This is a genomic window from Bradyrhizobium sp. BRP23 (genome assembly GCF_020194135.1).
Lineage (GTDB): Bacteria > Pseudomonadota > Alphaproteobacteria > Rhizobiales > Xanthobacteraceae > Bradyrhizobium > Bradyrhizobium yuanmingense.
Genome location: NZ_JADYVW010000005.1, coordinates 280,062 through 389,862, shown reverse-complemented (window position 1 = coordinate 389,862; position 109,801 = coordinate 280,062). Strand labels below are relative to the sequence as shown.

The 109,801-nt window shown below is 65.4% G+C and carries 113 protein-coding genes and 1 riboswitch (2 of these 114 only partly in view); of the genes, 59 read left to right on the top strand and 54 right to left on the bottom strand.

The features are described 5' to 3' along the window. Positions 1-1,313, top strand: partial view of a PAS domain S-box protein gene (locus I6F24_RS16815; protein ID WP_225151049.1) — the 3' end only. It extends 1,996 nt beyond the left edge of the window; the window shows 1,313 of its 3,309 coding nt (coding positions 1,997-3,309); the start codon falls outside the window, past its left edge; its stop codon occupies positions 1,311-1,313. 134 nt (positions 1,314-1,447) lie between these two features. On the opposite strand, the gene I6F24_RS16810 is transcribed toward I6F24_RS16815, so the two are convergent. The 12 genes from I6F24_RS16810 to I6F24_RS16755 form a co-directional block, all read right to left on the bottom strand. Further along, the gene (locus I6F24_RS16810) at positions 1,448-3,421 is read right to left on the bottom strand and encodes a methyl-accepting chemotaxis protein (RefSeq protein WP_225151047.1); all 1,974 of its coding nucleotides are present in this window, start codon (positions 3,419-3,421) and stop codon (positions 1,448-1,450) included. A 201-nt stretch (positions 3,422-3,622) separates the two neighbouring features. Further along, entirely contained in the window at positions 3,623-4,795 is a 1,173-nt protein-coding gene (locus tag I6F24_RS16805) for an acetyl-CoA C-acyltransferase (RefSeq protein ID WP_036030944.1), read from the bottom strand. A 356-nt stretch (positions 4,796-5,151) separates the two neighbouring features. Next, positions 5,152-6,741, bottom strand: coding sequence for a phosphoglycerate dehydrogenase (serA, locus tag I6F24_RS16800; RefSeq protein ID WP_036030940.1), 1,590 nt, complete (start codon positions 6,739-6,741; stop codon positions 5,152-5,154). Positions 6,742-6,864: 123 nt separating this feature from the next. Next, positions 6,865-8,037, bottom strand: coding sequence for a phosphoserine transaminase (locus I6F24_RS16795; RefSeq protein ID WP_036009516.1), 1,173 nt, complete (start codon positions 8,035-8,037; stop codon positions 6,865-6,867). Between the two features lie 79 nt (positions 8,038-8,116). Beyond that, entirely contained in the window at positions 8,117-8,323 is a 207-nt protein-coding gene (locus I6F24_RS16790; RefSeq protein WP_036009515.1) for a hypothetical protein, read from the bottom strand. Between the two features lie 160 nt (positions 8,324-8,483). Next, the gene (locus I6F24_RS16785) at positions 8,484-8,948 is read right to left on the bottom strand and encodes a GNAT family N-acetyltransferase (protein WP_225148076.1); all 465 of its coding nucleotides are present in this window, start codon (positions 8,946-8,948) and stop codon (positions 8,484-8,486) included. 18 nt (positions 8,949-8,966) lie between these two features. Continuing rightward, positions 8,967-9,557 carry a glutathione S-transferase family protein gene (locus I6F24_RS16780; RefSeq protein WP_225151045.1) on the bottom strand — a complete coding sequence of 197 codons (591 nt, stop codon included), beginning with the start codon at positions 9,555-9,557 and terminating at the stop codon, positions 8,967-8,969. Positions 9,558-9,627: 70 nt separating this feature from the next. Continuing rightward, positions 9,628-10,515 (bottom strand): outer membrane beta-barrel protein, encoded by an 888-nt coding sequence (locus I6F24_RS16775; protein ID WP_225151043.1) that lies wholly within the window; start codon positions 10,513-10,515, stop codon positions 9,628-9,630. Positions 10,516-10,681: 166 nt separating this feature from the next. Further along, the gene (locus I6F24_RS16770) at positions 10,682-11,512 is read right to left on the bottom strand and encodes an outer membrane beta-barrel protein (protein WP_036009511.1); all 831 of its coding nucleotides are present in this window, start codon (positions 11,510-11,512) and stop codon (positions 10,682-10,684) included. Positions 11,513-11,748: 236 nt separating this feature from the next. Further along, entirely contained in the window at positions 11,749-12,993 is a 1,245-nt protein-coding gene (locus tag I6F24_RS16765) for an MFS transporter (RefSeq protein ID WP_276573670.1), read from the bottom strand. A gap of 247 nt (positions 12,994-13,240) precedes the next feature. Continuing rightward, positions 13,241-14,584 carry a phosphoglucosamine mutase gene (gene glmM, locus I6F24_RS16760; RefSeq protein ID WP_036009507.1) on the bottom strand — a complete coding sequence of 448 codons (1,344 nt, stop codon included), beginning with the start codon at positions 14,582-14,584 and terminating at the stop codon, positions 13,241-13,243. Positions 14,585-14,805: 221 nt separating this feature from the next. Further along, positions 14,806-14,973 carry a hypothetical protein gene (locus tag I6F24_RS16755; protein ID WP_167361667.1) on the bottom strand — a complete coding sequence of 56 codons (168 nt, stop codon included), beginning with the start codon at positions 14,971-14,973 and terminating at the stop codon, positions 14,806-14,808. 129 nt (positions 14,974-15,102) lie between these two features. Here I6F24_RS16755 and I6F24_RS16750 point away from each other — a divergent pair, with 129 nt between their 5' ends. Beyond that, on the top strand, positions 15,103-16,239 hold the full coding sequence (locus tag I6F24_RS16750) for an alpha-hydroxy acid oxidase (RefSeq protein WP_036009502.1): 1,137 nt from the start codon (positions 15,103-15,105) through the stop codon (positions 16,237-16,239). Between the two features lie 228 nt (positions 16,240-16,467). Here I6F24_RS16750 and I6F24_RS16745 read toward each other — a convergent pair whose 3' ends face one another. The 7 genes from I6F24_RS16745 to I6F24_RS16715 form a co-directional block, all read right to left on the bottom strand. Then, a complete protein-coding gene (locus I6F24_RS16745; protein ID WP_225133859.1) occupies positions 16,468-17,094 on the bottom strand; it encodes a hypothetical protein in 627 nt (208 codons plus the stop codon). A 64-nt stretch (positions 17,095-17,158) separates the two neighbouring features. Further along, positions 17,159-17,998, bottom strand: a complete 840-nt coding sequence (locus tag I6F24_RS16740) for a shikimate dehydrogenase (RefSeq protein WP_225151042.1) — start codon at positions 17,996-17,998, stop codon at positions 17,159-17,161. 66 nt (positions 17,999-18,064) lie between these two features. Further along, entirely contained in the window at positions 18,065-19,807 is a 1,743-nt protein-coding gene (locus I6F24_RS16735; protein ID WP_225151039.1) for a SulP family inorganic anion transporter, read from the bottom strand. A 105-nt stretch (positions 19,808-19,912) separates the two neighbouring features. Then, positions 19,913-20,185: a helix-turn-helix transcriptional regulator gene (locus tag I6F24_RS16730; protein WP_008566993.1), complete on the bottom strand. Its 273-nt coding sequence runs from the start codon at positions 20,183-20,185 to the stop codon at positions 19,913-19,915. Positions 20,186-20,469: 284 nt separating this feature from the next. Beyond that, positions 20,470-22,518: an elongation factor G gene (locus tag I6F24_RS16725; RefSeq protein WP_225151037.1), complete on the bottom strand. Its 2,049-nt coding sequence runs from the start codon at positions 22,516-22,518 to the stop codon at positions 20,470-20,472. Between the two features lie 154 nt (positions 22,519-22,672). After that, positions 22,673-23,152 carry a DUF992 domain-containing protein gene (locus I6F24_RS16720; protein ID WP_036030909.1) on the bottom strand — a complete coding sequence of 160 codons (480 nt, stop codon included), beginning with the start codon at positions 23,150-23,152 and terminating at the stop codon, positions 22,673-22,675. 385 nt (positions 23,153-23,537) lie between these two features. Continuing rightward, positions 23,538-24,740 carry a pyridoxal phosphate-dependent aminotransferase gene (locus tag I6F24_RS16715; RefSeq protein WP_036009490.1) on the bottom strand — a complete coding sequence of 401 codons (1,203 nt, stop codon included), beginning with the start codon at positions 24,738-24,740 and terminating at the stop codon, positions 23,538-23,540. Positions 24,741-25,333: 593 nt separating this feature from the next. On the opposite strand from I6F24_RS16715, the gene I6F24_RS16710 reads away from it, so the two are divergent. The 5 genes from I6F24_RS16710 (at position 25,334) to I6F24_RS16690 (ending at position 28,122) form a co-directional block, all read left to right on the top strand. Then, positions 25,334-25,984 carry a glutathione S-transferase family protein gene (locus I6F24_RS16710; RefSeq protein ID WP_025032208.1) on the top strand — a complete coding sequence of 217 codons (651 nt, stop codon included), beginning with the start codon at positions 25,334-25,336 and terminating at the stop codon, positions 25,982-25,984. 154 nt (positions 25,985-26,138) lie between these two features. Further along, positions 26,139-26,315 carry a hypothetical protein gene (locus I6F24_RS16705; RefSeq protein WP_162832045.1) on the top strand — a complete coding sequence of 59 codons (177 nt, stop codon included), beginning with the start codon at positions 26,139-26,141 and terminating at the stop codon, positions 26,313-26,315. A gap of 73 nt (positions 26,316-26,388) precedes the next feature. After that, positions 26,389-26,538 carry a hypothetical protein gene (locus I6F24_RS16700; RefSeq protein WP_036009463.1) on the top strand — a complete coding sequence of 50 codons (150 nt, stop codon included), beginning with the start codon at positions 26,389-26,391 and terminating at the stop codon, positions 26,536-26,538. Positions 26,539-26,767: 229 nt separating this feature from the next. Beyond that, a complete protein-coding gene (locus I6F24_RS16695; RefSeq protein ID WP_036030906.1) occupies positions 26,768-27,580 on the top strand; it encodes a PAS-domain containing protein in 813 nt (270 codons plus the stop codon). A gap of 86 nt (positions 27,581-27,666) precedes the next feature. After that, a complete protein-coding gene (locus I6F24_RS16690) occupies positions 27,667-28,122 on the top strand; it encodes a GNAT family N-acetyltransferase (RefSeq protein WP_036030968.1) in 456 nt (151 codons plus the stop codon). A gap of 176 nt (positions 28,123-28,298) precedes the next feature. On the opposite strand, the gene I6F24_RS16685 is transcribed toward I6F24_RS16690, so the two are convergent. From I6F24_RS16685 to I6F24_RS16675, 3 genes are all read right to left on the bottom strand, one after another. Next, positions 28,299-28,622, bottom strand: a complete 324-nt coding sequence (locus I6F24_RS16685) for an antibiotic biosynthesis monooxygenase (protein ID WP_225151035.1) — start codon at positions 28,620-28,622, stop codon at positions 28,299-28,301. A 270-nt stretch (positions 28,623-28,892) separates the two neighbouring features. Further along, positions 28,893-30,110 carry a DUF1501 domain-containing protein gene (locus I6F24_RS16680; protein WP_225151032.1) on the bottom strand — a complete coding sequence of 406 codons (1,218 nt, stop codon included), beginning with the start codon at positions 30,108-30,110 and terminating at the stop codon, positions 28,893-28,895. Positions 30,111-30,112: 2 nt separating this feature from the next. After that, a complete protein-coding gene (locus I6F24_RS16675) occupies positions 30,113-31,654 on the bottom strand; it encodes a DUF1800 family protein (RefSeq protein WP_225151030.1) in 1,542 nt (513 codons plus the stop codon). 118 nt (positions 31,655-31,772) lie between these two features. Between I6F24_RS16675 and I6F24_RS16670 the strand changes: the two genes are divergently transcribed. After that, on the top strand, positions 31,773-31,988 hold the full coding sequence (locus I6F24_RS16670; protein WP_225151028.1) for a cysteine-rich CWC family protein: 216 nt from the start codon (positions 31,773-31,775) through the stop codon (positions 31,986-31,988). Positions 31,989-32,051: 63 nt separating this feature from the next. Here I6F24_RS16670 and I6F24_RS16665 read toward each other — a convergent pair whose 3' ends face one another. From I6F24_RS16665 to I6F24_RS16655, 3 genes are all read right to left on the bottom strand, one after another. Further along, positions 32,052-32,750 carry a glutathione S-transferase family protein gene (locus I6F24_RS16665; RefSeq protein WP_225142231.1) on the bottom strand — a complete coding sequence of 233 codons (699 nt, stop codon included), beginning with the start codon at positions 32,748-32,750 and terminating at the stop codon, positions 32,052-32,054. Positions 32,751-32,865: 115 nt separating this feature from the next. Further along, complete coding sequence (locus I6F24_RS16660; protein WP_036009448.1) at positions 32,866-33,096, bottom strand: hypothetical protein; 231 nt, start codon at positions 33,094-33,096, stop codon at positions 32,866-32,868. After that, complete coding sequence (locus I6F24_RS16655) at positions 33,093-33,872, bottom strand: sulfite exporter TauE/SafE family protein (protein WP_225151027.1); 780 nt, start codon at positions 33,870-33,872, stop codon at positions 33,093-33,095. Before I6F24_RS16655 ends, I6F24_RS16660 begins: the two co-directional genes overlap by 4 nt. 190 nt (positions 33,873-34,062) lie before the next feature. Between I6F24_RS16655 and I6F24_RS16650 the strand changes: the two genes are divergently transcribed. From I6F24_RS16650 to uvrB, 4 genes are all read left to right on the top strand, one after another. Next, positions 34,063-34,977: a LysR substrate-binding domain-containing protein gene (locus I6F24_RS16650; RefSeq protein WP_225148094.1), complete on the top strand. Its 915-nt coding sequence runs from the start codon at positions 34,063-34,065 to the stop codon at positions 34,975-34,977. A 104-nt stretch (positions 34,978-35,081) separates the two neighbouring features. Beyond that, the gene (locus I6F24_RS16645) at positions 35,082-35,306 is read left to right on the top strand and encodes a hypothetical protein (RefSeq protein ID WP_036009439.1); all 225 of its coding nucleotides are present in this window, start codon (positions 35,082-35,084) and stop codon (positions 35,304-35,306) included. Positions 35,307-35,358: 52 nt separating this feature from the next. Next, entirely contained in the window at positions 35,359-35,586 is a 228-nt protein-coding gene (locus I6F24_RS16640) for a hypothetical protein (RefSeq protein WP_225151025.1), read from the top strand. Between the two features lie 93 nt (positions 35,587-35,679). After that, positions 35,680-38,637 (top strand): excinuclease ABC subunit UvrB, encoded by a 2,958-nt coding sequence (uvrB, locus tag I6F24_RS16635; protein WP_225151024.1) that lies wholly within the window; start codon positions 35,680-35,682, stop codon positions 38,635-38,637. 38 nt (positions 38,638-38,675) lie between these two features. On the opposite strand, the gene I6F24_RS16630 is transcribed toward uvrB, so the two are convergent. Continuing rightward, complete coding sequence (locus tag I6F24_RS16630) at positions 38,676-39,062, bottom strand: hypothetical protein (RefSeq protein WP_225144299.1); 387 nt, start codon at positions 39,060-39,062, stop codon at positions 38,676-38,678. A 384-nt stretch (positions 39,063-39,446) separates the two neighbouring features. Between I6F24_RS16630 and I6F24_RS16625 the strand changes: the two genes are divergently transcribed. The 5 genes from I6F24_RS16625 to I6F24_RS16605 all read left to right on the top strand — a co-directional run bounded on the left by I6F24_RS16625 (position 39,447) and on the right by I6F24_RS16605 (position 42,914). Then, positions 39,447-39,887: a nuclear transport factor 2 family protein gene (locus tag I6F24_RS16625; RefSeq protein WP_225151022.1), complete on the top strand. Its 441-nt coding sequence runs from the start codon at positions 39,447-39,449 to the stop codon at positions 39,885-39,887. Between the two features lie 200 nt (positions 39,888-40,087). After that, on the top strand, positions 40,088-40,528 hold the full coding sequence (locus I6F24_RS16620; protein WP_128264793.1) for a nuclear transport factor 2 family protein: 441 nt from the start codon (positions 40,088-40,090) through the stop codon (positions 40,526-40,528). Positions 40,529-40,900: 372 nt separating this feature from the next. Next, complete coding sequence (locus I6F24_RS16615) at positions 40,901-41,809, top strand: hypothetical protein (RefSeq protein ID WP_225151020.1); 909 nt, start codon at positions 40,901-40,903, stop codon at positions 41,807-41,809. A 217-nt stretch (positions 41,810-42,026) separates the two neighbouring features. Beyond that, complete coding sequence (locus I6F24_RS16610) at positions 42,027-42,449, top strand: hypothetical protein (RefSeq protein ID WP_036040066.1); 423 nt, start codon at positions 42,027-42,029, stop codon at positions 42,447-42,449. A gap of 327 nt (positions 42,450-42,776) precedes the next feature. Continuing rightward, positions 42,777-42,914, top strand: a complete 138-nt coding sequence (locus I6F24_RS16605; RefSeq protein WP_007614812.1) for a hypothetical protein — start codon at positions 42,777-42,779, stop codon at positions 42,912-42,914. 38 nt (positions 42,915-42,952) lie between these two features. On the opposite strand, the gene I6F24_RS16600 is transcribed toward I6F24_RS16605, so the two are convergent. The 3 genes from I6F24_RS16600 to I6F24_RS16590 all read right to left on the bottom strand — a co-directional run bounded on the left by I6F24_RS16600 (position 42,953) and on the right by I6F24_RS16590 (position 44,228). Continuing rightward, entirely contained in the window at positions 42,953-43,099 is a 147-nt protein-coding gene (locus I6F24_RS16600) for a hypothetical protein (RefSeq protein WP_036009412.1), read from the bottom strand. A gap of 197 nt (positions 43,100-43,296) precedes the next feature. Further along, the gene (locus I6F24_RS16595) at positions 43,297-43,776 is read right to left on the bottom strand and encodes a MaoC family dehydratase (protein ID WP_225151018.1); all 480 of its coding nucleotides are present in this window, start codon (positions 43,774-43,776) and stop codon (positions 43,297-43,299) included. Further along, positions 43,776-44,228, bottom strand: a complete 453-nt coding sequence (locus tag I6F24_RS16590; RefSeq protein WP_057027688.1) for a MaoC family dehydratase — start codon at positions 44,226-44,228, stop codon at positions 43,776-43,778. Before I6F24_RS16590 ends, I6F24_RS16595 begins: the two co-directional genes overlap by 1 nt. Before the next feature lie 179 nt (positions 44,229-44,407). Between I6F24_RS16590 and I6F24_RS16585 the strand changes: the two genes are divergently transcribed. After that, entirely contained in the window at positions 44,408-44,704 is a 297-nt protein-coding gene (locus tag I6F24_RS16585) for a DUF4282 domain-containing protein (protein ID WP_028134403.1), read from the top strand. 112 nt (positions 44,705-44,816) lie between these two features. On the opposite strand, the gene ychF is transcribed toward I6F24_RS16585, so the two are convergent. The 4 genes from ychF to I6F24_RS16565 all read right to left on the bottom strand — a co-directional run bounded on the left by ychF (position 44,817) and on the right by I6F24_RS16565 (position 47,867). Beyond that, positions 44,817-45,914 (bottom strand): redox-regulated ATPase YchF, encoded by a 1,098-nt coding sequence (ychF, locus tag I6F24_RS16580; RefSeq protein ID WP_057027687.1) that lies wholly within the window; start codon positions 45,912-45,914, stop codon positions 44,817-44,819. Between the two features lie 123 nt (positions 45,915-46,037). Beyond that, positions 46,038-46,643, bottom strand: a complete 606-nt coding sequence (gene pth, locus I6F24_RS16575) for an aminoacyl-tRNA hydrolase (protein ID WP_225133874.1) — start codon at positions 46,641-46,643, stop codon at positions 46,038-46,040. Between the two features lie 58 nt (positions 46,644-46,701). After that, on the bottom strand, positions 46,702-47,418 hold the full coding sequence (locus tag I6F24_RS16570; protein WP_128264798.1) for a 50S ribosomal protein L25/general stress protein Ctc: 717 nt from the start codon (positions 47,416-47,418) through the stop codon (positions 46,702-46,704). A 185-nt stretch (positions 47,419-47,603) separates the two neighbouring features. Then, on the bottom strand, positions 47,604-47,867 hold the full coding sequence (locus I6F24_RS16565) for an accessory factor UbiK family protein (RefSeq protein ID WP_225151016.1): 264 nt from the start codon (positions 47,865-47,867) through the stop codon (positions 47,604-47,606). A 198-nt stretch (positions 47,868-48,065) separates the two neighbouring features. On the opposite strand from I6F24_RS16565, the gene lgt reads away from it, so the two are divergent. The 5 genes from lgt to I6F24_RS16540 all read left to right on the top strand — a co-directional run bounded on the left by lgt (position 48,066) and on the right by I6F24_RS16540 (position 52,767). Then, on the top strand, positions 48,066-48,911 hold the full coding sequence (gene lgt, locus I6F24_RS16560; protein ID WP_036027175.1) for a prolipoprotein diacylglyceryl transferase: 846 nt from the start codon (positions 48,066-48,068) through the stop codon (positions 48,909-48,911). A 20-nt stretch (positions 48,912-48,931) separates the two neighbouring features. Further along, positions 48,932-50,050, top strand: a complete 1,119-nt coding sequence (locus I6F24_RS16555) for an SAM-dependent methyltransferase (protein WP_225151014.1) — start codon at positions 48,932-48,934, stop codon at positions 50,048-50,050. After that, positions 50,047-50,814: a peptidoglycan editing factor PgeF gene (gene pgeF, locus I6F24_RS16550; RefSeq protein WP_225151012.1), complete on the top strand. Its 768-nt coding sequence runs from the start codon at positions 50,047-50,049 to the stop codon at positions 50,812-50,814. Before I6F24_RS16555 ends, pgeF begins: the two co-directional genes overlap by 4 nt. Before the next feature lie 187 nt (positions 50,815-51,001). After that, positions 51,002-51,619, top strand: coding sequence for a hypothetical protein (locus tag I6F24_RS16545; protein WP_225140470.1), 618 nt, complete (start codon positions 51,002-51,004; stop codon positions 51,617-51,619). Between the two features lie 194 nt (positions 51,620-51,813). Beyond that, positions 51,814-52,767: a ribose-phosphate pyrophosphokinase gene (locus tag I6F24_RS16540; RefSeq protein WP_036009398.1), complete on the top strand. Its 954-nt coding sequence runs from the start codon at positions 51,814-51,816 to the stop codon at positions 52,765-52,767. Positions 52,768-52,890: 123 nt separating this feature from the next. Here I6F24_RS16540 and I6F24_RS16535 read toward each other — a convergent pair whose 3' ends face one another. Further along, the gene (locus I6F24_RS16535) at positions 52,891-53,448 is read right to left on the bottom strand and encodes a 6,7-dimethyl-8-ribityllumazine synthase (protein ID WP_036027167.1); all 558 of its coding nucleotides are present in this window, start codon (positions 53,446-53,448) and stop codon (positions 52,891-52,893) included. Between the two features lie 78 nt (positions 53,449-53,526). Further along, a riboswitch (FMN riboswitch) is annotated at positions 53,527-53,685 on the bottom strand. Positions 53,686-54,117: 432 nt separating this feature from the next. Between I6F24_RS16535 and I6F24_RS16530 the strand changes: the two genes are divergently transcribed. From I6F24_RS16530 to I6F24_RS16520, 3 genes are all read left to right on the top strand, one after another. Further along, positions 54,118-54,618, top strand: coding sequence for a YbjN domain-containing protein (locus I6F24_RS16530; RefSeq protein WP_036009392.1), 501 nt, complete (start codon positions 54,118-54,120; stop codon positions 54,616-54,618). Positions 54,619-54,866: 248 nt separating this feature from the next. Further along, positions 54,867-55,691, top strand: coding sequence for a pyrroline-5-carboxylate reductase (gene proC / locus I6F24_RS16525; protein WP_036027164.1), 825 nt, complete (start codon positions 54,867-54,869; stop codon positions 55,689-55,691). A 67-nt stretch (positions 55,692-55,758) separates the two neighbouring features. After that, positions 55,759-57,120, top strand: coding sequence for a flagellar basal body P-ring biosynthesis protein FlgA (locus tag I6F24_RS16520; protein ID WP_036027138.1), 1,362 nt, complete (start codon positions 55,759-55,761; stop codon positions 57,118-57,120). Positions 57,121-57,138: 18 nt separating this feature from the next. On the opposite strand, the gene I6F24_RS16515 is transcribed toward I6F24_RS16520, so the two are convergent. The 5 genes from I6F24_RS16515 to I6F24_RS16495 all read right to left on the bottom strand — a co-directional run bounded on the left by I6F24_RS16515 (position 57,139) and on the right by I6F24_RS16495 (position 61,517). After that, positions 57,139-57,531: a thioesterase family protein gene (locus tag I6F24_RS16515; RefSeq protein WP_036009365.1), complete on the bottom strand. Its 393-nt coding sequence runs from the start codon at positions 57,529-57,531 to the stop codon at positions 57,139-57,141. A gap of 184 nt (positions 57,532-57,715) precedes the next feature. Continuing rightward, on the bottom strand, positions 57,716-57,919 hold the full coding sequence (locus tag I6F24_RS16510) for a tautomerase family protein (RefSeq protein WP_025033847.1): 204 nt from the start codon (positions 57,917-57,919) through the stop codon (positions 57,716-57,718). A gap of 126 nt (positions 57,920-58,045) precedes the next feature. Beyond that, entirely contained in the window at positions 58,046-59,566 is a 1,521-nt protein-coding gene (gene hisS / locus I6F24_RS16505; RefSeq protein WP_225151010.1) for a histidine--tRNA ligase, read from the bottom strand. Between the two features lie 39 nt (positions 59,567-59,605). Further along, complete coding sequence (locus I6F24_RS16500) at positions 59,606-60,130, bottom strand: DUF2314 domain-containing protein (protein WP_225151008.1); 525 nt, start codon at positions 60,128-60,130, stop codon at positions 59,606-59,608. A 304-nt stretch (positions 60,131-60,434) separates the two neighbouring features. Next, a complete protein-coding gene (locus tag I6F24_RS16495; protein WP_225151005.1) occupies positions 60,435-61,517 on the bottom strand; it encodes a branched-chain amino acid aminotransferase in 1,083 nt (360 codons plus the stop codon). Between the two features lie 337 nt (positions 61,518-61,854). On the opposite strand from I6F24_RS16495, the gene I6F24_RS16490 reads away from it, so the two are divergent. Genes I6F24_RS16490 through I6F24_RS16480 form a run of 3 tightly spaced genes read left to right on the top strand, consistent with a single transcriptional unit; the run spans position 61,855 to position 64,534 of the window. Next, on the top strand, positions 61,855-62,397 hold the full coding sequence (locus I6F24_RS16490) for a MarR family transcriptional regulator (RefSeq protein WP_050991840.1): 543 nt from the start codon (positions 61,855-61,857) through the stop codon (positions 62,395-62,397). After that, a complete protein-coding gene (locus I6F24_RS16485) occupies positions 62,394-63,125 on the top strand; it encodes a response regulator transcription factor (RefSeq protein ID WP_036009315.1) in 732 nt (243 codons plus the stop codon). The genes I6F24_RS16490 and I6F24_RS16485 overlap by 4 nt, the downstream gene beginning before the upstream one ends. Positions 63,126-63,145: 20 nt before the next feature. Then, positions 63,146-64,534 carry an ATP-binding protein gene (locus tag I6F24_RS16480; RefSeq protein WP_036027128.1) on the top strand — a complete coding sequence of 463 codons (1,389 nt, stop codon included), beginning with the start codon at positions 63,146-63,148 and terminating at the stop codon, positions 64,532-64,534. A gap of 170 nt (positions 64,535-64,704) precedes the next feature. On the opposite strand, the gene I6F24_RS16475 is transcribed toward I6F24_RS16480, so the two are convergent. Continuing rightward, positions 64,705-65,235 carry a DUF3617 family protein gene (locus tag I6F24_RS16475; protein ID WP_225151003.1) on the bottom strand — a complete coding sequence of 177 codons (531 nt, stop codon included), beginning with the start codon at positions 65,233-65,235 and terminating at the stop codon, positions 64,705-64,707. 46 nt (positions 65,236-65,281) lie between these two features. Next, positions 65,282-65,581: a hypothetical protein gene (locus I6F24_RS16470; protein ID WP_036027125.1), complete on the bottom strand. Its 300-nt coding sequence runs from the start codon at positions 65,579-65,581 to the stop codon at positions 65,282-65,284. Between the two features lie 183 nt (positions 65,582-65,764). On the opposite strand from I6F24_RS16470, the gene I6F24_RS16465 reads away from it, so the two are divergent. From I6F24_RS16465 to I6F24_RS16450, 4 genes are all read left to right on the top strand, one after another. Beyond that, a complete protein-coding gene (locus I6F24_RS16465; protein ID WP_225151001.1) occupies positions 65,765-66,226 on the top strand; it encodes a hypothetical protein in 462 nt (153 codons plus the stop codon). Positions 66,227-66,344: 118 nt separating this feature from the next. Next, a complete protein-coding gene (locus I6F24_RS16460; protein WP_225144312.1) occupies positions 66,345-67,037 on the top strand; it encodes a ribonuclease T2 in 693 nt (230 codons plus the stop codon). A gap of 123 nt (positions 67,038-67,160) precedes the next feature. Further along, positions 67,161-68,021, top strand: a complete 861-nt coding sequence (rlmJ, locus tag I6F24_RS16455) for a 23S rRNA (adenine(2030)-N(6))-methyltransferase RlmJ (RefSeq protein WP_036040013.1) — start codon at positions 67,161-67,163, stop codon at positions 68,019-68,021. 278 nt (positions 68,022-68,299) lie between these two features. Then, positions 68,300-68,515 carry a cold-shock protein gene (locus I6F24_RS16450; protein ID WP_008544396.1) on the top strand — a complete coding sequence of 72 codons (216 nt, stop codon included), beginning with the start codon at positions 68,300-68,302 and terminating at the stop codon, positions 68,513-68,515. Between the two features lie 70 nt (positions 68,516-68,585). On the opposite strand, the gene I6F24_RS16445 is transcribed toward I6F24_RS16450, so the two are convergent. After that, positions 68,586-69,209, bottom strand: coding sequence for an outer membrane protein (locus tag I6F24_RS16445; RefSeq protein ID WP_225140472.1), 624 nt, complete (start codon positions 69,207-69,209; stop codon positions 68,586-68,588). A 250-nt stretch (positions 69,210-69,459) separates the two neighbouring features. Here I6F24_RS16445 and uvrC point away from each other — a divergent pair, with 250 nt between their 5' ends. The 7 genes from uvrC (at position 69,460) to I6F24_RS16410 (ending at position 75,726) form a co-directional block, all read left to right on the top strand. Next, entirely contained in the window at positions 69,460-71,526 is a 2,067-nt protein-coding gene (gene uvrC / locus I6F24_RS16440) for an excinuclease ABC subunit UvrC (protein ID WP_225147364.1), read from the top strand. 97 nt (positions 71,527-71,623) lie between these two features. Continuing rightward, positions 71,624-72,241, top strand: coding sequence for a CDP-diacylglycerol--glycerol-3-phosphate 3-phosphatidyltransferase (gene pgsA, locus I6F24_RS16435; RefSeq protein WP_036009286.1), 618 nt, complete (start codon positions 71,624-71,626; stop codon positions 72,239-72,241). Beyond that, on the top strand, positions 72,238-72,489 hold the full coding sequence (gene moaD / locus I6F24_RS16430) for a molybdopterin converting factor subunit 1 (RefSeq protein ID WP_036009285.1): 252 nt from the start codon (positions 72,238-72,240) through the stop codon (positions 72,487-72,489). The genes pgsA and moaD overlap by 4 nt, the downstream gene beginning before the upstream one ends. 4 nt (positions 72,490-72,493) lie before the next feature. Further along, complete coding sequence (locus tag I6F24_RS16425; protein WP_036027112.1) at positions 72,494-72,961, top strand: molybdenum cofactor biosynthesis protein MoaE; 468 nt, start codon at positions 72,494-72,496, stop codon at positions 72,959-72,961. Next, positions 72,961-73,920, top strand: coding sequence for a 50S ribosomal protein L3 N(5)-glutamine methyltransferase (gene prmB, locus I6F24_RS16420; RefSeq protein ID WP_225150999.1), 960 nt, complete (start codon positions 72,961-72,963; stop codon positions 73,918-73,920). Before I6F24_RS16425 ends, prmB begins: the two co-directional genes overlap by 1 nt. Positions 73,921-74,011: 91 nt before the next feature. After that, a complete protein-coding gene (locus tag I6F24_RS16415) occupies positions 74,012-74,596 on the top strand; it encodes a phage holin family protein (RefSeq protein ID WP_225150997.1) in 585 nt (194 codons plus the stop codon). Continuing rightward, positions 74,596-75,726 (top strand): YihY/virulence factor BrkB family protein, encoded by a 1,131-nt coding sequence (locus tag I6F24_RS16410; protein ID WP_036027106.1) that lies wholly within the window; start codon positions 74,596-74,598, stop codon positions 75,724-75,726. Before I6F24_RS16415 ends, I6F24_RS16410 begins: the two co-directional genes overlap by 1 nt. Positions 75,727-75,773: 47 nt before the next feature. Here I6F24_RS16410 and I6F24_RS16405 read toward each other — a convergent pair whose 3' ends face one another. Next, the gene (locus tag I6F24_RS16405; RefSeq protein ID WP_225147363.1) at positions 75,774-76,613 is read right to left on the bottom strand and encodes a class I SAM-dependent methyltransferase; all 840 of its coding nucleotides are present in this window, start codon (positions 76,611-76,613) and stop codon (positions 75,774-75,776) included. Between the two features lie 295 nt (positions 76,614-76,908). Here I6F24_RS16405 and I6F24_RS16400 point away from each other — a divergent pair, with 295 nt between their 5' ends. Both I6F24_RS16400 and I6F24_RS16395 read left to right on the top strand, forming a co-directional pair. Beyond that, positions 76,909-78,387, top strand: a complete 1,479-nt coding sequence (locus I6F24_RS16400; protein WP_225133890.1) for an EAL domain-containing protein — start codon at positions 76,909-76,911, stop codon at positions 78,385-78,387. 15 nt (positions 78,388-78,402) lie between these two features. Then, complete coding sequence (locus I6F24_RS16395) at positions 78,403-79,257, top strand: TIGR01459 family HAD-type hydrolase (protein ID WP_036009268.1); 855 nt, start codon at positions 78,403-78,405, stop codon at positions 79,255-79,257. Positions 79,258-79,474: 217 nt separating this feature from the next. Here the strand turns inward: I6F24_RS16395 and I6F24_RS16390 are convergent, their stop codons facing one another. Further along, a complete protein-coding gene (locus I6F24_RS16390; protein ID WP_008567674.1) occupies positions 79,475-79,870 on the bottom strand; it encodes a response regulator in 396 nt (131 codons plus the stop codon). Between the two features lie 230 nt (positions 79,871-80,100). Here I6F24_RS16390 and I6F24_RS16385 point away from each other — a divergent pair, with 230 nt between their 5' ends. From I6F24_RS16385 to arfB, 7 genes are all read left to right on the top strand, one after another. Continuing rightward, positions 80,101-81,072: a bifunctional riboflavin kinase/FAD synthetase gene (locus tag I6F24_RS16385; protein WP_036009264.1), complete on the top strand. Its 972-nt coding sequence runs from the start codon at positions 80,101-80,103 to the stop codon at positions 81,070-81,072. Positions 81,073-81,274: 202 nt separating this feature from the next. Beyond that, the gene (ileS, locus tag I6F24_RS16380; protein ID WP_225150995.1) at positions 81,275-84,283 is read left to right on the top strand and encodes an isoleucine--tRNA ligase; all 3,009 of its coding nucleotides are present in this window, start codon (positions 81,275-81,277) and stop codon (positions 84,281-84,283) included. Between the two features lie 10 nt (positions 84,284-84,293). Next, positions 84,294-84,788 (top strand): signal peptidase II, encoded by a 495-nt coding sequence (lspA, locus tag I6F24_RS16375; protein ID WP_036027098.1) that lies wholly within the window; start codon positions 84,294-84,296, stop codon positions 84,786-84,788. Between the two features lie 96 nt (positions 84,789-84,884). Next, positions 84,885-85,613, top strand: a complete 729-nt coding sequence (locus tag I6F24_RS16370) for a hypothetical protein (RefSeq protein WP_036027096.1) — start codon at positions 84,885-84,887, stop codon at positions 85,611-85,613. Positions 85,614-85,820: 207 nt separating this feature from the next. Next, positions 85,821-87,212 carry a pitrilysin family protein gene (locus tag I6F24_RS16365; protein WP_036027162.1) on the top strand — a complete coding sequence of 464 codons (1,392 nt, stop codon included), beginning with the start codon at positions 85,821-85,823 and terminating at the stop codon, positions 87,210-87,212. Beyond that, positions 87,209-88,576, top strand: a complete 1,368-nt coding sequence (locus I6F24_RS16360; RefSeq protein WP_036027095.1) for a pitrilysin family protein — start codon at positions 87,209-87,211, stop codon at positions 88,574-88,576. The genes I6F24_RS16365 and I6F24_RS16360 overlap by 4 nt, the downstream gene beginning before the upstream one ends. Before the next feature lie 119 nt (positions 88,577-88,695). Then, a complete protein-coding gene (gene arfB, locus I6F24_RS16355) occupies positions 88,696-89,112 on the top strand; it encodes an alternative ribosome rescue aminoacyl-tRNA hydrolase ArfB (RefSeq protein WP_027575820.1) in 417 nt (138 codons plus the stop codon). 56 nt (positions 89,113-89,168) lie between these two features. Here arfB and I6F24_RS16350 read toward each other — a convergent pair whose 3' ends face one another. Next, positions 89,169-89,477: a hypothetical protein gene (locus I6F24_RS16350; protein WP_036027161.1), complete on the bottom strand. Its 309-nt coding sequence runs from the start codon at positions 89,475-89,477 to the stop codon at positions 89,169-89,171. Positions 89,478-89,794: 317 nt separating this feature from the next. On the opposite strand from I6F24_RS16350, the gene mutL reads away from it, so the two are divergent. Next, positions 89,795-91,609 (top strand): DNA mismatch repair endonuclease MutL, encoded by a 1,815-nt coding sequence (mutL, locus tag I6F24_RS16345; RefSeq protein ID WP_074448042.1) that lies wholly within the window; start codon positions 89,795-89,797, stop codon positions 91,607-91,609. Between the two features lie 82 nt (positions 91,610-91,691). On the opposite strand, the gene rsmD is transcribed toward mutL, so the two are convergent. Together rsmD and I6F24_RS16335 are read right to left on the bottom strand one after the other, a co-directional pair. Further along, a complete protein-coding gene (gene rsmD, locus I6F24_RS16340; protein ID WP_036027091.1) occupies positions 91,692-92,249 on the bottom strand; it encodes a 16S rRNA (guanine(966)-N(2))-methyltransferase RsmD in 558 nt (185 codons plus the stop codon). A 2-nt stretch (positions 92,250-92,251) separates the two neighbouring features. Beyond that, positions 92,252-94,246 carry a pseudouridine synthase gene (locus tag I6F24_RS16335; RefSeq protein ID WP_225150992.1) on the bottom strand — a complete coding sequence of 665 codons (1,995 nt, stop codon included), beginning with the start codon at positions 94,244-94,246 and terminating at the stop codon, positions 92,252-92,254. Between the two features lie 117 nt (positions 94,247-94,363). Between I6F24_RS16335 and tadA the strand changes: the two genes are divergently transcribed. Beyond that, positions 94,364-94,822, top strand: a complete 459-nt coding sequence (gene tadA / locus I6F24_RS16330) for a tRNA adenosine(34) deaminase TadA (protein ID WP_225150990.1) — start codon at positions 94,364-94,366, stop codon at positions 94,820-94,822. A gap of 104 nt (positions 94,823-94,926) precedes the next feature. Here the strand turns inward: tadA and I6F24_RS16325 are convergent, their stop codons facing one another. Both I6F24_RS16325 and purD read right to left on the bottom strand, forming a co-directional pair. Further along, positions 94,927-95,829, bottom strand: a complete 903-nt coding sequence (locus I6F24_RS16325; protein ID WP_225150988.1) for an alpha/beta hydrolase — start codon at positions 95,827-95,829, stop codon at positions 94,927-94,929. Positions 95,830-96,032: 203 nt separating this feature from the next. Then, on the bottom strand, positions 96,033-97,316 hold the full coding sequence (purD, locus tag I6F24_RS16320) for a phosphoribosylamine--glycine ligase (RefSeq protein ID WP_225150986.1): 1,284 nt from the start codon (positions 97,314-97,316) through the stop codon (positions 96,033-96,035). 213 nt (positions 97,317-97,529) lie between these two features. On the opposite strand from purD, the gene I6F24_RS16315 reads away from it, so the two are divergent. From I6F24_RS16315 to I6F24_RS16300, 4 genes are all read left to right on the top strand, one after another. Continuing rightward, positions 97,530-98,294: an IclR family transcriptional regulator gene (locus tag I6F24_RS16315; RefSeq protein WP_225150984.1), complete on the top strand. Its 765-nt coding sequence runs from the start codon at positions 97,530-97,532 to the stop codon at positions 98,292-98,294. A gap of 425 nt (positions 98,295-98,719) precedes the next feature. Continuing rightward, a complete protein-coding gene (locus tag I6F24_RS16310) occupies positions 98,720-99,658 on the top strand; it encodes a PhnA-like protein (RefSeq protein WP_225150982.1) in 939 nt (312 codons plus the stop codon). 449 nt (positions 99,659-100,107) lie between these two features. Beyond that, positions 100,108-100,881, top strand: coding sequence for a YsnF/AvaK domain-containing protein (locus tag I6F24_RS16305; protein WP_225126859.1), 774 nt, complete (start codon positions 100,108-100,110; stop codon positions 100,879-100,881). Positions 100,882-101,259: 378 nt separating this feature from the next. Further along, positions 101,260-101,529, top strand: coding sequence for a nuclear transport factor 2 family protein (locus I6F24_RS16300; protein WP_081492967.1), 270 nt, complete (start codon positions 101,260-101,262; stop codon positions 101,527-101,529). Here I6F24_RS16300 and I6F24_RS16295 read toward each other — a convergent pair. The 3 genes from I6F24_RS16295 to I6F24_RS16285 all read right to left on the bottom strand — a co-directional run bounded on the left by I6F24_RS16295 (position 101,526) and on the right by I6F24_RS16285 (position 104,407). After that, entirely contained in the window at positions 101,526-102,281 is a 756-nt protein-coding gene (locus I6F24_RS16295) for an SDR family NAD(P)-dependent oxidoreductase (RefSeq protein WP_225150980.1), read from the bottom strand. The two genes, I6F24_RS16300 and I6F24_RS16295, sit on opposite strands and share 4 nt — an antisense overlap. Beyond that, the gene (locus I6F24_RS16290; RefSeq protein ID WP_225151147.1) at positions 102,278-103,453 is read right to left on the bottom strand and encodes an ABC transporter substrate-binding protein; all 1,176 of its coding nucleotides are present in this window, start codon (positions 103,451-103,453) and stop codon (positions 102,278-102,280) included. Before I6F24_RS16290 ends, I6F24_RS16295 begins: the two co-directional genes overlap by 4 nt. A 150-nt stretch (positions 103,454-103,603) precedes the next feature. Then, positions 103,604-104,407, bottom strand: a complete 804-nt coding sequence (locus I6F24_RS16285; protein ID WP_225150978.1) for an acetoacetate decarboxylase family protein — start codon at positions 104,405-104,407, stop codon at positions 103,604-103,606. Positions 104,408-104,576: 169 nt separating this feature from the next. On the opposite strand from I6F24_RS16285, the gene xseA reads away from it, so the two are divergent. Then, positions 104,577-106,196, top strand: a complete 1,620-nt coding sequence (xseA, locus tag I6F24_RS16280) for an exodeoxyribonuclease VII large subunit (protein ID WP_225150976.1) — start codon at positions 104,577-104,579, stop codon at positions 106,194-106,196. A gap of 145 nt (positions 106,197-106,341) precedes the next feature. Here the strand turns inward: xseA and I6F24_RS16275 are convergent, their stop codons facing one another. Next, positions 106,342-106,485 (bottom strand): hypothetical protein, encoded by a 144-nt coding sequence (locus I6F24_RS16275; RefSeq protein WP_204347664.1) that lies wholly within the window; start codon positions 106,483-106,485, stop codon positions 106,342-106,344. A gap of 64 nt (positions 106,486-106,549) precedes the next feature. Next, on the bottom strand, positions 106,550-107,344 hold the full coding sequence (locus tag I6F24_RS16270; protein ID WP_225150974.1) for a dienelactone hydrolase family protein: 795 nt from the start codon (positions 107,342-107,344) through the stop codon (positions 106,550-106,552). A 194-nt stretch (positions 107,345-107,538) separates the two neighbouring features. On the opposite strand from I6F24_RS16270, the gene I6F24_RS16265 reads away from it, so the two are divergent. The 3 genes from I6F24_RS16265 to I6F24_RS16255 form a co-directional block, all read left to right on the top strand. After that, positions 107,539-107,763, top strand: coding sequence for a DUF2093 domain-containing protein (locus I6F24_RS16265; RefSeq protein ID WP_036009228.1), 225 nt, complete (start codon positions 107,539-107,541; stop codon positions 107,761-107,763). 244 nt (positions 107,764-108,007) lie between these two features. Then, positions 108,008-109,303 carry a pilus assembly protein TadG-related protein gene (locus I6F24_RS16260; RefSeq protein ID WP_225150972.1) on the top strand — a complete coding sequence of 432 codons (1,296 nt, stop codon included), beginning with the start codon at positions 108,008-108,010 and terminating at the stop codon, positions 109,301-109,303. Positions 109,304-109,377: 74 nt separating this feature from the next. Then, positions 109,378-109,801, top strand: partial view of a TadE/TadG family type IV pilus assembly protein gene (locus tag I6F24_RS16255; protein ID WP_036027076.1) — the 5' portion only. The gene runs 17 nt beyond the window's last position; only the first 424 of its 441 coding nucleotides appear in the window; the start codon lies at positions 109,378-109,380; its stop codon lies beyond the right edge, outside the window.

Here is a 109,801-nt window from a genome sequence, read left to right as displayed (position 1 = left end):
CCGTCACGATCAGCGCGACGGCGCCAAATGGCGAAGCGCCGCCGGCCGCGACGGAAGCGCATCTGCACACGATCGACTGGGACGGCGACAGCGCGCACGCACTGATCTGCGCGCTGCCGCAGGCGGCGCCGATCGCGGCGGCTGCTGTCGCAGAGACCGTGGTGGCCGCAGAGCCTGACGCCGCGGACGCGGAGCCCGCGGCCGGCGATGCCGATGCCGAGGATCTCGCCGCCATCCTCGACACCACGGCCGAGGGCATCGTGATGTTCGACGCCGAAGGCAACATCCACGCCTGTAACCGCAGCGCGGAGGCGCTGTTCGGCTATGACGGCGAGGCGCTGCTGCAGCAGAATTTGCTGACGCTGTTCGCCCCCGAGAGCCAGCAGATCGTCGCGGATTATCTGGAAAGCCTGAAGAGCCAGGACATCTCCAGCCTGCTCGATCACGGCCGCGAGGTGCTGGGCCGCGAGAAGAAGGGCGGCGTCATTCCGCTTGCGATGATCATGGGGCGCACCCGCCCCGACGGGCCGAACTTCTTCGCCGTGTTCCGCGATCTCTCGCACGCCAAGAAGGGCGAGAGCGAATTGACGAAGGCCCGCCGCCTCGTCGACGGCGCAGCCAACGCCAAGGCCGACATGCTGGCGCGGATCAGCCACGAGATCCGCACGCCGCTCAACGCCATCATCGGCTTTGCCGAGGTGATGATCTCCGAGCGCTTCGGCGCGCTCGGCAACGAGCGCTACGGCGAATACATGAAGGACATCCGCGCTTCCGGCGAGCGCGTCATCGCCATCATCGACGACCTCCTGGAGCTGTCGCGGATCGAGACCGGCAAGCTCGACCTGAATTTCGCGAACTTGAACCTCAACGACCTGGTCGAAGCCTGCGTGACGGTGATGCAGCCGCAGGCCAACCGCGAGCGCATCATCATCCGCACCTCGCTCGCCCATGCGCTGCCGCAGGTGAGCGTCGATGCGCGCGCGATGCGGCAGATCACCATGAACCTGATCTCGAACTCGATCCGGCTCGCCAGCGCCGGCGGCCAGGTCATCGTCTCGACCGCGCTGACCGACCGCGGCGAGATCGCGCTGCGCATCCGCGACACCGGCCACGGCCTTTCCGAGCGCGAAGTCGCCGCCGCGATGGAGCCGTTCCGCACGCCGCCGCCGGGCGATGCCGCCGACAGCTCGGCGCTGAGCCTGTCGCTGACCAAAGCGCTGGTCGAAGCCAACCGCGCCCGGTTCAACATCAAGAGCGCCGGCCACGGCACGCTGATCGAGGTGGTGCTCGCGCCAGCGCTGGCGGGGGCGTAGGGCGCGGCACGCTCAAGCCGTCATTCCGGGGCGCGCCTCTTGGCGCGAGCCCGGAATCCATGGATCCGCATCAATGGTGGTGCAATGGATTCCGGGCTCGTCGCTTCGCGACGCCCCGGCATGACGGCGGGGGCTCACGCCGCCCGCACCGTCTCCAGGAACCTGCTCACCTCGATCTTCAGCCGGCTGCTGTCGTTCGACAGCGATTGCGCCGCGGACAGCACCTGCGAGGAGGCAGATCCCGTCTCGGTCGCGCCCTGGCGCACGCTGGAGATGTTGGCGCTGACCTGCGTGGTGCCGGCGGCGGCGCTTTGGACGTTGCGCGAGATCTCGCTGGTCGCGGCGCCCTGCTCTTCCACCGCGGCCGCGATGGTGGAGGAGATTTCGGACAGGCGCTCGATGGTGCCGCCGATGGTCTTGATCGCACCGACGGAATCCTGCGTCGCGACCTGGATGCTCGAGATCTGCTGACCGATGTCGCCGGTCGCCTTCGCGGTCTGCTCGGCCAGCGCCTTCACTTCCGAGGCCACCACGGCAAAGCCGCGTCCGGCTTCGCCCGCACGCGCGGCCTCGATGGTGGCGTTCAGCGCGAGCAGATTGGTCTGGCCGGCGATGGCGTTGATGAGCTCGACCACGTCGCCGATGCGCGCGGCCGCCTTGGACAATTCGCTGACGCGGTCATTGGTCTGCCCGGCCTGGGTGACGGCCTCGCCCGCCATGCGCGCGGAGGCCTGCACCTGGCGGCTGATCTCGTTCACGGAGGCGGTCAGCTCCTCGGCGGCGGACGCCACCGACTGCACGTTGGTCGCCGCTTCCTCGGACGCCGCCTCGACCAGCGTGGCAAGCTCGGTCGAGCGGCTGGCGGTCGTGGTCAGCGACGTCGCCGACGCCTCGAGCTCGTTGGCCGCCGACGACACGGTCTCGACGATCTCGCCGATCGCGCCTTCGAAATCGTCGGCCATCCTGATCATGTCCGCGCGGCGGCGCTCGGCGGCGAGCTTGTCCTGCCTGATCTTCTCTTCGGCCTCCTCCTGCGCCTTCCGCTCGGCGTTGATCTTGAACGTCTCGACGGCTTGCGCGATCTCGCCGATCTCGTCGGGCCGGCCGAGGCCGGGAAGAACGATGGCGAAATTGCCGTTGGCGAGCTCGATCATCGCCGCGCGCATCGCGGTCAAAGGCCTCGAGACCGAACGTCCGATGAAGATGCCGAGGCCGAGCACGCTCGTCGCAATCAGCGCGATCGCCACTGCAATCCAGAACTGGATGCTGGTGCGCTCGGCCTCGTTGAGACGGTCGGCATCGGCACGGATGCGGTCGACCGATGTCGAGACCTGCTCGATCACGGGCTCGACCGACGCGAAGGCCTCGGACATCGCCTTCGATTCGGCCGCCAGCTTCAGCGCGGTCTCCATCCAGGCGGAGAAGTCGCGCTGATAGTCGGCGAGCTTCTGGCGCAGCTCGGCCTTGGCGCCGTCGGCAATGGCTGCCGCGTCGAGGCCGGCGGCAAATTCGGACGCGCGCTTCTTCATCTCCTCGCCATATCTGGCGTTCCGGCGCAGCATGAAATCCTTCTCATGCCGGCGCATCATCAGCATGATCACCTTGAGCTCGGAATTCTGGAACTGGTCGACCTGGCTCTCGATACCGTGGACGGAAGCGCGCAGGCGGCCTTCGAGCCCGGACTTCTCGTCGAGGCCGAGCCGCTGCCGTTCCTCGACCACCGCGGCGAAGCGGGCCTGATAGGTCTTCAGCGACGCATTCATCGCGTCGATCTTGTGCGCCAGCTCGGGCTGGCCGAGCGCTGCGATCTTGCCGCGGAGCGTCTCGATGTCGAGCGCCACCTGCCGGCCGATCTCGACCTGTCGCTGCGCCCTGGCCGGATCGCTGCGCAGCAGAAAATCCTTCTCGGCGCGGCGCGCCTCGAGCAGCTCGACCGCGATCCTGTTGTTCAGCTCGAACACGGTGCGCGCATCCTCGGCCGCGTCGCGATAGACGCCCATCCTCCGCTCGCCGTAGAGGTGAATGCCGCCGATCAGGACGACGCCGATGACGCCAATGACGCCGATCGCGGTGATCTTGTGAGTGAGTCGCAGGGAAGGGAGCCGCATCGTGAACCAAGCTGGTGGTGAGCGATGCGGTTGATGAAGCGATAATCGGGGAAAGCTTCCGTTAATTTGCGGGCACGTATTAATACGTGTATTTCGCTACAATACTCGCCGCTGTGCACGGTGACGTGCACAGGCACAGTTCCAAAAAAGAAACACGGCGCTTCGATCGCGCCGTGCTTCCTTGTCTGCGAGAGCTTGAGCTCAGTGATAGATCTCGAACAGGCCGGCCCCGCCCTGGCCGCCGCCGATGCACATCGTCACCACGCCCCACTTGGCCTTGCGGCGGGCGCCTTCCTGCAGCAGGTGGCCGGTGAGACGGGCGCCGGTCATGCCGAAGGGATGGCCGATCGCGATCGAGCCGCCGTTGACGTTGTACTTGGCGGGATCGATGCCGAGCTGGTCGCGGCAATACAGGCACTGGCTGGCGAAGGCCTCGTTGAGCTCCCACAGATCGATGTCGTCGATCTTGAGGCCGGTGCGCTTGAGCAGCTTCGGGATCGCGAACACCGGGCCGATGCCCATCTCGTCCGGCTCGCAGCCGGCGGTGGCCCAGGCGACGAAGCGGCCGAGCGGCTTGAGGCCGCGCTTCTCGGCGTCCTTGGCTTCCATCAGCACCACCGCGGCGGCGCCGTCGGAGAGCTGGCTGGCATTGCCGGCGGTGACGAACTTGCCCGGGCCCTTCACCGGCTCGAGCTTTGCCAATCCTTCCATCGTCGTTTCGGGGCGATTGCATTCGTCGCGATCGACGGTGTAGTCCACGATCGACTCGGCCTTGGTCTGCTTGTCGACGACCTTCATCTTGGTCTTCATCGGGACGATCTCGTCCTTGAACTTGTTCGCCTGCTGGGCCGCGGCCATGCGGCGCTGCGATTCCAGCGAGAACTCGTCCTGATATTCACGGCTGAGCTTGTAGCGCTCGGCGACGATGTCGGCGGTGTCGATCATCGCCATGAAGATGTCGGGGGCGACCTTGAGCAGCTCCGGATCGACCGATTCCTTCGGCGTGCCGCCGCCGGGAATCGAGATGCTCTCGACGCCGCCGGCGACGATGCAATCGGCGCCGTCGGAGCGGATCGAGTTCGCGGCCATCGCGATGGTCTGCAGGCCCGACGAGCAGAAGCGGTTCACCGACACGCCGGCGGTGGTCTTCGGCAGCCCCGCGAGCAGCGCGGCCTGGCGGCCGATGTTCGGTGCGCCATGGGCGCAATTGCCGAGATAGCAGTCCTCGACATAGTCCTTCTCGACGCCGGCGCGGTCCACCGCGTGATGAATGGCGTGGGCCGCGAGCGACATCGGCGGCGTGATGTTGAACCCGCCGCGGCCGGATTTTGCCAGGCCCGTGCGCGCATAGGAAACGATGACGGCTTCACGCATTGTTTTCTCCCTTGTCGAACGATTTGGAACGGAGCGTCCTGACGCCATTGGTACACAAAGATTGGGGGTGGGGAAAATGAAAACGCCGCCTCCGGCGATGGAGACGGCGTTGTTCCGCGTGTCGGAATATATGATATGATGATCGTCATTCCGGGGCGTGCGCGCCCCGCTCTATCCACACGTCATGCCCGGGCTTGTCCCGCCTGCGCGGCCGAAGCCGCTTCGGCGCGGCGAAGGCCCGGGCATCCACGTTCTTCGCGGCGAGCGGCAAGACGTGGATGGCCGGGACATAGGCGAGCGGAAGCGACGCCGTCCTTCGGACTGCTATGCCCGGCCATGACGCCGGTGGGAGCCGCTCAGAACGTCAGCGCCTTGGCCTGCTTGACCTGCGGCAGGGCCTGCACCTTGGCGAGCACATCGGCCGGCACCACACCGTCGACCTCGACCAGCGCAATGGCATCGCTGCCCGGAGCGACCCGACCGAGATGGAAGGTCGCGATGTTGATCTTGGCGTCGCCCAGAAGCCCCGCGAACTTGCCGATGAAGCCCGGCTTGTCCTCGTTGGTGACGTAGATCATCGACTTGCCGAACTCGGCGTCGACGCGGATGCCCTTGATGTCGACGAGGCGCGGCTTGCCGTCTGCATAGACGGTGCCCGAGACCGACCGCTCCTGCCGCTCGGTGGTGACCGTGACGGTGATCAGGCTCTCATAGTCGCTCTGGGCGGCGCGGACGATCTCGTCCACCACCATGCCGCGCTCCTTGGCGACGACAGGCGCGGACACGACGTTGACCTCGCCAAGCATCGGCCGCAGCAGGCCCGACAGCACCGCGGAGGTGATCGCCTTGATCTTCATCTCGGCGACGTGGCCCTCATAGGTGATCTCGACCTTGAGAATGCCGCTCTCGGTGAGCTGGCCGGCGAACGAGCCGAGCTTCTCGGCGAGCGCGATGAACGGCTTCAGCTTCGGCGCTTCTTCCGCCGTGATCGAGGGGAAGTTGACCGCGTTCGAGATCGCGCCGGTGAGCAGGTAATCCGACATCTGCTCGGCGACCTGCAGCGCGACGTTCTCTTGCGCCTCGGTGGTGGAGGCGCCGAGATGCGGCGTGCAGATCACGTTGGGATGGCCGAACAGCACGCTCTTGGTCGCGGGCTCCTCGACGAAGACGTCGAAGGCGGCGCCGGCAATGTGCTTGGCGTTGAGCGCATCGACCACCGCCTGCTCGTCGACGAGACCGCCGCGGGCGCAATTGATCAGGCGCACGCCCTTCTTCATCTTGGCGATCGCGGCCGCGTCGATGATGTTCTTGGTCTTCTCGGTCAGCGGCGTGTGCAGCGTGATGAAGTCGGCGCGCCTGAGCAGATCGTCGAGATCGACCTTCTCGACGCCGATGTCCTTGGCGCGCTCCGGCGACAGGAACGGGTCGAACGCGATCACCTTCATGCGCAGGCCGAGCGCGCGGTCGGCGACGATCGAGCCGATATTGCCGCAGCCGACGACGCCCAGCACCTTGCCGGTGATCTCCACGCCCATGAAGCGGTTCTTCTCCCACTTGCCGGCCTGCGTCGAGGCATCGGCCTGCGGGATCTCGCGGGCGAGCGCGAGCATCAGGGTGATGGCGTGCTCGGCGGTCGTGATCGAATTGCCGAACGGTGTGTTCATCACGATGATGCCCTTGGCCGTCGCGGCCGGGATCTCGACATTGTCGACGCCGATGCCGGCGCGGCCGATCACCTTCAGCCTGGCCGCCTTCTCGAGGATCTTGGCGGTCGCCTTGGTCGCGGAGCGGATCGCAAGGCCGTCGTAATTGCCGATGATTTCGGCCAGCTTGTCCTTGTCCTTGCCGAGATTGGGCTGGAAGTCGACCTCGACGCCGCGATCCCTAAAGATCTGCACGGCAGCGGGCGAGAGCGCGTCGGAAATGAGAACTTTGGGTTTGGTCATGGGGATGATCCGTTGTGCGTGCTGCATTTACGGCACGTCATCCGCGGTCTTGACCCGCGGATCCATCTCTCTTGATTGATGGATGGCCGGGTCAAGCCCGGCCATGACGAGGATTAGGTTTGCTTACGCCGCCTTCGCGAGCGTGGCCTTGGTCTCGGCGAAGGCCCAGTCGATCCACTGCGTCAGCAGCTCGACGTCCTTTGCTTCCACCGTGGCGCCGCACCAGATGCGCAGGCCGGCCGGCGCGTCGCGGTAATAGGCGAAGTCGTAGCCCGCGCCTTCCTTCTCGACGAGGGCCACCAGCTTCTTGCTGAACTCCGCCTGCGCGTCCTCGGAGAGCGAGGTGATCGCGGGATCGGTGAACTTCAGGCACACCGAGGTGTTGGAGCGGATCGAAGCGTCCTTGGCGAGGAAGTCGATCCAGGGCGTCTTCGCCTTCCAGTCCGCCAGCACCTTGGTGTTGGCATCGGCGCGCGCGATCAGCGCCTTGAGACCGCCGATCGACTTGGCCCAGTTCAGCGCATCGAGATAATCCTCGACGCAGAGCATCGACGGCGTGTTGATGGTCTCGCCGACGAAGATGCCTTCGTTGAGCTTGCCGCCCTTGGTCATGCGGAAGATCTTCGGCAGCGGCCAGGCCGGCTTGTAGGTCTCGAGCCGCTCCACCGCGCGGGGCGATAGGATCAGCATGCCATGCGCGGCCTCGCCGCCGAGCGCCTTCTGCCAGGAGAAGGTGACGACGTCGAGCTTGGCCCAGTCGAGCGGCTGCGCAAATGCGGCGGAGGTCGCATCGCAGATGGTCAGGCCTTCGCGGCTCGCGCTGATCCAGTCCGCGTTCGGAACGCGCACGCCCGACGTGGTGCCGTTCCAGGTGAAGACGACGTCGCTCTTGGGATCGACCTTCGACAGATCGGGGATCTCACCGTAGGCCGCATTGAGCTTGGTGACGTCCTTGAGCTTCAATTCCTTGACGATGTCGCTGACCCAGCCCTCGCCGAAGGATTCCCAGGCGAGCGTGGTGACCGGCCGTGCGCCAAGCAGCGACCACAGCGCCATCTCGACCGCGCCGGTATCGGAGGCCGGCACGATGCCAATGCGGTAATCGGCGGGGACCTCGAGCACTTCGCGCGTCAGGTCGATCGCGAGCTTGAGCTTGGCCTTGCCGATCTTCGCGCGATGCGAGCGGCCGAGAGCTGCGTCCTTGAGATTTTGGGCGTTCCAGCCGGGGCGCTTGGCGCAGGGGCCGGAGGAGAAATGCGGCACGGTCGGCCGCGAAGCGGGCTTCGCTACAGTCATGATCTACCCTTCCAGATAGTAAGCCTCCCGTTGGGGGGAGGTGTCCCGCCGCGGCTGATACGGGAATCGGGAAGGTCCGTCAAGGAAGTTCCGGGGCCTCACGCGCCAGTGATGGCGCTTCCGGTGCAATATCAGGGGATTCGACAACAGTGAGCGCGTTCAGCAAGTCCGTGGCATCGCTGATCAATTGCGCCGCCTTGCGGCGGCTTCCGACCTTCAAAATGCATTTGTCATTGGCCTGCACGACGTAGTCGTTGCCGACCTTGATCATCGAATAGCTTGTCATTGAAATGTCCCGAACCGAGCGAGCCCGGTGTCAGATGCCCCCGTAGCACCCTTCGTTCCTTCATCAATGTGAACGACGGAGCGGTAGTTTACCGGCTCTTAACACGACCGAATGAAAAGCCCGCTTTTCGCCGGCTGCGCAGCGCTCGCGTCGCGCTGCCTCAAAAGCGGACAGTCATGCCGACGTGACTCGCCGTGAAGCCGAGCCGCTTGTAGAAGCGCTGCGCATCGACGCGCGTCTGATGCGTGAGCAACTCGACCAGATTGCAGCCGCGCGCCTTTGCTTCCGTCACGGCCCATTGCACCAATTGCTCGCCGATGCCGCGGCTGCGACACTCGGTGGCAACGCGAACATCCTCGAGCAGGCCGCGCGATCCGCCTTGCGAGCTCAGGCCCGGCAGGATCGCGAGCTGCAGGCAGCCGACCACCCTGCCCTCACTCTCGGCAACCACCAGCGTCAGATTCGGATCGCGCGCGATCCGCGCGAATGCGTCGTAATAGGCGGCCGGCAACGGATCCTCCACGCGCTCGCGCGCGCGGCCGAGATGATCGTCGGCGAGCATCGCGACGATCGCGGCGACGTCCTCGCGGCGCGCGGGACGGATAGAGACGGCTTCGGCATTCATGTCAGGCGACTCCGTACCTCAGCGCGCCGGCGGAAGGCCGAGAAACGCTTCGACGTCGCCGATCCAGCGGCGGACGGACGCATGGCGGCCGAGGTCGAAGCCGCCTTCATGGGCAACACGCGTATAGGCGAGCAGCGACACGTCGGCGAGCGACACCTCGTCGCCGGCGAACAAGCGGCTGGCTGAGAGGTGTTGCTCCATGCGGTCGAGCGCCGCATAGCCGCGCTTGACCTTTTCAGGATCGAGCTCGGAGGCATCCTTGCCGAGATAGACCATGAGGAAGCGGCACACGGCGATATAGGGCTCGTGGCTGTACTGCTCCCAGAACAGCCATTCGTCCATCTTGGCCGCCGTGAAGGCGTCGCGCGGAACCAGCGCGCTGTCGCGGGCGACATAGCGGATGATGGCGTTGGACTGCGCCAGCGTACGGCCGTCGTCGAATGCAACGGTGGGCACCTGGCCGGCGCCGTTCATCTTCAGGAATTGCGGCGTGCGCGTCTCGCCCTTGCGGGTGTCGATCTCGATCCACTGGTAGGGCACAGCGAGCTTGTCGCAGACCCACTTCACCTTGAGACAATTGCCGGAATTGCTGTCGCCGTAGATCTTCATCGCTGCCGCCCCGCTTTCGGAACGAGAGAGCATCAGGACGAAGCGCAGCTGTCAACAGGAAGCGGACGGCTCAGAACTTGTAGCCGACGCCGAGGCGCGCGTTGTTCAACGTCACCTGCGTGTTCATGACGGGCGAGAATCTCACATATTCGTATTCGATGCGGGCGAACAAGCCGTCCCAAACGCAGTATTCGAGCCCGAGGCCGGCGGTCCAACCCACTGCGTACGTGTTGGTCCTGTGCTGACCTTGCGTGCCCGACTGCGCAGGAACCGGGCCCCACGTTCCAAGTATCGTCGTGGTGTTGCCGAAGAAATCCGTCGTCGTCGTGTCCTGTCGCATCGAGACGCTGCTGGTCACGGTGCGCGACACGTCCATTCGCCCGACGGCAGCGCCCATGAAGGCATAAGGCATGAAGCTGCCGCCGTCCCAACCCACGCGGCCGCGGAGCGTCACCATGTCTTTGACCTGTGCCGCCGCGGCACCCCTCAGCGTGACGGCATAGTTGTTGGTGACGCCGGGCGCCCGCACCTCACCAGGCGGGTTGACGATGACGAGCGAGTTGGTTCCTGACGTCAATGTCGCCATATCGTTGAAGTAGCTGTAAGTGCCCTCGAGACTGAGAACGGCATCATACCATTGCCAGTTGCGGCCGCCGAAGCCACCAAAATTGGTGCTTTGAGTGTTGGTCTTGTTCAGCAGCGACCACGTCGAGGTCGGCCCCTGGAGTACGCTGTCGCGGAAGATGTAGTTGGTCAGTCCGACCACGCTCTGACTGAAATCCGTGGCATCTGCGGTATAACCGCCATGACCGCCGACATAGAAGCCATTCCAATTGACGGAGGTCTTCGACAGACCGTCCGCGAAGCCGCCGCGCAGCACGGGCAGGTCCGGCATGTCGGCCGCTTGCGCGGCAGACACCGTCCCCAACATCGCCGCTGCCAACACCAGCCTACGCATCACCACGCTCCATCGGACTCGAACTGTTGCGATGATCATCGCCTGTTAACCTTAACCAATGGTTGCGCCGGGCGCCTTCGCCGCACCTCGCCATGAAAAATACGCAAAGCAAAACGGCGCGGGATGATCCCGCGCCGTTAAGGAGTCCTAACCGATCAGGTTGCGATCAGCCCTTGGTGACCAGCGGCGGCGGCACGTAGGCCGGCGGGCTGTTGAGATCCCAGCGCACGCCGAGCTTGACGTCGTGCGAGGTGATGTCCCTGACCTTGATCGAGGTCGGGCCGGAAGCGCTGTTGTCGAACAAGCGGTAGTTGCCGGGCGCGGCATCGCCGAGGTTCATGTAGCTGTAGGCCAGTTCGACGGTGAAGCCGGGATTGACCTTGTAGGCAAGACCGGCGTGAGCGGCCCAGGCGAGGTTCCACTTTCCGTTGTCGGCAAAGTAGGCGACGCTGTTGTTGAGCAGCGGGCTGTAGGACACGCCGTCGTCGCGGAAGCCGCTGAGCTTGTTGTAGGAGCCGCCGACGCCCGCGCCGATGAACGGAGTGACGCACCACCAGGTGCCGAGGTCGACATAGGCGTTGGCCATCACAAGCCACTCGGACTTGCTGCCGCTGTAGTTGTTGACGCCGACGAAGCCGGGTCCCACGACATTGTCGCTACCGTGCAGATTGGCCTTGCCCCGGTACTGGCCGATGACGTCGGCGCGGAACCAGTTGTTGAAGCGATAGCCGACGCCGAGGCCGAACAGCGGCGAGGAGTCGAAGCCGAGGCCTTCCGTCGTCTTCGAGTACCCGGCCGGCAGGGCGCTCTCGATGCGCTTGGCGCTCTGGTTGGTCATGCCGATGTCGCCGCGCAGATACCAGCCGCCGAAGTCGGCGGGCGGAGCCGGCGGCGCGTACATCGGAGGGGGGGCGGCGATCGGCATATCGGCGGCGAACGCCATCGACGAGATCAGGGTTGCCGCACCCGCGGCAAGGAGAGACTTAACGCTACGCATTGGCTTCGTCCTTATGGCCGGTGAGGCTGAATACGAGCGCCTCACGTTCTGGAAACTCACGGGGGACGATGCCAGCAAATGTTTAAGCGCCACTTAACCCTAATTTTTAAGGTTGATTTTTTCTCACCCTACACGCGCGCGCCGTGCGAGCGTTGCAAAAATGCCGCGCCAAATGCGACATCGGCGCCGCATTCCCTAACGATGTGTGAAGCCGCAACGCGGCAAGAGAGGATGCGTTAACGCGCGTTTCGCGGCAGCTTGGGCAGGAACACCGCGAGCAGCCCGATCACCGGCAGATAGGCGCAGACCTGGTAGACGAACTCGATCGAGGTGTGGTCGGCGAGCTTGCCGAGCACGGCCGCGCCCAGGCCCCCGATGCCGAAGGCGACGCCGAAGAACACACCGGAGATCATGCCGAAGCGGTGCGGCACCAGCTCCTGCGCGAACACGATGATCGACGACGTCGTCGAGGAGATGATCAGGCCGATGGCGACGCTGAGCACCGCGCTCGCAACGAGCCCGGCATAGGGCAGCGCCAGCGTGAACGGCAGCGCGCCGAGGATCGAGATCCAGATCACGATCTTGCGGCCGAAGCGGTCGCCCAGCGGACCGCCGAGAAACGCACCCACGGCGTTCGCCGCGAGAAAGACGAAGAGATAGATCTGGGCTGCCTGCGTCGAGACGCCGAAACGGTCGATCAGGTAGAAGATGTAATAGCTCGACAGGCTCGAGACGTAGAGCTGCTTGGAGAACAACAGCACGACGAGCACTGCGAGCGCTACCGCGACACGGCGCGAGCTCGGCGCACCGGGCTGGGTGTGGACGGGCGCCGCTTTCTTCGTCGCGATCTGCGGCGCGTACCAGCGCCCGATGCGCCAGAGAATCAGGATGGCGAGAAACGCGATCGAGGAGAACCAGGCGATGCTGCCCTGCCCGAACGGCACCACGATCAACGCGGCGAGCACCGGCCCCATCGAGGTGCCGAAACTGCCGCCGAGCTGGAACACCGATTGCGCAAAGCCGTAGCGTCCGCCCGAGGCGAGCCGCGCGATGCGCGCCGATTCCGGGTGAAACACCGCCGAGCCGAGGCCGACCAGAGCGGCGGCGACGAGGATGACGAGATATTGGTGCGCGACGCTGAGCAGCAGCAGGCCGAAGAAGGTCGAGGCCATGCCGACCGCGAGCGAATAGGGTTGCGCTTTCTTGTCGGTGTAGTGCCCGACCACCGGCTGCAGCAGCGAGGCCGTGAACTGGAATGCCAGCGTGATCATGCCGATCTGCGCGAAGTCGAGCGCGTAGGCGTCCTTCAGGATCGGGTACACCGAGGCGATCAGCGACTGCATGGTGTCGTTGAGGAAGTGCGAGACGCTGATGCCGGCGAGCACGATATAGGCCGGCCCCTTGGCGGCGGCCGGCGCCAATTCGGCGACGACGACGGGCTCGGTCAGCGTTTCCTCTGAGACGACGACAGGCTTGTTCAAGGCGGCAATCCGGCGCGGCAGATTGCCGCGAGGTGCTGATTACGACGCAAGCGGCGGCGGGACCATCGTCAATCGCAAATGGCTGGGATGCGTCTCTTACCCTCTCCCCTTGTGGGAGAGGGTGGCTCGCCGCGTTAGCGGCGAGACGGGTGAGGGGTTTCTATCCTCACGAGCTGTGTTGCGAGCGGATAGAACCCCTCATCCGGCGCTTCGCGCCACCTTCTCCCGCAAGGGGAGAAGGAAGGACTCAAGCCGCGGCCTGCCCCAATGCCGAAACGATGGTGTCGACGACGTCCTCGACGAGGTGACGGTCCTCGCCTTCGCCCATGACGCGGATCACGGGCTCGGTGCCGGAGGAGCGGATCAAGAGGCGGCCGTGGCCGTTGAGGCGCTTCTCGCCGTCGGAAATCGCCGACTTGACGTCGGAATCATCGAGCGGCTTGCCGCCCTTGTGGCGGACGTTCTTGAGGATCTGGGGCAGCGGATCGAAACGGTGACAGACCTCGGACACGGGGCGGCGCAGCTTCTGCACCACGGCGAGCACCTGCAATGCGGCGACAAAACCGTCGCCGGTCGTGGCGTAGTCGGACAGGATGATGTGGCCGGACTGCTCGCCGCCGAGATTGTAGCCGCCGTTCAGCATCTGCTCGAGCACGTAGCGGTCGCCGACCGGGGTGCGCACGAGCTCGAGGCCCTGCCCTTGCAGGAAGCGCTCCAGCCCGAGATTGGACATCACGGTGGCGACGATGCCGGGACGCGAAAGGCGTCCGTCCTCCTTCCAGCTCTGCGCGATCACCGCGAGCAGCTGGTCGCCGTCGACGACATGGCCGCGCTCGTCGACCAGGATGACGCGATCGGCGTCGCCGTCCAGCGCAATGCCGATGTCGGCGCGCATCTCGCGCACCTTCTTCGACAGCGCCTCCGGCGAGGTCGAGCCGCAATCCTTGTTGATGTTGAAGCCGTCGGGCTCGACGCCGATCGGCACCACGTCGGCGCCCAATTCCCACAGCGCCTCGGGCACCACCTTGTAGGCGGCGCCGTTGGCGCAATCGATCACGACGCGCAGGCCCTCGAGCGAAAGGTCGCGCGGCAGCGTGCGCTTGGCGAATTCGATGTAGCGGTCATGCACGCCGTCGATACGGCGGGCGCGGCCGAGGCTCGCGCTCTGGGCGAGCCGCTTGTCTAGGGATTCATCGAGCAACTGCTCGATCTGCCGCTCGACGTCGTCGGACAGCTTGAAGCCCTGCGGGCCGAACAGCTTGATGCCGTTGTCCTCGAACAGATTGTGCGAGGCCGAGATCATCACGCCGAGATCGGCGCGCATCGACTTGGTCAGCATCGCGACCGCCGGCGTCGGCATCGGGCCGACCAGCAGCACGTCCATACCGACCGAAGTGAAGCCTGCCACCATGGCGTATTCGATCATGTAGCCGGACAGACGGGTGTCCTTGCCGATCACGACGCGGTGGCGGTGGTCGCCGCGCTGAAACGCAAGGCCCGCGGCCTGGCCGACCTTGAGCGCGAGCTCCGGCGTGATCAGTCCGTTGGCGCGGCCCCTAATCCCGTCCGTCCCGAAATATTTGCGGCTCATATCGTCCCCCAAGCAACAACCAGGGACTCCCCTCTACAACCACGGGCTGCCCCAACGGGACCCGCATCCCTGATTTGCCGAGGTCTTATAAAGCTATCGCGGCTAACTTGGCTTCAAAAAATATGATGAATCATTACGGAACCGGCGCCGCGACCGCCCCCGATAACACATTGTTAACATTGCAATTCCGGCGTGACCAGCGAAAAGCGGTGGAACTCGCCTTAATCCGAGCGCTTCACATGGCCGTCCGCGCGGCTCGGCGCCGGCTGGGTGACATTGACGGGATCGGAGCCCGGGAAGGTCTCCTCAAGTCCTTCTTCCAGCGCCTCCTCGAGATCATGCTTCTCCTTGATCTCTTCCGGCGAAGGTCCTGCGTGCGGCTTCGTCATGGCGCTCTCCTTGGCACTCTCCTTCCAAAACGTTCTGCAAACGATTTGGCTGTGCATCCAACCATGCTAGATGACCCCGAAATCTTCCGATGCAAGACTGTTTGGTACGTGACGGGCCGGGGAAACGACATGAAGCATATTACCTGTATCGACGATCTTCGCACGCTGCATCGGCGGCGCGTGCCGAAGGCATTCTTCGACTATTGCGACCGCGGCTCCTACGCCGAGGAGACGCTGCGCGCCAACCGCGAGGACATGCAGGCGATCAAGTTCCGCCAGCGCATCCTGGTCGACGTCTCCAAGCGCGACACCTCGACCACGATCCTCGGCGAGCCGTCGACGATGCCGCTGATCCTCGCGCCGGTCGGCCTGCTCGGCATGCAGCACGGCGACGGCGAGATCCACGCCTGCCGCGCCGCGCAGGCTGCCGGCATCCCGTTCACGCAATCGACCATGTCGATCTGCTCGATCGAGGACATCGCCGCCAGTGTCGAGAAGCCGTTCTGGTTCCAGCTCTACGTCATGAAGGACCGCGGCTTCATCAAGGAATTGATCCAGCGCGCGATGGCCGCCAAGTGCAGCGCGCTGGTGCTCACGGTCGACCTGCAGGTGATCGGCCAGCGCCACGCCGACATCAAGAACGGCATGACGGTGCCACCGGAATGGTCGCTGTCGAAGCTGCTGGACTTCGCCAGCAAGCCGGCCTGGGTCTCCGGCGTGCTGCAGGGCAAGCGCCGCACCTTCGGCAATATCGCCGGCCACGTGAAGAACACTGAAGATCTCAACCGCCTCGCCGAATGGACGGCCTCGCAGTTCGACACCTCCTTGAACTGGAAGGACGTCGAGTGGGTCCGCAGCATCTGGCCGGGCAAGCTGATCATCAAGGGCATCCTCGACGTCGAGGACGCCGAGGAAGCCGCCAAGACCGGCGCGCAGGCGCTGGTGGTCTCCAACCACGGCGGCCGCCAGCTCGACGGCGCGCCGTCCTCGATCGAGGTCCTGCCCGAGATCGCGGACGCGGTTGGCGACAGGATGGAGATCATGTTCGACGGCGGCATCCGCTCCGGCCAGGACGTGATGCGCGCGCTGGCGCTCGGCGCAAAGTCGTGCATGATCGGCCGCGCCTATGCCTATGGCTTAGGCGCTGGCGGCCAGGCCGGCGTCGCCAAGGCGATCGACATCATCCAGAAGGAGCTGCTCACCACGATGGGCCTGTGCGGCGTCAACCGGGTGGACGAGATCGACGATCACGTGATTGCGGTGTGAGGGCTCTGCCGGGACGCCGCAGCAATAATCACGGTCGTCCCGGACAAGCGCGCCCAAAGCGCGCGCCGATCCGGGACCCATAGCCACAGGCGGGTGTGGCTATGGGGACTCGGAGTGGCCTGCTTCGCGCAACAACTTTTCCCTGTGGTTATGGGTCCCGGACCTGCGCTGACGCTTGTCCGGGACGACGGCGGCATTTCAGGCGGCAGGTGCGCGTCTCACAGCCCCTCACATCGGCGGCGTCAGGCCGTCGCGGCCGACGCTGACGCGGTTGGTCTCGAACGAGCCGTCGGGCAATTGTTTCATGAAGGCGATGACCTTGGCGCCGGGCTTCAGCTCGGATTTGTCGCCGGGCACGAAGGTCACGACCGGCGTGTCGTCGGCGACGAACACCTTCTTCTCGCCGTCCTTGTACTTGACCAGCAGCGTGTGACCGTCATTGCCGACGACGCTCTCCGCCACGGTCGCATTGGTCATGCTGGAGTTGGGCTTGAGGTCCCAGGGTCGCGAGCCTTCGCCAGTGCCGCGCATGCTTTCCGGAAACACGTGCACCTCGACGGCGTTCTGGCTGCCATCCGGTCCCGGCACGGTGGTGGCGCCGATGAACGAGCCCGGCTTGATGTCGGCGAGCGAGATCTTGGTAACGCCCGACACGTTCACGTCGGAGGCAAGGCGAAGCTTGACCTCTTCACCGCTGCGCGACTTGACCTGCATGGTGTCGCCATTGACGCTTTCGATGGTGCCGCGCACGCGCGTCGGCACCGGCGCTCTCTGGGCGAAGGCGCAGTAGGTCGAGACGATCACCATCGCGACGGCGATCAGGGGGCGTGTGAAAGTTGCACGTTGAACAGGCATGACGGTCTCCGATTGTCCCACGACGTAGAACTCCAGAGATGGTGTGCTATTCGCCGCGCCCCTCTCAAGTCTTCGTGAGATCGGCTTCGACCAATGCGCGCAGCTCGGCGGTGACCTCGGGCCGCCGCCCGAACCACAGCTCGAAGCCGCGCACCGCTTGATGCAGCAGCATGCCGAGCCCATCGGCGGTCTTCAGGCCGCGCGCCGTCGCCGCGGCGAGCAGCGGCGTCACCAGGGGAACGTAGACGAGGTCGGCGACGACGGCATCTTGCGGCAAGCGCGCGAGGTCGACGTCGAGTGAAGGCTGGCCATGCATGCCGAGCGAGGTCGTGTTCACGAGAAGCTTTGCGCGCGGCAGCACCTCGCCGATCGCGTCCCACGGCAGCGGATGCACGTTCGATCCGAACTGTTGTGCCAGGGTCTCGGCCCGCGCGATGGAGCGATTGGCGACATGCACGCAGCTGATGCCGCGTTCCAGCAGGCCGAACACGACCGCGCGCGAGGAGCCGCCGGCGCCCAGCACCAGCGCCGCCTCGGCCATGTTCCAGCCGGGCGCGCTGGCATCGAGATTGTTGATGAAGCCTTCGACATCGGTGTTGGTTGAGCGCAGCTCGCCGTCGGCGAACCACAGGGTGTTCGCGGCGCCGACGGCCCTGGCGCGCGCGTCGGGCGTCGACAGCGCCAGCACGGCTTCCTTATGCGGGATGGTGACGTTGGCACCGACGAAGCCGCGCAGCGACAGCCGCAGCACGAAATCGCGCAAATCCTCGGGCGGCACCGCCTCGATGACATAGCCGCCCTCGATGCCGAGCGTGCGCAGCCAGTGATGGTGGATCAGCGGCGAGCGCGAATGCGCGGCCGGCCATCCGATCAGACAGGCTGCAGGGGGCTTGGGCGCGGTCATCTTTCCCTCGGGTCGTTTCCGAGGCGATCCATTTCGCGTCGCGCCCGCTCTGTCAAGCGCGCGCGGTCAGCTCGCAGCGGTCTCGTCGGCGGCCCGGCCCTTGATGTCGGCGATGGCGCGCTCGAGGCTCGTGCGATAGCGCGCGCGCGGCGGCGTGACGCCATGGGTGAGCAGCGCGCGGCGGACCGCGGGCGAGGCCCCGGTGATGAACAGCCTGATGCCCTGGCGGTGCGCCTTGGCGGCGACGCGGCCGATCACGTTGGCCGCGGTCGAATCCAGGAACGGCACCGCGGCGAAATCGACCACGAAGGCCTTACGCCGGTCGGCAATGCCGTCGAGCACGCCGCCGATCGCCGAGGCCGCGCCGAAGAAGAACGCGCCGGTGATGCGATAGACCAGCACGTCGCGGTCGACCGCAAGCGCGGGATCGTAACGCACACGGTCGCCGTTGCCGTCGTCGGGGCGATCATCCGCAACCAGTGGCGTCCGCTCCTCGATGCCGGTCATCTCCGCCATGCGATGGATGAACAGGACCGCGCCCAGCGCGAAGCCGACCAGGATGCCCTCGGTGAGATCGCGAAAGATCGTGAGCAGGAAGGTCGCGAGCAGCACCACCGCATCGCCCCATGACGAGCGCAGCAGAGTTGCGAATTCATGCTTCTCCGCCATGGTCCAGGCCACCACCACCAGCACCGCGGCGAGCGCGGCCAGAGGGATGTAGCTTGCAAGCGGCGCCGCGACCAGCATGAACAGCAGCAGGAACACCGAATGCAGCATGCCCGCGAGCGGCCCGCGCGCGCCGGCGCGGATGTTGGTCGCGGTGCGCGCGATCAGCCCGGTGACGCAGATGCCGCCGAACAGCGCCGAGCCGATATTGGCCGCACCTTGCGCCACCAGCTCGCAATTGGAGCGATGACGGCGGCCGGTCATGCCGTCGGCTACCACCGCCGACAGCAGCGATTCGATCGCCGCCAGCAGCGCGAACACGATCGCATCCGGCAACACCGCCCTTGCCTTTTCCAGTGAGAACGCGGGCAGCGCCGGCGATGGCAATTCGCGCGGGATGCCGCCGAAGCGCGAGCCGATGGTCTCGACCGGCAACGACAGCACCGCGCTGGCGACGGCTGCAAACACGACCGCGATCAGGATCCCGGGCCAGGACGGCCGCCAGCGGCGCAAGGCGGCGATAATGCCGATGCTGACGAGGGCGACCGCGACGGCGGACGGATTGATCGTGTTGAGGCCGCCGGCGAGCGCGACGAGCTTGGGCACGAACTCGCTGGGCTCCTTGCCCGCGAGCGTGATGCCGGAGAGATCGCGGAGCTGGCTGGCAAAGATGATGACGGCGATGCCGGCGGTGAAGCCGACGGTGACGGGATAGGGAATGAACTTGATGTAGGTGCCGACCCTGAGCAGCCCTGCGCCGATCAGGAACAGGCCCGCCATCATGGTGGCGAGGATAACGCCATCGACGCCATGCCGCTCCGCAGTCGCCGCGACCAGAACGATGAACGCACCGGCAGGGCCGCCGATCTGGAACCGGCTGCCGCCGAGCAAGGAGGCGATGAAGCCGCCGGCGACGGCGGTGTAGAGGCCGCGGTCCGGCGTCACACCCGAGGCGATCGCGATCGCCATCGACAGCGGCAGCGCGACGATCGCAACCGTGAGGCCTGCGAAGACGTCGGCGCGGAAATCCGCGAGGCCGTAGCCTTCGCGAAAGACGGTGACGAGCTTCGGCAGATACAGTTCGGCAAAGGTCGGCTGACGCAGCTGGTGCAGCCGTCCTGCCTGATCGCTCGTGATGCTCATGTCAGCAAAGTGCTCCGCTGGCCCCACAATGCTCCGAAGCATCGTGCGTCCTAAGGTGCGACGATGCGCTAGCCCATCTCGATCCCGGGCACGATCAACGCGCGATCATGCTCCGACACGGCGCGGCGGCCCCGGCTCCTTCAAGCGAACGCCACGTCCGCCGCTGTCGCTGCGGGCCTGCTCGCCGATCAGCTCGACGCCGGCCCGGTCGAACGCCTCGACCACCTTGATCAAGGTCTCGACCACGCCACGAACATTGCCGGTGGAGGCCTCCATCCGCTGGATGGTCGGCAGCGACACGCCGGCGAGCTCGGCCAGGGTTTTCTGGTCGATGCCGAGCAACGCGCGGGCTGCCCGCATCTGGAACGAGGTGATCACCTTGGCCTCACTTACGAGCAGTTATAAGTGATATCTAGAACATATACAACGATGTAAAATACATCATACGGTGGCGAAAGCAAGGGAGGCGTCGTCGCAATGACGAAGTGTGGTGCAGTGGCATACGAGAATCTCGTGTCCCGGACGCGCTGCAACGCTCTTGGCGTTGCTGCGCAGAGCCGGGACCCAGAAATTCCGAGCACGCTGATACGTGGGCCCCGGCTCTGCAGCGCACCGCTGAAGGAGCGCTGCGCTGCGTCCGGGGCACGAGATCGCCTAACCGGTCACGCCGCGTGCTGATGTGCGGCGATGATCTGGTCGGCGGCGCGGCCGGTGACTTCGGCCATGTGGTCGAACTGGCGCGTGAAGCTGCCGGCGCCGGCGGTGGCAGAGCGCAGCTCCACGATCAGCTCGCCGATCTCCGCTTCCGGCATCATGGCGCGGACACAGTCCCAGCCGGTCCAGCCCTCACGGGTGTCAAAGCCGAGAATCTGGCCGCGCCGCGCCGACAGGATCGCGTTGATCTTGGCGGTGGCGTCGGTCGGGCAGACGATCTCGACCATGTGGATCGGCTCCAGCAGCACCGGCTGGCATTGCGGCAGGCCTTCGTTGAGCCCGACCCGCGCGGCCGTGCGGAAGGCGAGATCGGAGCTATCGACGCTGTGATAGGAGCCGTCGGTCAGCGTCACCTGCACGTCGGTGACGGGGAAGCCGAGCGGACCGCGCGCCAATCCATCGACGACGCCCTCCTCCACCGCCGGGATGTAGTTGCGCGGCACCGCGCCGCCCACCACCTTCTCGGCGAACTTGAAGCCGTCGCCGCGCGGCAGCGGCGTGATGTCGAGCACGACATCGCCGAACTGGCCGTGGCCGCCGGACTGCTTCTTGTGACGGCCGCGCTGGGTGATCGGCTTGCGGATGGTCTCCTGATAGCCGATCGCAGGCGGATGCGAGGTGATCTTGACGCCGAAGCGGTCGCGCAAGCGCTCGCTGGCGACGCGCAGATGCATCTCGCCCTGGCCCCACAGCACAGTGTCGTGAGTCTTGGCGTTCTGCACGATCATGAGCGAGGGATCCTCCTCATGCAGGCGCGTCAGCGCCTGGCCGAGCTTGACGTCGTCCTTGCGGTCGGTGGCCGCGACCGAGATCGCGAGCACCGGCGGCGTCGGCTCGATCGTGATCAATGCCGCGGGCGCCGTCTTGCCGCTCGAAACCGTGTCACCGGTCTTGACCGGATCGAGCTTGGCGAGGGCCACGGTCTCGCCGGCTTCGGCCGAGGCGCGCTTGGTGTCGTAGGCGCCGTTGACGGCGAGGATGCCGGAGATGCGCCCGGCACCGCCGGATGAGGATTGCAGCGTGGCGCCGTCGTCGAGATGGCCGGCGAGCAGCCGCGTCAGCGACAACTTTCCGCCGTGCTGCGAATGCAGCGTCTTGAAGACGTAGCCGAGCGCGTCCTTGGTCTCGGATACGCCGAGACGTTTTGCGGTCTCCGCCACGCCGGGCGCCTCGTGACGCAACGCCTTCATCAGGCGCAACACGCCGTTCTCGCGCACGGCGGCGCCCAGCAGCACCGGGCAGATCAGCCCTTCCCGCAATTCGCGGGCGAGATCGTCGAACACGGCATCGCGCGGCGGCTGGATGTCCTCGAGCAGCTGCTCCATCAGCGCATCGTCGTGATCGGCGAGCTTCTCCAGCATCGAGAAGCGGGCTTCCTTCTCGCGATCGAGATCGCCGCCTTCAAGCGCAACCACCTCGGAGGCCTTATGCTCGCGATAGATGAAGGCGCGCTCCAATGCGAGATCGACGAAGCCCTCGATCAGCTCGCCCTTCCAGATCGGGATCTGGCGCAGCACCAGCGGCACGCGCGAGGCGGGCTGCAGCATCGCCAGCGTCTCGCGGATGCGCTGACTGGCGCGGTCGATCTTGTTGAGGAACAGGAAACGCGGGATCTTCAGCTCCTCCAGCTCGCGCAGGATGATCTGAAGCTGCGGCAGCTTCTTCTCGTCGGCCTCGCAGACCACGATTGCGGCGTCGACCGCCGGCAACGCGGCGCGCATGTCGTGGGCAAACTCGACGGAACCGGGACAATCGAGGAAGGTGTAGCTGTCGCCCATGAAACTCGTGGTGGCGGCAGTGAGGCCGACGGTCATTTTGTGATGACGGGCCTCGGGCGTAGCGTCGCCGACGGACGTTTCGGCATCGACGCTGCCGGCGCGCGGGATTGCACCCGTTCGCGCCAATATTGCTTCCAAAAGTGTGGTTTTACCGCTTTGGAAAGGGCCCACCAGCGCGATGCACCGTGGACCTCGGGGACTTCTGACGTCTTGTCCCATTCGCCGCCTCCTTGGTGTGGAGCTCGGCCCGTGATTGGGTCGGCAAACGCCGATGCTCTGCCCCTCCCCGAGATTTGGCAAGCATCAAACGTCGCTGCGGTGCGTCGTCAGCAAAATCGCGCCGCTTCCCGCGGCGCGATCACACGCAGAAGTGTCAACGGCCCGGACGGAGTTCCAGGCTCTCGAGGCCGGCGGCGATGTTGAGGCCGACCTGGCCCTGCACGCTCAGCGGCTGCAGCGCGATCGAATTGTTGGAGCCGCCGACCAGCACGTTGCCCCCCAAGCCGACACCGACCGAGGCGCTGCCCTGCGCGCCGACGTAATTGCCGGAGAGGTCGCCGGGGCCGAGCCGGTCGACCGGCGCGAACACGCCCCAGGCCAAAGCCGTCTCCTGGGTGATGCCGATGTCGAGGCCCACTTTCCGGATGGTCGCGACGTAGCGGTCGTCGGGCAAGCCGTCGGCGCGCAGCACGCAGCCGAGATGAGTCACCGATCCCACGATGAAGCCGACGCTGGCGCCGCCGCGGCATTCGAGCACGCCGACCCGCGCCATCCGCTGCTGCGCGCCGGTGTTCACGACGGAGGCGATGAGGCCGGCAGCGGTGAGTGCGGCGAAGAGGAACGAACGGCGCATGAATGTCTCCGGCAAAAAATGTGATGCGAGCAGAGAGAGTGCCCCACCCGTGTTGCGGGTCTATGCCACAAGAGCCGCGGCCGTGCCAGCTCGCGCGCGTTTAGAATCGAACTTGCGGAGAGACCCCTCACCCCACCCTCTCCCCGTAAGAACGGGGCGAGGGAGTGAGAGAGCCGTGCGTCCCTCACAATGCAACGTCGCCGGCCTTGCTTAACCTCTCCCCGCTCTTCCGCGGGGAGAGGTCGGATCACATCGCAGATGTGATCCGGGTGAGGGGCCGGGCACAACGCCGACCAGAAACAAAAAGTCCATCCGACTCCTCTTATCGAAAAACAACAAAAAAGGCCCGCCGAAGCGGGCCTTTCCGATTCTTGTCGCGACCGTCTTACCGCAGATTGCCGCAGAAGCGCTGGATGCGCTTGCAGGCGTCTTCGAGGTCCGAGGTCTTGGTCGCGTAGGATATGCGGAACGCCGGTCCAAGGCCGAAGGCCGACCCCTGCACCACGGCGACGCCTTCGGTCTCCAGGAGCTCGGTGACGAAGTCCTCGTCATTGGCGATCACCTTGCCCGACGGCGCGGTCTTGCCGATCGTGCCGGCGCACGACGGATAGACGTAGAACGCGCCTTCGGGACGCGGGCACTCGATTCCCTTGGCCTGATTGAGCATGGAGACGACGAGGTCGCGCCGCTCCTTGAACACCTTGTTGTTGGCGGGGATGAAGTCCTGCGGACCGTTCAGCGCCTCGACCGCGGCCCATTGTGCGATCGACGACGGGTTCGAGGTCGACTGCGACTGGATCGTCGACATCGCCTTGATGAGCTGCGCGGGACCGCCGGCGTAGCCGATGCGCCAGCCGGTCATGCAATAGGCCTTCGAGACGCCGTTCACGGTGAGCGTGCGGTCGTAGAGTTTCGGCTCGACCTGCGCGACCGTGGTGAACTGGAAGTCGTCATAGACGAGATGCTCGTACATGTCGTCGGTCATCACCCAGACGTGGGGATGCTTCACCAGCACGTCGGTGAGCGCTTTCAGCTCCGAACGCGTGTAGGCAGCTCCGGTCGGGTTCGACGGCGAGCACAGGATGACCCATTTGGTCTTCGGCGTGATCGCGCGCTCGAGCGCCTCGGCCTGGAGCTTGAAGCCGGTCGCGGCGGTGCAGACCACCGGCACCGGCTCGCCGCCCGCGAGCGCGACCATCTCGGGATAGCTGACCCAATAGGGCGCGGGAATGATCACCTCGTCGCCCGGATTGATGGTCGCCATCAACGCGTTGTAGAGCACCTGCTTGCCGCCGGTGCCGACGATGATCTGGTTCGGCTTGTAGGCGACGCCGTTCTCGCGCTGAAATTTCGCGATGATGGCTTCCTTCAGCTCGGGAATGCCGTCGACCGCCGTGTACTTGGTCTTGCCGGCCTCGATGGCGCGGATCGCCGCCAGCTTGATGTTGGCGGGCGTGTCGAAGTCGGGCTCGCCGGCACCGAGGCCGATGACGTTGCGGCCCGCCGCTTTCAGCGCGCGTGCTTTATCCGTGACCGCGATGGTCGCGGACGGCTTCACACGGTCGAGCGCAGCGGCAAGGAAGGACATCATCATCTCCTGGCGAGCGTCGTGAAGCCCTTCGCCTCACGACTCCAATTGTGGGAATGAGCCACCCTAAAACGTGTGCCGCTGGGCCGCAAGAAACTTCGGCCAGATCCCGGAAAAGTTTACGATTTGGAGCGCTGCGAGGCGCGGTTTCCCGCAATATTCCGTAACTTTTGCCTCCGGAATTGCTCATATCCGACAAGGCCTGTCCTCGGAGCAATTCTGGATGGTGCACGTCTCCAGGAAACCGCTCGTCGTCATGCCCGGGCTTGTCCCGGGCATCCACGTTCTTCGTGCGGCAAGTGAGACGTGGATGGCCGGGTCAAGCCCGGCCATGACGATGCGGAAACACTGGCGTCCTAATCTCGATCGTCTATGCGGTAGCCTACGTAGAGCGATGTGTCCGCAGATTGACGTACATGTGAACTGAACTGCATCGTCGCGAAAATGATCTTCCCCTCCATTGCAGTGCGGTAGGGTTTTCGAGTTTTTCTATCGGCCGGCACTTGCGGCGGATTCGCATCGGCATCATTGTTTAACCGCCTCGCGGGGCAACGGGCGCCGCGTCTTCTCGTCCTCGGATTTCGAACGCCAGAATGTACAAGCTCTATTCGATGCAACGCTCGGGCAACAGCTACAAGGTCCGCCTTGCGCTGGCGCTGCTCAACCTGCCTTACGAAGCGGTGGAGGTGGACATTCTGCGCGGCGAGAGCCGCACGCCGGATTTCCTGTCCAAGAACCCGTCGGGGCAGGTGCCGCTGCTCGAGGTCGGCGAGGACCGCTACCTCGCCGAGTCCAACGCCATCCTCTGGTACGTTGCCGTCGGCACGCCGCTCGCGCCGGAAAACCGCATCGACCGCGCCGAGGCGCTGCAATGGATGTTCTTCGAGCAGCACGCGCTCGAGCCGAACATCGGCGCGGCCTATTTCTGGCTGTCGCTGGTCAAGGGCGGCCGCGACCTGCAGACCCATTCGCTGGAGGACTGGATGGAGCGCGGCTATGGCGCGCTCCAGGTGATGGAGAATCACCTCAAGACCAATTCCTATTTCGCCGCGCGCCAGCTCACGGTCGCCGACATCGCGCTGTACGGCTACACCCACCTCGCCGACCGCTGCGACTTCGACCTCCAGGCCTTCCCGGCGATCCGGGACTGGCTCAAACGCGTCGAAGCCGCGCCCGGCTTCGTGACCATGGACTGGCGCCCGGCCGACATCGACGACCCCGCCAGCATCGCCGCGAGCGCCTGACGGCGCGTCCGCTCCGGCGAATAGCGGGCATAAGGGCCGCCTTTGCCGCAATCCCGCCACTTTCGGCGCGGTCGTCGCCGCAATGTTGCCGGTTGAAACTGGGAAATTCTGGAAAGTCGCGGGTGATTCGCTCGCGTGTTGAAGGATTTAGACCATGATGCGGGCGTCCGGCACAGCGGGGTTTCAGAGCCCATCCGCTACCGTCGCGTCTTCCCGGCTCACCCATGCGGTCGCGGCTTCGCTCGCCGTCGCCGCGCTTTCGCTGTGCCTGATCGTCACCCTGACGGTGTTGTCGACCAAGGCGACCATGGCGATGGGCCTGCCGGTCTGATTCCCGTTTCATCCTGGACCAGCCTTCAGGGCGCCGTGCGGCCCGCGCCGACCGGCATCGCGACAGGACGTCGATGAAATCACCTGTGGTAGTCGTTGCAATCACCCTGACTGCGGCCATCCTGGTCGCGGCCTCGCTGCTGATCATCGTCGGCACGCGCAAGGGCACGGGCACGTCGACGCTGCATGCGCCGACGCTGCAGCAGCGCGCGCACATGGTCTAAAGCGCGATGCGATTAGGATGAATCGTCATCGCGCTTTAGGTTATTGTTTGAGCATGATCTTTTCGGAAAACCGCTTCACACTTTTCCGGATCATGCTTTAAAATCATCCGAAAGCCTTACGCTTGCACGCAACCGCGCCTTAAGCACGCCGCACGAAATCGCATCGCAGTCACGCAACAATCAGCCAGTGTTGCGGCCTTACCTCTTTCGGGAGGAGCGAGACAGGTCCATGCGGTTCGGATGGCGTGCGATCTCCGGTCCGGCGCTGACGGCAGCGACCCTGCTGCTGGCGATGCTGCTCGATCGCTTCGTCCCCGCGCCCTCGCCCGCCCCGCTGTTCGTCGCCATCGTGGCTCTCGCCGGCGCGCTCGCAGGTCTCGCCTCCGCCGTGACGACCGCGATTGTCGCGGTGATCGGCGCGGCGCTGTTCTTCCTCAACCGCCACGGCGTCTCCGGCCATGGCACCGCCGATCTGGCGCCGCTCGGCCTCCTGGCCGTCACCGTTTTCGGAACCGCCGGCATCACCGGGCTGATGCGCGAGCGGCTGCTCGGCAGTTTCGCGGCCGAGCGCCGCAGCCACGCCATTGCCGCGCGGCTGTCGGCCGCGCTCGACAAGGTCGATATCGGCATCGTGCTGCTCGATGCCGAGACCCGGGCCGAATTCATCAACCGCGCGTTCCGCGACTATTTTGCGGTGCCGGACGAGGTCGCCGAGGCGAAGCCACCCTTCATCGCGCTGATGTATCACGGCCGCGACACCGGCGCGTTCGCGCTGCCCGAGGACGAGCTCGGCACTTTCATCGCGCAGCGCATGGAGATGGTGCGGGTCGGCGATGCCACGCCGATCAACGTCGCGCTGCGCAACGGCGAGGTGCTGCGCTTCGTCTGCGCCGCACTGCCGGACGGCGGGCGGATGCTGAGCTACACGCCCGTGACCGACCTCGTGCGCCACACCGATGCGCCGGCGCGCGCCGACTACTACCGCTCGCTGCGCGATCCGACCGGCCGCAAGCTGATCCAGTACTTGCGCGTTGCGGAGTGAGGCGAGTGTGCGATTGATCGGCAATACGATCATCACGTATGAAGGACATCCCTTCATCGCGCACCTCCGAGATCGCGGAAATTCACATGTCGCTCATCATTCGCGCCGTCACCAGGCAGGATTACGATCAATGGCTGCCGCTGTGGGACGGCTACAACGCCTTTTACGGCCGCTCCGGTCCGACCGCGCTCGCGCCCGAGATCACTGCGATGACGTGGCAGCGCTTCTTCGATGCTTATGAGCCGATGCATGCGCTGGTCGCCGAGGACAACGGCCGCCTGCTCGGGCTGACGCATTATCTGTTCCATCGCAGCACCACCGCGATCGAGCCGTCCTGCTATTTGCAGGACCTGTTCACATCAGAGGCCGCGCGCGGCAAGGGCGTCGGCTCGGCGCTGATCCATGGCGTCTACGAGCGGGCGAAGCTGGCGGGATCGCCGCGCGTCTACTGGCAGACGCACGAGACCAATCTCACGGCGCAGCGCCTGTACGACAAGGTCGCGGAGCGCTCCGGTTTCATCGTCTATCGCAAGATCTTCTGAGTCGTGCCGGGAGCTGTGGATAACTCCACCTGTCACCCGCGCGTAACACAGCAAGGCTAGGCTGCCCCGGCGTCTGGTCAGGCCCCCCGTCACCGATCATGCGCCCCAGCGGTCCCCGTCAGTCGCCGCGTCTGACAGGGGCCGCATTTTTTTGCTGGCAGCGCTACTTGGCAGCGTTACTTGGCGCCGCGCCCCACGGTCTGCATCACCTCGAAACCTTCGAACTGGGGATGGCCGAGATAAAGCGGCTTGTTGTCGCCCGCTTTATGATGCGCCGCGCGAAATGCTTCCGACTTGGTCCAGGCCTCAAACGCCGCATAATTCGCCCACACGGTGTGCGAGGCGTACAGCGTGTGGTCCTCGGCTTCCGGCCCGCGCAGCAGGTGAAACTCGACGAAGCCCGGCACCTTGTCGAGATGGGTGTCGCGCGTGAGCCAGACCTGCTCGAAGGCAGCCTCGGAGCCCTTGGCGACGCGGAAGCAATTCATGGCGATGTACATGGGGTGGTGTCTCCTGTGGGCGCGATCGTCAGGATGCGGTGCTCTCTCGCTCCCTCTCCCCGTTCTTACGGGGAGAGGGTGGGGTGAGGGGCTGCCTCCGCGAGTTCGGTCTCGATTGTAGGCGATGTGCGCGATGCACGCACGGTCAATGTGGGAATCGGATGGACTCCCCTCTCGGGAATAGTGTGCCCTGCCCCTCACCCGGATTGCTCAGGCGCACGCGCCTGAGCAATCCGACCTCTCCCCGCAGAAGGCCGGGGAGAGGTTAAGTCAGACCACAAGCCCCTTCATCGGCCTTGCGCTTGCGCTGTCGGGGAACACCGTCTCGGCCAGCGTGCGATCGGACAGGCCGAACTGATCTTGCAGCACGCCTTTGATCACCGAGCGCAGATCCGTGGTCGGCTTGAGGTCACGGCCCTCATACAGGTTCGCGAGCTTGAGGCCGGGCCAGTCCGCGATCACCCGGCCGCCTTGCACCGCGCCGCCGGCGAGCAAGGCGATCGTGCCCGTGCCGTGATCGGTCCCCTCGGTGCCGTTGATGCGCGCGGTGCGGCCGAACTCGGTGGCGACAACCACGACGGTGTCGCGCCAGCGATCCCTTAATCCGCTTTCGAATTCGGCGAGCGCGCCGTCGAGGCCGCCGAGCAGGAAGGCGAGACGCCCCACAGGGCCGCCCTCATTGGCATGCGTGTCCCAGCCGTCGAAGGCGAGCGCGGCGATGCGCGGGCCATCATCAGCCGCCATCAGCTTTGCGGCGCCGCGCGCGACCTGGCGCATCTGCGCGACCGCATTGCCGCGCGTCGCTTTCATGTCGTCGCCGCTCGCGACCTTGTCGAGCTGGAGGCCTTGCGACAGCGCGGAGGCCAAAGCGGGATCGCGATGGCGGTAGAGCTCGACGAGGCGCATGGACGTGTCGTCGTCGGCCTGCGGCAGCGCGACCGGCGCCCAGCCGACGGTCGGCGCATTGCCGCGCAGCACCAGCGGCGTAGTGGACCCGACCGCAAGCCCGCTCGACACGCGCTCGCCGCGCGGCAGCGCTTCCAGCGCGCGGTTGAGCCAGCCGGACTGCACGCGGCCAGGGCCGGCATAGCCGCTTTCGAGCACGTCCTGGCCGTCGAAATGCGAGCGGTCGCGATAGGGCGTCGCAACCGCGTGGATCACGGCAGCGTGCTTGTCGCGATACATGCGCGCAAACTCCGGCATCGCCGGATGCAGGGCGAAGAACGAGTCGAGCATGATTGCGGGATGGGCACCGTCGGCGCTGAGCGCGATCGATCCATGCAGGCCGGGATAATCGGGATCGCCCAGCGGCGCGACGGTCGAGAGCCCGTCCAGCGCCCCGCGCAGGATCACCACGATCAATCGCGGATCGCGCCCGTCGGCCGCGCGGGCGAATTTCGGCAGGTAGGCCCAGGCTGCAAAGGACGCGCCGCCGAGCAGGAGACCGCGGCGGGACGTGAGGAGCCGGTTCTCGACGCAGTCGGTCATCATCATCTCCTCTGCATTTCCGGCGACATCAGCAGCAGCGCCAGCGCCTGCTGCCGCGACTCCGCGCGCTCGATGGTCCGCCGCGTCTCGGCCGAGGCGGCATCGGCGGCGGCGAACTCCAGGAGGTCGAGCGGATCGATGTTGTTGCCAAGCCGCGCGCCGATCTGCGCCGCGATGTCGAGCCTGAGCTTGATGCCTTCCGGCGCGCCCCAGGCGGCATTGCTGTCGGGAAAGCCGTTGGGACCCGGCGGCGACCACAGCGGCTGGCCGAGCAGATTGAGGTTGTTGAGATAGGCGCCGGGATCTTCCGGCACGCGCGCCAGCAGCCGGCCGCTCGCAACGAGGAAATCGTATGGTGAGCGCAGCTTGGTGAGCGGCGCCTTCCATGCTTCCTCGGAATCGACCAGCGCCGTCGCCAGCGCCTTGAGATCGCCGTCGGTCCTGACGAAGACGTCGCGCAGGCGCGCAACGAGCGCCGGCGGCGGCTCGTCCGCGACGAAGTGACGGACGAATTTGGTGGCGATGAAACTCGCGGTCGAGGGATGCCGCGCGAGATCGGCGAGCGCAACTTCGCCCTGTGCGAGGCCGGCCTGATCGTAGGTCTTGCCGAGCAGCACCTGCGGCCCGGGCTGATGCGCATTGGTGTTGAAGACGAAGGAGCCGGGAACTCCGAGCTGCCCTTGCCTGCCGGCAAAGGTCCAGCCGGTGATGATGCGCGCGAGCGAGGTGACGTCGCCTTGGGTGTAGCCGCCGCCGACGCCGAGCGTATGCAGCTCCATGATTTCGCGCGCGAGATTTTCGTTCAGCCCGCGCTTGCGGTTTTGTCCCGCGCGCGAGTCAGGTCCAAGCGATTGCTGGTTGTCGAGGAAGAACAGCATCGCCGGGTGCTGCTCGACCGCCCTCAGCATGTCGGCGAAGCGCCCGAGCACGTGCGGCCTGATCGCCTCGCGCTCGAACGCGCCGGCCCAGATCCGCGCCAGCTCGCCCTTGCTGGCGGAGATGCAGAAATGATTGGACCAGAACGCGACCAAGCGCTCGGTGAAGCCGCATTCGGCGAGCGTGGCGCGCTGCAGCCGCGCCAACGCCTCGGCGCGAAAGGTTTTCTGGATGACATTGAGCGGCTGCAGCGCTGGCTTGGCAGCAGGCGGCGCGGCGTTCGGCTGCATGGCCTCGGGCCGAACGGTGTTCTCGGCGGGCTTCGCATCGGCCATTTGGCCGGTGATCTCTGCCGCGGCATTCAGCGAGAGATTGCGACGCAAGGGCGCGTTCTGATCGGCAGGCGGCGTCTCGGCGGGCGCAGCAGCCTTCGCCGCCTCACGCGCCTGCTTGACCTGGTCCTGATAGGCAAACACGGCCTGCCCGAGCTGCGGCGTCGATTGCAGAACCGGCGCTTCCAGCAGCACGCCATTGGCACGCGAAAGCTCCGCCTTCACGAAGCCGCGCGGGTCGGAGCTTGCGTTGACGAGATCGCCCGATGCACCGCCGCGGGCGCCGAAGCCGAAGCGGTTGAGCGCGACGAGAGCGGCTTGCGAATCGCCGGCCATCGATGATCTGTCCTTCGCGCGCTGCGAGATGCTTTCCTTTCGACGCGGTCGGCGCGTAATATACTGCAGCGGCAGATGAACCCGCCATGAAAATGACGGCGAAGCTTCGACGTAAAACATGACAAATCCGAAAGAAATCCCGTCAGCGCCGACACTTGCGCGCCGTCTCACCTGTTCCCGTTGCGGCAGCGAATTCGGCTGCGATCTCTCAGGGACTTGCTGGTGCGCGGAGGAGACGGCAAAACTGCCGATGCCGCTCGAGGGCGAGGACTGCCTGTGCCGGGAGTGCTTGCGGAAAGCGGCGGCGCGTAGCCCGGATGGAGCGCAAGCGTAATCCGGGAATCGTTCCGCTAGCACCGGCCCCGGATTTCGCTGCGCTCCATCCGGGCTACGAAGTTTACACCTCATGTCCCGGCGACTTCCGCGCCATGCGGTCGAACGCATCCAGCAGCCTCTCGCGCCAGGCATAGACTGGATCATCCGCTTCGAGCAGCTTGAACGGGCTGACCACGCGCGCCCATTGGAATCCGCCGAACACGATGTAGTCGGCGTAGTTCGGTGCCTGCCCGCCGAGAAAAGGCTGCGTCTTGAACGTCTGCCGCATGATCTCGAGCGATTTGCGGAACGCGACGACGCCGGCATCGCGGCCCGCCATGATCTCCTCGAGCGTCTTGCCGCCGAAGCGCGCCTCGCGCGACTTGCGGAAATAGGCGGCATCGACCTCATTCAGATTGTTCGGGATGTCGGCGATGATGAGCGGAAAGATGCCGCCGACGATGGCGATGTCGCCCCACGCATTGATCATGCGCGCCATCGCGCGGCCGCCCTCGCCGCCGAACAGCGACGGGCGATCCGGAAAAGTGTCCTCGAGATAGTTCGCAATAGTCCAGGAATCGACGATCGGCTTGTCATGATGCAACAGCACCGGGACCTTCTCCGAGCCGTGCGGCGCGATCGCGCTCTTCTCGGTGAAGCGCCAGGGCAGCGATTCCGCCGCAAGGCCCTTGTGCGCGAGCGCCATCCGGGTGCGCCAGCAATACGGGCTGAAGGGGCGCGCGGGATCGGTGCCGACGAGTTCGTAGAGTTTGAGCGACATTGAGCAGTGCTCCGTCATTGCGAGCGCAGCGAAGCAATCCAGGCTGCTTCCGCGAAAGACATTCTGGATTGCTTCGCTGGCGCTCGCAATGACGATGTGGAGAGAGGTGTGCGCGTCACCGCCCGTTCGCGCGCAACAGCCTCTCGCCGCCTTCCGTCACCGCGATCACCAGCCCGAGACCGGCAATCGTCTCGCGCGCGACGTAGCCGCGCTCGGCGGCGTCCTCCCAGATGGTGAGGCGCGGGCACGAGGTCTTCCAGGTCGCGAGCACCTCGGCGTAGACGCGCGGCTCGCGCGCGACCCATTCGACGAAGTCCAGCACCAGCGGATCGGCGTTACAGCTCATTGCAAACCTCCCTTGTCGAAGGCGGCCAGAACCGGCGCACGCAGCAACAGCCAGCCGCCGTGGACGATGTAGTAGCAGGCGATGGTGGTGATCAGCTTGTTGGACCAGGCGATGAACTGCTGGTCGGTCATGGCTTCGAGGATGCGCCGCGCCAGCGTGGTGCCGAGCATCGAGGCTGCGATGGCGACGGCAGCGAGCACGGGATCGAGGCCCGCGGCCTGGTCGATGATGCCGCCGAAATAGATCAGCTTGGTGAAATGGCTGACGACCTGGCACATCGCCTTGGTCGCAACCTTCTCGCGCCGGCCGAAATCGCCGCCGAGGAAAAAGGTGTCGAGCAGCGGGCCGGAGACGCCGGTCATCAGCATCAGGCCCATGCAGATCGTGCCGTAGACCGTGCCCTGCCAGAGGCTATCAGGGTCCGGCTTGATGTTCGCCGGCAAAAGCCGCGCCATGAACGGGGCGATGCCGAGCAGCAGCAGCGCGACCGGCTTGTCCGGCACGTAGCGGGTCAGCGACCACGCCGCGAGCGCCACGGCCGCGCCGACCATATAGTTCGCAACCGGCCGCCAGCGGATGTGCGCCCGCCACAGGAACGCGCGCCAGCTGTTCGAAGCCATCTGCGTGACCGCATGCAGCACCATGGCGGTCGGCAGCGGCATCAGTGCCAGCAGCACGCCGATCAGGATCAGCCCGCCCGCCATGCCGAACAGCCCCGACAGGAACGCCGTGGCCACCATCAGCAATCCAAGGGCAGCGATCATGATGGGCGTCACGAAAGGAATCTCCCGAGGGCGAGTGAGGGACGCAAACTGTTTCACTCCCTCGCCCCGCGAGGAGAGGCGAAGGCACCGCGCCTGCTTCAACAAATCAGCTCGAATTGCGCTGATGTTTGTGCCTCGCTTGCGCCTCTTCCGCAAACTGAGATATCTTGCCCTGGCATCAGCTTTCCTGAGGGTGGGTCATTTGCGGCGGTTGCTGTTTCTCAACGGCATCAAGGCGTTCGAGGCGGCGGCGCGGACCGGCAGCTTTGCTGCGGCCGGGCTGGAGCTGAGCGTATCGGCGGCCGCCGTCAGCCGCATGGTGCACCTGCTCGAAGAGCGGCTCGGCGTCGCCTTGTTCGAGCGCAAGGCCAACAGGCTCGTGCTGACGCAGGCGGGCCGCGCCTATCAAAGCGGGCTGACCCCGATCTTCGATGCGCTGGCGAGCCTCACGGCGCAGGTGACGGCGCCCGCCAGCGTGCGCGTGCTCACCATCGGCGTCGGCCACACCTTTGCGATGCGCTGGCTGATCCCGCGCCTGTCGGAGTTTCGCAGCGAGGAGCCAGACATCGAGGTGCGCTTCACCACCGGCGGCGCCGCGGTGCCGTTCGGCGAAGACTGGAACTGCGGCATCAAGCTCGGCACCGGCGACTGGCCCGGCCTCGTCGCCGAGCCGCTGTTCGCGGGCGACCTCACCCCCGTCTGCGTGCCGCGCCTTGCCGGCGGATTGAAGCGCCCGGGCGACCTAAAAGGACCGAGCCTGATCCGCGTCGCGCACTCACCCGAGGACTGGCCGATCTGGCTGAAGGCGGCGGGCACGGCGAGGATCAACGCGCGCGGGCCCGAATTCCAGTTCTACGGACAGGCACTGCAGGCCGCGGCCGACGGGCTCGGCATCGCCATGGGCATCCGCCCCTATATCGACGACGATCTTGCGGCCGGCCGGCTGGTGGCGCCGTTCGACCTGTCAGTGCCCAAGGGCATGCGCTGGTACCTGCTCTATCGCAGCTTCCAGACCGAGCAGCGCGACTTTGCCGCCTTCCGCCGCTGGATCATGCGGGCGGCATCGGAACCCGCCGCCCGCCCGCGCCGGATCGGCCGCGCCGCAGCGCGGAACTGAAGCCCGGCGGGCAAAAAAGCCGCCCGCTTGTGAACGGCTTCACATCCCAAAATCCGCAGACGTGGTCTCGTGACCCTCCGAAAAGAAACGTGGGACCTACACTCATGACGACCCTCTACGACGGCTTTGACATCGAATCCTTCGAAGCTGGCAAGGGGCTGTGGCACGCGCGGATCCGCCGGGCCGATCTCAGCCCGGTGGCCATCGACGGCGTGCTGTTTCCGGCCATGGAAGTCGGCTTCGCCTGGCCCGATCGCGATGCCGCGATTGCCGATGCCAAGCACCACATCGATCGTTTTCGGCTGCGGACCGGCGGCGACGACGAATAGGCGGTCCGCAGGCGGATCAGAGACAGGGCGGCGAAAAAAGGGGGAACCGGTCATGTCCATCATCGAAACCGATGCAGCGCGGCCGCGGATCTACGCCCGCGCAGTGCTGTCCAACTGCCCGGAATGCGACAGCGATCTCACGGTGCTCCGTGTGATCGGCGGCCGCGCCGGATGCGAGTACTGGACCATGCGCTGCACCGATTGCGGCGGCATTCATCTCGACATCCTCGAGCCGAATGTCGCGGCCGGTGACGACGAGGGGCCGCGGCCGGCGGCGTGAACCGCAAGGCTGCTGCCAACCTGCTGTCAGCAGCCTGCACGGCCACGGCCATTCACCCTTTATCGCGGGGCTGACTCGTCCCATATTCGCCTCATGGCGAAGAAACCTGCATCCTCCGAAAAATCCGGCAAATCTCCCAAATCCAAAGCTCATCGCCCCGACGTGCAGCCGATCGGGCCGGCGCTGGCTGAACTGCTGAATCCCGCGATCAATCGCGGCGATGCCGGACTTGGCTCGGGCACCGGCCTGCAGCCGCCGCCGGACAATTCGCGCGACCGCCGCGCCGGGGGCGAGGCCGCCGCGCATCGCGCGCGGGCTTCGACGCCGAAGGAGTTTCCGCAAGATGCGGCGCGGCCGATGCCGCTGCGGCCCAATCCGCAGCCGCCGGGCGCCCGTCAGTCCAGTGAGCTGGCCGGGCTGGAGGAGGCACCGCAGGCCAATTACGGAACTGCGGCCACCATCCCGACGCTCGATCCGGAACTGGCGCGGCAGCTCGGCCTGCCCACCGAGGAGGACGATGCCGAAGCGCTGGCGCGCCCGCCGCGTTCCAAGATGGAGGCGCTCGGCGTCAAGGCCACCGCGGATGCGCTGGAATCGCTGATCCGCGAGGGCCGGCCGGAGTTCCGCAAGGGCGACGGCTCCATGAAGGTGTGGACGCCGCACCGGCCGCCGCGCCCGGAGAAGTCCGAAGGCGGTGTCCGCTTCGAGATCAAGTCGTCCTACGAGCCGAAGGGCGACCAGCCGACCGCAATCGCCGAGCTGGTCGAGGGCATCAACCGCAACGACCGTTCGCAGGTGCTGCTGGGCGTCACCGGCTCCGGCAAGACCTACACCATGGCCAAGGTGATCGAGGCGACGCAGCGCCCGGCCCTGATCCTGGCGCCGAACAAGACGCTGGCCGCCCAGCTCTATGGCGAGTTCAAGAACTTTTTTCCGGACAACGCGGTCGAGTATTTCGTCAGCTATTACGACTACTACCAGCCGGAAGCGTATGTGCCCCGCACGGACACGTACATCGAAAAGGATTCCTCGATCAACGAGCAGATCGACCGCATGCGACACTCGGCGACGCGCGCGCTGCTCGAACGCGACGACGTCATCATCGTCGCGTCGGTGTCCTGCATCTACGGTATCGGCTCGGTCGAGACCTACACCGCGATGACCTTCGCGCTGAAGAAGGGCGAGCGCATCGACCAGCGCCAGCTCATCGCCGACCTCGTCGCGCTGCAGTACAAGCGCACCCAGGCCGATTTCACCCGCGGCACGTTTCGCGTGCGCGGCGACGTCATCGACATCTTCCCGGCGCACTATGAAGACCGCGCCTGGCGCGTGAACCTGTTCGGCGACACCATCGAGACCATCGAGGAGTTCGATCCGCTCACCGGCCACAAGCAGGACGAGCTCGAATTCATCAAGATGTACGCCAACTCGCACTATGTGACGCCGCGGCCGACGCTGGTGCAGGCGATCAAGTCGATCAAGTTCGAATTGAAGCAGCGGCTCGACCAGCTCAACAACCAGGGCCGCCTGCTGGAAGCGCAGCGGCTGGAGCAGCGCACCACTTTCGACCTCGAAATGATGGAGGCGACGGGCAGCTGCGCCGGCATCGAGAACTATTCGCGCTACCTCACCGGCCGCCGCCCCGGCGAGCCGCCGCCGACGCTGTTCGAATACGTGCCCGACAACGCGCTGATCTTCGCCGACGAAAGCCACGTCACCATCCCGCAGATCGGCGCCATGTTCCGCGGCGACTTCCGCCGCAAAGCGACGCTGGCCGAATACGGCTTCCGCCTGCCCTCCTGCATGGACAACCGCCCGCTCCGGTTCGAGGAATGGGACATGATGCGGCCGCAGACCGTCGCGGTTTCGGCGACGCCGGGCAGCTGGGAGCTGAACGAGAGCGGCGGCGTGTTCGTCGAGCAGGTCATTCGCCCGACCGGACTGATCGATCCGCCCGTCGACATCCGCCCCGCCCGCACGCAAGTGGACGATCTCGTCGGCGAAGTGCGCGCCACCGCGCAAGCGGGCTATCGCTCGCTAATCACGGTCCTTACAAAACGCATGGCAGAGGACCTCACCGAATATCTGCACGAGCAGGGCATCCGCGTGCGCTACATGCACTCGGACATCGACACCATCGAGCGCATCGAGATCATCCGCGACTTGCGCCTCGGTGCCTTCGACGCACTGGTCGGCATCAATCTCTTGCGCGAAGGCCTCGACATCCCCGAATGCGCGCTGGTCGCGATCCTCGACGCCGACAAGGAAGGTTTTCTGCGCAGCGAGACCTCGCTGATCCAGACCATCGGCCGCGCCGCGCGCAACGTCGACGGCAAGGTGATCCTCTATGCCGACCAGATGACCGGATCGATGGAGCGCGCCATCGCCGAGACCAACCGCCGCCGCGAGAAGCAGGTCGAGTACAACAACGCCAACGGCATCACGCCGGAGAGCGTGAAGAAGCAGATCGGCGACATCCTCAACTCGGTCTACGAGCGCGACCACGTGCTGGTCGAGGTCGGCGGCCATGACATGACCGACGACGTGATCTCGATCGGCCACAATTTCGAGGCGGTGCTCGCCGATCTCGAAACCCGCATGCGCGAGGCCGCCGCCGACCTGAACTTCGAGGAAGCCGCGCGCCTGCGCGATGAGGTCAAGCGCCTGCGCGCCACCGAGCTTGCAGTGGTGGACGACCCAACCGCCAAGCAGCGCACCGTCGCGGGCAAGGCCGGCGCTTATGCGGGAGCGAAGAAATACGGCGATGCCGCGAACCTGCCCGTCAGCGCCATGAGGAACAAGAGCGCCGCAACTGCGCTCAAGGCCGGCGGCGGCAAGGGCTCCCGCGTGCATAAGCCGCATCTCGACGAGATGCACGGCCCGGAGTCGTTGCCCTATCGCGAGAGCCGCGCGCTGCCGTCAAAGCCGTTCGGCAGCACCAGCAGGATCATCCAGCCGACGGATTCGCGGCAGTCGGGACCGGAGTTCGGGCCGGCGCCGAAGTCGACCGGTGGGGCGCCGGGACGAAGGGGTGGGTGGAAGAAGAGGTAGACGCGTAGGTTTATCGGTGACGTTCGTGGTTACCCCCCTCACCCCACGCTCGCCGTCACCACGGCCATCACCGACAGCAGCAGCACGATCGTCACCAGTTGCAGCGAGGCGACGGGCTGGGTGCGCCAGGCCGTGATTTTGTCGGAGAGCGACAGATGGGCCTCGAAGAATTTCGGCTCGTAGACGGTCTTGAACAGGTGCGGGAAGCTCGGGCCGAGGGTCACGGCGATCAGGGCGTGGGTGAACGAGGCGAAGGCGACGAAGATGGCGACGCCGGGATCGCCGACGAGGTCGTGGTTGCCAACGAGCTTGAGCAGGAAGGCCGCGGTGGCGAAGGTCGGGAAGCTCTGCAGGGCCGCGGTCAGCGCGAGGCCTTCGAGCGCGTTATGCAGGCGGGACTTTCTCGTGGCGGCGATGGTGGCCATGGCACGTCTCCCTGATGACATGCCGATGACGGTAGTCGCGGCTCCGGTGCGGTGATGTGAGATGGATCACGCGGTGAGCGGCGGTGCGGGCGGCGCCTCCCCCTTCCTTCACTGAAGCTCTGGACCGGATCGGCGGGCAGACCCATGGTTCCCCGCATGCGACTTTGCGTGTTCGTCCATGCGGCTTGCGCGGAGGGCAGCCGACGACGCCCTGAATTCGTGCAGTTGCGGCGCCAACTCAATCTTAACGTGACCCCATGAACCGGGCATTGCGGTGGAACGTCAAAACGTCTGCACCATCCCTGTGATCTAGCGGATTGCGGATGCGTGAGACCACGCGTTAAGCTTGCGCAACGCCAAAAGACCAACAAAGGACAGGCGGGAATGACGGTGGAGCAGCTGAATCGCCAACGCGTCGTGCACCTGCTCGATGCCTTCGCGCGCGGCGATATCGAGACGGCGCTGGCCAGCTGCACCGACGACGTCTATTTCCTCACCCACGCCCCGATTGACGTGCTGCCACATCTGGTGCCGCGCCACGGCAAGCAGGAGCTGCGCGAGCTGTGGCAGACGGTCTGGTCGCGCTATTCGGAGATTCGTTACAAGACGCCGCATATCGTCGCCGAGGGCGAGGCCGTCGCGACCTACATGCACGCTTTTTTCAAGAAGCGCAGCAACGACCGCATCGTGCAGTTCGACATGGCGGTGTTCTACACGTTTCGCGGCGGACTGGTGGCGGAGATGCGCGAGATCATCGATTCCTACGACCTGGTGCAGCAGGTGCTGGAACGGGAGATCGGGCCGCTGATTGCCGGGGCGGACTGAGCGCCGGGACCCGGACAATTACGGGGTTGTATTGTAAATCTCACAAAACCCGTTCAAGTGTGCATTGCGAAAACGTGAATTGCGTTTTGGCCGAAATCTGCTAATTTGTTCGTATACAAATGAGTTGAGCCCTGGCGCCTTGGTGCGCATGGGGTTGTTTGCCGTTTTTTTCCGTAAAGCCAGCTTCAGGACTGCCCCAAATGACAGAGCACAGCCTCTGGCGTTTCTCGCGTGCGTTGCACCGCGCGATCAACGACCGGCATTTTAGGGATATCGAGGCCTTGATCGACGAGGACGTCGAGTGGGCGCTCTACGGCCCGATCGACATGTTTCCGTTCCTCGGCGCGCGCCAGGGCAAGGATGCCGTGCTCGACGTCATCCGCCAGCTCGCCGACAATTTCCAGGTCCGCCGCTTCGACCGCGAGAGCATCATGCTGGGCGTCGATTCCGCCGCCTCGATGGTGCGCTATTCGCTGACGGCGCTGGATTCCAACAAGCCGATCAGCCTGCGCGTGGCGCAGTTCGCCCAGTTCAAGGCCGGCAAGCTGATCAGCATGCGGGTGCTGATCGACACCTTCGACCTGGTCGAGCAGGCACTCGGCCGCGCCATTCATCTGCCGAAGATGACCAGCGTCGGCTAACGCATGATCCGGACCTGAAGGGCCGCGTTAGCGCAAAGTACGAAGCGGTTTTCCGAGAAGATCATGCGCAAACAACAACCTGAGGCGCGATGATGATCATCGCGCTTTAGGGGGGACGCCAACGGGCCCCGCTGTTCGGGACCGATGACGAGGCGATCGCGACGTCCTGGCCTCCAGCCCCGCCGGATGCCGTCGCATCACGAACCTGTCATCGGGCGCGCGCCTTTCGCGCGGCCCGTTGGTTCGCCTCCCCTTGCGAACGGCCACAATTCCGCAACGATAAATCGGCACTTTCGGCGCCGGAATGGCGCATGGTCATTGCGACCGCTATAGTGAGGCGGACAGCATGCGCTGGGGTTCGTGGGCAGGACGATGGAATTCTCGACAGGGTTTGGCTGGACCAGGCTGCCGTTGCTGGCGGCCGCATTCATCTTGGGCTCGGTGCTAACGTTACAGGCACAGATCATTCCGCCCTTCTCCGCACCCGCATCCGACGACGAGGCCGAGGCGGCCGAAGCCCCCGACGTCAATGATCCCGACATCATGAAGGGCATCGACGTCGACAAGCTCGACTGGAGCCAGATCGCGGTCGATGCCGGGACCGGCATCGACCCGATGGCCGCCAAGAAGCGCGCGCAGGCCGCCGCCAGGGAAGGCCTCGACTGGACGTCGAATCCCAATGCCAACGGCTCCTCGGCGGTGACCGTGAAGCAATCGGTGTCCTCGTTCTGGGATACCCGAGTCGGCGCCGACATGACGCTGGCGAGCGAGCCCAGGACGATGTCCGAGCTGCTGGCGCAGAAGGCCACCAACGGCGGCAACCTGCCGCAATCCTCGGGCAGCGCCTGGGCGACGGCAACCGCGCCGGGCGCGGGCGCGATCTGGGACAAGACCGCGGTGGAAGCCAGGGTCGATCCCGGCGCCGAGCACAGCAAGATCGGGGCGTCACTGACCAAATCGGTGCCGCTGTCGGGCGATACCTCGCTGACGCTGCAGAACGGCTACAGCGTCAACCAGCACGGCACCACAGCGGTCCCCGGCATCGGCGGCCACGTCACGCGCAATTACGAGACCGACCAGAGCGCCAAGGTCACCGTGACCGACACCGGCACCAGCATCGTTGCCGGCCAGACGCTGTCGACCACCGACGACAAATGGCTGCGCAAGCTCGGCGCCGAGCAGAAGCTGTTCGACAACGTCACCGTATCCGGCTCGGTCGGTGAAACCCCGCAAGGCACGCTGAACAAGAGCGTGACGGCGGGCTTCAAGAAGAGCTGGTGAGCCCAGCGCCTCTCCCCGCCTGCGGGGAGAAGGCCATCACCAGGACAGCATTCACCCTTCCCTAACCATACGCCACGGCAAAACCCCCGAATGGTCCGGCCTTGCCGCATCTTGGCCCATTTGCGGTCAAAATCGGACGCCCTGATGCAGCCTGCCTCACAGACGTCGTCGTGCGGGGGACACTCGCGCTGCGCTCAACGCGAACAGGGGAATAACGATGAACGCCATGCGTCCCGAAAAGATCGAAGCCACCGAGACCGAGACGGTCGACACCAACCTCGCCGCCGTGACCGAGGTCGAAGCCGGCATCCGCGACTTCGTCCGCAACGACATCGCCTATCTGCGCCGTCCGGCCGCGACAACCGCCGACGCGCCGCCGCTCGACCCGAGCGCGGAAGCCACCGTCAACAACGTCAACTCGCTGATCCAGCGCGTCGCCGGAACCTCGCTCGCCGAGATCGAGAATTTGATCTCCGAGCTTGAGAGCCTGCGCGACCTGCTCCACGCCGAAGGCCAGCGCGTCCAGCGCGAGATCTCCGGCTACGCCCAGCTCAGCCAGGCCGCGATGAAATCGACCCGCATGATCGCCGACAACGTCGCGCAGTGGAAGCGCGCCGCCGACGGCCTGCGCAACAGCTGATCGCCGGCACGAACGCATCATTGGCCGCCGCGTTCCGGAAGGGAGCGCGGCGGTTTTGATTTGTTGGTGGGTCACGCAGCCGTTTCTCCAACACAGGTGTCATCACCCGCCTAGTGCGCAATTGCGCACAGGGGCGGGTGATCCAGTATTCCACCAGCGCCGGTGATTGAATCGATAGGCCGCGGCGTACTGGATGCCCCGGACAAGCCGGGGCATGACAGCGGAGAATGTGGCGCGGCCAACGGCCACCATTGAACCCTCCGGCCCACCCCGGCGACCAACGCCAAGCGCCCGTGCAGCTACGGCCGGGCTCAGGGGACATTTCAGATGGAAAGCATTCGGCCCGACACCACGGACCCGATCCCGTTGCGGCCCGCGCCGAATCAATTCGGCACGATCATGCTGCGCTTTGTCGGGCTGCTGGCGGTTGCGATCGCCATCCTGGCGTTCGTCTATAGCCGCTGAGCTGCGGCCGGATGCCGGCCGCGATCGTTAACGAATTCTTACCGGGCCGCTTCCGCGGTCGAGGCTTCCAGCGTGTAGGCGCCATCGGCGTAGCCCTTCGCCACCATGCCCGCGACCAGCATCACGGCCAGCGTCGCGGTCGCGAAGATGAATCCAACAAATTTGAGTGCGCCGCGATCAGCCATGGTCCTCGTCCCCTGTCGTCTGCCTATTCGTTTCAAATAGACAGCGACAGGTTCATAATTAGTTAGCAACTGACTGGTTCCGCGAAACTGCTTCGCCGTAACCATGTTGCGCAGGCTTATGGCAGCCACCCGGAATCGCGTCCATAGCGCGCGGGCAACACTCGCGCACTCATTTGCCCGTTCATCTTGGAACAGATCTAACCGCCCTTGCGCAGCGGCACGAAGGCGGAGGCGGTGATGGAATAGACCTCCTCGCCGCGCTGGTTGGTGCCGGTGGTGCGGGCCGTCAAAATGCCCCAGCCGGGACGGGAGGCCGAGGTGCGCTTGTCGATGACGACGTTGACGTAAGAGACGGTGTCGCCGGCGAGCACCGGCCTGATCCAGCGCAGGTCGCGAAAACCCGGCGACGGGCCCCACACGGCGACCTCCTCGCCGCGCGAGGCGGCCTCGCGAGCCAGACGCTGGCCGTCGGCGACAAGCAGGCTCATGCAGGCCGAGCCGACATGCCAGCCCGAGGCCGCGAGCCCGCCGAACAGCGAGTTCTTGCCCTCCTCCTCGTCGAGGTGAAAGCGTTGCGGATCGAACTTGGCGGCGAAGGTCTTGATCTTTTCCGCCGTGAACGTATAGGCGCCGATCTCGCGGCGCTGACCGATCGCGATGTCGTCGAAGAACCGCATCAGGCCGCTCCCTCGCGCCGCTTGATCAGGATCGGCGAGATCATCTCGGCGAGCGCCTGCCCCGCCGCATTGCGCGCGGTGCATTTGAACTTGACGATGCCGAGCTCAGGTCGGCTCTTCGAGGCCCGCGCTTCCAGGACATCGACGTCGAGCGTGAGATCGTCGCCAGGCCGCAGCGGCGACAGCCAGCGCACCTCGTCGACGCCGGGAGATCCCAGCGACGCGGCGCGGGTGATGAAGCCGTCGGCCATCATCCGCATCATCAGCGAGCACAGGTGCCAGCCCGAACCGGACAGGCCGCGCAGCATGCTCTCAGCTGCTGCCGCCTCGTCGAGGTGCATCGGCTGCGGATCGAACTCGGCGGCAAAGGCCAATATCTCGTCGCGGGTGACGTGGCGCGGGCCGAACGTTCCGAACCGGCCAGGCGGGAAATCTTCGAAGGTCAGGGTCATCTCGGGAAAGCTTTGCGGGAATGACAGATTGTGGCCGCACTTTGCGGCAATCTCAACCCGCCGGCCCGCATGGCTCGTGCTACATACTTGAGATCGGCGTTGATTTGAGTCGGATCGATCGACGGCCGAAGCCCGATTTGAAGTCCCGATTTGCCTTGCGATTTGCCTTGGGGAGAGCAATGTTCTCATTCAGCGACCTGTTCCAGTGGGACCGCTTCATCACGCCGACGATCATCAAGACCTTCTACTGGCTGGTGATCGCGCTGATCTGCCTGTTCGGGCTCTCCGGCATCTTCTCAGGGTTGGCTGCGATGGCGATCAGCCCGTTCGGCGGCTTCCTGGTGCTGCTGTCGTCGATCGCCAGCGTCGTGGTCGGCATCGTGTTCTCGCGCATCGTCGCGGAGCTGATCCTGATCGTCTTCCGCATCAACGAGCATCTCGGCGCGATCCGGGACCAGGGATCAGGGATGCGGTAGCCCGTCATTCCGGGGCGCCTCGAAGAGGCGAGCCCGGAATCCATTGAGCCACAGAACAAGCGTATAGATGGATTCCGGGCTCGCGCTTCGCGCGCCCCGGAATGACCAGCGCCTACGTATTAAACCTGAAATGCATCACGTCGCCATCGGCGACGACGTAGTCCTTGCCTTCGAGGCGGAGCTTGCCGGCATCGCGGGCACCGGCTTCGCCGCCGAGCGCGACGTAATCGTCATACGCGATGGTCTCGGCGCGGATAAAACCCTTCTCAAAATCGGTGTGGATCACACCGGCCGCCGCCGGCGCCTTGGTGCCGCGATGGATGGTCCAGGCGCGCGCTTCCTTCGGGCCCACCGTGAAATATGTGATGAGGTCGAGCAGGGTGTAGCCGGCACGGATCAGGCGGTCGAGGCCGGCTTCTTCGAGGCCCAAAGTCTCCAGGAAGTCCGCGCGCTCGTCACGCGAGATGGTCGCGATCTCGGATTCGATCTTGGCGGAGATGACGACGGCAACTGCGCCCTCCTTCGCCGCCTGCTCCTCGACCGCCTTGGAGAAGGCGTTGCCGGTCGCGGCCGAGCCTTCCTCGACGTTGCAGACATAGAGCACGGGCTTGGACGACAGCAGGCCGAGCATCGAGAAGGCCCGCTCCTCCTCCGCCTTGCGCTCGACGAGGCGCGCGGGCTTGCCTTCGCGCAAGAGCACCAGGGTGCGGTTGACGAGATCGAGCTGCTCCTTGGCGTCCTTGTCGTTGCCCTTGGCCTTCTTGGTGAGATTGTCGACGCGCTTCTCGAGGCTGTCTAGGTCGGCGAGCATCAGCTCGGTCTCGATGGTCTCGATGTCCGCGAGCGGGGCGATCTTGCCTTCGACATGGGTGATGTCGGAATCTTCAAAGCAGCGAACCACATGCGCGATGGCGTCGACCTCGCGGATATTGGCGAGGAACTGGTTGCCGAGGCCTTCGCCCTTGGAGGCGCCGCGCACGAGGCCGGCGATGTCGACGAAGGTCAGCCGGGTCGGGATGATCTGGCCCGACTTGGCGATGGCCGCGAGCTTGTCGAGCCTGGGATCGGGCACGGCGACCTCGCCGACATTCGGCTCGATGGTGCAGAACGGATAGTTCGCGGCCTGCGCCGCGGCCGTCTCGGTCAGCGCATTGAACAAGGTCGACTTGCCGACATTGGGCAATCCGACGATCCCGCATTTGAATCCCATGGTGGTCCTGGCCTCCGCGCTTCGCGCGCAAATGTCTTTCGAACTCGTCATGCGCGGGCTTGATCCGCGCATCCATCGTCTTCGAAGGATGGTTCGCCGGATCAAGTCCGGCGATGACAGGTGCTATTCCTTGCCGTTCTCGTCCTTGGTCAAAAACCCCTTCGCCTGCATGGCCAGATGCACCCTGTTGGCGAAGGTTGCGTCCGTGCCCTTGGCAAGCAGTGCGGCGTGCTCGGCCACCGCGTCGCAGAGCGTCGTCACCCATTCGTTGTCGGCCTTGGCGAAGTCCGACAGCACATGGCCGTGCACCAGCTCCTTGACGCCGGGATGACCGATGCCGAGGCGCACGCGGCGATAATCGTTGCCGATATGCGCCGAGATCGAGCGCAGGCCGTTGTGGCCGGCAATGCCGCCGCCGATCTTCACCCGCACCTTGCCTGGCGGCAGCTCGAGCTCGTCGTGGAACACGGTGGTGTCGCTGGTCGCGATCTTGAAGAAGCTCGCCGCTTCCTGAACGCTGCGTCCGGACTCGTTCATGTAGGTCGTGGGCTTGAGCAGGATCACGCGCTCGGTGCCGAGCGCACCTTCCGAGGTCTCGCCCTGAAAGCGGCGGCGCCACGGCGCAAAACCATGACGCCGCGCGATCTCGTCGACGGCCATGAAGCCGATATTGTGCCGGTTACGTGCGTATTTCGCGCCGGGATTGCCGAGCCCAACAAAGAGTCGCATGACGCGGCGCGCCCCCCGCTCGGCGCGCGGTCAAGGACCGCGCGCCAGCTTCGAGAGATTACTTCTTCTTGTCGCCGCCGGCGGGAGCCTTGGCAGCAGCAGGAGCAGCAGCAGCCGGAGCCGCAGCACCAGCGGCCGGAGCAGCCGCAGCGCCCGGGGCCGCACCAGCAGCGGCAGCCGCAGCAGCGGCCTTCTGCTCTTCGGCGTAACCGGACGGCGGCACGATGGTGACGAGGGTCGCGTCCTCGCGGGTCAGCGCCTTGACGCCGGCCGGTAGCTTGACGTCGGCCAGATGCAGGGAGTGACCGATCTCGAGCGAGCCGACATCGGCCTCGATATATTGCGGGATGCTCTCGACGCCGCATTCGAGCTCGATCGCGTGGGCGACGATGTTGACGGTACCGCCGCGCTTCACGCCCGGAGAGGTTTCGGCCTTCACCACGTGCAGGGGAACGCTGATGCGGATGGTGGCGCCTTCGCCCAGCCGCATGAAGTCGACATGGATCGGGAAGTCCTTGACCGGATCGAGGTGATAGTCGCGCGGAATGACGCGGTGCTTCTTGCCCTCGAGGTCGATGTCGACCAGCGTGGTCAGGAACCGGCCGGCAAGGATGCGCTGGCGCAGTTCACGATCCTCGATCGAGATCGTCAGCGGGGGCTGGTTGTTGCCGTAGATCACTCCGGGCACTCGCCCGGCGCGACGCTCAGCCCGGGCGGCCCCCTTGCCGCTCTTCGGACGTGCGGTCGCCTTCAATTCCTTGACGGTCGTCGCCATGTCGTTAAGTCCTTGTTTTTGCAAAAGTTAATGGGCCGCAAGGCGGCCCATGGCATAGTCCACAGCAAGCCTCCAGGGGTGCGGGGGCCGCGGACGTGGCGGGCTTTTACCCGGAAGCTGCGGAAATGACAAGGAGAATGGGCTGGCACCCTCCCTTGGAGGGGGTTGGTCAGAGAGACTGCGCTTTACGACGTCGGGGTCCCCCCGAGCCTCGCCTCCAGGGCTGCGATCCGCGCCTTCAGGGCTTCGTTCTCCTCGCGTGCCAGGCGCGCCATGTCCTTGACCGCCTCGAACTCCTCGCGCTTGACGAGGTCCATGTCGCGCAGGAATTTTTCGGCCTGGCTGCGCATCACGGAGTCGAACTCGCGCTTGACGCCCTGGGCAGCACCGGCGGCGTCGTTCATCAGGCGGCCGATCTCGTCGAAAAACCGGTTGTTGGTCTGGGTCATTGTGGGCCTCCGATAAACTTTGCGCGAACACGCAGAATGACAATGGCAATCCGACGGGGCCGGTTCAAGGGCGAAGCGGCGGTATCCTTGTCATGCGCCGGTTTCCTTGCAATCGTATTCAACGTCCCTGCATAAGAGGAATCACGGGGCGTCTGCCGGCGCCGACCGCCGCGATCCCGCTTGGACACAGAAGGCGCGATGCCGTTTCTGCTCATCGACTTCCCCGCCTTCAACCCGATCGCGCTCGAGATCGGTCCGTTCGCGATCAAATGGTATGCCTTGGCCTATATCTGCGGCATCGTGTTCGGCTGGCTTTATGCCCGCGCGCTGCTGAAGAGCGAACGCCTGTGGGGCGGACCCGCGCCGATCTCGCTGCTTCAGATCGACGACTTCATCCTGTGGGTCACGCTCGGCATCATCGTGGGGGGCCGCGCCGGCTACGTGCTGTTCTACAACCTGCCCTTCTTCATCGATCATCCCGCCGCGATCTTTAAGTTGTGGGAGGGCGGGATGTCGTTCCACGGCGGCTTCCTCGGCTGCGTCGTCGCGGTGATGTGGTTCGCCTGGCGCAATGGCATCTCGATCCTGTCGCTCGGCGACATCACCACCGCGGTCGCCCCGGTCGGGCTGTTGCTCGGACGCATCGCCAATTTCATCAACGGCGAATTGTGGGGCCGCGCCACCGACCCGACCCTGCCCTGGGCGATCATCTTCCCCAACGATCCGACGCAGTTGCCGCGGCATCCGAGCCAGCTCTACCAAGCCGGCATGGAGGGCATCCTGCTGTTCACGGTGCTCGCGATCATGATCCGGTTCGGTGCCTTGAAGCGCCCCGGCATGATCCTCGGCGCCTTCATCCTGGTCTATGGCCTGGCCCGCATCGCCGGCGAGCATTTCCGCGAGCCGGACGCGCAGCTCGGTTTTCTCTGGGGCGGATTAACCATGGGCATGCTGCTGTCGATCCCGATGCTTATCGTCGGCCTCATTCTTATTGTATTGGCAGTGAGGCGCGGTGCGCCGACGCCCGTCCAGGCCATTCGTTAATTCATTTCGAGAAGATCGCCGTGACCGACCAGCCGCTGCTCAACGAGATCAAGGCGCTGATCAAATCTTCCGGGCCGATGCCGGTCTGGCGGTACATGGAACTGTGCCTGATGCATCCGCGCTACGGCTATTACGTCTCGCGCGATCCGCTCGGGCGCGAGGGCGACTTCACCACGGCGCCCGAAGTCAGCCAGATGTTCGGCGAGCTGTTGGGGTTGTGGACCGCCTCGGTCTGGAAGCAGATGGGCTCGCCGCAGTTCCTTCGGCTGATCGAGCTCGGCCCCGGCCGCGGCACCATGATGGCGGATGCGCTGCGCGCGCTCCGCGTGCTGCCCCCGCTCTACCAGGCGCTCCACATCCACATGGTCGAGGTCAATCCCGTGTTGCGGGACCGGCAGAGCGCGACGCTCGCCAACGTGCGCAACATCGCCTGGCACGACAGCATCGACGAGGTGCCGGAGGGCCCCAGCATCATCCTCGCCAACGAATATTTCGACGTGCTGCCGATCCACCAGATGGTCCGGCTCGAGAACGGCTGGCACGAGCGCGTGATCGAGATCGATCCCAACGGCAAGCTTCAGTTCGGCGCGGCGCCGGAGCCGACGCCTCGCTTCGACGTGCTGTTGCCGCCCCTGGTGCGCGCCGCCCCCATCGGCGCCGTGTTCGAGTGGCGCCCCGACGGCGAGATCATGAAGCTTGCCACGCGCGTGCGCGACCAGGACGGCGCGGCGCTGATCATCGATTACGGCCACCTCCGCAGCGACGCCGGCGACACGTTCCAGGCGATTGCGCGCCACACCTTCGCCGATCCCTTGAAGGCGCCGGGCCAGGCCGACGTCACCGCCCATGTCGACTTCCAGGCGCTGGCGCGCGCGGCCGAGGACGTCGGCGCGCGCGTGCATGGGCCGGTCACGCAAGGCGACTTCCTCAAGCGGATCGGCATCGACACCCGCGCCGCCGCCTTGATGCAGAAAGCAGCGCCCGACGTCGCCACCGACATTTCGGTGGCGCTCAAGCGCCTGACCGATACCGGGCGTGGCGGCATGGGCTCGATGTTCAAGGTGCTCGGCATCTCGGAGCCGCGGCTGGCAAGCCTTGCCGGCCTCAGCGATCTCGAACAGACAGGAGAGGCCTCATGACGATAGCTTCGTCGCTGCTGTCGGCCGTGCCCGGCCTGCGCCATGCCTTCTTCACCCGCGAAGGCGGCGTCTCCGGCGGCATTTATTCCGCGCTGAACGGCGGGCTCGGCTCCAACGACGATCAGACCCTGGTCGCCGAGAACCGGCGCCGCATGGCCGAGCATGTCGGCGTTGCGCCCGAGCGCTTCCTCAGCCTGCACCAGATCCATTCGCCCGACGTGCTGGTTGCCGAGGCACCGTGGCCGAGCGGGCCACGGCCGAAGGGCGATGCGCTGGTGACGAAGACGCCAGGCATCGCGCTCGGCGTCTCCACCGCCGATTGCGGGCCGGTGCTGTTCGTCGATCCCCAGGCGCGCGTGATCGGTGGCGCGCATGCGGGGTGGAAGGGCGCACTGACGGGCGTGCTGGATTCCACCATCGCGGCGATGGAGCAGCTCGGCGCCACGCGCGGCGGCATCATCGCCGCGATCGGCCCCTTGATCCGCCAGGACAGCTACGAGGTCGGCAACGAGTTCGTCGCGCGCTTCATCGAACAGGATGCCGAGAACACTGTGTTCTTCATCCCCTCGGTGCGCGAGGGCCACGCGATGTTCGATCTCGCCGGCTACATCCGCAAGCGGCTCGAGGCCGCAGGCATCCTGATGATCGACGATCTCGGCCTCGATACTTACGCCGACGAGCGCTTCTTCAGCTATCGGCGTTCGGTCCATCGCAAGGAGCCGGATTACGGCCGTCACGTTCACGCGATTGCGCTGGATGGGTGAACACAGGGGCAACCCCGTGTCATTCCGGGGCTCGCGAAGCGAGAACCCGGAATCCATCGTGCGGCAATTCACGCGGCGAAATGGATTCCGGGTTCGATGCTTGCGCATCGCCCCCGGAATGACAGTGGGGATGTGTCGCGCCTGCCCTAGACCTTAATCGATTTTAACGATATCGCTGCCTTCCATAATGAGGGACGCGTCATTCATCTTCCGCCGCGCGGGTTCGCGCGTGCTGGCGGTCATGCTGCTGGTGGCGGCGGCCGCGCTGGGCGGCTGCGCCGGCGGCGGCGGCAGTGCCGCCAATTCCTATGCGATGGCGCCGAGCGCCGGCAGCGGGGCCACTATCGCCTTCGAATCGATCGACGGGCCACCTCCGCAAGTGTTCGACCGCATGGTCGGCGTGCTCGACAGCGAATCCAAGCTGCGCAGCCTGTCCGTGGTCTCCCGCGAAGGTACGGCTGCCTATCGCGTGCGCAGCTACCTCTCCGCCCAGGTGGTGCGCGGCAAGACCGTGATCGCCTGGGTCTGGGACGTCTACGACGCCAACCAGCAGCGCGCGCTGCGTCTCTCCGGCGAGGAACCGACCTCGGCCAAGGGCGGGCGCGACGCGTGGTCGGCTGCCGACGACCTCGTGCTGCGGAAGATCGCCCAGGCCGGATTCAGCGGACTTTCCAACATGATCAACGGAACGCCGGATGCACCCGGCGCGGCTCCGGCATTGCGGGGACCGGCGGTGGCCAGCGTCGTCAAGGACGCTCCCGCGCAGGACATGCCGGCATCAGCGCTCGGCTATGCCGAGCAATAACCCCCGCTAAACCACGGCCTCAACTTGCGGCCAAGCCGTTGGCCCGACTCAGGATTTTCGAAGGGAAAACGTAGCATCCCGGGTTGCCATTGCGGCCTTCCGCCTGATATTTCCTCGCCCGTCGTAACCGTGCTGCCAGCGGGTATTCTCAGATGTTGAAGGTCGTATCCAGCAAAGCGCGGGAGGAAGCGTCCATGTCGGCCAAAAACGGCTCCATCAAGCTCGTCGCCGGCAACTCCAATCCGGCCCTCGCCCAGGCGATCGCGCAAGGGCTCGACCTGCCGCTGACCAAGGCGGTGGTGCGGCGCTTCGCCGACATGGAGATCTTCGTCGAGATCCAGGAGAACGTCCGCGGCTCGGATGCCTTCGTCATCCAGTCGACCTCGTTCCCCGCCAACGACCATCTGATGGAATTGCTCATCATCACCGACGCGCTGCGCCGCTCCTCGGCGCGCCGCATCACCGCAGTGCTGCCCTATTTCGGCTACGCAAGGCAGGACCGTAAATCAGGCTCGCGCACGCCGATCTCGGCCAAGCTCGTCGCCAACATGATCACGCAGGCCGGCGTCGACCGCGTCATGACGCTCGACCTGCATGCCGGCCAGATCCAGGGCTTCTTCGACATCCCGACCGACAACCTGTTCGCCGCGCCGCTGATGGTGCGCGACATCAAGGACAAGTTCGACCTGACCAAGACGATGGTGGTCTCGCCCGACGTCGGCGGCGTCGCCCGCGCGCGCGGCCTCGCCAAGCGCATCAACACCCCGCTCGCGATCGTCGACAAGCGCCGCGAGCGCCCGGGTGAATCCGAGGTCATGAACGTGATCGGCGACGTCTCCGGCCACACCTGCATCCTCGTCGACGACATCGTCGATTCCGGCGGCACGCTGGTGAACGCGGCCGATGCGCTGCTCGCCAAGGGCGCCAAGGACGTCTACGCCTACATCACCCACGGCGTGCTCTCCGGCGGCGCGGCGGCGCGCATCGCCGGCTCCAGGCTGAAGGAGCTGGTGATCACCGATTCGATCCTGCCGACCGACGCGGTGACCAAGGCGCCGAACATCCGCACCCTGCCGATCGCCAGCCTGATCTCGGATGCGATCGCGCGCACGGCGGCGGAAGAATCGGTGTCGAGCCTGTTCGACTGATTTGATCTAGCACCGTCATTCCGGGCGGCGCGTCACCGCCGAACCCGGAATCCATCTTGCAGCAATCCGTGTCGATCAATGGATTCCGGGCTCGCGCTGCGCGCGCCCCGGAATGACCATTGCCTACCCCACGATCCCCGCCGCGACCTGGCCGCGCAGGCGCTCCAGGCCGTGCAACGTCTCCGCGCAGGCGGTCGCGACTTCGACGCCCTTGATCGCAAAGTGCTTGCGGAAGAAATCGTAGTGCACCTCGGTCTCGTGGAATTGCTGCGGCGTCAGCACGGCCGAGAACACCGGCACCTCCGTCCGCAGCTGCACGTCCATTAGCGCCTTGATCACGGTGTCGGCGACGAATTCGTGGCGGTAGATGCCGCCGTCGACGACGAGACCGGCCGCGACGATCGCGGTGTAGCGCCGCGTCTTGGCGAGGACCTGCGCGTGCAGCGGGATCTCGAACGAGCCCGGCACCTCGAACACGTCGACATGGGTGAGGTGGCGGGCTTCCGCCTCCTTCATGAAGGCGATGCGGGCTTCCGCGACCACGTCGCGGTGCCAGCAGGCCTGCACGAAGGCCACCCGCTGCGGCTTCGCGAAGCGCGGATGCGCAGGGGCCGGATCCACGGGAACCGGCGGCGGCGTTTGGGACGTTTCGGTTTGGGGGTCTTGCAGCATCTGATTCATGGCTTTCCTCGGTTTAAGGACCAGAATCAGGGCACACGGAACGACAAACAGCCGCATCGTCTCGATGCGTCTGCCAGCGACCGTTCTCTTTCATCCGGACTTTAACCGTCGGCTTCGGAGTTGCACCGAATCTGCTGACCCTTCCGTTCGGGATAGCCCTCGCGGAAGGCGCTCGCGGGCTTGGGCCGTTCGGCCCTTACCGCCGGTGGGGACTTTCACCCCGCCCTGAGAACATCGGCCGTCCGGGATGAACGGCCTATCAGGAAATATGCCGCCGCCGGGCAGTCGCGGCAAGCATGTTCCGCATGGGCCAAGCGCATGGTCCCATGCCCGCACGGCGGTCCGGCCCTCGCCTCACGGAATTTGCGGCGAGCTTTTTTGCCGAATCCGATTCCGGTTTGTTCTCGTCCGTTAAGAATTGTGGCGGAGATGAGCTGTGGACGAACGAGTCCTGGCTTGTGGACGGACTCGCGACCCCGTTGCGCAGATTCCGCAAATCACATCACTTGATCCGCGACAGGCCTGCGCTGATCCGAGGGATCGCAACAGCGACTCCGAGGGGATTGCAAAGGCTGATCCGAGGGACGCCGCAGCGACGTTTAGGGAGTGCGCGCCGGGCCCAACCGCGTGCGTATCAAAGACAACAAGAAGGCAAGAGGTCGAGACGGCATGTCCCTGCTCGAAGGCACTATCGATTCCAGAAACCATCCGCTCGCGGTGGTCGAGGACATCGCCGCCAGCAACAACTGGCCGTTCGAACGCTCCGGCGAGGACGAGCTCACGATTGTCTCCAAGGGACAATGGACCGACTACCAGCTCTCCTTCACCTGGATGGGCGAGATCGAGGCGCTGCATCTGGCCTGCGCCTTCGACATGAAGATTCCGCCCGCGCGCCGCGGCGAGGTGCAGCGGCTCGTTGCCGCCGTGAACGAACAGCTGTGGGTCGGCCATTTCGACCTGTGGACCACCACCGGCATGGTGATGCACCGCCAGGCCCTGGTGCTGCCGGGGGGCCTCACCGCCTCGCCGGCGCAATGCGAGGTCATGCTTGCCGGCGCCATTCATGCCTGCGAGCGCTACTTCCCCGCGTTCCAGTTCGTGGTGTGGGCCGGCAAGAGCACGGCGGAGGCGATGGACGCGGCAATGTTCGATACGGTGGGCGAGGCGTAGGGCCTCCCAAGGCGCGAGGGCGGCAGCTCCCTCCCCACGTCATCCCGGACAAGCGCGCCCAAAGCGCGCGCCGATCCGGGATCCATACCGCGTGATGGCCACTTGTGGCACGCGGCTTGTTGCCGACACCTCGATCCACTAGAACCGCCTTGTGGTTATGCGACGAGCAATCGCTCGCGCAGGGATCCCCGCCCCCCGTGCGCAATTGCGCACTAGGCGGGGATGACAGCAAACGCGTGGCAACGGCGATGGCAAACAACCCTCTTCAAAACGTCACCGGCACAATCCTGCTTGCCGGCGCCGGCAAGATGGGCGGCGCGATGCTGACCGGATGGCTTTCGGGCGGACTCGATCCGCGCCGCGTCGCGGTGATCGAGCCGCACATTGCGCCCGAGATCTCCGCGCTGGCCGCCAAGGGCGTCGTGCTCAATCCTGATGTGAGCGCCGCCGGCGCCGTCGAGACGCTGGTCGTGGCGGTGAAGCCGCAGATGTTCCGCGAGGCCGGCGCCAGGCTGAAGCCGTTCGTCTCGGACAAGACGTCGGTGGTCTCGATCATGGCGGGCACCACGATCGCCTCGCTCCAAGAGGTCTGTGGCGGCGCCGTGGTGCGCGCGATGCCGAACACGCCGGCAGCGATCGGCCGCGGCATCACCGTCGCTGTTGCCGCGAACAACGTCAGCGCCGCGCAGCGCGCGGTGGCGGATGCGCTGCTGCGCGCCACCGGCTCGGTCGAATGGGTAGAGGACGAAGGATTGATGGACGCGGTCACCGCCGTGTCCGGCTCGGGCCCGGCCTATGTGTTCCTGCTCGCCGAAGAGCTCGCCCGCGCCGGCGTCGAAGCGGGATTGCCGGAGGCGCTGGCGACCAAGCTCGCCCGCGAGACCGTCGCCGGCTCCGGCGAGCTGCTGCACCAGTCGGAGCTGCCGTCCAGCGCCCTGCGCCAGAACGTCACCTCGCCCGGCGGCACCACGGCCGCCGCGCTCAGTGTGCTGATGGGCGAGCCGGGCCTGCGCGAACTCATGATCCGCGCCATCGCCGCGGCCACGCAGCGGTCGAAGGAATTGGCGAAGTAGACGGATCAGAGCGCTTCGGCGGCCGAATGCGCGGCGATCCCGGTCGTTGCCGATAGGGAGAGCAATCGTGAACCTCTACGCGAAACTTCTCGAACGACAGGCCGAGCGGCGCCCCATCAAAATCGGACTGATCGGGGCGGGCAAGTTCGGCGCAATGTATCTCCATCAAGTCCTGCGTACGCCGGGCGTCCATCTCGTTGGAATTGCTGACCTGTCCCCATCGCGTGCCCGCGAAAACCTGTACCGGGTGGGGTGGCGCCCGGAGCAGTTCGCCGCGACCTCACTCGGGGATGCTCTCAAGTACGGCACGACCTTCCTGACCGACGACTGGGAAGCGCTTGTGAAGTGCGAAGGCATCGAGGTGATCGCAGAGTGCACCGGCAATCCTGTCGCGGCGGTCGAGCACTGCCTCGGCGCCTTTTCTGCAGGCAAGGCCGTCATCAACGTGACCGTCGAAGCCGACGCCTTCTGCGGACCGATCCTCGCGCAGAGAGCCAGGCAGGCCGGCGTGATCTACAGCCTGGCCTATGGCGATCAGCCGGCTCTCGCTTGCGACCTCGTAGATTGGGCGAGGGCCTGCGGTTTTCCCGTCGTGGCAGCGGGCCGTGGCCACAAATGGCTGCCGCATTACCGGGAATCGACGCCCGAAACGGTCTGGGATCACTGGGGATTGTCTGCAGAGCAAGCTGCGCGCGGGGGCATGAATCCAAAAATGTTCAACGCGTTCCTCGACGGCTCCAAGCCTGCGATTGAATCTGCCGCGATCGCGAACGCAACCGGCCTGGAGGCGCCCTCGCATGGCCTTGCATTCCCACCGGGATCGGTCGACGACATCCCCACGCTGATGCGCCCCCGTTCGGAGGGCGGCATCCTGGAATCCAAGGGCCAGGTCGAGGTCGTATCCTGCCTGACGGCCGAAGGCAGGCCCATCCCCAACGACATCCGCAAGGGCGTGTGGGTCTGTTTCGAAGGCGACAGCGATTACATCCGCAACTGTTTCCAGGAATACAGCGTCGTCACCGATCCGAGCGGTCGTTACATGAGCTCCTACAAGAAGTGGCATCTCATAGGGCTGGAGCTTGGAATTTCAGTTGCCTCGATCGCTCTGCGCAATGAGGCGACAGGCGTCGCCACGACGTTCAACGCCGATGTTGCTGCCACAGCCAAGAAGGACTTGCGCGAGGGAGACATGCTCGACGGAGAAGGCGGCTACACCGTCTTCGGCAAACTGACGCCCGCCAGCACCTCCCTTGAAAAGCGCTATCTGCCACTCGGGCTTGCGCACAATGTGCGATTGACCAAGGCGGTAGCCAAAGACACGTGCATCACCTGGGCGGATGTGGCGATTGACGAGAGGCTGTCTGCCGTGCGTCTCCGCAGGGAGCAGGAAACGTCGTATTCGTCTCCAAAAGCGCGGAAGGTGGATTAGGCGAAATCCACAGCCGCGTTAAGCCCCGAGCCGCTTGTTGAACATCTCGACATTGACGAGCCCGCGGGCGTGGCGGCCTTCGCCGAGCTTGCGCGGGCCCTCGAATGCCTCAACCTCGAAGCGAATGACGCGGCGCTCGACCGCGACCACCTTTGCAGTGGTCCGCACGGTCGCACCGACGAGCGCGGCGGCAAGATGGCGGATGTCGACCTCGGTACCGACAGTGACCCAGCCCGGCTGAAGCGCTGAGCGGATCGCATCACCCGATGCCATCTCCATCTCCAGGATCATCATCGGCGTCGCGTAGACAAAAGGCATGCCTGACACGAAATGCCCGACGGTGCGCTCCACCGGGACCACCAGCGTGCGCTCGGCGCTCATGCCTGTTGTGATGAAGTCGCGTGCGTCCATGGACCCTCACACTCAGTGTCGTCCCGGACAAGCGCGCCTTAAGCGCGCGCCGATCCGGGACCCATAACCACAGGATCAAGTTTGGCGAAGGCTCGGAGTTACCAGCTGGCCCAATACCACTCCCTGTGGTTATGGGTCCCCGCCTTCGCGGGGACGACAGCGGTGAATGCAGAACCGTCGACCGCTACTTCTTCGCCGCCGCCGCACGCTCCACGAAGGTCTTGCCGCCCTTCATCTTGTGACGGAGCGGGGCTTCGTTGATCTGGATGACGACGGCGTCGGCATCGACGCCGAGATTCTTCACCAGCGCCTGGGTGATGTCGCGCATCATGCCGGCCTTCTGCTCGTCGGTACGGCCCTCGGCCATGCTGATGGTGATCTCAGGCATTCTTCTCTCCCTGCTGCCCTGCTGCTGTCGTCATGGCCGGGCTTGTCCCGGCCATCCACGTTCTTCTCTATCAAACAAGACGTGGATGCCCGGGACAAGCCCGGGCATGACGCGGCCTGCGAATAGCTAGCCCCACTTCACGTCATGGCGGCCCAGGACCTCGCGCACTTTTGCGACCAGATCGGCTTCGCTGCACGAGAACTGCGCCGGCCGGGTCTCGCGCCATTCCTGGTTGGAGGCGATCGCGGCGGCCGCCTTGGCGCCCTCGATCAGGTCCTTGACCTGCACTTCGCCGCGCGCCTTTTCATCCGAGCCCTGGATGATGACGCAAGGTGAGTTGCGGCGATCGGCATATTTGAGCTGGTTGCCCATGTTCTTCGGGTTGCCCAGATAGAGCTCGGCGCGGATGCCCGCGGTACGCAAGCTCGCGACCATCTTCTGGTAGTCGGCCACGCGGTCGCGGTCGAACACGGTGACGACGACCGGGCCGAACTCGGGCCGCGTGTCGAGCTTGCCGAGCAGCGTCAGCGCGGCCTGCAGCCGCGACACGCCGATCGAGAATCCGGTTGCGGGCACCGGCTCGCCGCGGAAGCGCGAGACGAGGCCGTCATAACGCCCGCCGCCGCCGACCGAGCCGAAGCGCACCGGGCGGCCCTTCTCGTCCTTGGTATCGAGCAGGAGTTCGACCTCGTAGACGGGGCCGGTGTAATATTCGAGGCCGCGCACGACCGAGGGATCGATCTTGATACGATCCGCACCATAGCCCGAGGCCGTGACCAGTTTTGCAATCTCTTCCAGCTCGCTGACGCCGGCCTGACCGACTTCGCTCTTGGCGAGATAGGTTTCTGCCGCGGCAATTGCTTCTTTCCAATCCTCGCGCGGCTTGGTGATGGCGAGAACAACATCGGCTTCCGCCGCGCTCAAATTGGCGCCTTTGGTGAAGTCGCCCTTGCCTTCCTCGCCGCCATCCCAGCGTCCGGGACCGAGCAGCTTGCGCACTTCATCCGCGGAAAACTTGTCGAGCTTGTCGATCGCGCGCAGCACGGTCAGTCGGCGCACCGCATTGTCCTCACCAGCGAGGCCAATGGCTTCCAGAACGCCGTCGAGCACCTTGCGGTTGTTCACCTTCACCACGTACTGGCCGCGCGCGATGCCGAGCGCCTCCATCGTGTCCGCCGCCATCATGCAGATCTCGGCGTCCGCCGCCGGCGTCGCCGAGCCGACGGTGTCGGCATCGAACTGCATGAATTGGCGGAAGCGGCCCGGGCCGGGCTTCTCGTTGCGGAAGACGTAGCCGACGCGGTAGCTGCGATAGGGCAGCACCAGACCGTCGGTGCCGTAGCGCTCACCGACATAGCGCGCGAGCGGCGCGGTGAGGTCGTAGCGCAGGCTGATCCATTGCTCGTCGTCGTCCTGGAACGAGAACACGCCCTCGTTGGGGCGATCCTGGTCGGGCAGGAATTTGCCGAGCGCGTCGGTGTATTCCATCGCCGGCGTTTCCACCGGCTCGAAACCGTAGAGTTCGTAGACGGCGCGGATCTTTTCGACCATCTCGCGCGTCGCCCGGATCGCGGCAGGGTCGCGATCCTCGAGCCCGCGCGGCAGGCGCGCCTTCAGTTTCTGGGGTTTTTTGGGTTTCTCGGCCATGCGGGCGTTTACCAGCCGCGGCGCGGGGCGGCAACTGCCCTACGGCTGCTCCATTCGCGCCCGGAGCGCGTCCGCGTCGGCCTTCGGCAGCGATTTCAGCGTCGGCTTGATGGTCTCGCCGCCGACGATCTTGCCGTTGCGCATGAACATCCAGTCCGAGATGTCGGCCTCCGCGAACTTGACCTTATCGCCGGCTCGCTTGCCCGGCAGATCGCGCGGCTCGTTGGCGAAGACGCCGGTCAAGGTCCCGTCGGGCAGCTTCTTCACCTCACCGATCCAGATGTGCTCCCCGCCCTTGCGGGTCGTAAAGCGCACCTTCAAAGCGTGACCAGACTCGGACGGCTTGGGCGATTCAAAGGAGGCCCAGAAGGTCGGCAGCGAGCCGCGGGCGCGAGCGATCGCGGTGTTCATCTCGGGATCGCCGGTGCGCACATCGACGATCGGCGAGCGGTCTTGCGCAGCAACCTCGTGCGTCGGGCCGACGGTCAGGATGCCGAAAACGCAAACGCCGGTGATGGCGGCGAGAACGACCCATTTCATGGGTTGGGAGAGCTTTGTTGCCATGATCGCGATGTCCGGGACGCTTGTTGTGTCCTGGCTTTGTCGCACGTCGGCAGCAGCACGTTCAGTGCGCAATAAGCCACAAACGTTGCGCTTTTTACCTCCCCTGGAGGGGGCCCGGGACGAGCGTAGCTCGCCCGTGGTCGGCTCGCATCTGAGCGTAGCGAAGATGAGAGACGGGGTGGGGTGAGGGTCTCTCCACATCGAACACTGCCCGTGTTGAGAGATCACCCCACCCCGCTCGCGCTGCGCGCGATCGACCCACGGGCGAGCTACGCTCGTCCCGGACCCCTCCAGGGGAGGGTGATCAAAACACCTTGCGGATCCAGTTGTGGGGATCGTTGGTGCGGCCGTACTGGATGTCGACGAGCTGCTTGCGCAGGCCCATGGCGACGGGGCCGGCGGCGCCGCCCGAGATGTCGAAATCGCCGCTGACCGAGCGCACCTTGCCGATCGGCGAGATCACCGCGGCGGTGCCGCAGGCGAAGGCTTCCTTCAGCCTGCCTGAGGCCGCGTCCTTGCGCCACTGCTCGAGCGTATAGGGTTCTTCGCGCACCGTCTTGCCGGCGTCGCGGGCGAGCGTGATGATGGAGTCGCGGGTGATGCCGGGCAGGATGGTGCCGAGCGGCGGCGTCGACAGCGAGCCGTCGTCGAACACGAAGAACACGTTCATGCCGCCGAGCTCCTCGATGTAGCGGCGCTCGACCGCGTCAAGGAAGACGACCTGGTCGCAGCCGTGCTGGATCGCCTCGGCCTGGGCGCGCAGACTCGCGGCGTAATTGCCGCCGCATTTGACCGCGCCGGTGCCGCCGATCGCGGCGCGCGTGTAGTTCTCCGACACCCAGATCGAGACCGGCGCGGGCCCGCCCTTGAAGTAGGAGCCGACCGGCGAGGCGATCACCGCAAAGATGTATTCGGACGACGGCTTGACGCCGAGGAAGGTCTCGCTCGCGATCATGAACGGACGCAGGTAAAGGCTGCCCTCGCCGCCCGGCATCCAGGCGCGGTCGATGCGCACGATCTGCTCGACCGCCTCGATGAAGACGTCTTCGGGCAGCTGCGCCATCGCCATGCGATCGGCCGAGTCCTTGAAGCGGCGCGCATTGGCGTCGGGACGGAACAGGTTCACCCCGCCATCGTCGCGCTTGTAGGCCTTCAGGCCTTCGAAGATCTCCTGGGCGTAGTGCAGGACCGCGCCGGCGGGATCGAGCTGGAAGTTGGCGCGCGCCTCGATTTTCGCCTCGTACCAGCCGCCCTTGGCCTGGTTGTAGCGGACGATTGCCATGTGATCGGTGAAGACCCGCCCGAAGCCGGGATCCACCAGCTTGGCGACGCGGTCCTTCTCGGGCGTCGGATTGGATGCGGGCTGGATGTCGAATGTCATGCTCATGTCCTTGCCTCCCGCTGCCGGTGGCGGCGCTGTTTCTCGCGCCCGCCTGCCCGTTCGGGCCCGGCTGGCTTGATTGGTTTCTGGCCGGACCGCCGCCAGCCATGTTACGGCCGGTTTCCGCAGCCAGCATGTCATCGAGGACATGCTTTTGCGGAAGGCGGAAGTCCAGTATGTTTTGCCGAAATGCCGCTCGACAATCGCACGGTAGATCTGCTTCGGCCGTCGCCGCCTGTCCGGCTCTCTCCGGCCGTCCTGCTCCGATGCCACCCGGCGCGAAACGATCTAAAATTTCGTGCGGGTCGATCGTTTTGTAACATTGAACCCAAGATACGTCAATATGCCTGACATAAATTTCGCGACTCCTTCTCAAGACGCTGCCGCGCCCCGGCCGGCCGCAGGCGATGGAGGCAATTTGCGCTGGGATATCATCGAGCTGCTGTTCTTCGCCTATCGCGATTTCGTCGGCGATCCCGACCAGGAGCTGGAGGCGTTCGGCTTCGGCCGGGCCCATCACCGGGTCATGCATTTCGTCTACCGCTATCCCGGGCTCAAGGTCGCCGACCTGCTCGACGTCCTGCGCATCACCAAACAGTCGCTCGGCCGGGTGCTGAAGCAGCTCCTGGACGAGGGCTATATCGTGCAGAAGACCGGCGACAATGATCGTCGCCAGCGCCTGCTCTACGCGACGCCGAAGGGCGAGGCGCTGGTGCAGAAGCTCGCCGGGCTGCAGACCACGCGGATCACCAGGGCGCTCGCGGAGATGGGTCCGCAGGACGCCGAGACGGTCAAGCGATTCCTGCGCGCGATGATCGACCGCGACGACCCGGACAAGGTGCTGGAGACGATCTTCGCTGCCGTCAAACAAGACGCCAAGGAGTGACCGTGCCGCTCGCTGCCACGCTCGCCCGCCCGCCGGTGCAACCGGCCGACGATGCCCCGCATCTCTTGCTGGTCGACGACGACCGCCGCATCCGCGACCTGCTCTCGCGCTTTCTTGCTAGTGAAGGCTACCGCGTCACCACCGCGGCGAGCGCCGGTGATGCGCGCTCGAAGCTGATGGGCCTGCATTTCGATCTCCTGATCCTCGACGTCATGATGCCCGGCGAGACCGGCTTCGACCTCGCCCGCTTCATCCGCACCTCGTCGTCGGTGCCGATCGTGATGCTGACGGCGCGCCACGAGGCGGAAGCCCGCATCGAGGGCCTGCAGATCGGCGCCGACGATTACGTCGCAAAACCGTTCGAACCGCGCGAGCTGGCGCTGCGCATCAACAACATCCTCAAGCGCGCCGCGCCGCCGCCGCAGGCCACGACGATCGAGAAGATCGCCTTCGGCCCCTATGTCTACCATCTCGAACGCGGCGAATTGCGCCAGGGCGAGGAGGTCATCCACCTCACCGACCGCGAGCGCGAGATGCTGCGGATTCTCGCGGAGACGCCGGGCGAGACCGTGCCGCGCAGCGCACTGACCGGCAATGGCAGCGTCAACGAGCGCGCCGTCGACGTGCAGATCAACCGCCTCCGGCGCAAGATCGAGACCGATCCCGCCAATCCGCTGTTCCTGCAGGCGGTGCGCGGCATCGGCTACCGCCTGGTGGCCTCGCCCTGAACCGCAGTGAAGCGCGCCAGATGAGCACGATCGATACCGGCCTGACGCTTCTGAAGAGCGCCGCCGGCCGCGTCTCCGCCGCGAACGGCTGGATGGGCAACGCTTTCAAGGGCTGGATGCCGACCGGCCTCTACGCCCGCGCGCTCCTCATCATGATCGTACCGATGGTGGTGCTGCAATCGGTCGTCGCTTTCGTGTTCATGGAGCGGCACTGGAACACGGTGACGCGCCGCCTGTCGGCCGCAGTGGTTCAGGACATCGCCGCACTGATCGACGTCTACAAGGGCTATCCGCAAGATAAGGACCGCAACGAGATCCGCCGCATCGCGCAGCAGCGGCTCGGCCTCGTCGTCGATTTCCTGCCTGCCGGCGACATGCCGCCGCCGGGACCAAAACCGTTCTTCTCGCTGCTCGACCAGACGCTGTCGGTGCAGCTCGGCCGCCAGATCGGCCGCTCGTTCTGGATCGACACGGTCGGCCGCTCCAACCTGGTCGAGATCCGCATCCAGCTCGACGACGCCGTGATGCGCGTGTTCGCGCAGCGCAGCGCCGCCTATGCCTCGAACTCGGAGATCTTCCTGTTCTGGATGGTCGGCACGTCCTCGATCCTGTTGATCGTCGCGGTGCTGTTCCTGCGCAACCAGATCAAGCCGATCCTGCGCCTCGCCGATGCCGCCGAGAGTTTCGGCAAGGGCCGCGAGGCCCCGAATTTCCGCCCCCGCGGCGCGCGCGAGGTGCGGCGCGCGGCCGTCGCCTTCCTGGAGATGAAATCGCGCATCGAGCGCACGATGGAGCAGCGCACCGCGATGCTCGCCGGCGTCAGCCACGATCTGCGCACCATCCTGACCCGCTTCAAGCTCGAGCTGGCACTGATCGGCGACAGTCCCGAGCTCGAGGGCATGCGCAAGGACGTCGACGAGATGTCGATGATGCTGGAGGATTACCTCGCGTTTGCCCGCGGCGATTCCGGCGAACAGTCGCAGCCGACCGACATGGCGCAGGCACTCGAGGAGCTGCGCAGCGATGCCGAACGTCACGGCCATACCGCGACCGTCGCCTTCAACGGCCTGCCCGTGGTGACGGTGAAGCCGGCCTCGTTCAAGCGCTGCCTCGCCAACCTCGTCACCAACGCGGCGCGCTACGGCAAGAATATCGCCATCACCGGCCAGCGCGATCACCGTTATTTGACCGTCACCGTCGATGACGACGGCCCCGGCATTCCCGCGCACTTGCGCGAAGAGGTGTTCAAGCCGTTCCTGCGGCTGGACAACGCCCGCAACCAGGACGAAGGCGGCACCGGCCTGGGGCTCGCGATCGCCCGCGACATCGCCCGCTCCCATGGCGGTGACATCACGCTGGGCGACAGCCCGATGGGGGGATTGAGGGCGAGCGTGCGGATACCGGTGTAGGTGGGGTCTTCCCTTCTCCCCTTGCGGGAGAAGGTGGCGCGAAGCGCCGGATGAGGGGTATCTCTCCGCGCGTCCAAGCCTCATTGAATTCGCGGAGAGAAACCCCTCACCCGTCTCGCCGCTTTGCGGCGATCCACCCTCTCCCACAAGGGGAGAGGGAAAGAGTACACCTACTTCGGCAGCAGCGCCTTCAGCTTGTCCATGTCGCGCGTGTTCATCTTGAAGCCGCCGGGCATGACGATGTCACCGGGCTTCTGACCCGGCTTGCAGGCCCCGAGCCACTTGGCTTGCAGCGTCGTCGTGCTATCGCGCCCCGCCGCACCGGCAACGCCGCCTTTTGCGTGCGAAGTGGTCTTCACCGTGTAGGCCGAATTGAAGTCGCCGGTGATCTCGGCATGCGAGGTCGTGCTGACGCCAGCGACGCTGCACTCGGAATCGCTGACATAGCCGGTCGCGGTCTTCTTGATCTCCTGCTTGGCGCAGATCTGCTTGGCCATCGGGGAGACGTTGTTGCTCATCTCCTTGTCGACGGTCTCATCGGTGCAGTGCTGCATGGTCATCTCGGGCACGGGCGAGCCCGATGTGACCAGCTTCATCTCCCAAAGACCGGCCTTGCGCAGCGGCAGTTCGTCGGCGCCGGCGCTGCCTGCCGACAATGCGAGGCAAAGCGTCGAGCCGAGCAAAGCGAGTTTGCGCGTCATGAGGGAAGCTCCCGGCTGAGAGAGGTGCGGCGCCTACGACAGCGCCTCAGTACAGTGTGCGGATCGGCCGGTCGGCGGCGCCATAAGGCACCCAGCGGCACGAGAACGAGATGTAGCCGCCCTCATAGCCCTGCACGGCCAGGAATTTCGCCACCTTGCCGTAGCGGGCGCAATGATCGACCGCGACCTGGCGCGCATCGACCCGGGTCGCCATCGAATAGGCGATGATGCCGCCGGTGTCGTTGCCCTTGAACGGCGGCACGTAATCGGCGCGCGCCGACTGGCTCGCCATCATGCCTGAGACAACCAGGCTGGCAAGAAGGCCCGCGGCCGCAATGATTCGCATTCCCGTCACTCCAATTGGCTGGCGCCAGTTTACGGTGCCGCGACGCACGTGAAAAGAACCGAACCCCTGTTGGCCGCGACACTTGGTCAAGTCCTTGCGAAGTGTTGCCGCGCTGCACTTGACCTCCCCCAACCTTCGCGGCACCGTCCGGCCTTCGCAAGACCTTAGCTGCCCGGATTGATCATGCGCGCCCCCTTCGAGAAATCGCTCCGTTTCGCCGCCGTGCTCGGCCTCATGTTCGGAGCATTGTCACTCGGCAAGGCCAGGGCCGCCAATCCGCTGGAGCTGAATTTCTGGCTGAGCGGGCCGCGCTATGACGGCGCCGTCGCCCCTTGCGACTGGGCTCTGCCGAGGATCGTGCACGAATTCGCCGAAAAGGAATCCAAGTTCTGGAATTCTTCGTTGCAGATCACCGGCTTCTCCGCCGTTCGCGAAACCGCGTTCCGGCCCTGGCAGTCCGACAACATTCCGCGCCGCTATTGCACCGGCGAGGCCATGCTCAATGACGGCAAGCCGCGCAAGGTGCATTTCTCGATCATCGAGGATGGCGGCTTTGCCTCCTACGGCAACGGTGTCGAATGGTGCGTCGTCGGCGTCGACCGCAACTGGGCCTACAATCCGGCGTGCCGCGCCGCCAAGCCCTGATCAACAGCGGCGGATTCGGGCTGATCAGCCAGTCGATGGCTGCTGCCCCAATTTTGTTCTTGAAATGTTCCCATTGCCTGCTAGGCTGTATTGCACAGTCTAGTTGAGGGGCGTTGTCATGTTTCACTCCAGATTGCATTCGTTGTCCCGCCTGATGATCTCACTGACCCTCGCTGCGGGGTTGGCCACCCTCGCGGGCGGTGCGAAGGCACAGGACAAGCGGCAGAACGCCCCGGGCGAGTTCGATTTCTATGTGCTGGCGCTGTCGTGGTCGCCCTCGTTCTGCGAGGAAGCCGCCGAACGGGGCGGCCGGTCCCAGATGCAATGCGGCGGACGGCCCTACGCCTTCGTGGTGCATGGGCTGTGGCCGCAATACGAGAACGGTTTTCCGGAGTATTGCCAGCGCCCGGCGCCGCGGCTGAACCGCAACATCGTCTCCTCGATGCTCGATTTGATGCCGGCGCCGGGCCTGATCTTCAACGAATGGGACAAGCACGGCACCTGCTCCGGGCTGGAGGGCCGCGGCTATTTCGAGATGATCCGCAAGGCGCGCGCTGCGATCAAGATTCCGGCCGAATATCTCGATCTGGCGCAGGCCAAGACCGTCGCGCCGGCGGAGGTCGAGGAGGCCTTCATCAAGGCCAATCCGGGTCTCAGCAATGCCGCCGTCTCGGTCACCTGCAACCGGACACGGCTGTCCGAGGTCCGCATCTGCCTCAGCAAGGACCTGCAATTTCGCGCCTGCGACGAGATCGAGCGCCGCGCCTGCCGCCGCGACCAGGTGACGATGCCGCCGATCAGGGGCGGGTAGCTCAGTCATTGCGAGCGCAGCGAAGCAATCCAGAGTGCCTCCGCGGACGCATTTCTGGATTGCTTCGCTGCGCTCGCAATGACAGGGGTTAGGATCGCGCCAGACAACGTAGTCCTCTCCGCCATGAACTACCGCCACGCCTTCCACGCCGGCAGCTTCGCCGATGTCATCAAGCACATCGTGCTGGCGCGCATCCTCACTTATCTGCAGGACAAGCCGGCAGCGTTCCGCGTCATCGACACCCATGCCGGCGCCGGCCTCTACGATCTCGACAGCGACGAGGCGCGCCGCGGCGGCGAATGGCTGACCGGCATCGCGCGGCTGCTGCAGGCGCGCCTGTCGAACGAGAGCGCAGCGCTGACGAAGCCTTATCTCGACATCGTCCGCGCCTTCAACCCAAAGGGGGAGCTCAAGGCCTATCCGGGCTCGCCGTTGATCGCGCGCGGCCTGCTCAGGCCGCAGGACCGGCTCGTCGCCTGCGAGCTCGAGCCGAAGGCACGGAAAGCGCTGATCGATGCGCTGCGCCGCGACGAGCAGGCCCGCGTGGTCGACCTCGACGGCTGGGTGGCGCTGCCGGCCTTCGTGCCGCCGAAGGAGCGGCGTGGCCTCGTGCTGATCGATCCGCCCTTCGAGGCCAAGGACGAGTTCGAGCGGCTCGGCGAAGCCTTCTCGGCAGCGTTCGCGAAATGGCCGACCGGTATCTACGTAATCTGGTATCCCGCCAAGAACCGGCGCGCCACCGACACGCTGGCGCAAACCGTGGCGCGGCTCGCAGCTGCAGCAAAGCCGCCTGGAAAATGCCTGCGCCTCGAATTCAGCGTCGCGCCGCAAGCCGACAGCGCCGCCCTCACCTCCACCGGTCTCCTGATCGTCAACCCGCCCTACACGCTGCACGGCGAGCTCAAGACCATTCTGCCGGAGCTGGAAATACCGCTCGGCCAGGGCGGTGCTGCCAGATTCCGGCTGGAGGTGCCCAAGCCTTAGCGCCAAGCATTGACGCCAAGCCGTAACACTCCGGCATTCTTGGGAAAAATATGCAGGACCGGTAGTCAATCTGCAAAGAACCGTATTATGCTATTTCCGTGACTGGCTTTACGTTCCGCTTCCGCGAATGGTTGCGGCGGAGTGAAGGCCCTAAGAAAGATCCCGCCGGACCGATCAGGTCCGTCCAAGGATGGCCAGCTCCCGGGCTCCGTAAGGCCCGGTCATGTCGCGACGTGAGTCTGCGTCGCGACGGAGGAGCAATGAGGGGGAGTTTCCCGATGGCCATGACGGGAACGGTCAAGTTCTTCAACGGCGAGCGCGGCTACGGCTTCATCAAGCCTGACGACGGCGGTCGCGATGTTTTCGTTCACATCACCGCTGTGGAGCGGGCGGGACTGAAGGACCTCGCCGAAGGACAGCGTATTACTTTCGAAGTCGAACCGGACAAGAAGGGGAAGGGACCGAAGGCGGTCAATCTGGTGATCCTCTCCTAGCAAGCCTGGCGAAAAAAAATCCCGGCCGCGAGCGGCCGGGAGGCTGGTCCGGTATTTTCTTCTTTGGATGTCAGAAGCGATAGTTCACGCCTGCGCGGACAACGTTGGCGCTATAGCCGTTTGACACGCCCGTGATTGCGAACTGGCTGGTCGACAGATCGATGTAGAGATATTCGAGCTTGGCGCTCCAGTTCGGCGCGAGGCCGACTTCCGCACCGGCGCCGATGGTCCAGCCGGCACTGGTGTGCGACTCCGACCAACCGAAGGTTTGTGCGCGCAGCTCGCCGAAGGCGAGACCGGCGGTGCCGTAGAACAGCACGTTGTTGAACGCATAGCCGGCGCGGCCGCGCAGGGTGCCGAACCACGGGTTGGAGAACTTCCACGGCGCAAACGTGTCGTCGGCGCCGGCGGCCTGGATGTCGCCCTCGACGCCGAACACCCACGGGCCGTTCTGGAAATTGTAGCCGGCCTGCACACCGGCGACGAAGCCGGACGGCTTGGTGGGGTTGTTGTCGACCGAGCCCCATTCATAGCCGATATTGCCGCCGAGATAGGGACCCGCCCAGCTATAGGCATTAAGCGGCTGATTGACGGTATAGGGCGCGCGCTGCCCGTAACTGAGATCGGCGGCCTCTGCCGAAGCTGTCCAGCCGGCTGCAACCAACGCGGCTGCGCCCACAACGAGCCTCTTCATCACTCACTCCAACGCCACTGTCGCAACCCGAGCGATGCCCGCGCCGCCGCGCGAGCAAAACCGCATGGTTACGGAACCAAGAGCTTTTCGCGTAGGATTTATCGAGAGTTTTAAGTTAAAGGGCTGTTAAGCCGGGTTACCGCCCGCTTAACAGACTTAAGGAAGCGTTACCGGGAGCTGCCCGCCATCCTCTGTGCGTGCCGCATGGCAGGAACTTCAAATCAGTCCCCCCAGCGCCTAAATTCGTCCCATGGTTCACGATTCCCCCGACAATCCGGACGACCGCGCGCGCAAGGCGCCGCCGGCTGCGAGCGACACGCCGCCCGAGCGGCTGGCCGGGCCGGACGTAGATCCCGCGGCGGTAGGGGGCGATGACGAGGACGATGCCCTGCTGCCGGACATCCTGGAAGAGAGCGGCGCCGTCGGCGAAGGCCCGCTCGCGACCGGTCACGAGGCGATCGAGCGCGCGGTCCGCCTCGCACCGACCTCGCCCGGCGTCTATCGTATGCTCAATGCGAACGCCGACGTGCTCTATGTCGGCAAGGCCAAGAACGTCAAAAAGCGCCTGTCCAGTTATGCGCGCCAGAGTGCGCCGCTGCCGGCCCGCATCCTGCGCATGATCGCGGCCACCGTCACGGTGGAGATCGTCTCGACCACGACCGAGACCGAGGCGCTGCTGCTGGAAGCCAACCTGATCAAACAGCTGCGGCCGCGCTTCAACGTGCAGCTTCGCGACGACAAGTCGTTCCCCTACATCCTGATCACCGGCGACCATTGGGCGCCGCAGATCCTGAAACATCGCGGTGCGCAGACCCGGCCCGGGCGCTATTTCGGCCCGTTTGCCTCCGCCGGCGCGGTCAACCGCACCATCACGGCGCTGCAGCGCGCGTTCTTGATCCGCTCCTGCACCGATTCCTTCTTCGAGAGCCGCACCCGGCCCTGCCTGCTCCACCAGATCCGCCGCTGCGCCGGACCCTGCACCCGGGAGATCGATTTCGGCGGCTATTCGACGCTGGTGCGCGAGGCCAGCGATTTCCTCTCCGGCAAGAGCCATGCGGTGAAGCAGGAGCTCGCCGGCGAGATGGAGAAGGCCTCGAACGAGCTGGAATTCGAGCGCGCCGCACTGTACCGCGACCGCCTCGCCGCGCTGTCGGCGATCCAGTCGCAGCAGGGCATCAATCCGCGCACGGTGGAGGAAGCCGACGTGTTCGCCATCCACCAGGAGGGCGGCTTCTCCTGCGTCGAGGTGTTCTTCTTCCGCACCGGCCAGAACTGGGGCAACCGCGCCTATTTTCCGCGCGCGGAGAAGAGCTTTACGCCGGAGGAGGTGCTGGGGTCCTTCCTGGCGCAGTTCTACGACGACAAGCCGCCGCCGAGGAACATCCTGCTCTCGCACGATATCGAGGAGAGCGAGCTGCTCGCCAACGCGCTATCGATCAAGGCTGGCCACAAGGTCGAGGTCACCGCGCCCAAGCGCGGCGAGAAGAAGGAGCTGGTCACCCACGCGCTGACCAATGCGCGCGAGGCGCTCGGCCGCAAGCTCGCGGACACCGCGACGCAAAGCCGGCTGCTCGAGGCCATGGCCGCGACGCTGAGCCTGCCGCACGTGCCCAAGCGCATCGAGGTCTACGACAACAGCCACATCCAGGGCACCAACGCGGTCGGTGCCATGATCGTCGCCGGTCCCGATGGCTTCGTGAAGAACCAGTACCGCAAGTTCAACATCAAGTCGGAAGGGATCACGCCCGGCGACGACTTCGCCATGATGCGCGAGGTGCTGGAGCGCCGCTTCAAGCGCCTGATCAATCCGCCCGAGGATGCCGCCAAGGAAGGCAACAAGGCCAAGGACGACGATTTCCCGCAATGGCCCGACCTCGTGATCATCGACGGCGGCCGCGGCCAGCTCAACGCCGTGCGCGAGATCTTCGCCAATCTCGGCCTGACCCAGGTCTCGCTGATGTCGGTCGCCAAGGGACCGGACCGGGATGCCGGCCGCGAGACCCTGTTCATGCCGGAGCGCGAGGCGATCAAGCTGGAGCCGCGTGATCCCGTGCTCTATTTCATCCAGCGGCTGCGTGACGAAGCCCACCGCTTCGTCATCGGCTCGCACCGCAAGCTGCGCAAGAAGGACATCCGCGAGGCTGGTTTGCAGGAGATTCCGGGCATCGGCCCGTCACGCAAACGTGCCTTGCTGCACCATTTCGGAACCCTGAAGGAGATCGAACGGGCCTCGATCGCCGATCTCGGCAAGGTTCCGGGGGTGAGCGCTGAGAGCGCGCGCAGGATTTTCGAATATTTCCATCCCCAACCGGGATGAACTAAAGGGGGACCGCAGTCATATGATCGTCGTGTCCGCACCTCATTTGGGGCGCGGGACGGTTGACGTTCAGGCAGCAGCGGTATTGGTAGGACGGATGAACATCGCCACCACACGAGGGACGACCAGCCGCGCGATGTCCCTCCCCAACATCCTGACCTATGGCCGGATCGCCGCGATCCCGGTCGTGGTCGGATGCATCTATGCGCAGTCGATTCTGGATCAGCCGCTCTGGCTGCGCTGGCTCGCGGTCGCCCTTTTCATCGCCGCGGGGGTGACGGATTACCTCGATGGCTATTACGCGCGGATCTGGAATCAGCAATCGGCTTTCGGCCGCATGCTCGATCCGATCGCCGACAAGCTACTGGTCGCCTCCTGCCTGTTGATGCTGGCCGCGGACGGCATCATTCACGGCTGGTCGCTATGGGCCGCCATCGTGATCCTGTGCCGCGAGATCCTGGTCTCGGGCCTGCGCGAATATCTGGCTGCGCTCCGTGTCAGCGTGCCCGTGACCAAGCTTGCGAAGTGGAAGACCACGGTCCAGCTGGTTGCGATCGGCTTCCTGATCGCCGGCCCAGCCGGCGATCAGGTGGTGCCGGTGGTCTCGATGATTGGCCTCGCGCTGCTGTGGGCTTCGGCGATCCTCACCATGTACACCGGCTACGACTATTTCCGCGCCGGCATCCATCACCTCATCAAGGAGGACGAGGGATGAAGGTGAAGTATTTCGCCTGGGTGCGCGAGCGCGTCGGCAAGGCCGAAGAGACGATCGAGCCTCCCGCGAGCGTGCGCACCGTCGAGGAGTTGATCGCCTGGCTCTCCGGCCAAAGCGAAGCCTATGCGTACGCGTTCGAGAAGCCGAAGGTGATCCGCGCCGCGATCGACCGCGCTCACGTCAAGCAGGACGCCGCCATCGCAGGCGCCCGCGAGATCGCGTTCTTCCCGCCCATGACCGGCGGCTAGCCTCATGACCTGCCCCGTCACCATCCGTATCCAGGAAGACGATTTCGACATCGCGCGCGAGATCTCGGTCCTGACGAGCAGCCGGACCGATATCGGCGCTGTGGTGACATTTTCCGGCATCTGCCGCGCCGACGAGGACAGCGCCACGGTCGCCGCGCTGACGCTCGAACATTACCCCGGCATGGCGGAGGAAGAGATCAGGCGCCACGCCGACGAGGCCGTCTCGCGCTGGCCGCTCAACGGCATCACGGTGATCCACCGCGTCGGCCGCCTGATGCCGGGCCAGAACATCGTGCTGGTGGTGACCGCCTCGCAGCACCGACAGGCGGCGTTCCAGGCCGCCGAGTTCCTGATGGACTATCTGAAGACCAGCGCGCCGTTCTGGAAGAAGGAAGAGAGCGCCACCGGCACCGGCTGGGTCGAGGCCCATGCCCGTGACGACGAAGCCGCCGCACGCTGGACCAAATCCTGATGGCCAAGCCAACGAAAAAGACCGCGCGCGGCCGCGCCGCGCCTAACCTCGCGAAGGTGGGACCCGGCGAGCTTCTCACGCTGCTCGACTTCGTCCGCTATGCGGTGAGCCGCTTCGTCGAGGCCAAGCTTTCCTTTGCTCATGGCACGACCGACCCCGTCGCGGAAGCCGCGTTCCTGATCTGCGAGGCGCTGCATCTCAATCCCGACCAGTTCGAGATCTTCGCCAACGCGCGCGTCAGCGCCGCGGAAGGCAAGACCCTCCTTGACCTCATCCATCAGCGCGTCACGACGCGCAAACCGGCCGCCTATCTCGTCAACAAGATCTACATGCGCGGCCTGCCCTTCTATGTCGACGAGCGCGTCATCGTTCCGCGCTCCTTCATCGGCGAGCTCCTGGAGTCGCATTTCGGCGCCCACGGCGAGGCCGGATCGCTGATCGACGACCCGACGGCGGTCGAGCGCGTGCTCGATCTCTGCACGGGCTCGGGATGCCTTGCGATCCTCGCCGCGCATCATTTCCCGAACGCCACCATCGACGCCGTCGACATCTCCAAGGGCGCGCTCGAGGTCGCTGCGCGCAATGTCGGCGAATACGGGCTCGAGGACCGCATCAGCCTGTATCGCGGCGATCTGTTCGCCCCTCTCGGCGGCAACAGATACGACCTGATCATCACCAACCCGCCCTACGTCGACGCCGAGGGCATGGCGGCATTGCCGCCGGAGTGCCGGGCCGAGCCGAAGCTCGCCTTCGATGGTGGCGCCGACGGTCTCGACGTGGTGCGCCGGATCCTACGCGATGCGCCCGACCACCTGACGGCGGATGGCGGGCTGATTTGCGAGATCGGCCGCGGCCGCGAGCTGGTCGACGAGGCCTTTCCGGAACTGCCGCTGCTCTGGCTGGACACCGAAGATTCCGAGGGCGAGGTGTTCTGGATCGCGGCCGCCGATCTCGGCTGATTCATCGCGGCCGATCACGCTCCGTCGGAACAAGTCAAATATCGCCACGTTCATCCCCCGATGAATTTTCTCGTCTTGGGAGGATGTCCGCATGCTCGCGCCATCGGGCGAATTGCTGCGCGCCGGGATGGCGCTCAAGCTCAATCACGTCAAACGCGCTGCTCAATCCTATCTGCGTGACCAGACCAGCCAGGCCACAGGCAAGGTGACATCCTACGCGGTGGCCGGCGGGCTGTTCGCGGTCGCCGGCCTGTTCGTTGTCGCGGCATTCTTCGTCGGACTGATCGCCCTGTACCGCTGGGTCGGGATCACTTACGGGCAGTTCTGGGGATTTGGCGCCGTCGCCGCAGTGCTGCTGGTGCTGGCTGCGGTCTGTGCCGGGGTGGCCATGGCCCAGATGCAACGCAAGGCCAAGCCGGTCGTGCCGCTCGCGAGCCGTCTGCGCGTGGCGGTCGCCACGCCCCGGATCCCGCGTGGAACGGTCAAGGAGGCGGTGAAGGAGGTCGCAACGACGATTCCCCTCGCGCCGCTCGCACCGGGCGAGCGCGGCGGCATCAAGACCTGGCCGGCTCGCGCCAACCGTCCCGTGCAGCTCGGCCTGATGCTCGCGGCGGTCGGCCTGGTCGGGCTGACGGCCGCCCGGCGGCGACGCAACAGGCATAGTCTGGAGGCGTGATGTTGGCGCGGCGCCCCGAACAGATCGACTCCTGGCTGCTGGTGGCGGCAACGGCCGTGTTCGTGCTGACCGCGGAGCGCTACTTTCAGGATTCCGGCCTGGCGAGGCCCGGGCCTCCGCAACACCACCGCAAGGGCGAAGCGAATTCCCCGGAAACGCACCCGGCCGGTGCGGCGATGCAGCCGGGCCGCGGCCGCCGGGCGAAAAGCCCGTTCGAGATCCCCTGGGCTGGCTGGAAGGACATTTTCTGGCGGACCTATCAACGCATCGACGAGGATCGCCTGCTCGCGACGGCGGGCGGCGTCGTCTTCTTCGGGCTGCTCGCGCTCTTCCCCGCAGTCACCGCGCTCGTCTCCTCTTATGCCCTGTTCGCCGATCCCGCCACGATCAGCGCCAATCTGCACACGCTTGCGACCATGCTGCCGGAGGGCTCGTTCCAGATCGTCGAGGACCAGGTCGCGCGCGTGGTGTCGAACGGCAATGCGACGCTCGGCGTCACCTTCCTGGTCGGCCTGCTGCTTGCGATCTGGAGCGCCAATGCCGGCGTCAAGGCGATCTTCGACGCCCTCAACGTCGCCTATGAGGAACGCGAGAAGCGCAGCTTCATCCGGCTGAACATGGTCTCGCTGGCCTTCACCGTCGGCGGCATCGTGGCGCTGCTGTTGATGGTGGGAGCCGTCGTCGCCTTCCCGCTTGCGCTCAATCATCTCGGCATGGCGCCGGAAAGCAAGCTGATCGTGGCGCTGGCACGATGGCCGCTGCTGTTCATCATCCTGCTGGTCGCACTCGCCATCCTCTATCGCTTCGCGCCGAGCCGCGACGCGCCGCGCTGGCAATGGCTGAGCCTCGGCGCCGTGATTGCCGCGATCCTCTGGATCGCAGGCTCCGCCCTGCTGTCCTGGTATCTCTCTGAATTCGCCAATTACAACGCAACCTACGGCTCGCTGGGCGCGGCGATCGGCCTGATGACGTGGATGTGGATGTCGGCGATCGTCATCATGTTTGGCGCCGAGCTGAATTCGGAGATCGAGCGGCAGACGCTGCGCGATACCACCACCGGGCGGGCGAAGCCGCTCGGCACCCGGGACGCCGTCTCCGCCGACACCGTCGGCGCCACCGCGCCATTTTGATCGGTGGCGGTCGGGCCGAAGCTGGCCCGACCGCCACCCAGGCGCGATCAGCGCTTGGTTATCACGGCTTCCAGATATTCGCTGTGCACCACGATCGTGCCGTCATCGGCGTGGTTGAACTCTTCGAGCAGCGTCAGGAGATCGCGCGTCAGCGCGGCCTGGCCGCTTGCGTCGAGCGCGGCAAACGCCTTCAGCGTGGGACCGTAGTAGGTCTTGAAGATGTCGAGCCAGTGGTCCGGCGAACGATAGCGGAACACGAACATGCGCGGCTCGGCGGCGATCTCCGCGGCCACGCCGCCGAACATCTCCTCGAGCCGTGCCGGTGTGCCCCACATGGCGGGCGATTTCACCCCGGCCGGCGGCGGCAAATGCTTGCCGATGGTCTTGAACAGCTGGCCGATAAAGCCTTGCGGCGTCCAGTTGGCGAGACCGATCTTGCCGCCGGATCTGCAGACCCGCGCGAGCTCGGAGGCCGCCTTGTCCTGATCCGGTGTGAACATCACGCCGAAAGTGGAAAGCACGACGTCGAAGGCGGCATCCGCAAAGGGCAGCGCCTCGGCATCCGCTTCGCGGAACTCGACGGCGAGGTGTTCGGCCATGGCGCGCTCGCGCCCGCGCTTGAGCAGCGCCGGCACGTAGTCGGTGGATGTGACGTCACACCAGCGCCGCGCCGCCGCCAGCGTCGCATTGCCGTTGCCGGCTGCGACGTCCAGCACCTTGCTGCCGGCGCGCAGGTCGATGGCCTCGCAGAGCTGTTCCCCGACGATCTGCAAGGTGGTGCCGACCACGGCATAATCGCCGGACGACCAGGCGCCGTGCTGGCGCTGCTTGACGGCGGCAAGATCAGGTTGGGGGGCGGCTGGCTTGAGCGCGGCGGATGTCGACATGGCAATCTCCTGCGGTTGAAAACGCCGGGACGATAGGGCGCATGCGGCGCGCTGGCCTTGAGGGCGGCATGATTTTCCGCTGAGAGCGTCTTGATTTCCGCACCTGAGCCGGCAGACGTGTGACGAAACGCTTTGGGCGCGCGGGCCTGAATAGGCTCCGACACAGTCCTATCCCCTCGAATCAACAATGATGTTAGGCTGATCGAAGCTTGGGGGAGCATGAGGCGTGACGAGGTCGAGCGACCCGTGTTTTCCCCGGGTGAGGCAGTCAGCTCTTAAAGGCATAACGCGCGGCATGATTCGCATTTCGACGATCTTCATCGCCATCTGCATGGTCCTGGTCGCGGCCTCGCTCGGGCTCGTGCTCTATTCGGTCGCTGGCATCAGCGGAACGGAATCGGCGATCGTGGCGCTGACCGCGCTGACCTTCCTGATCCTCTACAACGCGGTGTCGATGCGGCTGCGCGACCGCAGCGACGTCGGCGGCCAGATCGCCGATCTCTCGCGCGGCACCGCCGACCTCGCCCGCCAGGTGGCCGAGTTCGGCCGCCGGCTGGCTGCGGTCGAGAGCCGCATCGCCGCGTCCAATTCGACCAATTCCGACCGCATCCAGTCGGTCATCGGCGAGATCAACGAACTTGGCGGATTGGTCAGGCAGCTCGCCACCACCGTGGCGGCCCATGAGGATCTGCTCGCCGGCCACGCGCCGGCCCCCGCACCCGCCCCGGTCTCAAGGCCCGAGCCGGAAACGCCGATCGATCTGGCTGCCCCCTTCGAGGAGAAGCCGCTCGCTCCTCCTCCGCTTCCGCAGCCCCCGCCACGGCCGGCGCCGCCGACGGTGCAGGTCCAGGCCGCCCTCCCGGTTCAGACCGCAAATGGACGCAACCAGACCCAGTTGCTGGCGACGCTGCGAAATGCGGTCGACGAGAACCGCATCGACATCTTCCTGCAGCCGATGGTCACGCTGCCGCAGCGCAAGGTGCGGTTCTACGAGGCGGTGACGCGCCTGCGCGACGAGCGCGACCAGCTGATCGCCGCCGAGGAGTTCATCAGCATCGCGGAAGCCTCGGGCCTGATCGGGCGCATCGACAACATGGTGATGCTGCGCTGCGTGCAGGTGCTGCGGCGCCTGATGGTGCGCAACAAGGACGTCGGCGTGTTCTGCAACGTCGCGGCGTCCACGCTGGGCAATTCCACCACCTTCGCGCAATGTCTCGATTTCCTCGAAGCCAATCGCGCGCTGGCGCCCTCGCTGGTGCTGGAGTTCAAGCAGTCGACCTTCCGCAATCTCGGCCCCGCCGAGACCGAGAACCTCGCGGCGCTCGCCCAGCGCGGCTTCCGTTTCTCCATCGACCATGTCACGGATTTGCGCATCGAACCGCGCGAGCTGGCCGATCGCGGGGTCCGCTTCATCAAGGTGCCTGCCGCGCTGCTGCTCGATCCCAAGCAGGCCTCCGCCTCCGACATCCACCCGTCCGACCTCTCCGACCTGCTCGGCCGCTTCGGCATCGACCTGATCGCCGAACGGATCGAAGGCGAGCGCGCCGTGGTCGACCTGCTCGACTATGACGTGCGGTTCGGCCAAGGGTTCCTGTTCGCGCCGCCCCGGCCATTGCGGCCGGAGGGGGCATCTGCTACCGGCGGGGCCTCGCCGAACCAGGCGCAGGACATTCAGGGATCCAATGGCTCCGCCACACCCAGCTCAGGCGCGACCTCTTCGGCGCCTCCGCCCCAACGCATCACCGGAAACGCAGCGCTCGCGCGCCGCATCTGATCGGCCGCGCACGTCATGACCGCGCTGCATTTTGCCGAAGGCCTGCGCGAGCTCGTGGGCGGCGTGGAGGTCGTGCTCAGCGATATCTGGGGCGTGGTCCATAACGGGCTGGAATCCTTCCCCGAAGCCTGCGAGGCGCTGCACACCTATCGCAGCCGCGGCGGTACGGTAATCCTGATCACCAACGCACCGCGCCCTGCCGACTCCGTGCAGCGGCAATTGCGCAAGCTCGGCGTCCCCGATGAGACCTATGACGCGATCGTATCTTCAGGCGACCTGACCCGGCTCTACGTCGCCGAGCATCCCGGCCGCAAGATGTTCTGGCTCGGCCCCGAGCGCGACAACTCGATCTATCGCGGCCTCGATGCGGTGACCGCGCCGCTGGAGCAAGCCGATTATATCGTCTGCACCGGCCTCTACGACGACGAGACCGAGACGGCGGAAGACTATCGCGGCATGATGCTGCAGGCGCGCGAGCGCAAGCTGACGCTGGTCTGCGCCAACCCCGACATCGTGGTGGAACGCGGCGACCGGTTGATCTACTGCGCCGGCGCCATCGCCGAGCTCTACCGCGAGCTCGGCGGCGAGGTGATCTTCTACGGCAAGCCGCACCGGCCGATCTACGAGCGCGCCATGGCGCTTGCCGGCGAACGCCAAGGCTACCAGATCGACCGGAAGAAGGTGCTGGCGATCGGCGATTCCGTCCGCACCGACTTAACCGGCGCCCGCGAATTCGGCATCGACTGCCTGTTCGTCACCCGCGGCATCCATGCCGAGGAGTTCGAGGGCCTCGACCAGCTCGACCCGAATTCGGTCATGGAGCTGTTCGGCCACCCGCCGAAGGCGCTGATGCGCGAATTGAAGTGGTGACGGCGGAGCGCGCGCAGCTGCAATGGACTTAGACCAAAGGGCAAGCCTCAGACGCCGTCATGGCCGGGCATAGCCGTCCGAAGGACGGCGTCGCTTGCGCTCGCCTATGACCCGGCCATCCACGTCTTCCTTTTTTTGCATCCAAGAACGTGGATGCCCGGGACAAGCCCGGGCATGACGTTCCAAATGGAAAATTGTTGTCCGGCGAAGAGCGCCCTTACGCGCTCGCCATGTCCGGGAAGACCGCCTCGATCTTGGTCTTCAGCGTCGCCGCATTGAACGGCTTGACGATGTAGTTGTTCACGCCGGCCTTCTTGGCCGCGATCACGTTCTCGGTCTTCGATTCCGCGGTGATCATGATGAAGGGCGTGGTGGCGAGGTTCGGATCCGCGCGGACTTCGCGCAGGAGGTCGTAGCCCGTCATCGGCTCCATGTTCCAGTCGGAGATCACGAGCCCGTACTTCTTGCCGCGCATCTTGTTCAGCGCTGCCGAACCGTCGCTGGCATCATCGATGTTCTCGAAGCCAAGCTGCTTCAGCAGATTCCGGATGATACGGATCATGGTGCTGTAGTCATCCACCACCAGAACCGGCATCGACAAATCAACCGCCATCTCGACTCCCCCAACGCAAACCCAGGAATATTACGATCGGACCTGCCAGGCCGGCGCCCGGCAGTTCCACGCCTCAAGGACTAGCACCAAGGCCTTAAACAGCGCGTTAACTGCGGTCAGCTCCGAAGGCTTGAAATCGTGTTCAATGTCTGCCCGCCCCGCCGCTTGACTTCGCGGTGCCGGTCGCGCCACGGTCCGGGCCGGTCCTGCCCGGTTCGAGAATTCCCCTGATGGCTCCGCCTTTTACCGTCATCCGCGATACAACGCCGGATTCCGCGATTCCGAGGGGCGCCGTGGTTGCCATGGGCAATTTCGACGGCGTGCATCTCGGCCATCGCGCCGTCATCGCGGCTGCCCTGGAGATGGGCAGGGCGCATGGCCGGCCTGCGCTGGCCTTGACCTTCGAGCCGCATCCGCGACGGTTCTTCAGCCCCAACACCCCGCAATTCCGCCTGACGGACGAGCGGGCCAAGCTGCGGCTTCTGGCCGGTACCGGGCTTGCCGGCGCCGTGGTCATGACCTTCGACAAGGCCCGTGCCGGAACCAGCGCGCAAGATTTCATTCACCACGACCTGATCGGGCGTCTCGGCGTCAGCGGCATCGCGGTCGGCTACGACTTCCATTTCGGCAAGGGTCGCGTCGGCTCCCCGAGCCTCCTGGTCAACGAGGCGCCCCGGCTCGGCATCGAAGTCGACGTCCAGCCGCATGTCGATATCGACGAGCGGCCGGTCTCCTCCAGCGCGATCCGGATCGCCCTCGCCGAGGGCCAGCTCGACGAGGCCACGACCATGCTGGGCGCGCCCTGGTTCATCACCGGCGAGGTCATCCACGGCGAAAAGCGCGGCCGCGAGCTCGGCTATCCCACCGCCAACATCCGCCTGGACGCCAATTGCGGCCTCAAGCACGGCATCTACGCGGTCCGGGTCGGCCGCGGCACCGAGCGGCTGGACGGGGTGGCCAGCTTCGGCCGCCGCCCGACCTTCGACAATGGCGCCCCGCTGCTCGAAATCTTCCTGTTCGACTTCAAGGGCGACCTCTACGGGCAGGCGCTCGACTGCGCCTTCATCGGCTTCATCCGCGATGAGCTGAAATTCGATGGTCTAGAGGCCCTGATTCACCAGATGGACGACGATTCCGCCCGCGCCCGCGCCATGCTCGCCGCCGCCCCGGACGCGTTTCCGCGCCTGGGCGTGATCGATTGAGAGGCGAAACCGGGCCCCCGGACCTTTGCGCTTCCTCCGCCCCCCTGCTATGGAGAGCCCATGTTTGCGCGGCGCATCATAGGGATTAGCGGCCCGGCTTCCGCCTGAGCCTGAAGGCTCGGCGCAAGACCGGGATTTCGTCGTTTCACCCGCGATTTTGCATCGCCATCCGTTCCCGCGCCCTTCCGAGCCAGTCAGCCTCATGTCCGAAAAGCCGCAAAAGTCCCAAAAGTCTGAAGCCAAGGACTATTCGAAGACCCTGTTCCTGCCGCAGACCGAATTCCCGATGCGCGCCGGCCTGCCGCAGCGCGAGCCGGAGATCCTCAAGCGCTGGTACGAGATCGGCCTCTACGAGAAGCTGCGCCAGAGTGCGAAGGGCCGCGCCAAGTTCGTGTTGCATGACGGCCCGCCCTACGCCAACGGCAACATCCATATCGGCACGGCGCTGAACAAGATCCTGAAGGACCTCGTCACCAAGAGCCAGCAGATGCTCGGCTTCGATTCCAACTACGTGCCGGGCTGGGACTGCCACGGCCTGCCGATCGAGTGGAAGGTCGAGGAGGAGCATTATCGCAAGAAGGGCAAGCAGAAGCCCGACTTCCGCGACAGCGCCGCGATGATTGATTTCCGCAAGGAGTGCCGCGCCTATGCCACGCACTGGCTCGGCGTGCAGCGCGAGGAGTTCAAGCGCCTCGGCGTGATCGGCGATTGGGACCATCCCTACGCCACCATGAGCTATCCGGCCGAAGCCCAGATCGCGCGCGAGCTGATGAAGTTTGCCGCAAACGGCACGCTCTATCGCGGCTCCAAGCCGGTGATGTGGAGCGTGGTTGAGAAGACCGCGCTGGCCGAAGCCGAGGTGGAGTACGAGGACCACACGTCCGATACGGTCTGGGTGAAATTCCCGGTGACCTCGCCCGCGCACGGTGCGCTCGCCTCGGCGAGCGTCGTGATCTGGACCACCACGCCCTGGACGCTGCCGGGCAATCGCGCCATCTCGTTCTCGCCGAAGATCGCTTATGGCCTCTACAAGGTGACGGACGCCCCCGCCGACAATTGGGCCAGGAACGGCGATCTCCTCATCCTCGCCGATGCGCTCGCGCAAGACGTCTTCAAGCAGGCGCGCGTGACGGCTTATGAGAAGGTCCGCGACGTCCCCGGCGACACCATGGACGCGATCGAGTGTGCCCATCCGCTCAAGGGCGTCGGCGGTGGCTACGACTTCATCGTGCCGCTGCTGCCTGGCGACCATGTCACCGACGACACCGGCACCGGCTTCGTGCACACGGCGCCCGGCCATGGCCGCGAGGACTTCGATGTCTGGATGGCGGAGGCGCGCGATCTCGACGCGCGCGGCATCAACACCGCCATCCCCTATACCGTCGACGAGAATGGCGCCTACACCGATCATGCGCCGGGCTTTGCCGGCAAGCGCGTCATCACCGACAAGGGCGAGAAGGGCGATGCCAACGAGGCCGTGATCAAGGCGCTCGTCGAGAAAGGCATGCTGCTCGCCCGCGGCCGGCTGAAGCATCAATATCCGCACTCCTGGCGCTCCAAGAAGCCGGTAATCTTCCGCAACACACCGCAATGGTTCATTGCGATGGACAAGGACATCGCGGTGGGCGGCAAGACGAAGAGCGGCGACACGCTGCGCGCCCGCGCGCTGCAGGCGATCTCGGTGACGCAATGGGTGCCGCCGTCCGGCGAGAACCGCATCAACGGCATGATCGAGGCACGCCCCGACTGGGTGATCTCGCGCCAGCGCGCCTGGGGGGTGCCGATCGCCGTGTTCGTGCGCGAGAAGGGCGACGGCTCCGCCGAGATCCTCCAGGACGAGGCCGTCAATGCGCGCATCGGTGAAGCCTTCGAGAAGGAAGGCGCCGACGCCTGGTACGCGACCGGCGCGCGCGAGCGCTTCCTCGGGCCCCGCGCGAACGAGGACTGGCAGAAGGTCGACGACATTCTCGACGTTTGGTTCGATTCCGGCTCGACCCACGCTTTCGTGCTCGAAGATCCCGTGCAGTTTCCCGGGCTCGCCGGCATCAAGCGCAAGGTCGACGGCGGCGCCGACACGGTGATGTATCTGGAAGGCTCGGACCAGCATCGCGGCTGGTTCCACTCCTCGCTGCTGGAAAGCTGCGGCACGCGTGGCCGCGCGCCTTACGACATCGTGCTGACCCACGGCTTCACCCAGGCCGAGGACGGCCGCAAGATGTCGAAGTCGCTCGGCAACACCATCGAGCCGCAGGCCGTCATCAAGGAATCTGGCGCCGACATCTTAAGGCTCTGGGTCGCGTCGAGCGACTATACCGACGACCAGCGCATCGGCCCCGAGATCCTGAAGAACACCGTCGAGACTTATCGCAAGCTGCGCAACACCGTGCGCTGGATGCTGGGGACGCTGCATCATTACAGGCCGGCCGATGCAATCGCGCCGGCCGAGATGCCCGAGCTCGAGCGCTTGATGCTGCACGAGCTCTCAGGTCGCGCCGCCGCGATCGGCAAGGCCTACCGGGAGTTCGACTACAAGACCGTGGTCGCGATCCTGTCGGCCTTCCTGAACAGCGAGCTCTCCGCCTTCTACTTCGACATCCGCAAGGATACGCTGTATTGCGATCCGCCCTCGTCGCTGACGCGCAAGGCGGCGCTGACGACCATCGACCTGTTGTGCGCTTCGATCCTGAAATGGCTGGCCCCGATCCTCAGCTTCACTGCGGAGGAGGCGTGGCGCATGTACCGGCCCGACGCCGAACCGTCCGTGCACCTGACGCTGTTCCCGACCGATCTCGAAGCCTTGCGCGACGACAAGCTCGCCGCGAAATGGGAGACGATCCGCAACGTGCGTCGCGTCGTCACCGGCGCACTCGAGCTGGAACGCGCCGCCAAGAACATCGGCTCCTCGCTCGAGGCATCGCCGGTAATCTATGTCGCCGATCGCGGCATGCTGGCAACCTTGTTCGACATCGATCTGGCTGAAGTCTGCATCACCTCGAACTACGAGGTGCGGGAGGGCGAGGCGCCGGCCTCGGCGTTCCGCCTCGATGCCGTCCCCGGCGTCGCGGTCGTCGTGGAGAGGGCGATCGGCACCAAATGCGCCCGCTCCTGGAAGATCTCGCCGATGGTCGGCGAAGACGCCGAATACCCCGACGTCACCCCGCGCGATGCCAAGGCACTGCGCGAGTGGAAGGCGCTGGGGGTGAGCGTCTGATCGGTCGGCCATGACCCCGCTCCGTGCCGGCATCCTCGCGGCCATGGTCACGCTCGTGGCCGACCAGGCCTCGAAGCTCTGGCTGTTGAACGTGTTCGACCTCGCCCGTCGCGGCGCGGTGCGGGTGACGCCGTTCTTCGACCTGGTGCTGGCCTGGAATATCGGCATCAGCTTCGGCTGGCTCCAGAACGACAGCCAGGCCGCGCAGCTCGCGCTGATGGCCGTCAAAGTGATCGCGGTGGTTGCGCTGGCGATCTGGATGGCCCGCTCGCACACCATGCTCGCGACCGTCGCGCTCGGCCTGATCATCGGCGGCGCCATCGGCAACGGCATCGACCGCTTGGCCTATGGCGCGGTGGTGGATTTCGCCCTGTTCCACATCGAGATCGCCGGAAATACCTATAATTGGTATGTGTTTAACCTCGCGGACGTGGCCATCGTTGCTGGGGTGGCAGCGCTATTGTATGATTCCTTCCTGGGGGTACCCGCCGCAAAAGCGCCCTGATCCCGGCCGATACGGACCGGCAGCTGGAACCCGGCTTTTGCAAGGGTCAAGCCGCGTGTGGGCGGCAATCTGCTACAATATGAAACAGGTACGGTGATGCGCAGCTCGAAGACCAGCGGTTCGATGGTTCGGGGCTCCCAATCGGGGGGCTGGCGGGCACTGAAATTGGCCGCCGTCGCGCTCGGCATCGGCCTCGTCATGTCGATCGGTGGCGCCCGTGCTGCCGACGATGACGACGACGACGACATGACCTTCGAAGAGAAGCTCATCGACAACCTGATGACCGGCCTTGGCGCCCGGAGCATGGAAAAACCCGGCATCGAATACCGCGAGCGTTCGCCGCTGGTCGTGCCGCCCAAGCTCGACCTGCCGCCGCCTGCCGCCGCCGAAGCCGCGGCTGCGCCGAACTGGCCGAAGGACCCCGACGAGAAGCGCCGCAAGGAGGCCATCGCCCAGCGGAAGAAGTCCGGTAACAAGGCAACGGAGTACTGGAAGAACGCCCAGCCGCTGTCGCCCGCCGAGTTGAACGCCCATAGGACGGCCGCCGCCGACAGGACGAGCAATGACCCGGTCCAGCCGGGCACCAACGTGGCCAATCCGACGATGAGCCCTGCCGAACTCGGATATACCGGAGGGCTGTGGAAACTCTTCAAAGGGAACGGGCCCGAGTCCAAGCAGTTTACGTCGGAACCGCCACGCCAATCGCTGGTGGAGCCGCCGCCGGGATATCAGACGCCGTCGCCGAACTACGCCTACGGCGCCGGCCCGGATAATTCGAAGCGGACCTATTTCGACGTCCGATCCGGCAAGGAGAAGGAACAATAGCGTTCCTGTCCTGTCGCGACATTCTGACCCACGCGAAGCGAGGGTCGGCGGTGCATGTCCGCCCACCTCGTTCAAAATTGCTTATCAGTAACTTGCCTAATCGTTGAGTTCTCTGCTTCGTGACGCGAAGCCTCAGCCGCACGGTGTAGCCTGCCGTGCCCTCCGAGCCGGAGATCCGGGCTCGGCACCTCACAACCAGGGATCATGATGTCCTCTTACCGATCGGCTGCCTGCCTCCTTGCCGCGCTGCTTTCGACGAGCGTCCTTTCGGCCAGCGCCGCCCTTGCCCAGACCACGGTGACATCGGCTCCGCCCGCCAGCTTCACGCTCGCCAACGGCATGCAGGTCGTGGTGATCCCGGACCGCCGCACCCCCGTTGTCACCGAGATGATCTGGTACAAAGTCGGCTCGGCCGATGAGACGCCCGGCAAGTCCGGCCTCGCGCACTTCCTCGAGCACCTGATGTTCAAGGGCACCGCGAAGCATCCGGCAGGCGAATTCTCCCAGACCGTGCTGCGTGTCGGCGGCAACGAGAACGCTTCGACCTCGGTCGACTACACCAACTACTATCAGCGCGTGCCGAAAGAGCAGCTGCCGACCATGATGGAGTTCGAGGCCGACCGCATGACGGGCCTCGTCCTCAAGGACGAGAACGTGCTGCCCGAGCGCGACGTCGTGCTCGAAGAGTACAACATGCGCGTCGCCAACAATCCGGATGCGCGGTTGAACGAGCAGATCATGGCCGCGCTCTATCTCAACCATCCCTACGGGCGGCCGGTGATCGGCTGGCATCAGGAGATCGAGAAGCTCGATCGCGAGGATGCGCTCGCCTTCTATCGTCGCTTCTACGCGCCGAACAACGCGATCCTGGTGATCGCCGGCGACGTCGACGCCGCCGAAGTCCGCCCGCTGGTCGAGCGCAATTTCGGCTCGATCCCCGCACAGCCCGCGATCCCGGCGCGGCGCGTTCGTCCGCAGGAGCCGGAGCCCGCCGCCCCGCGCACCGTCACGCTGGCCGACCCGCGCGTCGAGCAGCCGAACATGCGGCGCTATTATCTCGTGCCCTCGGCGACCACGGCCGCGGCCGGCGAGAGCGCGGCCCTCGACGTGCTGGCGCAGCTGATCGGCAGCGGCAGCAATTCCTATCTCTACCGTGCCCTCGTGGTCGACAAGCCGCTCGCGGTCTCCGCCAGCGCCAGCTATTCGAGCATCTCGCTCGACCCGACCCAGTTCGCGATCTCGGCTGCACCGAAACCCGGCGTCAGTTTTTCGGAGGTCGAGCAGGCGGTCGACGGGGTCCTCGCCAACGTCGCGCAGAACCCGATCCGCGCCGAGGATCTGGAGCGGGTCAAAACCCAGCTCATTGCCGAAGCGATCTACGCCCAGGACAACCAGGCTGTGCTGGCGCGCTGGTACGGCGGCGCGCTGACCACCGGCCTGTCGATCGAGGACATCAGGAGCTGGCCCGATCGCATCCGCGCCGTCACCGCCGAGCAGGTTCGCGCCGTTGCGCAGAAATGGCTCGAGAAGAAGCGCTCGGTGACGGGCTACCTGATCAAGGACACTGCAACCGCCAAGCGCGAGGAGAAGCGCTCGTGACCTATTCCTTCGTTCGCCGCATTGCATTCTCCGTTGCCGCCGGCGCGGTCCTCGCATTCTCTGCGGTCTCGCCGTCGCAGGCCGCCGCAAAGATCCAGCACCTGATCTCGCCGGGCGGCATCGAAGCCTGGTTCGTGCAGGACGCAACCGTGCCGCTGATTGCCATGGAATATTCCTTCGCCGGGGGCTCGGCGGAGGACCCCAAGGACAAGCCGGGCGTTGCCAATCTGGTCGGCTCTCTCCTCGACGAAGGCTCAGGCGATCTCGATTCCAAGACGTTCCATGAACGGCTCGACCGCCGCGCCATCGAGCTGTCCTTCAACGCCACCCGCGACACCCTCCGGGGCAGCCTTCGCATGCTGCGCGACAACAAGGACGAGGCCTTCGACCTGCTCAGGATGGCGCTGACCTTGCCGCATTTCGACACGGCCGACGTCGAACGCATCCGCTCGCAGGTCATCTCGGGCCTGCGCCGCGAGACCACCAATCCGACCTCGCTGGCGAGCCGCAAGTTTCTGGAGCTCGCGTTCGGCGATCACCCCTACAGCCGGCAGAGCAACGGCAACCTCGACAGCGTGCCGACCATCACAATTGCCGACCTGAGGAATTATGTCGGCCGTGTCCTCGCCAGGGATGGCCTCAAGATTGCGGTCGTCGGCGACGTCGATCCGGCTACGCTCGGAAAGCTGCTCGACCACACCTTCGGCAGCCTGCCCGCCAAAGCCAATCTGACGCCAGTCCCCGACGTCGAGGCTGCAAAGCCGCCGCAACGCGCCTTCGTGACCCTCGACGTGCCGCAGACGGTGATCACCTTCGGCGGACCCGGCGTGAAGCGGAGTGATCCGAGCTTCATGGCGGCCTACGTCGTCAACCACATCCTCGGCGGCGGCGGCCTATCGTCCCGGCTCTATCGCGAGGTGCGCGAGAAGCGCGGACTGGCCTATTCGGTGTACGAGTCGCTGCTCTGGATGCAGCACTCGGCGATTTTCATCGGCAATACCGGCACCCGCGCCGACCGCGCCGGCGACACCATCGAGGCCATCGAACAGGAGGTGCGCCGCATCGCCGAGGAGGGCCCGACGCAGAAGGAGCTCGATGAGGCCAAGTCCTATCTCAAGGGCTCGCAGATGCTGGCGCTCGACACCTCGTCCAAGCTGGCACAGGCGCTGCTGCAATATCAGCAAGACAAGCTGCCGATCGACTATATCGAGAAGCGCAACGCCATCGTCGACGCCGTGACGCTGGACGATGCCAAGGCGGCCGCCAAGCGGCTCTGGGGCCAGGGGCTGCTGACCGTCGTCGTCGGCCGGGCCCCGCAGGCCGCCGTGCAACCGGCGGCTGCACCGGCGACGAAGTCGAACTGATCTCTTTTCTCGACGTTTCCTGAATGGCCGGGGCCATCCCGGCCATTTGCGTTTCACGGCAGCGCCATTGCTGACGACGGATGTCCGCGGTATGTCCTGACATCACGAATGGTGCCAGCATGCTGCGGATATCCCGCGATCTCGTCATCGACGAGGACGACATCGAGATCGGCTTTGTCCGCGCCTCCGGCCCGGGCGGGCAGAACGTCAACAAGGTCGCGACCTCCGCGCAGCTGCGCTTCGACACGCGCAAGCTGACCTTGCCCGAGGACGCGGCGCTGCGCCTTGCCCGCATTGCCGGCCAGCGCATGACCAAGGACGGCGTGATCGTGATCCACGCTCAGCGCTTTCGCACTCAGGAGCGCAACCGTCAGGATGCCATCGACCGTCTCGTCGAGATCCTCAAGGAGGCCATGGTCCGGCCGACGCCTCGCCGTGCGACGCGGCCGACCTTCGCCTCCAAGCAGCGCCGGCTCGAGGGCAAGAAACGCCGCAGCGACATCAAGGCCGGCCGCGGCCGGAGCTTCGACGATTGATGCGAAAAACCTCCGGTCGCGCGAGCGACCGGAGATTTGCCGTTCGCGAGCTGGCGTCAGTAGCGCTTGCCGGCCGCAGCACCGCCGGTCGCCGCATCGTCTGCGGTGCCCTTGCGCGTCGCGCTGCCGGTGGTCCCGACGGACCCCTTCGTGCCTTTGCCCGACTTCATGCCGACCTTCTCGCCGGCTGCGCCCTGCTGTGCACCGAGATCCTCATCCTCGCTGCCTGACGCGCCTCCTTGCATGGGCTTGCTTTGTACGGTGCCGCCAGGCCTCGTCCCAGACGAGGTGCCTTGGGCGAGAACGGGCGTTGCAACGAGGGCCGCGAGAGCGCAAGCGATCGCAGAGGTCTTCACCAACTTCATCCATTTCTCCTGGAATGTCGCGATGAACCGTTCGGCTGCCTTCTGCACCGTTCGCCTGCACCGGACCGGTTCATCGCGAAGAGAGTTCGAACGGCGCGGTGTGATGCAAGCCGCGTCGTGTGGTGATCGTTTAGGGTTTTCGCGGCGCTTTCGCGGAATTGTGCTCCTCATATGCGGCGGCGCGGAACATGCCAAGCATTCCCGACGGACGACGCGCGCCGAAAATGTCCCCCATTTCGGGTGTGGGAAGCTCGACCTGACCCATGCATTTGTCGCTGCGCGGCATTAGACTTGAGAATATTCGCCGAGTGAGCCTCATGCCCGTCCGCCAGCTGCCAGAACAGGTCGTCAACCGCATCGCCGCCGGCGAGGTGGTCGAACGTCCGGCGAGCGTGGTCAAGGAGCTGGTCGAGAACGCTATCGATGCCGGCGCGAGCCGCATCGACGTCTTCACCGACGGCGGCGGGCGGCGGCGAATCGGCATCACCGACGACGGCAGCGGCATGATCGCAAAAGACCTTGCGCTCGCCGTCGAGCGCCATGCCACCTCCAAGCTCGACGACGAGGACCTGCTGCAGATCCGCACCCTCGGGTTTCGCGGCGAGGCCCTGCCCTCAATCGGCTCGGTGGCGCGCCTCTCCATCACCACGCGGCACGCCAGCGAGCCGCACGCCTGGGCGTTGTCGGTCGAGGGCGGCGAGAAGTCCGGGATCATGCCGGCGGCGCTGGCGCATGGCACGCGCGTCGAGGTTGGCGACCTCTTCTACGCGACGCCGGCGCGGCTCAAGTTTCTGAAAACTGACCGGACCGAAGCGGAAGCCATCCGCGAAGTGGTACGGCGCCTCGCGATGGCGCGGCCCGACATCGCCTTCACGCTCGCCGGCGAGGAGCGCGCACCGGTGACCTGGACCGCGGCGCTGCCCGGCGCGGCCGGACGGCTGACTCGGCTTGGCGACATCCTCGGCGCCGAGTTCCGCAGCCACGCCATCGAGGTCCATGCCGAGCGCGAGGGCGTCGTGGTCGCCGGCTATGCTGCGGCTCCCGCGCTGACCAAGGCCAACGCACTCGGCCAATATCTCTTCGTCAACGGCCGGCCGGTGCGCGACAAGCTCATTCTCGGCGCCGTGCGCGCGGCCTATTCCGACTATCTGCCGCGCGACCGCCATCCGGTGCTTGCGCTGTTCGTCACGCTCGATCCGCGCGAGGTCGATGCCAATGTGCATCCGGCCAAGACCGAGGTGCGCTTCCGCAATGCCGGCCTCGTCCGCGCGCTGATCGTGCATGGCTTGAAGGAAGCGCTGGCGCGCGAGGGCCGCCGCACCGCCGCCAATAGCGGCGAGAGCGCGCTGTCCTCGTTCCGCCCAGCCTTCACGCCGCCACGTCCGGCAAGCTGGGACTGGCGCGCCTCGCCAGCCGCCCCGGTGGCGCCGATGCCGTCGTTCGAAGGCGCCGCCGCGCCCGCCTTCGCCGAGCGTGCGCAGGCTGCCTTCGACGTCGGCGCGCCCAGCGCGGACGTTCGGATCGAGACGCAGCCGGTAGCTGATCTCGTCGACCGCCCGCTCGGCGCGGCGCGCACGCAGATCCACGAGACCTACATCGTCTCGCAGACCCGCGACGGCCTGATCATCGTCGACCAGCACGCCGCGCATGAGCGCATCGTCTACGAGCGGCTGAAGGCCTCGCTCGCCGCCAACGGCGTGCAGCGGCAGATCCTGCTGATCCCCGAGATCGTCGAGATGGATGAGGCCACTGTGGAGCGCCTGCTGGAGCGCAGCGAGGAGCTGGCATCGTTCGGCCTTGCCATCGAATCCTTCGGCCCCGGCGCGGTCGCGGTGCGCGAGACGCCGTCGCTGCTCGGCAAGACCAATGCCGGCGGCCTGTTGCGCGATCTTTCCGAGCACATGGCCGAATGGGACGAGGCGCTGCCGCTCGAACGCCGCCTGATGCACGTCGCCGCCACCATGGCCTGCCACGGCTCGGTGCGCGCCGGCCGCCGGCTGCGGCCGGAGGAGATGAACGCGCTGCTCCGCGAGATGGAGGACACGCCGAACTCCGGCCAGTGCAATCACGGCCGGCCGACCTATGTCGAGCTGAAGCTGAGCGACGTGGAGAAGCTGTTCGGGCGGCGGTGACGGTGCCGTAGGGTGGATTAGCCGAAGGCGTAATCCACCTCTTCAGCTTCCGCCGTGAGAGACAGTGGCGGATTGCGCTTTGCTAATCCGCCCTACGCAAGAACACAAACTCCGTGTCGTCATAGGCCCGCCGCTCCAGCTCCTCAAAACCTTGTGGCGTCACGAACTGCGCGGCCCTCGCCTCTTCCACCACCAGCAGCGCGCCCGGGGTGAGCCAGCCGCCGTCGCGCAAGGACGCCAGCGCCTTTTCCGCAAATCCTTTGCCATAGGGCGGATCGAGGAACACCAGCGAGAACGGCTCGACGGGATGCGCGGGGCCGAGATCGGTCGCATCGCGGCGATAGACTTTTGTCACCCCGCCGAGGCCGAGCGATTCCACATTGTTGCGCAGCAGCGCCCGCGCCTCCGCGCCGTTGTCCACGAACAGCGTGAACTTGGCGCCGCGTGATGAAGCTTCTATGCCGAGTGCGCCGGTGCCGGCGAAGAGATCGAGCACGCGCGCGTCCTGGATCGGATCGTCATAGGCGTGAACGAGGATGTTGAACACGGACTCGCGCAACCGGTCCGCCGTCGGGCGGATGTCACGCGAAGACGGTGAGGCGAGATTGCGCCCCTTCAAACGACCGCCGACGACGCGCAACTTCAATCCTCCCGCGGCGTCAGGTCACGCTTGCCGTGATAGCCGCGCTTGGGACGGCGCGGCGGGCCGTAGCCGCTCGCCTCCATCTCGTTGCGCTCGCGCGCCTCCTCGCTGCCGGTGCGCTGCACCAGCACGCGGCGGCCCTTGCGGTCGTTGATGACGGCGCGCTTGCTGGCGGGCTTCTTCTCGCTGGTCGCGTCGTCGCCACGCGAAGATGACTTCGAGGGCGCGTCGAACTGCGCGCCCGACTTCTCGATCACCTTGTCGCCGAGCTGCTCGCGCAGCACGCGCGCGCGGATCTCCTCGACCTGGCCTTCCGGAATCTCGCCGAGCTGGAACGGTCCGTAGGAGACGCGGATCAGCCGGTTCACCTCGAGGCCGAGATGGGCGCAGACATTGCGCACCTCGCGGTTCTTGCCCTCGCGGATCGCGAACACCAGCCAGACATTGGCGCCCTGGTCGCGCTCCAGCGTAGCCTCGATCGGACCATATTTGACGCCCTCGACCTCGATGCCGTTCTTGAGCTCGTCGAGCTGCGCCTGGGTGACGTCGCCATGGGCGCGGACGCGGTAGCGGCGCAGCCAGCCGGTGTCCGGCAGCTCGAGCGTGCGCGCGAGGCCGCCATCGTTCGTGAGCAGCAAGAGCCCTTCGGTGTTGAAGTCGAGCCGGCCGACGCTGATCAGGCGCGGCAGCCCTTCGGGCAGATTGTCGAACACGGTCGGACGGCCCTCGGGGTCGTCATGCGTCGTCATCAGCCCGCGCGGCTTGTGGTAGAGGAAAAGCCGCGTGCGCTCGCGCTCCGGCAACGGCTTGCCGTCGACCATGACGACGTCGTTCTTGGTGACGTCGAGCGCCGGCGAATTGATCACGCGGCCGTTGACGGTGACGCGGCCCTGCGTGACCATCTCCTCGGCATCGCGGCGCGAGGCAAGCCCGGCGCGGGCCAGCACCTTGGCGATGCGCTCGCCGGCCTTCTTCGGCTTCGGCGCGTCGTCGCGGCGCGGCCGGCCCTCGAAATCACGATCGCGCTCGCGATAAGCGCCGCGGCCGCCGAAGGCGGGACGCTTCTCGAAGATCCTGCTGTCGTCCTCGTTGTCGCGGCGCGGACGGTCGCGGAAGCGGCCCTCGTTGCGGGGATGCTCCTGCCAGTCCATGCGGCCTTCGGGGCGCTGGCGTGGGCGATCGAATTTCGGACGGTCACCGCGTTCGCTGTCGCGGTCACGGGGCCGATCGAATTTCGGCCGCTCGCGGAACGGGCGGTCACCGGATGCGCGGTCGTCGCGCGAGCGAGAGAAACGCGGACGTTCATCGTCACGACCGCCCCCACGGCGCTCGTCGCGCTGACGCCAGGGCTTCTCGTCGCCGCGATCACGGCCGCCGAAATCCTTGTCGAAGCTTTTGCGTGGGCGATCCCCGCGCGGTGCGCGATCACCGCGATCGAAATTCGGACGGTCGCCGCGCGGCTTGAAGCTGCGTTCGCCACGATCCTCGCGCGGTCCGCGATCCCCACGGTCGCGTTGGCGATCCGGCCCGCCTCGCGAAAATTTCCGTTCGCCGTCGAACTTGCGCTCTGGACGGTCGCCGCGCGGCGCGTAGGGCTTCTTGTCGCCGAACTTCCTGTCGCTGGAGCGGCCGGCCGAGCGGGCATCGTCGCGATCCCTGCGCGGCGGACGATCGTCGCGGCCAAATGACGGGCGATCGCCGCGCGGCTTGAAGCTGCGCTCGCCGCGGCCTTCGCTGCCGCGGTCGTCGCGCTTGAAGCGGGGACGGTCACTGAAATCGCGGCGCGGTGCGTCGCCCTCCTCGCGGCGGCGGAATGGACGGCTGTCACGGTCGCCACGGGGCGGGCGGCTGTCGCGCGCGCCCTTACCCTCACCCTTGCCCTCGAAGCTGCGCTTGGCGAATTTCTTCTCTGGCCCGCGCGGCTTGCCGCTACGGCCTTTGGCCGGGCCTCGCCGGCCGCGGGAATCGTTGTCTTTGTCGCTGTCGCGAGGCATGACTAATCTCACTTAAGGGGTGGCGCGAGCATTGTGCGCGCTCGCTGCGAGCGGCATGCTCAGGCAAAATCGGTATCCACTCTTGCTGAAGGCGGAGCTAGTAGCAGGTTTCTGGCGATGATACGAGGCATGAAAGCCCCTTCTTTCATGGATTTGGCGCTTCTGGCGGCCGAAAATGCCGGAAAAGCGGGCGAAGTTCCTGTTGGCTGCGTAGTGGTCCGCGATCTCGAGGTGATCGCCACCGGCGCCAACCGGACGCTGACCGACCATGATCCGACCGCCCATGCCGAGATCATCGCGCTGCGCGCGGCCGCCGCGAAGATCGGCAGCGAGCGGCTGGTCGACTGCGACCTCTACGTGACGCTGGAGCCCTGCACCATGTGTGCGGGCGCGATCTCGTTTGCAAGGGTGAGGCGGCTCTATTACGGCGCGGCCGACCCCAAGGGCGGCGCGGTGGAGTCAGGCGTGCGGTTCTTTGCCTCGCCGACCTGCCACCACGCGCCGGACGTCTATTCCGGCGTCGGCGAGAGCGAGGCGGCGCGGCTGCTGAAGGAGTTCTTCCGGGAGCGGCGGTAGGTCGGAGTCGCGTAGCCCGGATGGAGCGAAGCGCAATCCGGGACAGTGCCGCGGCGAGGAGAGAATCCCGGATTTCGCTGCGCTCCATCCGGGCTACAAGATCGTCAGGCCAAGAAGAACTCGCGCAGCGCCCTCGCTGTCACATCGGGATTCTCCTCCGTGAGGAAGTGGCCGGAATCCACCGGCATGCCGGAGGCGTTGGTGGCCCATTGTGTCCAGGTGTCGAGCGGCGTCGCGGCGGCCTGGGCGATGCCGGCATTGCCCCACAGCGCCAGCATCGGAATGGTGATCTTCTTGCCGGCCTCGAAATCGGCCTTGTCGAGGTCGTAGTCGAAATAGGCGCCGGCGCGGTAGTCCTCGCACATCGCGTGGATGCGGGCGGGATCGCGGAACGGGGCGAGGTAGTGCTCGAGCGCGCGCGGGTCGATCGCGTCCAGCGTCTTCGACTTGGTCTGGCTCGCCATCTTGAAGCGCAGGAAGAACTCGCCTTGGCCTGCGATCAGCGTCTCCGGCAGCGGATAGGGCTGCGCCAGGAAGGTCCAGTGATAGATCTTCAAGGCATAGGCGCGGTTCATCCGCTCCCAGTAATTATAGGTCGGCAGGATATCGAGCACGGCGAGCTTCGACAGCCGGCCGGGATGGTCGAGCGCGAGCCGATACGACACGCGGCCGCCGCGGTCGTGGCCGGCGAGCGCGAAATGCACGTGGCCGAGCCGCTCCATCACCTCGACCATGGCTTTCGCCATGGCGCGCTTAGAGTAGGGGATGTGCAGCGCATCGCTCGCGGGCATGTCGGACCAGCCGTAGCCCGGCAGGTCGGCGATGATCAGCGTGAAGTGCTCGGCGAGTTCAGGCGCCACCTGGTGCCACATCACGTGGGTCTCGGAGAAGCCGTGCAGGAGCAGCAGCGGCGGGCCCTTGCCGCCGACGCGGGCGAAGATGCGGCCGAACGAGGTATCGATCCATTCGGCGGCGAAGCCCGGATAGAGGTCGGCGAGATCGGACATCTTGTTGCATCCTTGTTGGCCGGTGGCGGGGCCGCTCGACAAAAAGTGTCGAAAACAACCCCATGCACAGTGCCGGTATTATCGTCGGGGCAACTAACCCCAACTGACGATTGCATATTCTGGAGTGTAGATGTGGCGGCGCGGTGACGCGAACGTCGCGATTCCGGACCGGCGCGTTTGGGGGCGCCGTCCGCAATGACACGCTAATTTTTGGCCTTTTCCGCCTCCACCGCCTGCCAGCCGATGTCGCGGCGGCAGAAGCCGTCCGGCCAGTCGATGCGGTCGACGGCTTGATAGGCGCGCGCCTGCGCTTCCGTCACGGTCGCCCCTAGCGCGCAGACATTGAGCACGCGGCCGCCATTGGCGAGGACCGCGCCGTCCTTGGCCACCGTGCCGGCGTGGAAGATCTCGACATTGTCGACCTTGGCAGCCTCTTCCAGCCCGCCGATGCGCGTGCCCTTCTGGTAGTCGCCGGGATAGCCCTTCGCCGCCATCACCACGGTCAGCGCGGATTCCTTGTGCCAGCGCAGGTCGAAATGCTTCAGCTCCCCGTCGCAGGCGGCGAGCAGCGCCGGCACGATGTCGCTCATCATGCGCAGCATCAAGACCTGGCACTCGGGATCGCCGAAGCGGACGTTGAACTCGAACAGTTTTGGGCCCTGCGTCGTCAGCATGATCCCGGCATAGAGCACGCCGCGGAACGGCGTGCCGCGCTGCTTCATGCCTGCCACCGTCGGCAGGATGATTTTGGCCATGATCGCGTCGTGGACGGCAGGCGTCACCAGCGGCGTCGGCGAATAGGCGCCCATGCCGCCGGTGTTCGGGCCGACATCGTGGTCGAACACGCGCTTATGGTCCTGGGCGGAGGCCAGCGGAATCGCGGTGTCGCCGTCGCACAGCGCAAAGAAGCTGATCTCGCGGCCCGGCAGAAACTCCTCGATCACGACCTCGGCGCCGGCCTCGCCGAAGGCGCCCTCGAACATCATGGCGATGGCGTCCTCGGCCTCGCGCACGGTTTTCGCAACGACCACGCCCTTGCCGGCGGCAAGGCCGTCGGCCTTGACCACGATCGGCGCGCCCTGGCTCTGCACATAGGCGCGCGCGTCATCGGCATTGGTGAATCGCTTGTAGGCGCCGGTCGGAATGCCAAACTCGGTGCACAGCGCCTTGGTGAACCCCTTGGAGCTTTCGAGCTGGGCCGCCACCTTGCTCGGCCCGAACGCCTTGATGCCGGCTTTGGTGAGATCATCGACGATGCCGGCCGCCAGTGGCGTCTCCGGCCCGACCACCACGAGCGCGACCGCGTTCTGTTTGCAGAAGTCGATCACGGCGGCATGGTCGGCGACATCCAGCGCCACGCATTCCGCCTCCCTGGCGATGCCGGCATTGCCGGGCGCGCACCAGAATTTGGTCACCAAGGGAGAGGCTGCGATCTTCCACGCCAGAGCATGTTCGCGGCCGCCGGAACCGAGCAGGAGAATGTGCATCGAAGGCTCAGAATAAGGGGTTTTGCTGGGGGCGGAGGTCGCATGAATCGGGGTGGGGCTCAAGAGGAAACGGCGCGAACTCCCCGCCATTCGATGTGCTCGATCATTCCAGGCGCTTGCTGGCGAATGACTTTTCGCCATGCGAGCGATCGGCTACACGGGAATTGCATTTCCCCGTGTGCTCGCGGGCGCTGATCCAACAAGGCCCAAAGAATGACTGAGAAGCCGCAAGCGGGCGCGCCCGCCCTGGAGAAAGGGCTGGACCTTCTGGAGGCGCTGGCGGGCGCTGCACGCGGGATGAGCCAGAAGCAACTCGCCGAACGCGTCGGGCGCTCCGTCAGCGAGATCTTCCGGATGCTGGTGGCGCTGGAGCGCCGGGGCTATGTCGCGCGCGACCCCGCGACCGGCGAATACACTTTGACGCTGAAGCTGTTCCGGATCGCCTCGCAATTCCCGCCGACCGAGCGGCTGCTGAAGGCCGCGCTGCCGGTCATGGAGCAGCTCGCCTCGCGCGTCCAACTGTCCTGCCACCTGACGGTGCTGCACGGCGAGCAGTTCATGGTGATCGCCCGGATCGAGCCGGAATGGTTGATGGGCTGGTCGGTCAAGGTCGGCGCGGTGTTTCCGCTCACCCAGCAATACGCGTCGGCGAAGGTTCTGGCGGCCTTTCAGCTCGAGGGCCGGCGCCAGGAGCTGGCGCAGGTCATCGCGACCAATGACCGGATCAGCACCAAGAAGGCGCTTGCGGCGCTCCACCGCATTTCCTCGGAGGGTGGAAACTTCTCCAACGACGACGGCTATACGCGCATCCTTGCCTATAGCTGCCCTATCATCGAAGTCTCCGGCCGTGCGGTGGCCGCGATGACCGTGCCGCTGGTGAGGCAGGATCAGATCCCGGCAACCGAGGCCAGCACCATCGCCGCGGAGCTGCGTAGCGCCGCCAGGATCGTGTCCGAGAAGATCGGCGGCGTTTCCTAGGACGTGGACGCATAAACGTCGGCTTACCAGTAAAGCGGAAGCTCGGACCTTTGGGCGTGATCGGCAGCTTGTGACCCGATGGCGAAGTTCGGTTTGGTTCAGATATGGTCAGCTGATCGGGGGGACAACGGAAGTGACGCAGGGTCGTTCGCGCCGGCTCTTTTGACCAGAGCGGACATTTGCGCCTGCCTGCTACGGTCGGCTTCGCTCATTGGGAGGTGAATGAAGCAGGGCAGTCTTGTGCCTTCACTTCCCCAGTCGGAGAGCCGCTCTGCTCGAACTCGGCGGAGGGACAGTTCGGAGGTGCACGCTAGCGGGCATTTGAGTGGCCGTGCTGCAAGGGCTTGCAGTTGAGGTCTGCGATTTTAGGAACGTCGGACGCAAAAGCAAGTTGCGGCATCAAACAGACTTCAAGGATCAACGTCATGGCCAACTCTCCCGAAATGGTTCATTCAAGCCACCGCACGCCCCCTCAGACGAGCGATGTCGTTCCCGCCGACGAAATTCGCACAATCATGTTGAATCAGGTTGCGTGGGGCGCGGTTTTCGCGGGTGCAGCCATCGCGCTTGTGATGCAGATTATTCTAAACATGATCGGCCTTGGCGTGGGTTTATCCACGGTAGACGTTGGGGAAGGTAGCACGCCCAGCGCAAGCTCGATGTCGGTTGGTGCAGGTATCTGGTTTATAGTTTCCGGCATTCTGGCTGCGGCACTGGGCGGCTACATAGCCGGTCGGCTTTCTGGCAAGGCGTCTGCTTCAACGACGGCTTATCATGGATTAATGTCATGGGCAGTCTCAACGCTGGCGGTGATGTATCTGCTTTCTTCCGCCGCTTCCGGCTTGGCTGGTGGCGCTCTCAGCACAGCATCTTCCGCTTTGGGCGGAGCGGGCAAAGCGCTGGGAGGGTCGGTCCAAACGGCAGTTCAAGCGGCAGCGCCTACGCTGAACAATGTTAGCGACCCGATGGCTGCCATCGAAAGCAAAGTTAAAGGCGCCTCGGGAGGGCAAGATCCCGCCGCGCTTCGTGATGCCGCGGCCACAGCCGTCCGCGCGGCGCTAACGGGTGACGCTTCTCAGCAGGCAGCGGCTAACGACAAGGCAGCCGAGGCTCTAGCCAAGGCTCAGAATATATCTCAAGACGAAGCAAAGGCGCAGATCAGTCAGTACCAACAGCAATATAAGGATGCGGTAGCCAAGACGAAGGAGCAGGCAAAGCAGGCGGCGGATACAGCTGCCAAGCGCGTCTCACAAGGTGCATTGTTCGCGGCAGTGGCATTGTTACTGGGCGCTTTGGCGGCGTTCTTTGCAGGCCAAGCCGGTGCGGTGAATCCAACAGTGTCGGCGCAAATCTCCCGTCGTTGACAACAGCAACCCGAGAAATCGACTTCAGCTCGAACAACCAAGTTCGTCAGCTCACCGAAAGGCGTCGCTTCAGCGCTTTGTCCCTCGTTCGTTGAGGCAGGCGACCTGATCATGCATCATCTCTGGCAGATGATCAGGAAGGTGGTCGCGCGCGGACGAGCGGCTCCAAACGATCGTCTTTGGCGACCGTGGCTTCATTCGCGGCATGGATGGTTACGCAATCGCTCCGGGTTTTGTCGGACTAAGGACGAGGTGAGTGTTCGATAAGCTGATTTGCAGCCTGACAGTATGCTCGCATCGCCGCCGGTCCAAATCTAAGAGCGGTAGCTCCAAGCTCGCGTCGTTGCCCGGCAGCCCCGTCTATAGCGAGCGCTTCGCAAACCTTGCGAAAAAATTAAGAACGATGCGTTGTCTCTGGCGTTGGGCGCATGTCCATAGAGGAGGCAAACATGCAAGGACAATGCGTGGTAGCAGTATACAACTCTCGTAACGATGCAGAGGAAGCGTACCGTGCTGTGGTCGGTTCAGGCGTTCCAGCAGATCATGTGAGGCTGAGCAATCAGCCATCACAGTCAAGCAGCGAAAGAGCAAGCGAAAGCTCGGATGGAGGAAGTTTCTGGGACTGGCTGTTTGGAAGCGATGTACCGGCAGACGAGCGCCGCCTGTATGAAAGCCACATGGAAAGGGGCGGCACCGCATTGTCGGTGCTAGTGGATGCTCCCACCATGGCCGATCTCGAACGCATCGAAGGTGTGCTGCAGGAGTACAATCCGGTCGAGATCCACGAAGAAAATGGGGGCGGCTCGACAGCGGTCGGAAGCGGAGTGTCAGGACCCTCGGTGAGGCAAGAAGGGTATGACTCTCAAGGCGACGAACCCGAGAAGGTTATCCCTCTCCCGGAAGAAGAATTGAAGGTGGGCAAACGGGCCACCGAAACCGTCAAGCATATAAGAACTTACGTAGTCGAGGAGCCTGTACAAAAGGACGTACAACTGCGCGATGAGCGAACTGTCATCGAGCGCCGTCCAGCTACGGGAGCTGCGACAGGGCAACCAACGGAACGGGAGTACGAGGTGCGAGAGCTGCATGAGGAGCCCGTAGTCCAGAAGGAGACTCGAGCCGGTGAAGAACTGGTGGTACGCAAAGAAGCGGCCGAACGTACTGAGAGAGTTGCTGATACGGTGAAGAAAACCAGGGCCGACATCGACAAGACTGAGCGTTGAGCTAGCTGATCAACCGCCGGCATCAAAGATCGGCAGTGGCGAGTGAGGGCGGCTTTGGGCCGCTCTCACTTGCTCGGATATTAAAATAGTCGTGCGTCAGAGCGAAAGCGCCAGCACTTCATCGGCCTTACAGCTGTTGGCTCACATGCACGGTAGATCGGACGCGGGGGCCGTGCTCACTTCGACCGCCGCTTGTGGCCCTTAGGCGAGGTTCAGGCGGCGTACACGTTGGTTGGGACAGAGCGGGAGCGACCGCCGAGCTTCCAAACGGCGCTGATGACCCGAAGGCGACATCGACCAAACGTCTAATCGGCCCTTCAACTCACCTGTGTGCCCTTATGTTATTGTATCCCTTCCGAGAACTCGATGGAGGGAAGGATGGACATCCGATGGAAATTGACGGCGCCGGGTGAAGCGTTCAACGCGCACGACTTGGATTCCATCATGGAGTTCTTTGCTGACGATTGTATCTTGGAGATGCCGAGGGGAAGCAAGCCTTGGGGCTCCCGCTTCGAAGGCAAACGCAACGTACGAGACGGGCTCGCGACGCGCTTTGAAGGCTTGCCGGATGTTCACTACGGCGACGCCGAGCATTTTGCGGATACGATGGCAAACACGGGCATTTCAAAATGGACGCTCACGCTCTAACCGGCGGTCATGCCGGCATCGACGATCCAGGCCGCGCCGTTCACGTGAGCAGCCTCGTCGGATGCGAGGAAGGCAACGATGTTCGCGACGTCCTGCGGTCGTCCGTGCGCGCTCGCAGCATTTCGACGCATTGTGATGGCGCCCTCGCGCGCCTGGCCTTCCAACTCCCGGATCATGCGCGACTCGACCGGACCGGGCAGAACGGCGTTGATCCTGATCTTCGTTCCGGCGACATCGAGCGCTGCCGTGCGCGTCAGTCCGAGCACGGCGTGCTTGGAGGCGACGTAGCCTGCGAGCCCTGCACGTCCGCGGATCGCGGACGTCGATGCGGTGTTGATGATCGCGCCCGTCCCGCGTTGCATCATCCTGGCGATCACGTGCTTGAGGCCGAGAAAAACGCCCTTGACGTTCACCTGCAGCAATTGATCGAACGTTTCGTCGGGATATTCGTGAAGAGGAGCGACGACGCCCTCGATGCCCGCGTTGTTGGCGAAGATGCCGATCGGCCCCAGACGTGCTTCGGTCGCCTCTACGAATGCGATCGTATCCTGAGCGAGGGAGACATCCGCGCGGATGGCGAGCGCCCTTGCCCCGGCCTTCTCGACCAGCTGCGCGGTGGCGCGTGCAGCCGCTTCGTCGCGGTCGACGATCGCGACCGCAGCGCTCATCTGCGCCAACTTCAGCGCAATGGCGCGCCCGATATCGCCCCCGCCGCCCGTGACCAGCGCGACCGGCCGATCAGTGCCACTCACGACTTCAGGAACTCGCAGCCGCCATCCGCCAGCGGCCGCCAGGCCTCGGACGGCGCGATGGTCTTGACCAGCTTGTAATAGTCCCAGGGGTATTTGGACTCACCGGGAGTCTTCACCTCGAACAGATACATGTTGTGCAGCTTGCGACCGTCGGCGCGCACGCTGCCCTTGCCGAACAGGGGATCATCGGTCGGCAGCTTCTTCATCTGTTCGACCACGGCCTTGCCGTCGCTGGAGGCGCCGAGCGCATCGACGGCTTTGAGGTAGTGCAGCGTCGTGGCATAGGCGCCCGCATGCAGCGCGGTCGGATAACGGCCGTTGTTGCGCGGAGCGAAGCGCTTGGTCCAGGCCCGGGTGTCGTCATTCAGATCCCAGTAGAAGGATTCGGTGAACTGCAGCCCTTGCGCAATCTTCAGGCCGAGCGAATGGACGTCGCTGAGATACAGCACCGTCGCCACCACGCGCTGGCCGCCTTGGGGAATGCCGAATTCGACCGCCTGCTTGATGGAGTTGATGGTATCGCCGCCGGCATTGATCAAGGCGATGATCTCCGCCTTCGAAGCTTGCGCCTGCAACAGGAAGGATGAGAAATCCTGCGTGTTGATCGGCGTGCGGACGCCGCCGAGAACCTTGCCGCCGAATTTCTGCACGACGTTCTTGATGTCGCCCTCCATGGCATGGCCGAAGGCATAGTCGGCCGTGAGCAGGAACCAGCTCTTGCCGCCGCTCTCGACGACGGCGCGCGCGACACCCGACGAGAGCGCGTAGGTGTCGTAGGTCCAGTGCACGAGATTGGGCGAGCAGGACTTGCCGGTCAGGTCCGACGACGAGGCGCCGGAGACCAGCAGCGTCTTGTTGTTCTGCTGCACGACGTTGCGCACCGCGAGGGCGACGGCCGAATTCGGCGCATCGACGATGACATCGACGCCTTGCCGATCGATCCACTCGCGCGCGATGTTGGCGCCGAGATCGGCCTTGTTCATGTGGTCGCCGCTGATGATCTCGACCGGCCGGGTCAGCTTTGGACCCGAAGCCTGGAAATCCTCGACCGCCATTTTGGCAGCCAACAGCGAGCCCGGGCCGGTGACATCGGCATAGAGGCTGGACATATCCGTCAGCACGCCAATGCGCAGCGGCTTTGCGTCTTGCGCCCGTGCACCGAGCCCCGTCATGCCCAGCGCCAATCCGCCGGCGCCAGCCAGCAGCCGGCGGCGGCTCACCCGAAATCGTGCTGCCATGGGCAGACCCTCCTTTGCCCTGTGCGTGTTTCTTCCCAGTTTTCGCCGCCCGCATGTACATGGCACGCAGGCTGATCTTGTCGTTCAGGGTGTGAGGCGCTCGATGAGCCTGCGGTCCTCGACCTCGAATCCGCCGCCATAGACGTCCGACACCATGAAATGCGCGCCGAGAATCTCCGGCTCGAGCTCGGCAATCGGATCGTACGCGGTGCCGTGCAGCGTCATCGCGGCGCGGCCGGGCACCGGCGTCGAATATTTCAACGGCGTGCGGCGGTAGGCGATGTCCGCATAGGCCGTGCCGAGCCGCTCGGGATGCGGCAGACGGCGCACATGGATCTCACCGGCCGGCAGCTTATCGCCGTCGACGATGCGGACGACCGGCGCGGACGGATCCGGCGTAAAGGCGAAATCGGCGAGCGGAATGCCGCGGCGCCGCACCCATCCGGTGATCGATCCATCGGCATGCTCGTCGAAGGCGTAATGCGCATCCTTCTTGGTGTAGCCGAACACCTCGCGTCCGGCACAGATCCCCATGGGATCGCTGCAATACATGAAGATGTGCGTCTCGGTGAACAGCCCCTTGTAGCGCACGGGCACCGAGATCATCAGATCGAACATCTCGCCCGCATGCACGGCGAGAGAATGGCCAGGCGAACGCATGAAGCGGAACGCCACGCGGTCGCTGGCGATCTCGAACGGCGTCTCTGCGAGCAAGGTCGCGACCTTGCCGGGCGCGACACGGGTCATGATCTCGACGGTGCGCAAGGTGCAGCCCCACTCCACCGGATAAGCCGGCGAATAGGGCGGATTGACCCCGCTATTCGGCTTGAGCTGGTACTGCCCGAACATGCGTCCGCGCGGGTCGTCGGGATCGGTGACCACAGCCATGGGGCCGCTTCCTCTGATTTATATATGATTTGTAAATTTCATATATGAAATCTAGGTCGAGTCAAGTTGCCTTCCAAGCTGCGGTTCCTTGGGGCTAGCGAATCGATTGGCGCTGCGGCGCGAAAATCCTTAACGTCGGGCCTGACCCCAAAATGCCGAATCGTTTGCTATGCCGCCTGCGGAACAACTGCTCAACGCGCCTGAATTCACCGTCTCCGAACTGTCCCTGTCCCTGAAGCGGACGGTCGAGGACGCCTTCGGCCATGTCCGCGTCCGCGGCGAGATCTCCGGCTTTCGCGGGGCCCATTCCTCCGGCCATTGCTATTTCGCGCTCAAGGACGAGAGCGCCAAGATCGAGGCGGTGATCTGGAAGGGCGTGCATAGCCGGATGCGCTTCAAGCCGCAGGAGGGGCTCGAGGTCATCGCCACCGGCAAGCTGACGACCTATCCGGGCTCCTCGAAATACCAGATCGTGATCGAGGCGCTGGAGCCGGCCGGCATCGGCGCGCTGATGGCGCTGATGGAGGAGCGCAAGAAGAAGCTCGCCACCGAGGGCCTGTTCGACGAGTCGCGCAAGCAGCTGCTGCCCTGGCTGCCGGAGGTGATCGGCGTCGTGACCTCGCCGACCGGCGCCGTCATCCGCGACATCCTGCATCGGCTGGAGGACCGCTTTCCCCGCCGCGTGCTGGTGTGGCCGGTCAAGGTGCAGGGCGACGGCTCGGCCGAGCAGGTGGCGGCCGCGATCCGCGGTTTCAACGCGCTCTCCGAGGGCGGCAGGATTCCGCGGCCCGACGTGCTGATCGTCGCGCGCGGCGGCGGCTCGCTGGAGGATCTCTGGTCGTTCAACGAGGAGATCGTGGTGCGCGCCGCAGCTGAGAGCATGATCCCGCTGATCTCGGCGGTGGGGCACGAGACCGACATCACGCTGATCGATTTCGTCGCCGACAAGCGCGCGCCGACGCCGACGGCGGCGGCCGAGATGGCCGTGCCGGTGCGCAGCGACCTGTTCGTCGAGGTGGGCGATCTCGGGCGCCGCACCCGCGCCTATTGGCAGCGCGCCCAGGAGAGCCGCCGCAGCGAGCTGCGCGCCGCCGCGCGCGCGCTGCCGGCGGCCGGCGATCTGCTCGCGATCCCGCGGCAGCGGCTGGATTCGGCCGGCGCGTCCCTGCCCCGCTGCCTCAAGGCCAACACGCACGCGCATTTCCGCAGGTTCACCGCGGCCAGCGCGAAACTGACGCTGCGCGTGCTGCACGGCCAGATCTCGCAGGCCGATCATCGCCTCACCGTGTGCGGCGAGCGGCTTGGTCTCTCCGCGCGCTCGCTGCTGCGGCGGCGGCGCGACCGCTTTGCGGGACTGGAGGTGCGGCTGCGGGCCTCAAAGCTTGCGAATGCGCAGGCACAGCGCAACGCGATTGCCCGCCAGCGCGAGCGCACGCATCGTCTGACTGAGCGGGCGCAGCGCGCGCTTGTCACGCTGCTGCACCGATTAGAGGCGCGGGTCGAGAACAGCGGCAAGCTGCTCTCCGCGCTGTCCTATCGCAGCGTGCTCGCGCGCGGCTTTGCGCTGGTGCGCGACGAGGCCGGCCATCCCGTGCATGCGGCTGATGCGATCGGCCCCGGCGCGCGGGTCGAGATCGAGTTCGCGGACGGCCGTGTCGGCGCAACGGCGGATGCGGATCGCCCGGCGCCCGCGGAGAGGCGCGCGCCGGCGCAGCCCAAGCCGGCGGCGGAGACCAAGCCGGCGCCGAGGCGGTTGGTCAAGCCGGTGGATCAGGGCAGCTTGTTCTGAGGAGGGAGGACGGGCTCTATCCGCGTCATTGCGAGGAGCCCTTGCGACGAAGCAATCCAGACTGCTTCCGCGGAGGGATTCTGGATTGCTTCGCTGCGCTCGCAATGACGATGTGGCGACAGCGCGTCTCCCATTCAAATCTACTTCAGCGACACGACAATCCCGCCTCGATCGTGGTCCAGAAGCCGCAATGGTCCGGCGCGCGATGGGAGGCGTGGGCTTCGAACAGCAGGATCGCGACGGTGAAGACGATCAGGGCGGAGGCGAAGAGCGTGATGCGGCCATGCATGTGAGATGCGTTTAATCGATATCGTGGTCGAACTAAGGCGAGGCCAAGCGCGGCGGCACCACCCTCACCGCGCCAGCCATTGCGCGACGTCCTTCTGCGAGGCGGCGCGGGCCTCGGCATCCCCGTGCTCGGGCGCAGCGGCGGCGTGCAGCGGCGTGCTGGCGCGGTCGAAATCGTGATCGGCGCCGGGATAGACCACGATGCGCGCCAGCGCGCTGCGGCCGCGCGCGCCGTCCACCATCTGGCGGCAGGCCGGCGGCGACGACACCTCGTCATCGGCGCCGATCAAGACCAGCGTCGGCACCCGCGTGCTCCAGCCGAGGCCCGCCGAGATCCGGCAATCCGGATAGAACGCAATCGCGGCGCGGAAGTCCGGACCGTGATCGCGCCCCGCGCTCTGCGGACGCACGGCCCAGAGCAGCGCGCTCGCACCATTGGCCCAGCCGATCAGGCTGACACGGTCCCGCGCCACGAAAGGCTGCTGCATCAGCCAGGCGCGCGCGGCCGCGATATCGGCGACGCGTTCGCGCCGCGCCTTGACGTGCATCTCCTTGACGCGGCATTGCGGGCCGAGCTCGCGCGAGCCGTAGCTGTCGGGCAGCAGCACGGCATTGCCGGCCTTGAGCAGGCGTTCGGCCCAATCGCGATAGCGCGGCAGCACGGGATCGGAATGGCTACCCAGCCCGCCGCAGCCGTGCAGCGCGATCACGGCCGGGAACGGCCCCTCGCCCGCGGGCTTGTAGAGCTGCGCATGGAGCACCCCGGAGGCGAGCCGAATCTCGACCGGCTGCGGCGCCGGGGCGGCGTGCGCGGCCGACATCAGCAGCGTCAGGAACAAAGCGGCGAGGCGAAGGCGCATCGGACTCTGCGGCAGGAGCTGCCGGAACCGGCGCCCCTTCGACCGAAGCCTTATCATGCGAAAACGGCGGCAAATCATCACGAACCGGTGGGTTTAACGGGCGGACAAGCCACCCCATCTATGCTACATCCCGTCCAACACATCGTGCCTTCCACGGCTTTCCATGGAGAGGCCTCCCACGGAGACTTTCGACCGTGCTGAACAAGTTCGGCCCCTCGGGCCATGGCGAAGCGCAGGTGCAATATCTCGACGGCGATTTCCGCGTGATCTCGCCGGGGACCTTCGTGCGCTGCGCGATCACCGACGTCCGCATCCCGCTCGACGAGCTGAAGTATTGGAGCGTCGATCTGCAGGAGGCCTATGCCACGCCAACCGCGGTGCTGCAGCGGCATTTTCCCGGCGCGCTGAAGCAGCCGTGATCCTTCGGCTCTCGCAACTCTCGTAAGGCGGGTAAAACCGGCAGACTTATAATGCTGGTGGTAACAATTGCAGAGTGCAATTCCATCTGACTTCTCCTGGATGCGGCTTCATTCCATAAGATTGCGGCCATGAATGCCGGCTGAATGTTCGCCGATATCTAAAATTGTCAGGCTTCCATTGGGGCCCATTTAAGCCGGCCCGCACCACATTGCCTCGGGATAAAGTGGCAAGCAGGCAGGAAGCATGGACCTCCGGAGAATTTTCAGCCGTTCGTTCGGTGTACCTTCGAGCGCTAGGGATCATTTGCTCGAACGGTTCATCCGCGACGAGACGGGCAGTTACGTGCTCATTTCTGCGCTGCTCATGCCGGTCCTGGTCGGCACTGCCGGCCTCGGAACGGAAGTGGGCTGGTGGTACTACAAGCACAAGAACATGCAGAGCGTTGCAGATTCCGGCGCAGTCAGCGCTGCGACGGCTGCCAGTGTCGGCGGCGACCCCTCGTCGGAAGCCAAGGCGGTCGCGGCAAATTATGGTTACACCGACGGCGCGAACGACGTCACTGTCACGGTGAACCAGCCACCCAAAACAGGCAGTCAGGCCTCGAACGCACAGGCCATCGAAGTCATCGTCAGTCAACCGCAGCGTCGGCTGCTGTCCGCCTTGTTCGGCTCGGATCGCGTACCAATCACCGCGCGCTCGGTCGCGCTGCCCAATTCCGGGACGGGCTGCGTCCTTGCGCTCAACAGGAGCGCAAGCCCCGCTGTCAACGTCAGCGGCGGCAACCAGCTCAACCTGATCAAGTGCAATCTCTACAGCAACTCGAGCGCAAGCCCCTCGCTCAACGTCGCCGGCAGCGCCTCGGTCGCGGCGAACCAGGTCGGCGTGGTTGGCGACGTCTCCGGCGCGAGCAGCATCACGGCGACCAACGGAATCAAGACGCACATCACGCCCGTCGCCGATCCCTACGCCGACGTCACTCCCCCGATGCGGCCGAGTTGCAGCAATGCCAAGATCACGGTCAACGCCAACGGAAAGACAAACTCGCTCGACCCCGGCTGCTACATGGGCAGCATCACGGTCAACGCCGGCGCAGTCCTGAACCTCAATCCCGGCATCTACTATCTTGATGGCGCCAGCTTGAGCGTCGCCGGAAATGCCACCATCACCGGCAGCGGCGTCACCCTGGTGTTCACGGGCTCCGGAAGCGACTGGGGCACCGCCTCGATCGGCAGCAACGCGAGCGTCGACCTGACCGGGCCGACCAGCGGCCCAACGAAGGGCATCGTCATGTACGGCGACCGCAACATGCCGGCCGGGACCAATTTCAATCTCACCGGCGGTGCTACGCAGAATTTCGGCGGTGCCATCTACCTGCCAAAGGCCAATCTCAGCTTCAGCGGCGGCAACGGCACCAGCACATCCTGCACCAAGATCATCGCGGATACGCTGACGTTCAGCGGCACGTCGAACCTGCAGGTCAATTGCACCGCGCTCGGCACCGCGACGATCGGTTCGCAGACCGCGCAGCTCGTCGAATGAGGTTTGGAGCGATGCAGATCCAGAGTTTCTCATTTAAGCTTGGCCGTCGATGGCTTGGTTCTCTGGCGCGGCATGTGCGAATCGCTGCCGGCGATCAACGGGGCGTCGCGGCAGCCGAATTCGCCATCCTGGTTCCCCTGCTGTCCCTGATGGTCGTCTCGGTCACGGACATCGGGCTTGCCCTCTATCGCAAGATGCAGGTCGAAAATGCCGCGCAAGCGGGAGCCCAGTACGCGATTGCGCGCGGCTTCGACACGAGCGGCATCGCGAACGCCGTCGCAAGTGCCACCAGCGCGACGAACATTACCGCTTCACCTCCGCCGGTCCAGTTCTGCGGATGTCCGACGAGTGCGGGCGTGAGCGCCACCAGCTGCGGAACGGTCTGCACCGGCGGTGCGCCGGCCGGGACATATACGACGGTCTCGGCGCAAGCGACGTACTATACGATCATCGACTATCAGATCGTGGCGGCTACCTACACATACACCGCTCAGTCCA

What these genes read in the sequence shown, in the direction of transcription:
- I6F24_RS16545 (WP_225140470.1), top strand. Translation starts at nt 51,002, where the DNA reads ATGAGGGACGCGTCATTCATCTTCCGCCGCGCGGGTTCGCGCGTGCTG.
- I6F24_RS16425 (WP_036027112.1), top strand. Translation starts at nt 72,494, where the DNA reads ATGACCTGCCCCGTCACCATCCGTATCCAGGAAGACGATTTCGACATC.
- I6F24_RS16740 (WP_225151042.1), bottom strand. Translation starts at nt 17,998, where the DNA reads ATGACCGCGCCCAAGCCCCCTGCAGCCTGTCTGATCGGATGGCCGGCC.
- I6F24_RS16805 (WP_036030944.1), bottom strand. Translation starts at nt 4,795, where the DNA reads ATGCGTGAAGCCGTCATCGTTTCCTATGCGCGCACGGGCCTGGCAAAA.
- I6F24_RS16735 (WP_225151039.1), bottom strand. Translation starts at nt 19,807, where the DNA reads ATGAGCATCACGAGCGATCAGGCAGGACGGCTGCACCAGCTGCGTCAG.
- ychF (WP_057027687.1), bottom strand. Translation starts at nt 45,914, where the DNA reads ATGGGATTCAAATGCGGGATCGTCGGATTGCCCAATGTCGGCAAGTCG.
- hisS (WP_225151010.1), bottom strand. Translation starts at nt 59,566, where the DNA reads ATGGCCGAGAAACCCAAAAAACCCCAGAAACTGAAGGCGCGCCTGCCG.
- pth (WP_225133874.1), bottom strand. Translation starts at nt 46,643, where the DNA reads ATGCGACTCTTTGTTGGGCTCGGCAATCCCGGCGCGAAATACGCACGT.
- I6F24_RS16540 (WP_036009398.1), top strand. Translation starts at nt 51,814, where the DNA reads ATGTCGGCCAAAAACGGCTCCATCAAGCTCGTCGCCGGCAACTCCAAT.
- I6F24_RS16350 (WP_036027161.1), bottom strand. Translation starts at nt 89,477, where the DNA reads ATGAAGTTGGTGAAGACCTCTGCGATCGCTTGCGCTCTCGCGGCCCTC.
- I6F24_RS16415 (WP_225150997.1), top strand. Translation starts at nt 74,012, where the DNA reads ATGCTCGCGCCATCGGGCGAATTGCTGCGCGCCGGGATGGCGCTCAAG.
- lgt (WP_036027175.1), top strand. Translation starts at nt 48,066, where the DNA reads ATGCCGTTTCTGCTCATCGACTTCCCCGCCTTCAACCCGATCGCGCTC.
- I6F24_RS16750 (WP_036009502.1), top strand. Translation starts at nt 15,103, where the DNA reads ATGAAGCATATTACCTGTATCGACGATCTTCGCACGCTGCATCGGCGG.
- I6F24_RS16790 (WP_036009515.1), bottom strand. Translation starts at nt 8,323, where the DNA reads ATGACAAGCTATTCGATGATCAAGGTCGGCAACGACTACGTCGTGCAG.
- I6F24_RS16625 (WP_225151022.1), top strand. Translation starts at nt 39,447, where the DNA reads ATGACGGTGGAGCAGCTGAATCGCCAACGCGTCGTGCACCTGCTCGAT.
- I6F24_RS16595 (WP_225151018.1), bottom strand. Translation starts at nt 43,776, where the DNA reads ATGCGGTTCTTCGACGACATCGCGATCGGTCAGCGCCGCGAGATCGGC.
- I6F24_RS16385 (WP_036009264.1), top strand. Translation starts at nt 80,101, where the DNA reads ATGGCTCCGCCTTTTACCGTCATCCGCGATACAACGCCGGATTCCGCG.
- purD (WP_225150986.1), bottom strand. Translation starts at nt 97,316, where the DNA reads ATGCACATTCTCCTGCTCGGTTCCGGCGGCCGCGAACATGCTCTGGCG.
- I6F24_RS16620 (WP_128264793.1), top strand. Translation starts at nt 40,088, where the DNA reads ATGACAGAGCACAGCCTCTGGCGTTTCTCGCGTGCGTTGCACCGCGCG.
- proC (WP_036027164.1), top strand. Translation starts at nt 54,867, where the DNA reads ATGGCAAACAACCCTCTTCAAAACGTCACCGGCACAATCCTGCTTGCC.
- xseA (WP_225150976.1), top strand. Translation starts at nt 104,577, where the DNA reads ATGCCGCCTGCGGAACAACTGCTCAACGCGCCTGAATTCACCGTCTCC.
- I6F24_RS16275 (WP_204347664.1), bottom strand. Translation starts at nt 106,485, where the DNA reads ATGCATGGCCGCATCACGCTCTTCGCCTCCGCCCTGATCGTCTTCACC.
- I6F24_RS16535 (WP_036027167.1), bottom strand. Translation starts at nt 53,448, where the DNA reads ATGAATCAGATGCTGCAAGACCCCCAAACCGAAACGTCCCAAACGCCG.
- I6F24_RS16315 (WP_225150984.1), top strand. Translation starts at nt 97,530, where the DNA reads ATGACTGAGAAGCCGCAAGCGGGCGCGCCCGCCCTGGAGAAAGGGCTG.
- moaD (WP_036009285.1), top strand. Translation starts at nt 72,238, where the DNA reads ATGAAGGTGAAGTATTTCGCCTGGGTGCGCGAGCGCGTCGGCAAGGCC.
- I6F24_RS16670 (WP_225151028.1), top strand. Translation starts at nt 31,773, where the DNA reads ATGACAAATCCGAAAGAAATCCCGTCAGCGCCGACACTTGCGCGCCGT.
- I6F24_RS16680 (WP_225151032.1), bottom strand. Translation starts at nt 30,110, where the DNA reads ATGACCGACTGCGTCGAGAACCGGCTCCTCACGTCCCGCCGCGGTCTC.
- I6F24_RS16700 (WP_036009463.1), top strand. Translation starts at nt 26,389, where the DNA reads ATGAAATCACCTGTGGTAGTCGTTGCAATCACCCTGACTGCGGCCATC.
- pgsA (WP_036009286.1), top strand. Translation starts at nt 71,624, where the DNA reads ATGAACATCGCCACCACACGAGGGACGACCAGCCGCGCGATGTCCCTC.
- I6F24_RS16335 (WP_225150992.1), bottom strand. Translation starts at nt 94,246, where the DNA reads ATGCCTCGCGACAGCGACAAAGACAACGATTCCCGCGGCCGGCGAGGC.
- uvrC (WP_225147364.1), top strand. Translation starts at nt 69,460, where the DNA reads ATGGTTCACGATTCCCCCGACAATCCGGACGACCGCGCGCGCAAGGCG.
- I6F24_RS16630 (WP_225144299.1), bottom strand. Translation starts at nt 39,062, where the DNA reads ATGGCCACCATCGCCGCCACGAGAAAGTCCCGCCTGCATAACGCGCTC.
- I6F24_RS16605 (WP_007614812.1), top strand. Translation starts at nt 42,777, where the DNA reads ATGGAAAGCATTCGGCCCGACACCACGGACCCGATCCCGTTGCGGCCC.
- ileS (WP_225150995.1), top strand. Translation starts at nt 81,275, where the DNA reads ATGTCCGAAAAGCCGCAAAAGTCCCAAAAGTCTGAAGCCAAGGACTAT.
- I6F24_RS16405 (WP_225147363.1), bottom strand. Translation starts at nt 76,613, where the DNA reads ATGTCGACATCCGCCGCGCTCAAGCCAGCCGCCCCCCAACCTGATCTT.
- pgeF (WP_225151012.1), top strand. Translation starts at nt 50,047, where the DNA reads ATGACGATAGCTTCGTCGCTGCTGTCGGCCGTGCCCGGCCTGCGCCAT.
- I6F24_RS16500 (WP_225151008.1), bottom strand. Translation starts at nt 60,130, where the DNA reads ATGGCAACAAAGCTCTCCCAACCCATGAAATGGGTCGTTCTCGCCGCC.
- I6F24_RS16715 (WP_036009490.1), bottom strand. Translation starts at nt 24,740, where the DNA reads ATGTCCTTCCTTGCCGCTGCGCTCGACCGTGTGAAGCCGTCCGCGACC.
- I6F24_RS16370 (WP_036027096.1), top strand. Translation starts at nt 84,885, where the DNA reads ATGCGCAGCTCGAAGACCAGCGGTTCGATGGTTCGGGGCTCCCAATCG.
- I6F24_RS16725 (WP_225151037.1), bottom strand. Translation starts at nt 22,518, where the DNA reads ATGGGACAAGACGTCAGAAGTCCCCGAGGTCCACGGTGCATCGCGCTG.
- I6F24_RS16690 (WP_036030968.1), top strand. Translation starts at nt 27,667, where the DNA reads ATGTCGCTCATCATTCGCGCCGTCACCAGGCAGGATTACGATCAATGG.
- I6F24_RS16395 (WP_036009268.1), top strand. Translation starts at nt 78,403, where the DNA reads ATGACCGCGCTGCATTTTGCCGAAGGCCTGCGCGAGCTCGTGGGCGGC.
- arfB (WP_027575820.1), top strand. Translation starts at nt 88,696, where the DNA reads ATGCTGCGGATATCCCGCGATCTCGTCATCGACGAGGACGACATCGAG.
- I6F24_RS16325 (WP_225150988.1), bottom strand. Translation starts at nt 95,829, where the DNA reads ATGTCCGATCTCGCCGACCTCTATCCGGGCTTCGCCGCCGAATGGATC.
- I6F24_RS16675 (WP_225151030.1), bottom strand. Translation starts at nt 31,654, where the DNA reads ATGGCCGGCGATTCGCAAGCCGCTCTCGTCGCGCTCAACCGCTTCGGC.
- I6F24_RS16755 (WP_167361667.1), bottom strand. Translation starts at nt 14,973, where the DNA reads ATGACGAAGCCGCACGCAGGACCTTCGCCGGAAGAGATCAAGGAGAAG.
- uvrB (WP_225151024.1), top strand. Translation starts at nt 35,680, where the DNA reads ATGGCGAAGAAACCTGCATCCTCCGAAAAATCCGGCAAATCTCCCAAA.
- I6F24_RS16570 (WP_128264798.1), bottom strand. Translation starts at nt 47,418, where the DNA reads ATGGCGACGACCGTCAAGGAATTGAAGGCGACCGCACGTCCGAAGAGC.
- I6F24_RS16410 (WP_036027106.1), top strand. Translation starts at nt 74,596, where the DNA reads ATGTTGGCGCGGCGCCCCGAACAGATCGACTCCTGGCTGCTGGTGGCG.
- I6F24_RS16270 (WP_225150974.1), bottom strand. Translation starts at nt 107,344, where the DNA reads ATGCGCCTTCGCCTCGCCGCTTTGTTCCTGACGCTGCTGATGTCGGCC.
- I6F24_RS16445 (WP_225140472.1), bottom strand. Translation starts at nt 69,209, where the DNA reads ATGAAGAGGCTCGTTGTGGGCGCAGCCGCGTTGGTTGCAGCCGGCTGG.
- prmB (WP_225150999.1), top strand. Translation starts at nt 72,961, where the DNA reads ATGGCCAAGCCAACGAAAAAGACCGCGCGCGGCCGCGCCGCGCCTAAC.
- mutL (WP_074448042.1), top strand. Translation starts at nt 89,795, where the DNA reads ATGCCCGTCCGCCAGCTGCCAGAACAGGTCGTCAACCGCATCGCCGCC.
- I6F24_RS16590 (WP_057027688.1), bottom strand. Translation starts at nt 44,228, where the DNA reads ATGACCCTGACCTTCGAAGATTTCCCGCCTGGCCGGTTCGGAACGTTC.
- glmM (WP_036009507.1), bottom strand. Translation starts at nt 14,584, where the DNA reads ATGAGCCGCAAATATTTCGGGACGGACGGGATTAGGGGCCGCGCCAAC.
- I6F24_RS16585 (WP_028134403.1), top strand. Translation starts at nt 44,408, where the DNA reads ATGTTCTCATTCAGCGACCTGTTCCAGTGGGACCGCTTCATCACGCCG.
- I6F24_RS16490 (WP_050991840.1), top strand. Translation starts at nt 61,855, where the DNA reads ATGCCTGACATAAATTTCGCGACTCCTTCTCAAGACGCTGCCGCGCCC.
- I6F24_RS16720 (WP_036030909.1), bottom strand. Translation starts at nt 23,152, where the DNA reads ATGCGCCGTTCGTTCCTCTTCGCCGCACTCACCGCTGCCGGCCTCATC.
- I6F24_RS16615 (WP_225151020.1), top strand. Translation starts at nt 40,901, where the DNA reads ATGGAATTCTCGACAGGGTTTGGCTGGACCAGGCTGCCGTTGCTGGCG.
- I6F24_RS16775 (WP_225151043.1), bottom strand. Translation starts at nt 10,515, where the DNA reads ATGCGTAGGCTGGTGTTGGCAGCGGCGATGTTGGGGACGGTGTCTGCC.
- I6F24_RS16510 (WP_025033847.1), bottom strand. Translation starts at nt 57,919, where the DNA reads ATGCCTGAGATCACCATCAGCATGGCCGAGGGCCGTACCGACGAGCAG.
- I6F24_RS16475 (WP_225151003.1), bottom strand. Translation starts at nt 65,235, where the DNA reads ATGACGCGCAAACTCGCTTTGCTCGGCTCGACGCTTTGCCTCGCATTG.
- I6F24_RS16645 (WP_036009439.1), top strand. Translation starts at nt 35,082, where the DNA reads ATGACGACCCTCTACGACGGCTTTGACATCGAATCCTTCGAAGCTGGC.
- I6F24_RS16770 (WP_036009511.1), bottom strand. Translation starts at nt 11,512, where the DNA reads ATGCGTAGCGTTAAGTCTCTCCTTGCCGCGGGTGCGGCAACCCTGATC.
- I6F24_RS16365 (WP_036027162.1), top strand. Translation starts at nt 85,821, where the DNA reads ATGTCCTCTTACCGATCGGCTGCCTGCCTCCTTGCCGCGCTGCTTTCG.
- I6F24_RS16745 (WP_225133859.1), bottom strand. Translation starts at nt 17,094, where the DNA reads ATGCCTGTTCAACGTGCAACTTTCACACGCCCCCTGATCGCCGTCGCG.
- I6F24_RS16305 (WP_225126859.1), top strand. Translation starts at nt 100,108, where the DNA reads ATGCAAGGACAATGCGTGGTAGCAGTATACAACTCTCGTAACGATGCA.
- I6F24_RS16450 (WP_008544396.1), top strand. Translation starts at nt 68,300, where the DNA reads ATGGCCATGACGGGAACGGTCAAGTTCTTCAACGGCGAGCGCGGCTAC.
- lspA (WP_036027098.1), top strand. Translation starts at nt 84,294, where the DNA reads ATGACCCCGCTCCGTGCCGGCATCCTCGCGGCCATGGTCACGCTCGTG.
- I6F24_RS16290 (WP_225151147.1), bottom strand. Translation starts at nt 103,453, where the DNA reads ATGACGGGGCTCGGTGCACGGGCGCAAGACGCAAAGCCGCTGCGCATT.
- I6F24_RS16795 (WP_036009516.1), bottom strand. Translation starts at nt 8,037, where the DNA reads ATGACTGTAGCGAAGCCCGCTTCGCGGCCGACCGTGCCGCATTTCTCC.
- I6F24_RS16785 (WP_225148076.1), bottom strand. Translation starts at nt 8,948, where the DNA reads ATGAATGCCGAAGCCGTCTCTATCCGTCCCGCGCGCCGCGAGGACGTC.
- I6F24_RS16400 (WP_225133890.1), top strand. Translation starts at nt 76,909, where the DNA reads ATGATTCGCATTTCGACGATCTTCATCGCCATCTGCATGGTCCTGGTC.
- I6F24_RS16685 (WP_225151035.1), bottom strand. Translation starts at nt 28,622, where the DNA reads ATGTACATCGCCATGAATTGCTTCCGCGTCGCCAAGGGCTCCGAGGCT.
- I6F24_RS16810 (WP_225151047.1), bottom strand. Translation starts at nt 3,421, where the DNA reads ATGCGGCTCCCTTCCCTGCGACTCACTCACAAGATCACCGCGATCGGC.
- I6F24_RS16310 (WP_225150982.1), top strand. Translation starts at nt 98,720, where the DNA reads ATGGCCAACTCTCCCGAAATGGTTCATTCAAGCCACCGCACGCCCCCT.
- I6F24_RS16465 (WP_225151001.1), top strand. Translation starts at nt 65,765, where the DNA reads ATGCGCGCCCCCTTCGAGAAATCGCTCCGTTTCGCCGCCGTGCTCGGC.
- I6F24_RS16390 (WP_008567674.1), bottom strand. Translation starts at nt 79,870, where the DNA reads ATGGCGGTTGATTTGTCGATGCCGGTTCTGGTGGTGGATGACTACAGC.
- I6F24_RS16495 (WP_225151005.1), bottom strand. Translation starts at nt 61,517, where the DNA reads ATGAGCATGACATTCGACATCCAGCCCGCATCCAATCCGACGCCCGAG.
- I6F24_RS16530 (WP_036009392.1), top strand. Translation starts at nt 54,118, where the DNA reads ATGTCCCTGCTCGAAGGCACTATCGATTCCAGAAACCATCCGCTCGCG.
- I6F24_RS16695 (WP_036030906.1), top strand. Translation starts at nt 26,768, where the DNA reads ATGCGGTTCGGATGGCGTGCGATCTCCGGTCCGGCGCTGACGGCAGCG.
- I6F24_RS16610 (WP_036040066.1), top strand. Translation starts at nt 42,027, where the DNA reads ATGAACGCCATGCGTCCCGAAAAGATCGAAGCCACCGAGACCGAGACG.
- I6F24_RS16260 (WP_225150972.1), top strand. Translation starts at nt 108,008, where the DNA reads ATGGACCTCCGGAGAATTTTCAGCCGTTCGTTCGGTGTACCTTCGAGC.
- I6F24_RS16480 (WP_036027128.1), top strand. Translation starts at nt 63,146, where the DNA reads ATGAGCACGATCGATACCGGCCTGACGCTTCTGAAGAGCGCCGCCGGC.
- I6F24_RS16710 (WP_025032208.1), top strand. Translation starts at nt 25,334, where the DNA reads ATGTACAAGCTCTATTCGATGCAACGCTCGGGCAACAGCTACAAGGTC.
- I6F24_RS16660 (WP_036009448.1), bottom strand. Translation starts at nt 33,096, where the DNA reads ATGAGCTGTAACGCCGATCCGCTGGTGCTGGACTTCGTCGAATGGGTC.
- I6F24_RS16300 (WP_081492967.1), top strand. Translation starts at nt 101,260, where the DNA reads ATGGACATCCGATGGAAATTGACGGCGCCGGGTGAAGCGTTCAACGCG.
- I6F24_RS16470 (WP_036027125.1), bottom strand. Translation starts at nt 65,581, where the DNA reads ATGCGAATCATTGCGGCCGCGGGCCTTCTTGCCAGCCTGGTTGTCTCA.
- I6F24_RS16515 (WP_036009365.1), bottom strand. Translation starts at nt 57,531, where the DNA reads ATGGACGCACGCGACTTCATCACAACAGGCATGAGCGCCGAGCGCACG.
- I6F24_RS16780 (WP_225151045.1), bottom strand. Translation starts at nt 9,557, where the DNA reads ATGAAGATCTACGGCGACAGCAATTCCGGCAATTGTCTCAAGGTGAAG.
- I6F24_RS16460 (WP_225144312.1), top strand. Translation starts at nt 66,345, where the DNA reads ATGTTTCACTCCAGATTGCATTCGTTGTCCCGCCTGATGATCTCACTG.
- I6F24_RS16285 (WP_225150978.1), bottom strand. Translation starts at nt 104,407, where the DNA reads ATGGCTGTGGTCACCGATCCCGACGACCCGCGCGGACGCATGTTCGGG.
- rlmJ (WP_036040013.1), top strand. Translation starts at nt 67,161, where the DNA reads ATGAACTACCGCCACGCCTTCCACGCCGGCAGCTTCGCCGATGTCATC.
- I6F24_RS16705 (WP_162832045.1), top strand. Translation starts at nt 26,139, where the DNA reads ATGATGCGGGCGTCCGGCACAGCGGGGTTTCAGAGCCCATCCGCTACC.
- I6F24_RS16665 (WP_225142231.1), bottom strand. Translation starts at nt 32,750, where the DNA reads ATGTCGCTCAAACTCTACGAACTCGTCGGCACCGATCCCGCGCGCCCC.
- tadA (WP_225150990.1), top strand. Translation starts at nt 94,364, where the DNA reads ATGATACGAGGCATGAAAGCCCCTTCTTTCATGGATTTGGCGCTTCTG.
- I6F24_RS16600 (WP_036009412.1), bottom strand. Translation starts at nt 43,099, where the DNA reads ATGGCTGATCGCGGCGCACTCAAATTTGTTGGATTCATCTTCGCGACC.
- serA (WP_036030940.1), bottom strand. Translation starts at nt 6,741, where the DNA reads ATGACCAAACCCAAAGTTCTCATTTCCGACGCGCTCTCGCCCGCTGCC.
- I6F24_RS16640 (WP_225151025.1), top strand. Translation starts at nt 35,359, where the DNA reads ATGTCCATCATCGAAACCGATGCAGCGCGGCCGCGGATCTACGCCCGC.
- I6F24_RS16565 (WP_225151016.1), bottom strand. Translation starts at nt 47,867, where the DNA reads ATGACCCAGACCAACAACCGGTTTTTCGACGAGATCGGCCGCCTGATG.